The organism is Photorhabdus namnaonensis (assembly GCF_001684335.1).
Lineage (GTDB): Bacteria > Pseudomonadota > Gammaproteobacteria > Enterobacterales > Enterobacteriaceae > Photorhabdus > Photorhabdus namnaonensis.
In genome coordinates this window covers 290,854-382,157 of record NZ_LOIC01000088.1, presented here as the reverse complement: position 1 = coordinate 382,157, position 91,304 = coordinate 290,854, and the positions used below count along the sequence as shown (strand labels likewise).

Genomic DNA, 91,304 nt, shown 5'->3' with positions numbered 1-91,304 from the left:
AACTGGCGAACCACTGATCCAGTTTGACCAGATGGACGCCCGCCGCTGCGGCTTTGTATTCCAGTTTCTTGATGAAGCCATGCCAGCCTGCATCCCCGATAGCGCGGGCAAGGTGGTGATTCTTCATCATGTTGGCCGATTTCAGCGTCTCAACAATGACCGCTTGGTTTTCGTCAACCATTGTTCGGGAGAGTTTGTGTTGAAAATCGGCGCGAGCATTGGCTACCCGTTCATGGACGGCCGCCAGAAGTAAGCGGGCCTTGCCCCGGTTAGCGCTGCCCTGTTGTTTGCGGGACAGCGATTTCTGCTTACGACGCAGGTTACGGGCAGCGTTGATAAGGTGACGCGGGTTATTGACCTTCTCCCCGGTCGACTGGATAAGATAGTGGGATAGCCCCATATCACACCCGGTCACGTGGGTGATAACGCCCGGCTTTTCCGGCGCCTCTTTGCCGTCGTCACACAGGATAGCGGCGAAATATTTTCCCGTGGCGGTGCGAGAGAGCGTAATGCTCTTCACTTTCCCTTCAATTTTTCTGTGTATGCGGGCCTCTATCGGTGACAATTTTGGGATCTTCACCGCGCCCTCCAACACTTTCACTCCAACACAGTGATAGCTCGATTGCTTGCCCTGTTTGCGTTTGAACGCGGGAAATTGGGCGCACAATTTCGGATTGAAGAAATTATCAAATGCGGTATGCAGATTGATCACCGCCTGCTGTAATGCAATGGCGTCATATGCCCTGAGCCAGGCATACTTGCGGGATTGCTTCGCGACCGCCAGTAACGGTTTGAGGTCTTTGCGCGGATTTAAACTCACGCCGTGATGTTTGTAAGTATGCTTTTTGATGTGCAGCACCTTGTTGTACGCAAAACGGACCGCCCCGAACTGGCCGTTAAGATACCCGGCCTGTTCGGGTGTGGGGTAGATGCGGACTTTGGTCGCTCTTAGCATATTCAGCGCTCATTGAGAAAGTGCATTGATTTTAGCCTGTTTTACCGGCAGATATCAATCCAGTCAGGAGACGTCGGAGTCGCCAGCCCTAAAGCCCTCTGGGCTTTTCGCCTGATATCCCTGTCCGCGCTGGGCAAGGGTTTACGTCGGTTTTTCTAAGAAACTTGGCTGTAGCCCCTGAGTTCGCTCGATTAGCCCACTTTGTGTGAACCTGTTCTTTATAGGTCCAATGTGACTCATCTCCGTCATAACCATGCACCATAATTCCGATGTTTTGGAAGCGGTATTCTTTTTCTTGCTTTCGCTTTTAAATACAAATTTGATGAGATAAAAATTATTGGTATCTGCTGCTGCATGACTCAACAATTCTTTAACATCGGCAATGGCATCCCCGGCTGCAACACTAAAGCATCAGACGTACGTCACGCAGATGGACAGCCAGATTTTATCCCTCTATGCCAAAGGGATGACGACCCGTGAAATCGCGGCCATGTTTAAAGAAATGTACGACGCCGATGTGATGTGTCTCCCACACTGATATCTACCGTGACCGATGCGGTTAAAGAACAGGTCGCCGAATGGCGGAATCGCCCCTTAGACAGCTTGTATCCGATTGTTTATTTTGACTGTATCATCGTGAAAGTTCGTCACAATGGCATCGTTGTCAACAAAGCGGTTTTCCTCGCCTTGGGTATCTTATGGTTATCTACATAATACAGATTTCCCCACTGGCTTTCCGGGGTTTTCTGGTGATCCATTGGGAGAAAATAAAAAGTTTTGTTTTATTGTTTGTTTTGTCTTACCGGAATTAAATAAGCGCGTTACTTCTCGATTTCCTTTGTATCCATATATAAAGAAAGAGTCGACATCACCTGCATCAGTCACCTTGTGGCTCATAGTGAATATATCCGTAGGTTTATCGTTGACTCTAACTTCTTCAATTAGCCCGTTGTTGTCAACGATTTGTATGAAGTCATTACCGCAAACAAAAACTTTAGTTGCCGCTGTTGATGACAATGAAAGTAAAAATAATGCTAACAAGAGAGTCTTTTTCATGACAAATACCTCTGACTTAAAAAACTATTAGGATATATCTACATAGTTGCAATGCAAAGCAAATTGTGACTATTGAGATAATCCCTCTGACTTGGTAAGTTTATTTAATCTGTTTATTCAGGGGTAACTACAGTGGCATCAAAAAACAAAGTGAATACAGAGGCAACTTAAAGCCCCGCCATCGTAGCAGGGTTATTCTATCTGTTATTTTGGGGACTCTATCAGCTTCTCTAAACGATCCGTTTGATTAAATTGCTTTTTTCGCAACCCTGCACTTGTAGCTTTCTCCACCATGCTCATTGACAAAATAGCTCACGGCGTCACCAGTAAGTCGGTTGATGGCTACATTCTGCATAGTGCGCCATTCGTCCCCACGAGACCACTCTATGCGATATTGTATTTGTTCATCTGTGACTACGGGATTAACTACACGGAAATGGGTTGAATCCCGACCTTGTGATTCCTCATCTTCCCAAACAATGACAAGGCCAGTCCATTTCGCTTTTTTACCGTTTTTAACGCAATTTGTACCGGAAAATTCTGGCCACCCTTTGACATCAAAACAAAGCGTATTCGGGTCTGATAAATAAATTGAAGGCCAGATAGATGTAATGGTGTTACCTGGGGATTCATTTTCACAAATAATAGGAGATGCAGAAAACGCCATCATAGGTATTGATAATACTAATGCTGCAAAACTTTTTAAATATTTCATCGGTTTCACTCCGTTAATAAATTATTCATTACTTTGAATGAAACACAATTAATGAGCAATGGTTAATATTATTACGCCTCTTAATTGCGGCTTTTTTACGTCCAAAAACAGAGGTCCACATGGCTTTTATCAAAGATGCCATTTCTTCCCAGTTGGGTGGTGGTAGTGGTTCGTCGTGGAAATGGGTGGAACGTAAGGTGGCATCAATGGTTGCTGACATAACGACTCATTTGACAGAGGAACAGTCAAATGAGTTTAAAAAAATTTGCGAATTCCATCTTTACTGATATGGCTAGTCCCACTATGGGAGTCCCATTTACTGCCGCATAAGCAACCTAGATAGCTGAGTTTGGTCGGGATCATGATTACGATTGGATATCACCACGCAGGCAGCTTAAAAGGTTACAACCCCTAAGCCAAGGATGACAAATTGAAACATTTTGATACATCACAGAACAATAGGAATACAATTTTAGTTGTTAAATTTGTTGAACTAGAGGTTCAATCTAACTATTATCACCTTGGTATGATATAAATTTATATCATGCTAAGGTGGCATCAGTTTGATAACTGCGAATCATTAATTCACTTTAATTTCATAATGTTAGGAGGAGGCTATGACCAGATTAGCAAGAGCGATGCGCTACCTTCTTGCGCCTCCTGATAAAATTTTAATGCGGATTATAAAATCTTCTACTCATCACGGAACCGCAATAGGTGATGGAAAGATAAGTGTTGATGAGAATGGAAACTTATCGCTAAACCCAAATAATAAAGAAGTTCAAGAATCTTTTCTTGCAAACGTAAAAGTGATAAGTGGAAAGTAGGTACGTGAACTTACAGAGGAGAGGAAAAATGAGATTACGTTGCATGGCTTATCGTCAGGATGGGATATATGTAGCCGCCTGCTTAGATCTGTCTTTAGCAGCGCAGGGCGACAATATAGAAGAAGCAATAAATAAGCTTGAAGCTCAGATTGAAGATTACCTTGATGAGGTGAGAGCAGAGCCTCAGTACGCCAAACAAATGTTAAGCCGAAAAGCGCCACTGTCTATGTGGTTTAAATATTGGCGAATTGCCTTTCGGATTTTCATGAATAGAAAAGACAGCGGCATGGCTAAAGTTTTTAATGAACAGTGCGAACCAGCTTGATGTAGGGCAGCATTGTGTTTTTTAAGAAACTAACGCCGCTGAAATATGCGGAAATCATTAAAGGACTTACCGCGCTTGGTTTTGAGATGAAACCTAAAAAAGGAACGTCTCACGAACAATGGATAAAGAAAACTGAGGGCGGCAAATGGCTGGTAACGGTTGATAAACATCATGCTCCTTTTTCCAGAGACCTGATAAAATCAATAGCAAAACAAGCAGGTATCAGCACTAAAGAGTTTCACTCATTATGTAAAGGCATAATCAGCGCAGAACAAATATGCGCTGAAAATTCATCAGAATAACCCAATTCTACGTTTTATATCTACTAATCACTAAATCTATACATGATTAAGCCGCTTAACTGCGGTTTTTCTGTATCTAAAATAACCACAAGGTGGTGATATGCCATTGATTAAAAATGCTATTTCCTCCTTTCTGAGTAAAGATCAAGAGTGGAAATGATCGGAACATTTACACCTGGCCTCATTCCGGGGAATACCGTTTGCTGTAGTCTCAGGTGAAAGCGTTTTCGACAGCCGACAAATTCATTTCAATGGTAAAAGGAGAGATCCGTACTGTCACACAAGTCGTTAAAACCATCAAACAGACAGTCAATTTCTGGGCAAACATGGTGCAGTCATCGATTGATGAAGTGACAAATCTCAGTGACATATTGAATTCCACGTTCGGTAGTAAACGTTATGGGTTAGCTGATGATGAAGTGGTTTGTAGAAGCAAGCAGAACTGCTTACTTGTGTAGATGTGAATCAAGCGCCGAAAGTTGTGTGGCCGTCGGCACCGAAGTGATGAAAATGGCCTGAGTAAACAGGCCATTCATACTGTGATTTTGTTGATACTGTAATTACAGCATTAAAATATCATTCTGAGATATGAAATATAAAAATATTTCAGTGAACAATAAAATGGTGGAATGATTTTGGATGCTAAATATAAATAGATTTAGCGTGTCTTTGGTTGAGAAATATTATGTTTTTTTATTCCTTGAATTATATAAAAATAATCAGTCTTATGAGTTATAAGGGTGTTTTATTATTATTTTATTGAAATACACTGAATTGTGATAAGTCGTCTATGAAATAACATTATTTAATTCCTGGGGGATATATGAGTCACAAGAATGATTTTAAAGCTTTTTCTATTAGAGATGGCGCAAATGTAGTCAGCCAGAGATTATATGAAGAAAGCAAGGATTTACTGACTGGGTTTCCACCAAATGATGTTCCCACTCATTTGCTAAATAAGGCATTGCGTCAATCATCAATTATATCATCTGTTGTGGCTGATTTCATCTCGACACAATCTGGCGAGGATGTTCTTGATGATGGGGATATAGCTAAACTCATCGCACAATTAAATAGAGCTTTAGAACGAAAAATCATAACAAAAATTCCTGATGCTTCATTAACACAAAAGGGTGTTGTCCAGCTTACAAATGTGATTGGTAATAGTGATACATTGGCGGTTACACAAAAGCTTGCTCAGGAAATAGTAAATTCATTGCGTGAAGATATTAATAGTAGTAAAGCTAATGACATACCCGTAGGTACTCCTATTCCTTGGCCGACTGCTATACCGCCGACTGGGTGGTTTCAATGTAATGGAGCGGTCTTTGATAAGTCGAAATTTCCGAAGTTAGCCGAAGTCTACCCTAACGGTAAATTACCTGATTTAAGAGGCGAGTTTATCCGGGGTTGGGATGATAGTAGAGGGGTCGATCCAGGGCGGGTATGCGGAACGTGGCAAAGTGATTCATTGCAAAACATTACGGGCTCTATTGGGATGAGTAAGGGGGTAGAGAGTCCGCGAGCATCAGGGGCTTTTACAGCAACATTTAAACACATTACTTATTCAGGACACACAGGCCAAGATTATGGGGTATCCGGGGATTGGGATTTTAACGCGTCAAGAGTTGTTCGTACAGCAAACGAAACCCGTCCCCGCAACATCGCCTTTAATTACATAGTGAGAGCAGCATAATGATAGGGCCGCTTGGCCCTTATTGCTCACAGCGATAGCAGCTTATTTCCCCACTGTTCAGTAATTTCTCTCTTTTCTCCCACTTAATAGTATAAAATTAATCGCTACACCTCACATTGAGTACCTTTTCTGTTTGTACATGAGTGTGTATATGTTTTGTTTTTCTGTGAAAATTTATTGTATAATTAATTGTTTTTATTTGACATTTTAAATTTAAGACTATTTCTACATGGTAGGTTTTAATTTTCTCCTTGTTAATAATGTCTTGCCAGTCTGATCAATGATGGATTGGGACATATAAAGAGAGCATTTATCTTTTTCACTGAAACCAAGCACCACTATAATATTATTTTACACGTAAAAACCAATATATCGATCTAGAATCATTCATCTGATGTCGGTCATAAATCAAACTAATTTTGGGCTGTAATGTTATTTTTTGATCATTGAAATTAAAAAAATCCCTGACAATATTTGCCCGAGATTTTTTTATAAAAGACTATTTTTATGTTTGATTAATGGATGTTTATTCTTTCTGCTACCTTTTGGTCCATTCAGGGGGCTTGATAATCAGTCGATCAATTTTTTTGCTATTGAAATCTTTGTATTCTTTGCGAAGGGACAATAAGAAATCCGGATCTTGTGCGGTATAGTACAAATACCGTGCTGATAGAGTAAATGAATCGGCATTTTCCAGCGCTTTTCTGGCGCCTGCGGCCCGACGTTGTTTCTCCGTTCGGTCCTGCTCATTTGCCGGCGGCATAAGGATATTGAGTAAATCAGTTAAATCGTGTGAGCCAGGGGAGGAGAGAACGCCAATATATTTATGATCTTGTGTCTGCAATACGCCATGAGAGAGTTCATGAATAGCAATATGTGCGATATGTTCACGGCCTAATAGCGGATCTTCATAGACCCTGTTCAGGGTATCAGTGTATACATTGAGATAGATACTCTTATCGCCTTTTGACCGTTTTTTATACTCATCAACATTCAAATCGGCAACGGTGCTGGATGAACCTGATTTATCCTTTTGATAATTAATATTTTTTGTGGTTTTTAATTTATCCAGTCCATGAATAACGCTGTCAATACGTTTCTTCCATTGTGGTAGTTGATCAGCTTCTTGATGGCCACCGAAAAATATCTTAAAAATTTCAAGAGCGCTTTCATTATTTTTGCTCTCTTTCAAAAAGTTACTGGCTATTTTGAGTTGATTAATCGCTCTTTTTTTACCTTCTTTAAAAGTAACTTGAGCTTTATCGTGCGCATTGGCGCCCGATTCATCCTGATAACGGATCGGGTTATTCTTGACCATGCGGTACAAGTTCAAGCCATCGATTGTTCCGGCAGGATCGGCACTTAGCCATCTTCCCATCCAAGGCTGATAGTAACGGTATTGATAGTAATACAACCCGGTTTTATCTCGCTCTTTACCTGAATACCTGACGGTTTTGTAATCGGCCTCAACCTGGCTTCTAGCTGCCCATATTGCTGTGCCCCCATATGGATAATACTCTTCCCGGCTGATAATTTTGCCTTTGGCGTCCAGTTCCAACATGCCGCTGCCAATCAGGTTGTCATAGCTGTAGCGTATTTGATCGTTGTCTATACTATTGGATGTCATTGCTTCCCAGTGTAGTGCCCGAATTTGTTCGTGCCCGGCGTGACCAATGGTAATAACGTGTAGGCTGCTGGTAATCTCTGAGCCTGATTTCGTTTGCCGCAGTTCTAATCCGGGCAGATAAACGACCCGTTGCTGCTGCGTACTATTACTCATCTGCTGTTCGCTCACTTTCAGTACCCGCATTGCGTCTGCGTTGTAGCGGTACCATTCCTTATCTGCCGCGTTATTGCCTCGGTTGATCATTGTGACCTGTTGTAGTTCGCCTCTCTGATTCCAGAACAGCTTTTGTCCCGCCCGTATCGACATCTGATGCCCGCCTACATCAAATTGCATATCGACATCTTCTGGCGTCACTCCGTGCTTACTCAGTACGGCCCGATTGCTGCGGTGAGATACAGTGATTTCTGTCGTATAAATATTATGAGTTGCCGGGGCGCTATGTTGGATTTTCGTCAGATTATTACCTCGGTCGTAATGGTAAGTCCGAATGTATTTGGTATAGGTATTATCATCAGAGGGGAGGGGAACGATGGGGTTAGGCATCTGACTATTCTGCTGACCAATATTAACCATCTCTCGGCCGGTGGATTCGATAAGTTGATACAAAGAGTCATAAGTGTAGGTATTTCTGGCGGGCACTTTCTGGTTACGCCAGAAACGGGTTTCTTCCGCACTATTACAAATACTCACCACATTACCCACTGGATCATACACATAGCGTAAAGATTGCAATAATTTTTCATTAAAGAAATATCTTTTGGTGTGTTGAGAGGAGACACTGATTAATCGCTGAGTTTCTGGTTCATAAGAGTATTTGGTGATGATGCCGTTACCGTGCTCTTCACGCAGTTTCTGGCCTGTTGCCGCATAGATGAGGGATCTGACGATCACTTGCTCCTCTTGCCGTTGGCGCGTTAACCAACAACTTTTCAGTTGTCCGGCGACATTGTACTGCAAACGCTGCATATTACCTTTGGCATCGATGTGTATCAGAGGAGCGCTAGTAGCATCGGTTATGTTTTTTGTGGTGTAGATTTCATTTTCCAATTTGTTCTGCCAGACTGGCCTGTTATCACCGTTCCAGTCCGATGTTTGATCGTCCCTGAGCAGTTGTAGTGACCAGGACAGTTTCGCACCGGTCAGAGATAAGCTGTTATGTTGATTTAGTCCGGCTGTGTCATAGTGACGAGTATATTGGCCGGCCAGATTAAGGTTTTTCTCCGCCGGGGAATGACCGGCCCAAATAAAGCGTTCGACAACACGAGGGATTTTTTCATCAGCGGATTGTTCACTGATTGATAACAGGCGGCCAGGCAATGATCTCTCTTCATATTGCCAGGTTTGCACTGTATTTGTTGCATTTATGTTCAAAACCGGACGAGCTTCAATATCTCTCAGTGTCACCGTGCACCCGGCATCGGCGCTGACTGTACTCAGTACAGCGCCTGTCAGGTCATACTGCCAGTCGAAATTGGGTTGTATGGTACTATTTGTTTGCATCAAATCATATAAACGAGGGTCGATGCTTTGGGTCAGATTTCCGTGTAAATCATATTGGTGGCGGGTAATAAGTATATCGGTATCACCGCCATTTTTGGCACGGTGGAAAGCAATTTCCCGCACGGTCAATCCTCGATTATCCAAGATATTGACTGTAGGTGTACCGGCATATATGGTCGGGTCAAAGGTGGATGCCATTTTATTTATGCTCCTTGATTTGATGGTTATCCTAATTAAAGAGGTGATAATTGAATTTAGGAAGAAATAATTTATACATTGGTGATCTTTTATGTTTATTATATTGCTCTTATTTAATTATTCATCATCTATTACTTGATGAAAGCTTTGATGCTTGTTTATTAATACTATTAATTCTAATCTCTATTTTATTTCTTGCTCTTACCATTGTATCTAAGGTCAATTTTTTCCTCATTATTTTAGAGGAAAATCCAGGAAGGCTCATTTCATTATCTCCATAGTTCTTACGCATAAATGCGACCGCATCAGAATGGCTTTCATTGAGAACTTCACGGATACTGTTGGTGAAATCCAATATATGTCTGGCTTTATCACTGTTCAGTCCTTCTAATGCTTTATGATGTGATACAGCCAGTTCTGCGAGTTTATAGGCAGGGATTTTCACTGGAGTTATTTTCCCTATAACTTGTGACGTTATAAAATTACCGGAGGTGACTTTTAGATTTTTTTTGTTACCGATCTTTTTCTTTATTGCTTTTAAAATAGGGTTTTTATCGTAATTATTGATATCAAATATCATATTTCTCGTCTTAGGATAAGGATGCGCGATTTTTAATTTCTCATTTAATTTTTCAATCGCTGTATCATTAATATAATTTAATCCTGTTCCGACTAATGCGCCAATACCCATGCCTGCTATAGTGCCGATACCTGGTGCTATAGCACTTCCTATGGCTCCTCCAATAGCGCCGCCGGCTATACTTCCCCCGGTATTTAATAGTGTTTGTAATGAAGTCGTTCCTATATTTTTAGCCATATTACTTCCAGCAGATTCAGGCGAGTCCATTGATTTTAAGGTCCAGTCTAATTGTTTTAAGTGATTTTTAACCACAACCATCCATTGGTAATATTCGGAAATATTTTCTTTCCAAAATGTATATTCCTGAATTTTATTTGAACCAACAGAACTGTTCCTGGTCATAGTATATAAATCCAACCCGATTTCTAATGGAATACTGTTTGTATCATTATTAATGGAATTAGTTGGCCGTTCTTTGGTTCTATTTATAAGATGGTTTTCATTTTCACTGTATTTATTCTTTGGCATATTATCACCTAATGATTTTATGATAAAAGAAATGTTAATAATTATATCTCTATTTTTGAGATCTATTCCATTCTCTCACTTTAATATTTCCTGGTATTTTTATTTCGAGACTGCCATTAAACTTATTATCTATACTTTTTAAAATCCCTTTTGCATCTAACCGCCCTAATTGAACTGGGCTTATGCCAGATTGTTTTAATAATAATGATTTTAAATCAGACAGTTTCCCTTTTACCGCAGGGGCTTGTGAAAGATTTCTTTCGTGGAGTAAATCGGGAGAAGCGAAAAATTCAGTTTGATCTAACCCCAGTTGTTTAAGTTCTTCTGGGTCTTCTAGATTAATTTCTGCAAAATGAGTTGTATTAGATAAGAACTTTCTATCGGATACTTCTCCATCTATTGCTAATAAGAAGAAAGTAAATGCCGTATTTCCTAAACGGTTCCAATCATCTTCATTGGTGTTACTTCCTTGAGTGCGATTTAATGTTTTTATTCCCCTATTTACCAAATTAAAGTTTGAACTAATCTCATCGAATGTAGGTTTTTCAGGTCCATTTCCAGAAGTGTAATGCCTCAACGTGAATTTCTTATCTTCTGCTTTAGTTAAATAATTTTTCCCCGATTTTTCAGAGAAAAAGTTTATTCTATTATCGGTTATTTCATTCATTATATCAAACGGTAATTTTCTGTCATTAGGATCGAATCTATCTTTAAATCGATTAAAAATATCTTCAGCTGTAACTTTTTTATGTGAATTTTTTGCTGTATTTGATATTGCTGGTTTTTCATTTTTTTCCGCTAGATTTGGCACTGGCGACTGTGTTTTTGTTCTATTGTCATCATTCTTTAATTCGAGAGGAGCAGTTCTTTCTTCACTGTTATTTGAAACTTTTGAGTTAGAGAGTGGCTGTTTTTTGCTTATATAATTTGACTTGGCCTGAATAGGAATGTCGAAGCGTTCTATAAGATTTGTCAGTTTTGGCATGATATTTTTACCTATAATTTTTATTAAAAGATATACTTGATAGAAAACATGAAAATTAAATTTCTTCTGTACCACCTAAATCGTCACACAATTCACTAAATAAGGCTTGGTTTATTTACGAATTATCCAGATTTGATTTTTGTTCCACAGAAGCGGAAATTTGGCTAATGGGTTTTATATTATCTTTATTATTCAGAAGCTTGACTGGTGCGGTAATTGAATACAATAAAGAAAGGCGAGGGAGATTGCCGAGCGCTTGCCAAAAATTACCCAGGCTATTTAGATTTTCTTGTGGTGGAATGACTCTGGTATATGTGCCAGGAATTTTTGGTAATTGTCGATTGTTAACCAATGCATTTAAAATAGCTGTCATGATGCGTGCAGACTGATTATTGGGTTGACTATCGGGGTTAGAACCATCACTTGATGGTTGGCTTGAATGCCAGTAAGTAATTAAATAGTTGTAATTAATATTTACCCATCCGGGTAATAATGAGCTGGTGTTGGGATTATAACTCCTTGGTTCCGCAGAACGTAATTGTAGGTCTTCATGTATATCATAAAGAAACACACTAACGGTAGGTTTAGCAGGAATTGAATTAATTTCCAGTAGATCAAAACGAATATCGATTATTTGGTTAGAGGTTTTTAGATGTTGGGATAAGATTTCATGCAATGCAGCATTAACTGCAATAATCGCATTATTAGGATCAATTATATTTGTCATGTCGACTCCAATTTTATTAAATATTTAAAAAAACAATCGGCCAGTTTTATTTAATTCAAGGATAACTGCCCGTTCTATATGTTTGTTCTCAATTTTTTCACTATTATCATTTGCTGCTAATATTGATGATAATAAAGCAATATTCCGAATATTCGCCCCCGTCAGATCTGCCTGTTTAGACAAATGATTAAAATTAAGTTCGTCTGATAAATATAGTTTTTCAGGCCAAATTGATTGCCACATTTGTTTACGTAATATTTCATCAGGATAAGTAAAGTGGGTAATAAAGGTAAAGCGGCGGTTAAAAGCACTGTCTAAATGGTTGCGATTATTGGTGGCTAAAATCACTAATCCCGGATAATTTTCCAGTCGTTGTAATAAATATGAAACTTCAATATTGGCATGTCTGTCTTGGGCATCTTTAGTTTCACTTCGTTTGCCAAACAGGGCATCGGCTTCATCGAAAAACAGCACGCCGGAATCCGTTTCGGCCAGATCGAAAATCCGGGAGATATTTTTTTCCGTTTCACCGATGTATTTATTCACTACGGTAGAGAGATCGACTTTAATCAGATCAACACCAATATGCCCGGCAATCACTTCTGCGGCCATCGTTTTTCCGGTACCTGATTCACCGTAAAATAGGGCGCTAATGCCGGTACCATAACCTATTTTCTCCTGGAAACCAGCGTTTAGTATTTGGTCACGGTAATTAATAGCGGCAATAATTTCTCTCAATTGTTGAGTTAACTCCTCTGAAATCACCAAATCATTAAAACTGCGTCTGGGTGTTATTCGTTGGGCTAATTTACCGAAATTTTGTTGGGCGCGGAAATTTAATGCCTTACGTAAATCGATCTCTTTCAATTGGCTTTCCGGTTGCCGGAATATTTGATATTGACTGGCTTCTTTAATAATTAAAGGTAATGTTTCGGGAGTAAATGAAAAGCGCTGACATAACTGAGTAAGATCAATTCCTTGATCGGCATTATTCGGCAGATTTTCTATCAGCATCGCTTTTTTCTCTGCCGGCGTGGCTATCGGCATCTCAATTTGTACCATTGGCAGGTGTTGAATCCATACGAATGAATCTCCCGGTTCTACCAGACAAACTACACGTAATTGGGGTTGATTTAGTAGGGTGGATAATTCGCTTTGATATATTTTCTTTTCCCCTGCAAGCAAAGAAAAATTACGGATTAATAAGCAGGCATCGTGTAGCCGGGCTTCCCGTATTACGTCTGTTAACAGGCCAGGTTTAGTGTTGATATTCTCTTCGTCCGGTAGATGGGTTAAATCGAGAATTAAGGTACTGATGTTATGAAGCGCCATAATATTATTTACCGCTAATTCTCTGGCGCTGTCTTGTTTTCCTTTGAGGATCACCAGTGGGCGTATTTCATCTATTTCATTTAACAATATCTTTTTAAGTGAATGATAAAGGGTTTGCGGATACCAAGTCTGTAAGACGGAAGAATGCCAATAAGCACAGGTTATCAGGGGAGGTAAAATAACCCGTTGGCCGGATAAAAAATGCCAGACGGAACTGTGTGTTAGAAATTGCGTTTGCAGCCAAATGGGGTCCTCGTCATTATTCAATTGTAACAGATGATGATTGATTAATGGTGTCTGAGGCAGAAAGCTACTTTGCAGTAATTGCCAATCACTTTGGCGTTGGCTAAATAATTCAATTGCTAAAGAAAAACTGGGCCACTGTTTTTTACTGTTACCGTGCAGAAAAGCAAATAGAGCATGATAACGACTGTCAAAATGGGGTAATAAACCTAAGAGTAAGATATCACGTTCAAATTCAGTCAGTTCAAAACGCTCAATCAACAATGATAATATGCCAGTAATAGATTTATTTTCTATTTCCTCATGACTAATAATATCACTCTGTTTTAACCAATGAGGCATGCCTAATGGTTTTATCAAACGTTGTTCTATTTCCTCTTCGGTAAGTAAAAAGCTCTCCGGTAAGGAATCGTACCAATCTCCTTTTTGGTAATAGTAGCGTTGTAATAGCAGATCAATACGTTCCAGATGAGGATAAATTCCATATAATTCCGTTGCCATACAGTGGTTATTTGTCAGAGGGAAGTTCATATAAATCCTTTAAATAGTTTGCCAGTTGATTAATAAAGAGCGATCCAGCCAGGGTAGTTTGGCGATATTTAATGGCCAGGGCCAGTCAGATAATAGTGCATCAAACGGTTGATGTTGTACCGTGATATTGATTTCTTGTTCATCTATTTGTAATTCACCCGGTCGTTGTAAAAATAACTGACGGGCGTCATTACGGCTTAGTTTCTTCCATGCAGGAAGTTGGGCGATAACTGTGTCCAACCATTGATCTATTATTAATTGTTTATCTGGTTCAATGGGCATTGATTTGATATTTTCATCAGTCATTAGCCCACATAAAATAGAGTTTAATCCTTTACGTTCTATCGGTGCTTTTTCAGTTCCCCAAATGAGATAATCAAGGAGATCAACCGCGCAGAATTGAGCTTGACGATGGATAAATTTCTGCTTTTCAAGTAGACCAAGTTGATTAAACAGCGCAGGTAATATCGGCCATAAAATTAATATTCCAGCATTGTTTACCTGACGCGGAGGAGAATGTTCAGGTGATAAAACTGGTTCAGAGCCCACGGATGATTTTTTACCAGATTTATTTTTATCCCCGTGTTTGGGAATAAAATATTCTGACAAATATTGGTACTCTTCAACCGATAGATACTTTTTACAATATTGGGAAATAGGTGCTGTTTGCCAGAGTTGTTTCAACCAATTATTTAATGGAGAATTATAGGTTGCAGTCTGGCGAAATAATGTGATAATAGATGCTATATTAATTGCTCCGTTATTAAATTCAGCCGTGATACGTGAGATAATTTTCGCATCGGGTTCAGGTATTTCCTGTATATTATGTTGTTGTATATATTTCAGAGCATTTAATATCAGTTGCCAGGAGGAAACTGGTTCCTCCTGATGTTGCGGTGTGACTGTGTTCTCCGATAATTTTCGATTAATGGCAGTTAATAAAGCAGGTTCTCTGATAGCCAGAATGTTTTGCAGACTGTGCTCAGATAAACAGCTTTTTGCTAATAAGAACGTCCAATTTTTTTGTATCTGGGGTAATTGGTTGATTAATTGTTTAATATCGATATCAATAATTTTATTCTTCTTCATTTTTTCCATTGGGTTTGATGTGGAATCTTTTTGATGTAAGTAATGAATAAATTTCTCAATACCAGTCTGATTATTTACCTGATATTGGTTTAATGCTTGATTAAATTTATCATTAAGTAGAATAGGAAACAATGAATTAAAATCATCTAATCTTATTTCTCCAAGGTTCAGGGTGAGTACTTCTAAATAGATATTTTGATTAATGATATATTGATTAAAATAGGAATTGATTAACTTATTTATACTGGATTGATTAAGCAGGGAGCCATGTAATACTTTTTTAGCTACCTGTGTACTATTGGCTTCAATAGTAATGATTACCCGATTTAATAGATTTGGCTCAGAGACCATATTTATATTTCCTTATATAATTAACAAATTTATTTTTGGCTTTATAATATCTGATGTTCTTTTATTATCTGTTCATTTTATTTATCGCTAATTACCTTAACAAGCTGATTTGGGGCGGTTATTATTGTGCATCTATAGTGTAATCAGTAATCGTATCTATTGAAGTAGCAGGTTGTTTTCCTAATGTTAATGTTTCTAAAATCTTATATGCTTGATCCCCTAAGGGAGCACCGCTGTTTTGCCAATGTTTATAAATACTGGCAAATTTTTCGAAATGTTCTGGTGATAGCCAGTGAATAACAAGTGAGATATGAGCGGGTAATTCGGCCAAAATCTCGGCTTTCACCCAGGATTCCAGTTTGTCAAGATCGACTTCTCGACTTCCAATTAGCTCGCGATTCAACACGACACTGACCATAAATGAAAAATGATCAGCTTTAGCATATCTTTCGCCGGAGAAATGCCAGTAACAGAGTGATGCTATTTCCTTTATTGGGAAATCATTTGTTGTGGTTGATTTTTTTCCAAGTAATATTTGTTTTTCAATAGGATCAAATTCCTTGATGTACGAATTAAATGTGTAATCAGTATTTGTTTTTAATATGACTTTTCTATATATTTTGCCCTCATTAAATACTTTATTGAAGTAGTCTTCATCACTAACTGAAATCCAGCGTTCATCTTCTCCAGTATTTGAGGGAATGTCACTGGTATAAACTAATTCATTTTCTCTATCTATTTCTCCGTATGGATATACTATATGCCAGGAATATAGAGATGCCATTTCATTTTGTGGGAAATTGCTTTTAGAATATGGGTTTATTTTAAGCAATATCTGTTTTTTATCATAATCAAATTTTTCTATGTATGCATTAGGTTTATAATTGGAAATTAACTCCAATATAATTTCTTTACTGTTGCGTTCAAATATTAATTGGAAATTGTATGCGTCACTTACAGTAATCCATCGTTCATCTTCTCCAGTATTTAAGGGAATGTCACTGGAATAAATCAATTCATTGTCAATGGAAGTCTTATCGGTATGCCATGAGTACATTGATGCTTCGTCTTTATTAGGAAAATTACTTTTTGAATCTGGATCTTTTTTGATTAATATTTTTTTGCTGCCATAATTAAATTCTTTTATTTTCATGTTGCATTTATAACTAAAATTAATTGTTGATATGGTGTGATTAAATATACTTTCGAAGTCATCTTCATCATTAAGGGCAATCCAACGTTCATCTTCTTCGTTATTTGACGGTGTATCACCGGCGTAAATCAGCTCGTTTTTTCTGTTTAAGTAATCATTATGGCTCCAGTAATAGAGTGATACTGCTTCCTTTAATGGAAAATAATTTTTTGAGCCTGATTCTCTTTTGAGTAATATCTGTTTTTTATCATGATCAAACTTCTCTATATATGTATTAAGCTTGTAATCAGGATTTATTTTCAGTGTGATTTCGTCATTTTTTTCTATCATAGCAGGGAAATAACTTTCGTCATTGATGGTGATCCATCTTTCATTGTCTTTATGTAGTTTATTGGCATAAACTAGTTGATAGTCCATATCTTTCATCCATATTGGACTGTTCTGCCAGAGTAGGTTTCCTTGCTCAAATGCCGTTTTTATTTTGTCTTTATTATTTTCCAGATCACTGCTGTTATTGATGTTAAGGGTAAATGTATCTCCGGTTACCTGAGTAATCATTTGGTTCTGCAATGTGAATGTTTTGGTATTTTCATATTCATCTCTTTCGCTAAAAGAGAGGTTAATCAACTGATCTTGTTTTATCTGGTTTGCTATACCATTATGAGTGATCTTTACTTCATTATCTTGAATTTCTAGATTATTAGGGGTTTGTTTTTCATTAAATTTTTCATCAGGTTTTACCGGCAAGAGTTGACGATGCTCAATCAGATAAAAGGGAAGTTTATCCAGTTCCGGCGTTTCACTGAAACACTCTCCTCCCAGGCCAAGCCGGGCAGCAATACGTTTCTGAAGGGCTGATACCTTATCAATTCGAATATTATTACGTTGATAGGCTAGGTTAGATTGTTGAGCAAGATATTCACGCTGGGTAGATAGAAAATCTTGCTGAGATTCTTTTGAGTCTGATAGCTGTGAGCTTGGTGGTAGGGGAGGAGTTGCACGTTGTACTCCAAAATATCGCAACAGATAATCTAGAATGACTAACTCTTTAGCATAGTTTTCATCATTATTATCAATTTTAGCTTCGTTATTTGCCTCATTAATTAAATTAGATTTTATGCTTTTATGAACATTTTGACCCACACTATTTTCTTTAAAAGGCCATTGAGTACCATATACAGTATTTCCTCGTTGTTTAAAAGCTAATAGTTTTGGTAATAAAGAGAGCTCAGCACAGTTGTTAGCTAGCATTTGTTCAAAAGGCAATATAAACTGATGTAGTTGTATTTGTTGTTGGGTATTCGTTTGTAATCCATAGCAGGCAGGTAATTTATTGCTTACTGGATAGTAATCTAGAACCTTACGATGTTTACCCCAATTCATCAATTCAGGTTGTATATCAGTCAATGGCTCTGGAATAATCTTATTTTTTATATCTTGTTTGGAAACCTTAACTTTAACCCCACCTTTGGCGGTAATAGTGAGCGGACTGTCTGGTGAGGTAATCAATTTCAAGGGATCATCGCCCCATAATCTGGGGTAGTACCCTTGGGCGATTTCCCAAGACCAATTATCATCTAGTAGCTTGGAAATTTTTTCATCATGTTTATCTAACGTTAACTGGGTAATGTTCTTGATTCCCTTGATATCCAGTAATTGGTTAACTAAGGGGCTTAGATTTAATTTTCTAGATTCAGTGTAATTTTTGATTGAAGGTAATTGAGGAAGCCAACCATGATGTAAATAAGGCCCATTAAAAATTTCTTCATTATTGTAACCCATTTCTTTCATAGCTTGGGTGGTATAACGCTGTGGTTTTTCAAGCACCATTTGTTCCGCCGTTTTATAAACTTTAGCGAATATATCAGCGATATCTTTGACGTCATCATCAAGTTGAATATCAATCTTCAAGGATAGATCGACAGGTTCTAGCCAAATAATTTTACTGACGGACTCTCCTAAATTGCGGTTATCTTTTAGGAAAGTTTTTAGTTTTGTCTGAGCGAGTGTATTATTAGCCTGAGTTTCCCGGCTAGGTAGCAGATAAAGCCAATAGTTTCCCCTTAGTGTCAACTTTAACTGTTGTGTATCACTATGTTGGTCTGCAATGGAATAGAATGGATCTTCAGTGGAACTGGATTGATTTTCAATGAAACTATATTGACGTTTTTGCTTGTTATACCAGTATGTATAGCGTTGATTTTTAGGTTCACGAATAAGTTGTACATCATTAAAGAAAAAATAACCATCGATTTTGTCGTTGCTATGCAAATCTAATAAAGCCCGACGATAATCTTCTTCGGTGATAGGGCCACAGGTCAATATTTGTTGAGGGCCAAACTCTTTAGGGAAAATACCATCGCCTGGCGTCCGTTCTTCTTGTTTAGGAGTAAGAAGATCTTTCAGTGGTAATGAATGGCGGTAAGCTAAATCCGATGCACCATAACAACAAGCTTCTAATAAGGTGATGCCTGGATCATTTTCCCCCATATCGTTCCAACATTGGCCGGATTGTTGCTCAATAACGGTTTTTGCCTGAGTAAGTAAGGTATCAAAGGCAATATCGTCTTTAATAATGGGAAATAGTCTATCTCGATTATTCATTTGTTAACTCCTTCGTTTAGGGGGGATTATTACCAGACTAAAATCAATACTTCATCATCGTCGGCTTCTATACTTTTACCTACAGCATCTGTGGATAGACTGTCTTTTTGTAAAGTCAAGTTAGTGACCCGTTCAACATAGGGTGATTGTTGAATCGTGGCTAATAACTGGTAATAGTCAATGCGATTACCTGGTGTTACGCCAATAGCAATATTTTCTCCCCACGGCATGTAGATTCGACTCAGTTCCTGTTGTAATTGATGGCGGCCATAATCGGGATTAACTCCTGAAGCAAATACCAATTCATAGCTAATCGGGACATCAACGTATGTGGGATTCTGAATTTCAATAGTTGCCCAAGGGCTGCTTAATTGATCTATCCATTCGACCATTTCAGTTAATCGAGCTTGGTTTAATTCTGGGCGGAGTGAATCATCATTATCTTTATAGCGATTATTAGGGATGACGATTAATTGGCGCTTTTCTGGCGCTGGTATTTTGGTTAATTCACTGGTAGAAGGGTATTTGACATCAAATATACTGACAAACCGCTCTTTTAGTAAGGTGACAATATCACCCCAATTTAATGCTCGGTTACGATGGGACAGCCGGGAGGGAACTCGTTTTAGGAAGGTTTGCTCGTCTTCTTTTGGACGACCATTCCAAGATGTCCAAGGTTGAGCTACTTCACTGATTGCAACGGATGAATTCACCGGCTGTTTAATATTGTTGGCGGTTAGTCCATTTAACAAGTGATCCGCCTCAATGGTTTCTACGTTAATTAGAGTAGCGGTTATAGCGTTATATAACAGACCGTTAATTCTCGGATAATTAAGTGTTTTTCCACCAGATACCTTTGGTATCATCTCAGCTTTTAGCCAGTATTTATTTGTTGGCATTAGAGAGGTTTGATTGAAAGCGTTTTGTGGTAATAAAGTTTTCAAAGTTCCGCGATTAAACAGGTTGCGGGTTTGGTCGTTAACCAGTTGGGTTAATAGCTGCCATGTATTGTCTTTATTAAGATAAAACCAAGATATGGAGAACTCTTCAAAGCCGTCTAACTGCCAGTACAGGGATAAAGTTTGCCCCGGTAATACACCGGTAAAACCTAAATAAAATGTGTCATTGGTTAATAGTTGTTGTGTTTCTGACTTTTGAACGCTCCAGATAGAATTCGTCATGGGATAAATGGAGTATTGCTCGATTTTAGCCTCTGTGCTGTTTATTGTAATACCTGTAATGTTGGGTAGAGTAGATCCATTAGTAACGCTTATATTTAATGTCGGTACCTTAAATGTCATATTATTTAGAGTAATGGGTTGATCGATAGGATTAATATCGTCTGATACGAGAAGTTTAAGATTATTAGCCTCTTTTCTTACTGATAGAGAAGTCCATTTATTTTCTGAGCGAATCTTTGCTGTTATATCAGTAGGATTACCGTTCCAACTATCTTCTAGAGCCAATGTAATATTAAGTTTTTTCTCAGATATGTCAAATAAGGAGCAGATAATCAAGTAGCCGGACAGAATTACAGGGGAATCATTGTTAGTTGGGCTAAAAAGCTTAATACCGTTTTCAGGCAATTTAATATTATCTGAGTGGTTTAGTAGTATTGCCGATTTCCAGCCATCGTTATCTTTCCGATACCAACGCAGGTCGGTTAGTTTTCCTTGGTTCGCTAATAAATCAGCATCTGATGCATATTGTAACGGATTCCCAGCGCTATCCTGCCCGGCATCAAACAGGGTTCCTTTAGGGATAAGATATTCTGCATTATCTGTGTTTAAGGTAATGCCTAAAGCAACGCTATCCGCTTGTGCATTTCTCGGTTTCAATCCTAATAATTCCCGATAATAAAGATCACGATGTCGTACCGGGAAGGTATTAAATAAAATTTTGGTTGTTTCTAACAGTTTTAAAAAAGCCAATACAAAAGCTTGATGTGCCGGTAAATGTCCATCTGCTTTATTAACGTTTTGGTAAATTTCTGCTAATTTATCAGGATTATTTTTCTGAATAAAATAGAAGCTATCCCAGAATTTTTCTTTCTCTTGACCGAAAGGTATTTTCTTAGAATATTCTTGTAGCCAGTTTAACATATCCAGCGTACTTCTTTCATCAAGTTTAAATTCTGTCTCTGGTACGATAGCGGAAAGTTTATCTTTTAATTCGGTGAGTCCCATATTATACCACCTGTTATTTGAATATATTTCTGATATATTTTTACAGAATAATATCGTTATTTATCCGGCGTTAACGATATATTGACTGGGAATAAAACGGCCTTTTCCCATACTGGGGGTTGTTATATCCGGTACGCCTGACGGGTTAATTGCCGGTTGTGTCGGGGTAAAACGGGCGGTAAATTGCTGCCCGACAACAATTACCGTGGCGTTACTGCGGCAAAAGTTGACTTGTTGGCTGATATCCAATTGCGCAATGGTGACTATACCCATACCGAGTGTTGGGTGGCTGGGGGTAATATATTGCGCTTGAAGTTGTACCTTTTTTTCATCACCCACAATAGCGATCTTTTTACCTTGGATTTGAGCGTGTCCGCTGCCTCTGATAATTGCCGGTCCCAAAATGGTGACTTGCCGGTTGCCGAATAAGGGTTCGAATAACAAACTATCGCCATCGATGATCAATTGCTTACTCATAGGCTCACCTTTGCCCGACCTTCATTGACTTCAAGAATGCCTTCAAGCTGTTGACTAATTTCACTGCCTCTTAGGGCATAGGTCACTTGAATATGTAGAGTATTAGGTGATCCTGTTTTCTGAGTTACCTGAATATCGGTGATTTCAGCACGAGGTTCATAGCGTAGAACTCGCTCTTCAATACGGGTTTGAATCTCCGATAACAATTCATCACTGATATTTTCAAACATATAATCATTCAGACCGCAGCCGTAATCTTCACGCATAATCCGTTCACCGGGTTCAGTTAGAAAAAGGATTTTCATACTTTGACGAACATTTTCTGCGCCTTCGGCCATTGCTACGCCTGTTTCAAGAGAAAACTGTGGTGGAAATTTCCAGCCGCGACCATAAATATCGGCTAATATTGAGTTTGTCATTTCAATACCTCATTACTGTGTTAAGTTAATTTTCGCGCCCTTAATATCCACCCCGGATTTTCCTGTAGCTGATAGAGATTTTTCTGCTTGTATGTTAATTTCGTGGGCCTGAGTGATGAGATTTTTAGATGAATTGAGCGTAATATCTTTATCCTGTTGCAGAGAGACTTTATTTTCTCCGCTATTAAGTGCCACGGTGTTTTCTTTATTATCGAAGATTAATGCCTGTTGTTTATCTCCTCGTTTGATCACTAAGGTTTTCATTTGATTTTTTTCACTGGGTTCTACCGGCGATTTATTTTTAGGATTATGCATGGAACCTAATATCACCGGAAAACGGGGGTCACATTCAAAGAAGCCGATAATAACTTCATCTCCCGGTTCTGGATAAAAGCAGAACCCACTTTCATGACTGGCATAAGGTTTACCTAAACGGGCAAAGAGTACGCCTTGGATTAAGTTTAATGCCGGTATTCTGACCGGGATACGGCCTAGCGATTGGCTGTCTTGCTGATATTTTTCCACGATACCGATATGTAACTCTTTTACCTGTGGCACCGGAGGGTCAACATCCGGCAACATGCCTAAGGTTAATCGGGTGCGCCAGCCTTGCCGCTGGTTAATTATCTGATTTACACCGGTGATAATCCCTTGGCCATCCATTCCCTGACCAAAGCCGTTTAACGCTAAAACGTCCCCCGGTTGGTAATGATGATTACCTTCGATTTCAAAGCTACCGGATATATTATGACTGCGTAAGTTATCCATAATGCCTTGAGCAAGATGTTTGGCTTGTTCATTATCCAATGGATAGCTGTAAGCCCATTGCCACTCTTTATCAGCTAGCGCAGCGATGCTGTCCACGGCCAGCTTGTTGCTGCCAAGCTTGCTGTTTTGGGTATTGATTGCCTGAGAAAGCTTTTGTTGAGTCACATCCCAGGCACGTACACTGACGGTTTTAGGGTTGTGTTGGTTATTCCACTGGAGATCCGCTTCAAATAGCACAATATTTTGATCGCTGGCATGCCGATGAAGGGTATGCACAGTTGACTTATTCAGCGCTTTAGGTGTTATCAAGGTAACTGACTCATTGCCGGGCAGCAGCCAGGTATTAGTGGCAGTCAATCGGCTTTTTAGGAATGCCCAGTCATTGCAACGGAATTGCACCATTTGTTCATGAACGGTTTTGAGTTGCGGCGCCTGTTTGATCGTCGTTTGGATGCCATTCTGATTAAAGAGTTTTTTGATAATCGCCTCATCACTCTGTTTATTAAATAGCTGCGAGTGAAAGCTATGGGTTAATTTTTGCAGGTGATGTTTTGCTGTCAGGGTAATGATGCTGTCTTGACCTTTAAGCCCCAGTGTTTGTCGCACGATAACACCCTTAAATAACACGGTTTTTTGCATCTGCACGATAACTTCATGATTCGGGCGACAGCTTGTCAATTCAGCCTGCGTCTTGGCGTCAAAAATATGGCTGGCATCACCGGCTATGCCTAGAGTGATGTTGGCCGAAGGGATGCCGTTGATGTGATGGTGGGTTGTCAGGCTGATTACGGTAAATTGGTTGAGTGTCTTACCACCTATCTTGATGATTACTGTGGGTATTTTCATGTATCCCTCCGTGCTTGTAAGGTTTGCCCGGGGGTAAAGTCATCAAGATTATCCAGATCGTTTTGCCAGGCCAGAGAGAGATAATCGATACCGCCTGCCAGAGAAGCGCCGGCGCCTAAAGCAATTAAGGGTAAGGAGAGCATGTCTGTGACGCTAACCGCAGTGGCCGGCGGCGATTTTAACTGCCGCTCGGTGTCCTGAATCACTAAGCTTTCATCTGCCACTAAAGATAAGGTCGCACTGGCCCGTAAAGGGGTGGCGTCCCGGTCAAACAGGGTGTAGTTGATGGCAAGGCCGCTGGCCCGGCAGGCAAAATAGCCTTTATTTTCCCAGCGCATTTTTCCCCATTTGATTTTAAGGAAGTGGGGTACTTTGGTGCTGGCGTCAACCGCACACAGGGATTTTAAGGTCGCAAGCTGGGTTTCTATTGGTGTGCTATTGCCGGGCATCGATGCATCAAATAGCAGGACTAAGGATAATCCGGCAGGTTGGGATAACACATAGCGGCTGCTTTGGCTGGCGCGATTGACACTTTCATCCTGTTGGTAGCGGGTTTGGTAATCAAGCTGAATGGTATCGGGGTTGTACATGGCTTGTAAGCTACCCACGGAAATTTTGCCTTCCCGATCTTTGAAGGCTGTTAAGGTGAGTCTGGATAAACCGCGTTCAATTAAACTCATAATCGCCTCCTGTTTCACGTAATGCCTCTAATACTTCCCGTTTCACCATCTCAACCAAACGGGCGTTATCCAGCTTTTCTTGGGCTAATGTTCGTGAACCGAGTTGATCATTCGTCGGATCGGTGACTTTAGCCTGAATAATCAGTTCCTTAATTTCTACAGTCATGCTTTTACTCCTAACCAGCGCATATCCTGATAACGTAGTTCTAGTGCGCTCACCAACACGGTGTTGCTATTAGCATCAAAGTCGCTGGTGGACCAACGAACCGGTAGCGCGTTACTGACGGTCCAGCTTGCTACAGGTAACGTGTTTTCGTTCAGCAGCATGATGACGACATCGGCATACACCGCTTTCTCACCGCGCAGCACGCGATCAAATATTAAGGTGAGTGGGGTGATGGTCATGACTCCACGCTCCAATACCAGACTGCCATGTTGGATCTTTTCGGTTAGCCAGACATTTCTGGCGTTTTCCCCGCCTTGGCTGTGTTGAGTGGTTTGCAGTTCTCGACTCAGGCCCGATATGCGCTGAAAGGCGATATCAAGTGGGCTGGGAATGTTGTTAAATAGAAAACTGGCGATAAAACGGTGTGATACTGACGGGGTGTATAAGTTGTACATGTTTTTCCCCTGTTGAGATTAGCTAGATACAGTATTGTTACGGATATCAAATGTCAGACTCAGCTCAATAAATTCCGCCGGAATTAACAGGGCCAGCCTGATTTTCATGATCATCTTTCCGGCCAGGATATCGGCTTCACTCATTGATTCATGAACACCCAGTAACACCTCAAATGCTTGATCTTCCTGAGTGCCGCGCAATCCACCTTGTAACCATAACTGACGTAGCCAGTTGTGGGCCTGTCCTTTAAATTTCATCCAGGTAATGGCGTTATTGGGTTCAAAGACAAAGGCTCGACCAAGTTGGGTCATGTGGGTTTCGATATAGGAAACCAGTCGGCGAATTTGGATATAACGCCAAGGGGAACCCGGCGTGTTGTCCAGTGTGCGGCATCCCCAGATTTTAATGCCTTTGCCGGGGAAACTGCGAACCAGATTCAACGAAGTGCCTTCTTGATTAAGGTTAAGGAGGGCGCCTGCTTCAATGTAAGAGCGTACCGGGCTGATCACCTTGGTTAAAGCGACATTGGCAGGGGCTGTCCATACGCCTTTTTGGTTGTCATTGCGTTGTATAACAGCGGCGACCGCAGCGGTAGGTGAAAGTACGATATGTTTATCTTTCTCCTGGTAGGCGCTTATCAGCCTTGGCCAGTATACGGCGCCCCATTGTCGATCACTTGAAGAAAAATCAGCCAGACAATTAGCAGCTAATGTTGGATCGTCAGGAGCATCCAGTAATCCCATGATGCCGCGTCGGCTTTTGCAAAGTTCAAGTATTGATTGCCAAGATTGTAGCCAAAGGTCTTTTGGAGTGTTGGTATCACTAAAACGAGCAATATCAGGTACAACAATCAATGTAATTTCGTTCTCTGTGGAAATGGCTTGTTTAACCCAGTCCTGTTGTAGGGCGGTAATCAATAATTGAAAATCATTTAGCGATTTATCATGGCCCAGTGATAGGACATAAGCTTGCCGACCACTGTTTTCAAAGAAGTGGCGCACTGAATAATAGGTTAATCCTGATTTACCAAAATGTTGGGTAAAGTCAGTCAGGCTGTTTAGTTTAATGGCGGTTTTATTACTTGAGCTTTTTTCGGTATAACCAATAAAAACGGGGACACCGATAAATTCATTGTTTGGTGGCAGAGATATACGGCTTTCCGTTATCATGACGCCCGGCTGTTTTGTCTCTGTTGTCATTATCATCTCCTCAATGACTGAATGGACGCGGTGTTAAACCGCGTCTCAGTACGGTTACTGTGCTACATGTTGCGAGAATTGAAGGATAATAAATTCAGCCGGACGAACCGCCGCCATACCGACTTTGACAATCATTTTGCCTTGTTTGATATCCTCGTCGGTCATGGTGATACCTTTGCCGATTTGCACAAAGTAAGCTTCTTGCGGTTTATTTCCCGCGAGTGCTCCTTGTTGCCAAAGTTGATAGAGGTAGTTGTCGATGGCTGTTTGTACCCGCTTCCAGGTTGGTTGGCTGTTGGGTTCAAATACTGCGAAACTCATGGCATTTTTAATATCCCGCTCCGCGCTGTTAAACAGGCGGCGAACCGGGATATAACGCCAGTTATCTTTGTCCTCAAGTGTGCGAGCTCCCCAAACGGTGACACCGGTATTTGGAAATTCACGAATCATATTGATGGCTTTTCCGGTGTTATAGGTACCTTGCAAGTTGTCAGTGACTTTAAACTTTGGTTTCATTCCGCCTTGCAGTATGACATTTGCAGGTGCTTTCCAGACACCGCGGGTACGATCAACAGAACAATAGATACCGGCAATGGCAGCGCTTGGAGGAATATCTTTGGTAGTCCAATCTGCTGTTAAATAGGGGTAATAAGCTGCGGCAAAAGGGGTTGAGTCATACTTATCTTGGGATTTGTCACCAGAAGTTAATTCTTCGGCTGGACCATCCAGAATGGCAAATAATCCTTTGCCCGATTTACAAAGTGTGCTCACGGCAGTTTTGAGATCTTCTCCGGCAGCAACCAGTAATGTTACATCGTCAAGCTTTGGAACTTGTTGTTCTAAATCTTCTGTTTTGACAAGGTAGCCATATCCACCGCCATTAATAAAATAGGCACGTAGTGAAATATCAAGTTTGTCGGCAGGATCAAATGCTCCTTCTTTCTTTGTTAAATACTCCAGCCAACTATTAATACGAATATAGGTATTAGCTGATATTAATGAATTGTCATTTTTGACAGCAAAAACAGGTACTGCTGTTGCACTGGAACGAACAGAAAGTGACAGCGAGGCGTCTTCTTCAATATAAACGCCGGGATAAGTTGTTAGTGTTGGCATGTATTGCCTCCAATTATTGGGCGATATTATAGGGTATATGTGAATTGTAGGATGATGAATTTAGTTGGACGGGTGGCGGTTATGCCAATTTTGAGCATCATTTTTTCCCGTCTGATATATCAGTTATCGTGATACTTTAGGCAGCCTGAATGGTTACCCGATCTGCGGTAAGTTTTATCTCTTGGACCGCAATATCATTGCTGGTGGCATCAAAAGAGGGGGAGGTTAATGAAGTTGGGAATGCATTTGCTACGCTCCAGCTCATTAAAATTTCGGTACCGGCTTCATTGGTCAGGCTAATTGAAACGTCTTTTTTCTCAACTTGATTAAGCTGAATAGAATTAAGCCAGTCAAAAAGTTTGGTATCCCCAGGAAATACTCCTTTACGCAGCGTAATATTGATCAATTGGCGTTGGCCCGGCATTTTATAGTAATTACCGGCGCCATCTTTATACTCAATGACATCATAAGTAATATCCAGTCCCGAAACGCTGTTGAAAGGGATTTGTTCATCACCAACGGAGACAACAAATCGATAAGTCGGTATTGGATAGTCAACAGCAATTTGTTCCGCATTTATGGTCATAATTATTTCCTTTATTTTTCATGTGTATTACATGTTAAGCGCGATTATCGCTTTGTTTTAATTAGTACTGAGCTATAGACAATGGCTACCGCACTAACCTGATTTACCTTGGTTACTTTTTATATAGAAACGTTATTCGGTGAATTTGAGATCACATGGATGATCACGTTGGATTATAGTCAACCTACGTTAATTTCAAATATCAATTATTAATATTTAAAATTATCAATCAATAAAATCATAAATATGTAAATTACTTTATAATCACATGGTTATATTTTTCTATAAAAGGATGAATAAATGGTGTGTTATAAATTTTGATATAAAAAAGATGTGAGGTTTCAGTAAAGCGATTTATTAACAGAAGGTTACGTATAATTCTTTTTTCAGGTTTAATATATCAGGTCATTTTATTTTAATAATAAAGGAGGGGGGTAATGTTGTTATTTATGGTTTTCCTATAATAACAAACATTTTTTGTTGTGATTCTAATAGGGATAACTTGGATTTGTTTCCTTTACTTATTTCCATATTCCTATCTATTATTAACAGGCTATGATTCATATCGTTTGGATTTTATGGATAAAGTTATTTCTGGTTTTAAACCTAACTAATCTGTCTAAAGGAATATTATCTTATGAATTACAAATGCTTATTAACCATTTCAACCGCAGTATCGTTTGCCATTCTTAGTCCTTCATCATTGAGTCACGATAAACTTTCCCTTCCTGCTACGGAAATTACTAAACAAATTAATGCCGAAATGGCATCAACTTTGCCATTCAATGATAAATCTGATTTTGATGATGCGAAACGAGGTCTTATCGCCAGACCGGATTCTCTGATTATTCGTGATGATAAAGGTAAAGTTATATTAGATCTCGATAGTTACCGTAAGTTTATTACTGATAAAACACCGTCTCCAGATACCGTTAACCCCAGCTTATGGCGTAACGCGCAACTGAATATGGAATATGGACTCTATAAGGTGAGCGATCATATTTATCAAGTGCGCGGTTATGACATATCTAATATTACTTTTGTTGAGGGAAATACCGGGTGGGTTGTTTTAGATCCGGCTACGTCTGTGGAAACAGCAAAAGCAGCCTATGATTTAGTCAGCGAAAATTTAGGTAAAAAGCCAGTGGTGGGGGTGGTTTATAGCCATTCTCATGTTGACCATTACGGTGGGGTGCGCGGCATTGTTAATGAGGATGATGTTAAGGCAGGTAAAGTTCAGATCCTGGCGCCGGAAGGTTTTATGGAGCATGCTACCAGCGAGAATGTGATTGCGGGTAATGCGATGGGTCGTCGGGTTGTTTATATGTTTGGTACCTTATTACCCCGTAACCCTCAAGGCAGTGTGAATTCTGGCTTGAGTGCGACAACACCGACTGGAACGGTAACATTGATCCCACCAACACGGACTATCAAAGTAACCGGTGAGAAAGTGACGGTTGATGGTGTTGAGATGGTGTTCCAGATAACGCCGGGCACGGAAGCGCCTTCAGAGATGAATACTTGGTTTCCACAATGGAAGGCGATGTGGATGGCAGAAAATACGACTAATTCTATGCACAATATTTTATCGCTGCGTGGAGCCCAAGTGCGTAATGCTTTGGCTTGGTCAAAATATATTAATCAAACCATCGATTTGTACGGCGATCAGGTTGAAGTGAAGTTTCAGAGCCATAACTGGCCGATGTGGGGTAAAGAGCGAGTGGTGGATTATTTTAAAAAGCAACGGGATTTATACAAATATATTCACGACCAAACCGTGAATCTGATGAATAAAGGTTACACCGGTGAGGAGATATCCGAGATGATAAACTTGCCATCAGAGCTGGCGAGTTATTTTCCGAACCGTGGTTATCATGGCGCGTTGCGTCATAATGCCCGCGCGGTTTATCAGTTCTATATGGGGTGGTACAGCGGGAATCCTTCTGATCTAAATAACCTGCCGCCTCAACCTGCTGCGATTAAATATGTGGAATATATGGGGGGCGAGGCAGCGGTAATAAAACGTGCCCAAGCTGATTTTAATAAAGGGGAATATCGTTGGGTGGCACAAGTGCTTAAGCATGTTGTTTTTGCTAATCCTGATAGTGTGGCAGGAAAAAAATTGTTAGCTAAAGCCTATGAGCAGTTAGGTTATCAATCTGAGTCAAATTCCTGGCGGTCGGCTTATTTGCAGGGCGCTGTGGAGCTGCGCCGTGGTGTGCCAAAATCCGGTAGTTTGAATATTGCCAGTCCGGATACTATTCGTGCTATGTCGCCTGAAATGTTATTTGATTATTTGGCGATACGGTTAAACGGTCCGCAGGCTGCCGGTAAGAAGTTAGTGATGAATGTTAATTTCACTGATCTCAATAAGTATTACACGTTGACGGTAGAAAATGGTGTGCTGAATTATACTGAGAAGCAGGCGGTACAGGCCGATGTTACCTTGATGTTGACGAAAGCTATTCTGGATAAGATTCAGTTGGGGGGAAATAAATTTGACAGTGAGGTGCAAAAACAAAATGTGAAGATTACGGGAGACCGAGCCAAGTTTGATGAATTTATCGGTTTGTTGGACAGTTTCCCATTCTGGTTCAATATAGTGACGCCCCGTGAAGAGCAGAATATGATGTGATTTCTGGCTTCTGATAGCTGATTTTTTAAATACAAACTACAGCTTAATCGCTGTAGTTTGATTCAGAAAGTGTTTTATAAGAGATGTCAGGCAACAGGGCGAGCGACAATATTACGAGTTTCCATTCTGACTTCTTCAATACGAACGTCAATAATGTCGTTTAATTGGTAAGCGGTTTCACCTTTGATAATCACGGTGCCGGTCTCTTGGCTACATTGCAATTCATCGCGTACCGCATGCAGGAATGGCGCGGGTATAAAGGCTACCGCGCCGTTATCCACCAGGCGAACACGTAAACCGCCACGGGTAATATCAATGATTTCTGCGGTAAAGCGTTGTTCTGTTCCTGCATGGGGATAAAGGAAGCGGGCATACAGCCAATCCCCCACATCACGTTCGGCCATACGATTCAATCTGCGACGTTCAGCCAGTTGCAAACAGGTTTCTTCTGAGGGCTGTTCTACCTCCGTTTTTTGAATAATCGCTTTCAGTAAACGGTGGTTAATCATATCGCTGTATTTACGGATCGGTGATGTCCAGGTGGCGTAAGCCTCAAAACCGAGACCAAAATGAGGGCCGGGTTCAGGTTTAATTTCTGCGAAAGTCTGGAAACGACGAATGCGACTATCAAGGAATTGTGTTGGTTGTTTATCCAATTCACGGCGTAATTTGCAGAAGCCGTTTAAGGTCAACAACTCTTCTGTGTTGGCCTCGATACCATTTTCTTTCAGTAATTCAACCACTTGTTCAATTTGCAGCGGCTCAAAACCCATATGGACATTGTAAATACCAAAACCTAATCTATCGCGCAGGATTTTTGCGGCGCACAGGTTGGAAGTGATCATCGCTTCTTCAACAATACGGTTGGCTGTACGACGTTGTTCTACCACGATATCCAGTACATAACCATTATCATCGAGAATGAAACGATAATCAGGACGATCTTTGAAAATAAGCGCGTTTTGGTGGCGCCATTGGTTACGGCGATCACTCATTTCTTTCAGGAGATTGATTTGAGTTCCAATTGCCTCAGAAGAAGGTTTCCAGGTTCCTGTTTCTTCCAGCCAGTCGGAAACTTCGTCGTAAACCAGTTTAGCTTTTGATTCAACCCAGGTAGAGAAGAACGCAATATCATCACCCAGTTGACCATTTTCCAGAATGGAAACCTGACAAACCAACGCCGGGCGGCGGGCGTTAGGGCGCAGAGAGCATAAATTTTCTGACAGGTCGCGCGGCAACATGGGAATGTTAAAACCCGGCAAGTAGTTAGTGAAAGCACGTTGATGGGCGATTTGATCCAGTTCGCTGTTAGCCGCGATATAAGCGGTTGGATCAGCGATGGCGATACTGAGTTTCAGGCTGCCATCATCTTGTTTAACGATATGCAAAGCATCGTCCATGTCTTCCGTGGTTGCACTGTCGATAGTGACAAAATCCAGCGACGTTAAGTCAATGCGCTCAAGATCGCCATCGTTCATCTGACAATCGGCGGTCATGGTGGGAGCATCACGTTCCAGATTATGGCGAGTTAACGTTACCCACCAAGGGGCGTAGTGATCGCTGCCCTCGGTAATATAGCCGGTAATTTCCGCATGAAACCCACGACTGCCTTTCAGTGGATGATGGCGCATTTCAGCGACGGCCCAATCACCATGCTGAAATGGATGTGCGACCTGATTGGCCGGCCGGCAAGGGATAGCATCTTTTAACAGTGGGTGATCAGGAACGATCCATAAACGGTTATCGTTTTCTTTTTTCTGGATACGGCCAACGAAGCGATTTAGAAATGGTTCGACCAATGTTTCTGGTTCGGCGATCTCTCTTTCTTTGTCAGTATGAATAGCGGCAGTTACTCGATCGCCATGCATAACTTTTTTCATGTGTGGGGGAGGAATGAAATAGCTTTTTTGCCCATCGACTTCTAAGAATCCGAATCCTTTTTCGGTACCTTTGACCAAACCTTCTACTCGAAGTGTTTGGGAATGAAGTTGCTGTTTTAGCTGTGCAAGCAGCGGGTTGTTTTGAAACATAATATCCGCGGAGAAAGTTAGAGGGTTATTATCAGATAGTTTTTGGAATAACAGTTTTACGCGAATTGGCGGTGTCGAGCAAGCGACATCTGCAAAATAGCGCAAGACAGTATGGAAATTGCAATGAAAATTACAATAGTTACTCAGGGTAAATTTTTTCTTTAAATTCACATAGATCTTCAATAATACAGGAGCCACAACGAGGTTTACGAGCTATGCAGGTATAACGACCATGTAAAATAAGCCAATGATGACAATCAACTTTAAATTCGGCCGGAACGACTTGCAGTAATTTATTTTCGACTTCATCGACATTTTTACCGGGTGCGAATTGAGTACGGTTACAAACGCGAAAAATATGGGTATCGACCGCAATAGTCGGCCAACCGAAAGCGGTGTTTAACACCACATTGGCTGTCTTGCGGCCAACACCCGGCAGTGCTTCCAACGCGGCGCGATCTTCGGGAACTACGCCAGCATGTTTTTCTAGCAATATTCGGCAGGTTTTAATTGTGTTTTCCGCTTTGGTGTTATAGAGACCGATTGTTTTTATATACTCTTTCAACCCATCGACACCCAGATTCAGAATTGCCTGAGGGGTATTTGCCACGGGATAGAGTTTTGCTGTGGCTTTATTAACACTCACATCTGTCGCTTGCGCTGAAAGCAATACTGAAATAAGTAACTCAAATGGTGTTGTGAAAACTAATTCAGTTGTTGGCTTTGGGTTGTTGTCCCGTAAGCGCGTTAAAATTTCGATACGTTTCTGTTTGTTCATATCAAATAGAACTCTCCGATTCTTGCGACATTGTTATTGTACTGCTTTTTTCTTTTATTGCTCTGGTTTTCATTTTTTCGTCAATAAGATATTTTGCTGCCAGCATTAACCCCAAACCGATAAAAGCGCCAGGAGGTAAGATCGCTAACAGGAAAGGGGAATCCATATGAACGATTTCTATTCGTAATACCTTAGCCCAATTACCCAAAAGTAAATCAGCGCCATCAAATAGGGTTCCATTGCCGAGAATTTCTCTAATAGCACCGAGAACAAACAGCGCACAAGTTGCTCCTAATCCCATTGCTAAGCCATCAATAGCTGAAGGTACGATCGGATTTTTCGCGGCATAGGCTTCAGCGCGACCAATAACAATGCAGTTAGTCACAATCAGCGGAATGAAAATCCCTAGTGATTCATACAGGCCAAAAGCGTAAGCGTTAATCAACATTTGGACGGTACTAACAACCGAAGCGATGATCATAACATAAATTGGAATACGGATCTCGTTGGGTACCCAACGACGCAGGCTGGAAACCGCAATGTTGGTACAGACTAGAACCAGTGTCGTCGCCAGCCCCAAGCCAAGCGCGTTGGTCGCAGTGGAAGAGACGGCTAACAGTGGGCACAATCCTAGCAGTTGTACTAAAGCGGAGTTATTTTTCCATAGCCCTTGGATAAATAGGTTTTTGGTTTCACTCATGATTTTTCTCCACAGGATTCTAGAGAAGAGAGATGTTCAGGTAGGGTCTGTAAATAAAGCGCGGTCCGCTTGACGGAGTTTACCACGGCGCGCGGGGTAATAGTGGCGCCGGTAAATTGATCAAACTCACCGCCATCTTTTTTCACCGCCCAGTGTCGGTCATGATTAGATGTGATGGTTTTCCCTGAGAAGACATTAATCCAGTCTGAAATTCGGGTTTCAATTTTATCCCCCAGTCCTGGGGTTTCATGATGTTCTGTAACCCGTACGCCAAGCACTTTTCCTGAGAAATCGGCACCAATCAGTAATTGAATAGCGCCGGAATAACCATCCGGTGCTGTACTTTCTAGCGCTGCCGCCACGGGTTGACCGTTTTTACGCGCTAGATAGAGACGATGAGGCAAGTTATTGCCCAGAGCATTGGCGTTGACTAGATAGCATTCGTTTTGTATATCGTTGTCGTACAGAGCCGGCGGAATAACCTGATCAAGCAGCGATTTGTGCTGTAGTGCGGCCTGTTCTGCAATAGTACTTTTGGTGAGTGAATTCACGATAGCTGTCAACCCGGTAGTAATGGCGGCAAAAATAGCTAATGTGATGCCGTGACGTCGCATGGTTTCTAACATAACGGCTCCTTATTTATGCCCGTAAACGCGGGGTTGGGTGTAATGGTCAATGAGTGGCACGGTGATATTTGCCAATAAGACCGCAAACGCGATGGCGTCAGGATAACCACCATAAACACGGATAACCCAAACTAACAGGCCAATCATGGCGCCAAACACCAAACGACCTTTGGGTGTCGTGGAAGCACTAACGGGATCGGTTGCAATAAAGAATGCGCCTAGCATAGTTGCACCGGAAAACAGTTGTAATAATGGCGGCGAATAGCGGGTTGGATCAATCAGCCAGCTTGTGAGCGCACATAAACCTAATGCCATAATAAATGCCACAGGAATTTGCCAGGTTATTACTTTTCTGTTTAGCAGAATAAGCCCACCAATAAGATAAGCAATGTTGACCCATTGCCAGCCGATACCCGCCAGAGATCCTTGTAATATGGGTTGGCGAAGAACGTCATTGATATTGTGGGTCAATAAACCGGTTTTGAAGCTGTCCAACGGTGTGGCTTGGCTAATTCCGTCAAAACCTTGTTGCAACTGCTGTAATGTTGTTCCATCGGGAGTATGGCCGGTGAAAATCACCATCAGGCTGTCTAGCGGTGTGATTTGTGTTGTCAGTAAATCCATAGGAGGCAACCAACTGGTCATTTGCACTGGAAATGAGATTAGCAGTACGACATAACCCACCATTGCCGGGTTGAATGGGTTTTGACCAAGACCGCCATAGAGGTGTTTGGCAATAATCACAGCAAAGACAGTTCCTAATACAATCAGCCACCAAGGGGCCAGCGGTGGAAGGCTGATCCCTAAAAGTAAACCGGTCAGTAACGCGGAATTATCCTGCAAACGAGGCATAATTGCCTGTTTACGCAAAGACAGGGCAAAGGATTCCGCAAGCAGAGCGGTAATCACCGCAAGCAGGATCTGGAATAAGGTACCGTAACTAAAGAAGTAAGTTTGTACCGCGATACCGGGTATCGTTGCCAGCACAACCCACAGCATAATACGGCTGGTATTTTGCTGGTTGTGTGTAAAAGGCGAACTTGCGACTTTTAGTTTTTTATTGTCAATTTGAACGGGTCTGAATTTCATTTATAACAATCACTATTCTATTGAAATTTTCTGTTGTTCCTGAGAGCCTTTTTTGGCCTTAACCCTAGCGATGGCGGCAGCAATCGCCGCTTTCCGTGGATCGGTTTCTTCCGCTGGCGGTGTTTCCGCCTGATTTTCAGTTAATTGCTGAGTTTGAGCTTTCTTGGCTTTGACTCGGGCAATAGCGGCCGCGACGGCGGCTTTACGAGGATCGGTTTCTTCCGCTGGTGGTGTTTCCACCTGATTTTCAGTTAATTGCTGAGTTTGAGCTTTCTTGGCTTTGACGCGAGCAATAGCGGCCGCGATGGCAGCTTTACGCGGATCAGTTTCTTCCGCTGGTGGTATCTTTGCCTGATTTTCAGTTAATTGCTGAGTTTGAGCTTTCTTGGCTTTAACACGAGCAATAGCGGCCGCGACGGCGGCTTTACGCGGATCGGTTTCTTCCGCTGGTGGTGTTTCCACCTGATTTTCAGTTAATTGCTGAGTCTGGGCTTTCTTGGCTTTGACACGAGCAATAGCGGCCGCGACTGCATCTTTACGAGGATCTTGTTTTTCTCTAGCGGTGGTTTCTGGTTCTCTCGCTTCCAGAGATGGTGCGACTTCCTGATTCTGAGCCGCTTTCTTCGCTTTAGCTCTGGCAATCGCCGCGGCTAACGCGGCTTTGCGTGGATCTTCCGCACTTGTTGGTTCAGATGGAGCAATATTAATATTTTCAGCCGCCTGTTTTTCCGCCTGACGAGCGCGAAGCTGCTCTTTTCTTGCCTGACGAGCCGCTATTGCTGCGGAATTATCGGGTAATTGTCCCGGTTCTATAGCAACAACTTTACCTGCGTCAGCTTGCTTTTCCTTCACCCGGGAAAGCGCGTCTTGTACAGTACTTTTATCTTTATTATCAATTTGAACAGCCGATTTTTTGTGTCGTTCTTCACGGGCCAGTTTTTCTCGCTCCATACGGGCTTGTTTAGCTTCGAAACGCATTTTGGCTTCCGTTGAACGGCGGTTTTCCTGATCCAAGGCCCGAATTTCAGCTTTCTCCTGGCGATAATATTGCACCAGAGGAATATTACTTGGGCAGACATAAGCACAGGCGCCGCATTCAATACAGTCGAACAGATTGTGATCTCTGGCCTTTTCATGCTCTTGTCCACGACTGAACCAATAGAGTTGTTGCGGCAATAAACGGGCAGGGCAGGCTTCCACACATAATCCACAACGGATACAAGCCTCTTCCGCGGTGTTTGAATCCATTTCCTGATGGGATGGCGCCAGAATACAGTTACTGATTTTGACGATGGGCACGTTGAGGTCAGGCAGCGTGAATCCCATTAAAGGACCCCCCATAATGACCATCTGTTCTGATTGTGGTTCAAACCCGGCTAAATGGAGAAGAAATTGTACCGGAGTACCAAGCCGCGCCCAGAAGTTACCCGGTGAGGTGACTGCTTCGCCAGTAAGCGTCACGACTCGTTCAATCAAAGGTTCTCCATCAATAATGGCACGTTTGATTGCAACCACTGTACCTACGTTCTGCATCAGTACGCCGATAGCGGAGGAGCGGCCGCCGGATGGGACTTCTTTACCTGTCAGGATTTTGGTCAGTTGTTTGGCGCCGCCGGAAGGATATTTAGTCGGAATAACCCGGACGATAATCGATTTATCACCTTTTAGGGCGGTTTTAAGTTCTGTTATTGCTTCTGGCTTATTATCTTCGATACCGATTAAGATATGCTCCGGTTTAAGCAAGTGTTCCAGAATACGAATGCCTTCGACAAGTTCGCCGGCATGTTCCTGCATCAGGCGGTCATCCGCGGTGATATAAGGTTCGCATTCTGCCGCGTTAATAATCAGCGTCTTAAGACCATGCCGTCCACTTTGCAGTTTGGCGGCGGTAGGAAAGCCGGCTCCACCTAAACCCGCGATACCTGCCTGATGGATTCGGTTCAGGATTGTCTCTGTATCCAGTGATTGATAATCCGGTGTCTGAACGCGTTTACACCATTGATCGGCGCCATCTGGGCGCAAACGAACACATAACTCTTTCAACCCGGATGGATGCGCGGTAATACACGGTTTAATGGCAATAATTGTGCCGGAAGTCGATGCATGAACCGGTACTGTACGACCAATACCAAATGTTAAAGGTTGGCCTTTAAGCACCTTATCACCCACTTTAACCAGCAACTCGCCTTGTGTACCCAAATGTTGTTGCAATGGGATGATTAACTCTTCAGGTAGTGGCGCGATGCGTAAAGGCGTCTGGCTGGATTGCAGCTTCATTTCAGGTGGATGAATCCCACCGGCAAAATCCCAGATTTTGTTTTTATTGAGTAAATCTAATAAGTTAAACATGATGTTCAGCCTCAATATTTTTAACTGGGATACTGTTGATGGAAACGGAGTGCGATGGCTGAACAGTAATATTTTTAACGGGAATGGTTTTTAAATCCCATTTCCAATTAGCAGTGGTTGTGGCTACCGGGATCATCGTAATGCAGTCTGTTGGGCAAGGCGCGACGCACAGGTCACAACCGGTACAGAGATCTTCAACGATGGTATGCATAGCACGGGTAGCGCCGACAATAGCGTCTACAGGGCAAGCCTGAATACATTTGGTGCAGCCAATGCAATTCTCTTCATCGATAAAGGCGACTTTGCGGGCTGGATTTTGTACGCTTGCATCACCATCTAATGGTTGTGGATCGACACCAAGCAGCTCTGAAATTTTCAGCATAGCTTGTTCACCACCGGGTGCGCATTTGTTAATCATCTCACCATTATTCGCTATGGCTTCAGCATACGGGCGACAGCCAGGATAACCACATTGCCCACACTGGCTTTGCGGCAGAATATCATCAATGTTTTCAACAATAGGGTCCTCTTCCACCTGAAAACGGCGGGCGGCAAACCCCAGGATTAAGCCAAAAATTAACCCTAGTGCACTGAGTGCGCCAATAGCAATCCATAATGATGTCATCAGAACTTCACCAAACCACTAAAGCCCATAAAAGCCAAGGACATTAAACCCGCAGTGATAAGACCAATAGATGACCCCTTGAAAGGGGCGGGGACATCAGCGACAGCCAGACGTTCACGAATAGCGGCAAACAGTACCATAACAAGAGAGAAACCGGCGGCAGCGCCGAAACCATAGATAGCGGATTGTAAAAAATCGTGTGATTGATTGATATTCAGCAGCGCCACGCCAAGTACAGCACAGTTAGTCGTAATTAACGGCAGGAAAATACCCAATAACCGGTATAACGTCGGGCTGGTTTTGCGTACAACAAGTTCTGTGAATTGCACCACCACCGCAATAACCAGAATAAAGCTCAGGGTACGCAAATAGATTAAATCCAGTGGTAACAAAATAAAGGTATTCACCAGCCACGAACAGACAGAGGCCAGTGTCATAACGAATGTTGTCGCAAATCCCATCCCGATGGCGGTTTCCAGCTTTTTAGATACGCCCATAAAAGGGCATAAGCCAAGGAATTTCACCAAGACAAAATTGTTAACCAATACGGTTCCAACAAATAAAAGAAAATAGTCAGTCATTGCTGTGCCTGAAAATGAGTTTGTTTACTTTTTATTAAGTTGACTTTTATTAAATTATAAGTATGCCCTTGTCTTACCAGGGGCAATCTATTGTTAATGATAACAACCAAAGAAAGTTGAGGTTATCGATCTTGTGTGAAAGTCATTTTGACTCGATGAGAGCGTTTAATGTAGGGGACGAAAATAGCGGTTGCCAATAGCGGCCATGCTAATGCGCGTAAAGCCATTTGATCAGGAATAGGGGAGAAAGCAAAAGTTTTCAATGCGATTAATACGGTAACAATAAGCCAAATAATAAAAATTTGCGGGAACCTTTTTGATCGAATGAAAAGCAGTTTTAATACCCATAGGGTGAAACACCACATTACCGCAGTAATGGCGACGGAAAGAAACCACATTAAAGTAAAGTGATTATTCCCGGCACTTAGTGCATTGTTTTGACTAAAAAATGCCACAATATATAAGACGAGCATTATACTGGCGCTGAGAAAGGTCATAATCAGATAAGCTGCTGGAGCCAGAATCCAACCATTAATTCGGTGGTAATCATTGGTTTGATACATAAATCATTCCACTTGAAGCTATACGAAAAAAGAATAATAGGCGATTCTGATGACTTAAGAAATAGGTTATAGGAATAGATTGGTTGAAAGATCTTCAAGGGTAGATTCAGAGATAATTTGCTCAACGGTCATTACCAATGATATTTTTTACGGATGCTGAAATTGTTGCATGTTATTAATGAGTTTGAGGGGCTGTTATGCGTGAGCTGTTAAAGGTTGGGTTGGTGGGGTATGGTTATGCAAGTAAAACGTTCCATGCACCGTTAATTGCCGGCACTGCTGGTGTTAAATTGGCCGCCATTTCCAGTAGTGATGCTGAAAAAGTGAAATCAGATTGGCCAAATATTCCGGTGGTATCCTGCCCTGAGGATCTTTTTAATGATCCCGACATTGATTTAATCGTTATTCCGACACCTAATGATACGCATTATCCTCTGGCACAGAAGGCATTGGCAGCGGGTAAGCATGTTGTGGTGGATAAACCATTTACCGTCACCGTTGAACAGGCTGAATCTTTAAAAGAGCAGGCAGAAAAGGCGGGTTTATTACTTTCTGTTTTTCATAACCGCCGTTGGGATTCCGGTTTTCTGACGATAAAATCGTTAATTAAAGAAAATCGTTTGGGTAAATTAAAATATTTCGCATCCCATTTTGATCGTTATCGTCCGGTTATACGTCAAAGATGGCGTGAAACGGCGGGGCAAGGAAGTGGTATTTGGTATGATTTAGGGTCTCATTTACTCGATCAGGCGGTTCAACTATTTGGTAAACCGCAATCTATTACCGCTGATTTGGGGATGATCCGCCCACAAGCGGAAGCGGTAGATTATTTCCACGTGTTGTTGAATTATTCGGATATTAAAGTGGTTCTTCATGCGACAACCGTGGCGGCGGCTGAGTCTGCTGTTTATACGTTACATGGTATGGAAGGCAGTTATGTAAAATATGGTCTTGATCCTCAGGAAGAACGGTTGAAAGCAGGGGAGAGGCCGCCGCATGCCGATTGGGGATATGATATTCGTGACGGTGTTATGACACTGTTAAGCGGAGAGGAGTTAGTGACTGAATATGTTCCGACTTTGCCTGGTAATTATTCTGCTTATTATGCTGCTATCCGTGATGCGATTACGCTAGGTAAACCTAATCCGGTCACGGCAAGTGAAGCAATTCAAATCATGAAATTAATTGAAGCCGGTATTCAGTCGGCAAAACAACAATGTGCAGTGGTAATTTAAGCTATTTATTGATTAGCCTGGTTGGCCGGGCTAATTATTTGCAAAGCAAGGAAAATGATAAATGACCTGGTGGCAAAAATTAAAAATAGATCCTTTTTTGATGGTATTAGTGACGGTCGTTGTTATTGCGACATTCTTTCCTTGCGAAGGTGAAATAAAAGTAGGATTTCAGCGGCTAACTACAGCGGCTATCGCTCTGTTGTTCTTTATGCATGGCGCTAAATTATCCCGTCAGGCCATTATTGCCGGCATGGGACATTGGCGGCTTCATTTAGTGGTTTTTCTCAGTACTTTTGTCTTATTCCCAATTATCGGATTAGGACTGAATTTGCTAGTACCCGAAATTATGACGCCAACGATTTATTGGGGATTCCTTTATCTTTGCGCGTTACCGGCTACCGTTCAGTCAGCTATTGCTTTTACTTCGGTTGCTGGTGGTAATGTTGCCGCGGCTATTTGCAGTGCTTCGGCATCCAGTATTTTGGGTGTGTTTTTATCGCCAATATTAGTCGGGTTGATGATCCATACACAGGGAGAAGGCAGTCCCGATACATTGGCAGCAATAAAATCTATCGTCCTTCAATTGATGGTTCCCTTTATTATCGGGCATCTGTCACGGCCATTAATTGCACGTTGGGTGGAGAAACATAAAAAACTAGTAAATATAACTGATCGGTCATCAATTCTTTTAGTGGTTTATGTGGCTTTTAGTGAGGCGGTTGTAGAGGGAATATGGCATAAAATTGATGGTTATTCGCTACTGATGATTGGGGTTATTTGCTGCATTATGCTGGCGATTGTGCTGATTATTAATACTTATACCGCTCGCTGGTTGGGTTTTAATAAAGAAGACGAAATTACGATTGTTTTTTGTGGTTCGAAAAAGAGTCTGGCTAATGGCGTACCAATGGCGAATGTGCTATTTCCGGCTGCGACGGTGGGTGTAATGTTGCTGCCGTTGATGATTTTTCATCAAATTCAGTTGATGGTGTGTGCCGTATTGGCACAACGTTATGCTCGGAGGTTAAAACGGAGATAAATATAAATCTATGATAGGGAATTGTTGTAAATATATATTAATGATATTTACAACAATGTAATATTTAACTGAGAAATTTAAATCGTAAACTTCTATTTGAATTTTATATTTCCCCAATGAATGCAATTTTATATTTTAAATATTTTTCTTCTGAGATCTAAAACTAAGGAGTTTGGAGTCCGGTCATGTAAAACCTCGTTATCCGATAAGCGCTTTTGCTTTAGCTCTTATATCTTCTAGTTCTGAAGAATTAACATTGCCTTTTTTTGTCACTTTTCTGGCTCGCCAATCAATGCATGTTACCTGGTCAGCTAAGGCGACACTATCGCGGCTTCCTGATAGCTCAACTTCAAAAGGATAATCTTTTGCCTTCGTTGTGCAAGGAACACAGAGTAGTAACCCCACCTTATTGTTATATGCAAATGGACTCAGTACTACTGCGGGGCGATGGCCTCCCTGTTCGTGTCCAGTCACAGGATCAAAGTCAATCCAGATAATATCGCCAGCATCAGGCACAAAACGAGAAACCATCAGATCAATTCCTTACCCACTGGAGAACCAAAATCTATTTTTTCATGAATATTTTCCGGTGTAATTCCGGCTAATAGCGCATCTAGAGAATATTCTTTCGCCCTGATTGGAATAATGATAATTCGACCATCTTCGACAGCAATATCAACAGTATCATCAACATTAAGTGAGGCGGCTTGCATGATAGCTACCGGAAGACGTACAGAAGGGCTGTTACCCCATTTTTTCACTACTACTTGTGCCATTTTTAAATCCTCAAAGTATCAACAATGAAGATACTCTATCAGTTTTAATTTTAAGTATCAACTTTGTCGATACTCTACTTGTGTGTTGTCATAATGCAAATGAAAACTGTTTTTGAAGCGGGAGTTTAGGAACCGGAAATAACGACGAAAGGGGACGATAGAGCGCAGTTTTGCAGATGCGAATGTTGTTGGTGAGCTAGCAGGGCGGCTAATTCCTGAGTACAGGCTTGTTCACCAAAAGTTCTGCTCAAAATTCCGATAAGGTGAATGTCGATATCGCGATTTTGACGGGCAAAATGGATACCATCAATAATCGCCTGGTGCATATGATAGATATGCTGTGCATCGTCCTGATATCTTTTTGGAAGAAAAGTATTAGAACGATATTGAAGGCTTTATAATCTCAATGAATTCATATTTAATGAGTTTATTGAAGAATTCCTAAACAGATTAAATAATTGCTTATCTCTACAAGGAAACTACATTCTATCAGATATGAATAATTTTAAAGCCTCTTTTCTTGAAATAAAAAGTAAGATCAAGGAGTAAAGAATTTATGACTCTAAGTATAATCATTCCTTCTTATAACAAAAAAGAAAGTCTAATGTCTTTGCTCTCTTTACTAAACAAGCAAAGTTCGGATTTTAATGACTTCGAAGTAATAGTTGTAGATGATGGTTCTAGCGATGAGACTTGTCTCGCTGTTACTAAACGAGTTTACAACTATAAACTCAAGTATATATATGTACCTGACGAAGGTTTCCGTGTAGCCCGAGCGAGAAATATTGGAGCTAAAAATGCAAAAGGGAAGCTACTGGCGTTTATTGATGCTGACGTACTTTTGCCAAGTGATTTCGTTAAGAATGTGATTAAGTTCCATAGCGCTAACCCACAATCAGTTTCGATTGGAAATGTATACGGTCTGTACTCTGAAAATAAATGGGATCTAAAAGTTGACCTAGATGATGTAGACAGCGCAATTAAAAGGATGAAAGAACTGGGTGTTGGCAAAGATATTCGTCAAAGCTCATACGCGAGATTCAACTATAAATTATGTTCCATGCCTGCACCTTGGGTTTTTTTATGGGGAACAATATTTAGTGTAGAAAAAGAACTCTTTGAAAAAGTGGGCTGTTTTGATGAACATTTTAAATCATGGGGTGGTGAAGATATTGATCTTGGTTTCCGGCTTCACAAAGCTAATTCTCAATTTCATTTGTTTGAGGGGATAGAAGGTATACATCTGTCTCATCCAGAGGAGGATGATGCAAATTATAAGACCAACTTAGAAAATAAAAAATATATTTCTGAGAAATATAGTAATGAAATGACAGATTGGCTTATAAAAGAAGAGAATATATTTAAATTAAATGATTTAATAATTTCACAAAATACTAACGAGAATGATTTTTAATATGATTAACGTTGCTATTGCAGGTGTTGGAAATTGTTGTTCTTCTCTCTATCAAGGGATTTATTTTCACTCAGATAGCGATCCAATAATTAATAATCTAGGTATTGCAATCAAAAATATTAATGTGAAATCTGCATATGATGTTGATTGTAGGAAAGTTGGTTTACCAATATCAAAGGCAATTTTTGCAAAGCTCAATTGTGCAAGGGTCTAGCCTTAAAGAAAACGAAATAGATATATTGATAAACTATTTACTTGTTGGTTCTCAAAAGGTTACCGAATATCTTTCTGAATGTTGTCTGGAATCTAGTGTTTCGTTGCTTAATTGTATTCCAGTTTTCATAGCGTCTGATCCGGAGTGGGACAAAAAGTTCTACGATAAAGGAATCCTCATCCCTGTTTTGCGGATTATAAACTGAGACAGTTTAGTAAGTTGTAAGCAAACCATTAGTCTAACCAAATTGACTAGACCAATAAAAATAACTATGCTTAAAGTATGTACAACAAGAGGTCATTTTATGGAAAAGGTTAATATTTACGACGCGAAAACTAACTTGTCCAGAATTATCCAGGAAGTCGTTCGCACTGGTGAACCCGTAGTAATTGCCAAGAATGGTCAGGCATTGGTTAAAGTTATCGCATACAGAGAAGATAAACCTAAGCGCAAGCTCGGTTTCCTCAAAGGCAAAGGTAGAGTTCCCGCCAATTTTGACGATATGAACAGCACCGAAATTATTGATATATTTGAAGGAAAATACTCCTAATGGATTTGTTGTTAGATACCAATATTCTGTTGTTTATGGCATATGAACCGGAAAAATTGAAAGCAGATATTGTCAGTGATTACATAACCGTGATCCCTAATAAATAATAAGTAATTTGGGCATCGTAGTTTCTATTGGGATCTGAGGCATGAGCGGCCCCTCCTATTTGTACATTATATTTCAAGTAATAACCATAATCAGGAATGGAAAACCCATTCCCGAACTGTTTATATTTAACGACTTGCTGCTTTCATACGTAATGCCTGTTTTTCTGCATCACAGATAAAAGCGGTTTCCAGCCCATTTATCTGAGCCTGGCGAATTTGAGCAATAGATAAACCTGCGGCAGGTGCGGCAACTTCATATTCATGGCGGATGTCTATGCCTTCAACCGCCGGATCATCGGTATTAATGGAAGCAAGAATACCTTTTTCCAGAAATTGTTTCAGTGGATGATCCAATAAAGAACTGACGGTGCTGGTTTGAAGGTTTGAAGTTAAACAGGCTTCAATACCAATACGGTTTTCAACCAAATAATCCATCAATCCGGGATCGGTAATGGCTTTTACTCCATGACCAATACGAGTGGCTCCTAATTCACGAATGGCTTGCCAAATACTTTCAGCGCCGGCGGCTTCACCGGCATGGATAGTTATTTGCCAGCCAGCATCACGGGCTTTGGTAAAATGAGATTGAAACAGATGACCGGGAAAACCTAACTCGTCACCCGCCAGATCCAATGCTGTAATATGTTGGCGATGGGCTAGCAGGGCGGCTAATTCCTGAGTACAGGCTTGTTCACCAAAAGTTCTGCTTAAAATTCCGATAAGGCGAATGTTGATATCGTGATTTTGACGGGCAGAATGGATTCCATCAATAATTGCCTCAACGACCCCTTCAATCGGCAATTTGTGGTTCATCGCCATGTAATAAGGGGAAAAACGTAACTCAGCATAATCGAGCCCAGAATTGATGGCATCCTCAACATTTTCAATAGCAACACGACGACAGGCGTCCAAATCAGCCAGTACCGCCACTCCCCAATCAAGTTTTTGTAAAAAGCTTACCAGGCTCGGTTCATTGTTAATAATTTGTACGTGAGGGCGCAGTGATTCCAGATCGTTTGCTGGAAGCTGAATATTATGCTGGGTGGCGAGATCTAAAATAGTCTCCGGCCGGATATTTCCATCAAGGTGGCGGTGTAAATCTGTCAGTGGGAGTTTTATGTCAATCACATTCCGGTCCTTTTTTATATAAAAATGCCAGTCACATACGTTGACTGGCAATTTAATAGCGCGTTTTATTGAGCAGGTTGCACAGTGCCTTCTGTTTTCTCTTTTCCGCTGTCGTGGGTGTCGCCTTCTGGCATTGTTTGCTCTGGTGCTTCGTTATTATCAGAAGAGTCGTCGGATAAATAGTATTCAGACAGGAACTGATGTAAAGGCATTTTCTTACCGTTCATTTCTACATTACCGTCTGCATAGTTAAACTTAATGCTGATAGCATCTTTATCAACAGTGGTAAGTTTAAACAGTTGGCCTAATTGTTCAAACTGATTTATCTGTTGTTCAGCATTCTGTTCAGCCTTTGCTTTATCCATGCCATTCATGATCATTGACTGAGTGGAGAACTCAATCATCATAGGTCTTGGTAATGTGACATTCAGAGACATGTTCTGAATTAAAGTGCGAATAGCTTCTTCTGTTTTCATTGAGTACAAGCTACTTTTATCTTTCGGTAAGTTCTTCAAACTCACTTGGTAATTAATGGTGCTTTCACCTTTGGAATTTTTCCAGGTTAATGGTTCGATACCAAATTGTGGATTGTTTTTCAGTAAAATAGGCAGGTTAGACAATACCGCGTCAATAATAGCGGTATCTGCCGCATCGGAAGAGAGATCACCAGAAGAGAGTGATTTAGCGGCTGCATCATTGTAAGCTTGAGTAAACTGACGAACGGCTTCACCATCCAGACGATCCGCGGTAATGACAAACTTACCAGAACCAAAATCAATATTTTTCAGTTTGAGGCCATCTAAACTGTAAGTGATTTTCCCTTTCAGATTAGTTTCATCTTCACCAATATTTGAATCTATTTTAACACCGGAAAGCATCATATCTTCATTGCCGATGCCTTTTAGACTGATTTCCTGAATTTTAATGCTTTGATCGCCAACATAGATATCAAATTTGCCTTTTTTATTGGACAGGTTTAAATCAATACCTTTGACAAGGAAATTTTCGTCATTTTTATTGATGGCTAACTGGTCACTCTTGATTGCCAGTGATATCTCTTTCAGATCACGACTGAGATCGGAAGTCAGTTTGGCGCCGGAGAAATTGAACTTAGCCCCATTTTTTTCAAATTCGACAGGGATGATATCAACATCAGAAATAACAAAGCCACGATAACTGACACGTGAATCAGAAGTTAGCAGCGATTTTCCTTTAGTGATTTCAAACAGCGGTTTTAAAGCTTCATTATTCTCCAGTTCGGAATGAACAGAAGCCATACTAGGAATTAAGGTTAGTTTTTTCACTTGTGCGAGTGGGAAAGGGCCGTGATCAATCACAGACTTAATTGAAATCTCTTCACCTGGTTTAATTTCTGCGTTTTCAACGCCATCTTTAGCTTTTAAAACGAGACGAACGTCAGAACTGAACACGCCACGGTGGAAATCTTTACTCTGTAACATCAGACCTGTTTCAGGGAAAGCTTTTTTCATTTCAGCATTAGCGCGGGAAATCGATTGATCTATACGCTGTTCGATCTGTTTACCTGTATACCATGAGGCTCCAGTCCAGGCTGCTCCTAAGGCAACAATAATGCCTACGGCCACTAACGATTTTTTCATAATGGAAATCCATCCTTTTAGCACATACTTTGCAAGTAAGTAATATGTGCTCTTTTAGTATAAAAACGGCCGTTAGCATCACTTGGAATTTAAGCAGCGCTTAACGGCCTGTGAATAAGTTTCAGGCCCAGATTGGCATTATTAATTAAAAACCTGGGCGGTAAAACCATCACCGTGAATAATCACAGCCTTTTCGGCAGCAGATATAAATACTGACTCACCTGGGAAAATTCTTAATTGGTGTTCTCCAGATTGTATAACTGTTTGACCTTCAACACAAAAAACAATCGATGCTGAATTGTTATCAAGCGTAATTGGCTGCTCTGATAGAGAATAAATAGAAAATGCAAAATCATCTACTGGAATAGGGAAATTTTTCGCTGTTTTTTCCTGTTTCGGTAGCGTAAATAAGGTGTTTGTTGGTTTTGACACAAAATCAAGGTTTGCCATTAACTCAGGAATATCGATATATTTATTGGTCAAACCCGCTCGTAGGACGTTATCTGAATTTGCCATAACTTCAAGCGCAACCCCCTCCAGATAAGCGTGAGGCGTGCGAGCACATAAAAACATGGCTTGACCGGGTTCAAGCTCGATGACATTAAGTAAAAGTGGAATAAACAGTCCATTGTCATCGGGATAAAACGCCGTCATTTTCTTGATAGAATCCCAAGGTTCACCGAGTCGACTGTTTAACGCCGATTTTAATACGCCAAGAGCTAACTGCTTTTGTTTACCGCTCATATTAAGCAATTGGGAAAATAAGCAGGCAAGATTATGTTCATTTGGTGTTTGAATAAAGAACGGAATCTTGGGATGGGCCGCAGTAACGAATTCCAGTAATTGCGCGATTTCGTTTAATGGACGGAATCCATTCATTGCCCGGAAAGGGGTAAGGGCATAAACCAATTCGGGTTTATGGTTATCATCTTTGTAATTTCTTTCGGGTGAATTCAATGGAATACCGGCGATATTCTCTTTGGCAAAACCCTCTTCTGCGGATTTTTTATCAGGATGAACCTGAATTGAGAGAGGTTGAGCCGCGCACAATACCTTAAATAGGAAAGGTAAACGGTGAAATCTATCTGAAACTTTTTTCCCCAGATATTTCTTCGGATCACTGGCTATTAATTCATTTAAAGCAATGGGTTTTCCCGTTTTAGGATTGGTTACAAATGAACTGCTTTTAGGATGGGCGCCCATCCATAATTCAGCCATTGGCAGATTATCTGGATTTTCAACACCATAAATATCGGTCAGGGCGGTTTTACTTCCCCATGAATAGTGCTGGATCTGATTTATCATCTTCAACATGGCCGTTACTCTCTTTTTAAAAAAATCAATCTATTTCCTTTCTACCACAATACGATAAATACGACTTGGTTGGCATAATCAGGAACTAATATGTGGCATGATAACAGAATGTTAATCAGTTTATCTGCAAAGACTGATTCGATTATTCTGTGTGTTAAGGAGAGATAGTAATGGCAGCCACTCGCATTGAAAAAGACTCAATGGGGCCTATCGAAGTACCTGCTGACCAATTGTGGGGAGCGCAAACTCAACGCTCGCTTGAGCATTTCCGCATTTCGCAGGAGAAAATGCCGGTTGCGTTAATTTATGCTCTGGCATTGACCAAACAGGCTGCGGCCAGTGTCAATATGGATTTGGGCCTTCTGCCGCAAGAGCGTGGAGAAGCAATTATTGCTGCCGCGAAAGAGGTGCTGGAAGGTAAACATCCGACAGAATTTCCGCTTGCTATCTGGCAGACCGGTTCTGGAACACAAAGTAACATGAACATGAACGAAGTGTTGGCGAACCGTGGTAGTGAGATCATTGGCGGGGCGAGAGGGAATGAACGCCTTATCCATCCTAATGATGATGTAAATAAAAGTCAGAGTTCTAACGACGTTTTCCCAACAGCAATGCATGTTGCCGCTGTTATCGCGTTGCGTGAACACCTTATCCCTGAGCTGAAAATATTACAAAAAACATTGGCTGATAAAGCTGAAGCTTATAAGGATATCGTTAAAATTGGTCGTACACACTTGCAAGATGCGACGCCATTGACCCTTGGCCAGGAAATTTCTGGTTGGGTAGCGATGTTAACGCATAACCTGAAACACATTGAAGACAGCGTTCCTCATGTTTGTGAACTGGCGCTAGGGGGAACCGCGGTTGGCACCGGTTTAAATACTCATCCTGAATATGCTGTTCGTGTTGCTAAGAAATTGGCTGAACTGACCAATCATCCGTTTGTGACTGCGCCAAATAAATTTGAAGCGCTGGCGACTTGTGACGCTCTGGTTCATTCTCATGGCGCATTAAAAGGTCTGGCTGCATCCATGATGAAGATTGCAAACGATGTTCGTTGGTTGGCTTCCGGTCCTCGCTGTGGTATCGGCGAAATTTCAATTCCTGAAAATGAACCGGGTAGCTCAATCATGCCAGGTAAAGTTAACCCAACTCAGTGTGAAGCGGTGACTATGCTTTGTGCTCAGGTGATGGGTAATGATGTTGCTATCAATATTGGTGGGGCGTCTGGTAATTTTGAGCTAAATGTGTTCCGTCCAATGGTGATTAATAACTTCTTGCAATCCGTTCGTTTGTTGGCTGATGGTATGCGTAGCTTCAATGAACATTGCGCAATCGGTCTCGAACCTAATCGCGATCGCATTACTCAATTGCTGAATGAATCTCTGATGCTGGTAACGGCATTGAATACGCATATCGGTTATGACAAAGCCGCCGAAATTGCCAAGAAAGCTCATAAAGAAGGGCTGACATTGAAACAGTCGGCGATGAAACTGGGTTATCTGACAGAAACTGAGTTTGATGAATGGGTTCGTCCAGAAGATATGGTTGGCAGCTTGAAGTAATTGTTGTTTGAGCTATGAAATACTGACCGGAGACGAGTGCTCCGGTTTTTTATTTAAACGGGAATACGTGGGATTAGGTTTATGGTTTCCACCGCTACTGGCAGTGGGCCTGCTACGCTTCTGGGATAAAAAGTTATATATTTATTTAACTTTTTAGTGTTGCCGCTTGGTTTATTTCCCTGTTGGATGTTATATTTATATATAACTTTTATGGAGGTGAAATATGCATACCACTCGTCTGAAGAGAGTCGGTGGCTCCGTTATGCTGACCGTTCCGCCGGCGCTGCTGAACGCACTGTCTCTGGGAGCAGATAATGAAGTCGGCATGGTCATTGATAATGGCCGGCTGATAGTGGAGCCGCACAAGCGCCCACAATATTCGCTTGCTGAACTGCTGGCACAGTGCGATCCGGATGCCGAAATCAGTGCAGAAGATCGTGAATGGCTGGACGCGCCAGCTGCAGGCCGGGAGGCAATCTGATATGGAGAGAGGGGAAATCTGGCTTGTCTCACTCGACCCTACCGCAGGCCATGAGCAGCAGGGAACGCGGCCGGTGCTGATTGTCACGCCAGCGGCCTTTAACCGCGTGACCCGCCTGCCTGTAGTAGTACCCGTTACCAGCGGTGGTAATTTTGCCCGTACCGCTGGCTTTGCAGTATCGCTGGACGGTGCCGGTACACGTACAACCGGCGTTGTGCGCTGCGATCAGCCGCGCACAATTGACATGGGCGCACGGGGCGGAAAGCGGCTTGAGCGTGTGCCTGCAAAAATCATGGATGACGTTCTGGCCCGACTGACCGTAATTCTTAGTTGAATCAATAACGTGAATATGTTGCCGGCATAGCCTGTTCCTGAATAGCTGCAATATACTGTATGTATAAACAATATTGGTGTAAAAACTTGCATAAGCACCTCTTTGGTCAAATTAGCAACACACACTAAATCTCACGATATAAATGTAGTCTTGGAATAATCAACTCCAGTGGTTTGGCTTTGGGTTTATGGCGATACACTATGCCATTGGCATCGTAGTTAGCAAGCCTGCCTATCTTTGGTTGGTTATCACCATAGTTAACATAAAATGCAATTATTGGTAGTGGACAAGCATATTGCACCTGTTTTTGTTGTTCCGCATACCAGACTCGTGCAATAGGTTGTACTTTCACTGGACGTTTGATTTTTAACACCACATCATCGGATAATTTTTTTATATCGATAATTTCTTTGGCGACTAATGCTGCCCATTGTTCACGAGAATAAGGGGAAACGGCACGTCCTGAGTTATAGCTTTTTTCCAAACGTTGCAGAATTTGATCTTTTGTGACTTTATTGATGATATTTTTATTTGCCCAACCAAAGCGAACTGAATCGGGATTGAGAAGGGGAGTGATGGCTCTGTAAGCGTTTAAAGTTATTAAACCATGTAGCTGACTGTGAACAAATTCAAACCGTTGCTCTTTATCCACCCCTGATTGCACAGTTACAATATGTTCAAGTTCTGCTTTCAACTTATTAATTTCTTCAATCAAAAGTAAAGCAGATCGATATTGTTGTTGGTTCACAGAAAAACATAATACTCCGGGAAGACGAACCGCGGCTTTACTACTGATATTTTGATTGTTGTGATAGATAAATAGCTTCTGGTAATGACTTAACCCTAGATTTCGTGCGTCATTACCGGTCATTTCATTAACAATGATTTCCGTTACTGGCTCATGTTCACTTCCTTTCTCTACTTCTGGCAAAACGAACACGTGGGCGGCTAGAAGGGAATAGTTATCTAGTTGTTCGTACAGTTGTTTCAACTTACTCTCTTGTTGTTGGAAACAACGATTCAAATCTTCAATTGATAAGTATTTATTCATTTCAATAACAAAATTAGTTACAACATACATTTATTATAAAACAAAAAAGGTGCAAAAATCAAACTCCAAACCCAACATTACACTCGCAAAGCAGTAATACATCATTCACAAATTTCACAAATAAATGATTAAAAAAGAGATGGCCAGCCTGTTATAAACGACATTGAGCTCGCTGCGTTAGCGTTACTTGTCGCGGACTTAACGGTGAAAACGGCCACAGGGGAGTTTACACCCACACAACTAGCTGAAAAACTCAAAACATTTTATGGCTAGTTAGGCCATTTTCTTCTGTAAACGGTTATAAGCACTATTTAAACAGGAACAGCATGATGCTGTTCCCGATAATAGTTATTTTATAAGATGTACCAAATATCAAGCAGGGCTAATTGTTGTATCAATCACTTGGTAAAATGCATTGAGGGTATCTGAAATTGTCCAAACACCCAGTATAACGTGATAACCTTTATAACCTTCTGGTAAGGTACATTTATTAATAACTCTGCTGCCCGGCATTTTTTCCTGATAATCCTCAAAACAGAAAGGTGTGCTATTAAATTGCTCTCTGGTTAAAGGTTTATTGGGATCCCAATCAGGTTTGGTAATAAAATATTCCCAACTTGAGGTTTTGTGTTGGATCACAATTTCCCACTGGAACGCAATATCACCGGCAGTAATAGGGATTTTTTTCCAACGATCTTCAGTTTGAATATCCAATTCGCCAAAATGACCAATGCCAGCGCTAGCAATATGGCCATCTTCTGGACCCGCTTGTGGAAAGCCTTTCTTCGCTTCAAGAGATTGAGGCTCATACTTAACCAACCCACAATCCGTATTTTGTTCATTTCCCTGTGCGGAACAAAGGAATACACGACTTCCTGGGCTGTCAATATAACCATGAGCCCATGCGCCATTAAATAAAGCAGTAATTATCGTCGTGGCTAAAGTCATCGCTTTCACTTTATGTTTATACATAATAGTGTCCTCCATTTTACAGGATGATTTATCTATGACAAATAAAGCCCCAGGACTTAACTATCAATTCTAGATAAATATAATATGATTATCCATTTCATAAATTGATTAATAATCTAATTATATTAAGTTATTGAAATTTTGTTCAAAACATGCCTGTTATTATTTTTTGTAATATAAAACAATATAATTTTCCTAATTTATTTCACATGGTTCAAAAAATAGTCAATTAATGCGTTTTAGATAACATCAGCTATCTCAAAAACACTTATTCATAGTTATGGTGATATATCTTTGTCAGTCTATTCTTATGCAGATAATTCAAATAAAGAAATTATCGATATCGGGTAATGAAAACGATTTGTGAATTAATTAAATGTAGAAGGAAAAGATAATGAAACGAAAAACGGGTTTTTTCTTCGATGAATATTGTTTTTGGCATAGTACGGGCATGCATGTAATGACTCTACCTGTCGGTGGTTGGGTTCAGCCTTCTTCTGGAACTACACATGCTGAATCGCCGGAAACAAAAAGGCGGTTGAAAAATTTGATGGATGTATCAGGCTTGAGCCACTCTTTGCATCTTTCTTCGGCATCGCCTGTTGATGAGCAAACACTACGTAAAATCCATCCAGAAGAGTATTTGAAGCGATTTAAGCAAGTCAGTGATAATGGTGGAGGAATGCTTGGTACAGAAGCCCCTCTGGGACCGGGAAGTTATGAAATTGCTAAACTCTCAGCCGGCCTGGCTTGTGCTGCGGTGAAAGCCGTGCTTAGCGGTGAGCTTGATAATGCTTACAGCCTTTCTCGACCACCAGGTCATCACTGTTTGCCTGATAAGCCAATGGGATTTTGTTTTCTAGCAAATATCCCATTGGCTATTGAACAGGCCAAAGCGTGCTTTGATTTAAAACGAGTTGCGGTCATTGATTGGGATGTTCATCACGGTAATGGTACTCAGCATATTTATTGGGATCATTCTGATGTTTTGACCATCTCGCTACATCAGGATGGTTGTTTCCCTAACGGATACAGCGGTGAAGATGATATTGGGGAAGGTGAGGGGACAGGTTATAACCTGAATATCCCACTACTTGCTGGAGCCGGACATAATAGCTATATCTATGCAATGACACAGATAGTACTTCCTGCGCTTGAACGCTTTAAACCGGAACTAATTATTGTTGCCTGCGGCTATGATGCAAATGCGGTGGACCCTTTGGCAAGGATGCAGCTCCATAGTGAAAGTTTTCGGGAGATGACCCAGCTAGTGCAACAAGCAGCAGATAATTTATGCGACGGAAAACTAGTCGTTGTTCATGAAGGCGGGTATGCGGAGTCTTATGTCCCATTCTGTGGATTGGCTGTACTTGAACAGATGAGCGGCGTTCGTACGGAAGTCAAAGATCCAATGTTAGATTCTATACGCTTGCAGCAGCCAAGAGCTGAGTTTGAGTTATTTCAACAACAGCAGCTTGATAAACTTAAAGAAAAATTCGGTCTTTAAACTTTGTTACGTAGGTTTGCTCCACATAGTTTGGGAGCAAACCTATAAAGCTAAAATCTGTTCAAAACTGTAATATCTACTCAAATACTACAATAATATGTTATTAATGCTTAATAACATAAAGATCTTTTGTCGACACAAAACCCAACGGACTCATATAATATCCACCAATATAAGGCTTAACTAATCTAACACCGATATAGTAATAAACAGGAATTGCCGGTACATCTTTTGCCAGAATATCTTCCGCTTGCTGAAAATATTTTCGTTCATTTGTTGCTTTGGCTTTATTTATCAAATCATCATAAGCAGGATTGCTATATAAGAATGTATTATTAGAACTATCAGTAACAAAGTTATTTAAAAACGAGGCAGGATTATCATAATCAGCAATCCGCGCATATCTCACCATCTCAAAATTAGCTTGGCGAATAACATCCAACATCGCTTTTCGCTCTTGGTTCTGCAAAATAATATCTACATCCAGACTTTTTTTCCACATTGAAGTCGCCGCAATAGCAATCCGTTTATGCTCTTCTGATGTATTATAAAGAAGTTTAAATTTCAATGGATTATCTTTATTATAACCCGCTTCATTTAGCAATTGCCTGGCTTTCTCAACTCTTTCCTGCTGTGTCCATGATGCATAATCAGGTTGCCCTAAATCCATTCCTCCAGTATTTGGAGGGGTATGATTATAAGCAGGTTCTTGGCCTTGCCCTAAAACTTTATTCGCTATGATCTCTTTATCTAAAGCCAGATTTAATGCCTGCCTGACCCTGACATCATTAAAAGGCGCTTTTTGATTATTAAAATCATAATAATAAACACCTAATGCCGGGGTGATATGAACCTGATTACCTAATTTGGCCTTTAAGGATTTAAATAAAATTGATGGAATATTCTTGGTGATGTCAATTTCATCGGCCAAATAACGATTTATATCTGCTGTTTCTGATGCTATTGGAAGATAAGTGACTTGATTAATAACAGTATGGGCATTATCCCAATATTGTGAATTTCTGATGCCAACAACTTTTTCATTAACAACCCATTCGGCCAGCTTAAATGGCCCACTACTGACAAATACATCGGAATGAGTCCATTTTTCGCCATATTTTTCAACCGCTTTTTGGCTGATGGGTACCATGACAGGATACGCCAACATTTGTAAAAAATAGGATACCGGTTGTTCTAACGTCACTTCTAAAGTCAAATTATCCAGTGCTTTTACACCTAATTCATCGATTTTCTTCTTACCAGAAACAATATCTTTAGCATTAACTACATGCATGTTGCCAAGATAACTGCCATACGGAGACGCAATTGTGGGATCAACCAAACGCCGCCAGCTAAAAACCACATCATGGGCAGTAATAGGGGAACCATCAGACCACTTTATTCCTTTTCTTAGATGAAATAACCACACTTTATTATCTTTAGTTTCCCAACTAACCGCTAAATCAGGATTGATTTTTCCATTGCTGCCCGCGCTGACTAATCCACTGAAAAAATCATGAATAATATTGAATTCAACATCATTTTCAACTTTATGAACATCAAGAGATACAGGTTCTGAACCATTATTGCGGACGATATCTTGATTAACTGACAATAATGTACCGGCTGGAATAATTGCGGCATGGGATAATGCCAGATTGCTAAATATAATGCCTGTGAATAAGGATATATTCCTTAATGTTTTATTCATCGTTTGTTCTCCAAGAAGATCTCATTTTCGGGTATCTATTTCAGGGAAGTCAATTATTTGATAATTAAGGTTTTTATGCAATCTAACAAACTAAACTTCAGAATGTTTATGACTATTTCAGATGTTAAGTTAAAATTATATGATTCTATTGAATACCCTATTTTGAATGCGAGAGGTATAACTATCATTAAGTATTAGTATAAAATATTTGGTGCGACCACATCAATATCATGAAATTTAAGTAGTAAATTTAATATTACATCCTGAAATATTCAATCATTGATATGAGTTGTCTTAAAACACTTATTTCAGCATCAATATCGATGATCAGATTTAGAAAATATTTTCAATAAAATGTGATCTGAATTATATTAATCCGTGATCACCATCAACATTTTAACCGCTTTTTCTAAATAACATCCAACGAATAAGATGCAATGTGGAGGCTAATATGAAATATAAAAAAATAAATCATGAAGCCAATGAACAGAATGATGACCTGACGGTCAGCCGTCATCGTTTTATTCAAGCAAGTGCAGCGCTTATATCTATTCCTTTTGTTTCTACCCGTCAAGCAATCGCCGAAGAGAAAACAAGCCAAGGCTCGCTGCCGATTCATGTTATTGATGCGGGTGAAACAAAAGTCGTCCCCACCTGTAGTACATTTGATTGCGGAGGAAGATGCGATATCCGAGCTCATGTTCGAGAAGGTGTTGTCACCCGCATCACCACCAGACCTGATCATGAACTCGATGAAGCAATGCCGATCATGCAAGCTTGCATCCGCGGCAGGGGCTATCGCAAATTTGTTTATCATCCTGATCGTTTAAAATATCCGATGAAACGAGTTGGCAAGCGGGGAGAGGGGAAATTTGAACGAATCTCCTGGGATGAAGCGACAACCATTATTGTGGATAAGTTAAAAAATATTACTGAAAAATATGGCCCGGCTTGCCGCTACGTTAGCGTTAATACCGCGGTAATCGGCGGTGTATCATCAGGTGATAAAATGTTGCGTCGCTTACTTAATATTACCGGCGGACATTTACAATTTTACCATTCCGTGAGTATGGGTAATACAGCGGCAGCGACACCCTATACCTATGGCGTAGCAACTTCGGGCAGCACACTGGATACCTTGGAAGATACCCCTTTGGTGATCCTTTGGGGCCATAATCCCGCTGAAACTATTTTTGGTCACTCCAACCACTATTTCCAGAAGATGAAAAAGAACGGTACCAAATTTATTGTTGTCGATCCCCGTTATTCTGATTCTGCTTCCTCGTTGGCTGACCAATGGATTCCTTTGCTGCCAACAACTGATAACGCATTAATGGATGCAATGATGTATGTGATTGTCAGTGAAAACCTGCACGATAAAGAATTTATTAATCTTTATACGATTGGTTTTGATGAAGACAATATGCCGGATGGCGTTCCTGCCAATGAATCTCTGGTTGCTTACCTGACAGGCGCTAAAGATGGCATTGTGAAAACAGCGGAATGGGCTGAAAAAATCACTAAAGTGCCGGCGAATATCATTCGCCAGCTTGCCCGTGAATATGCCAGCACTAAACCCGCAGCCCTGATGCAAGGATGGGGACCGCAACGTCATATCTGTGGTGAACGTGTTGCACGTGGTTCAACAATTTTAGCTACAATAACCGGCAATGTGGGTAAAAAGGGGGGATGGGCAGCAGGTTTCGGCGGTATCGCTGGTAATAAATCCCTCTATGGACTTGATGTTGGTAAAAACCCGGTAAAAGAAAAAATCTCGGTGATGAACTGGGTCCAGGCAGCCGATGATGCCAGTAAAGTTACCCCGGCAGACGGTTTAGTGGGCGCTGATAAGCTGAATACCAATATTCGTATATTATTCTCGTTGGCTGGTAATTACCTTGCAAATCAAAACCCTGATATCAATCAGGCAGTAAAAATATTGGCAGATGAATCTAAAATTGAATTCATTGTCTCCAGTGATCTTTATCTAACACCAAGCGCCCGATATGCCGATATTTTATTGCCGGAAACCAGTTTTATGGAACGCTGGAATATTGGCTTTCCTTGGGGCACCGGCAGTTATTTCATTCTGTCATCAAAATTGATCGAACCTGAATTCGAACGGCGCTCTGATTATGAATGGATACGCGAAGTTGCAGCAAAACTGGGTGTTGAACAGGAATTTAGTCAAGGTCGTGACGAAAAAGCGTGGATAGCCCATATTATGGAATCTAATCGTCAGGCTATGCCAAAAGAAAATTTGCCCACGTTTGAGGAATTACAACGAACAAGCAAACATCTTTTCAAAATACCGCCTTATGTGGCTTTTGAAGAAAATATTCGTGACCCAGAAAATCATCCATTTCCCACACCTTCAGGAAAAATAGAGATATTTTCTAAACGTCTGTACGACATGCAACATCCTGAAATCCCTGCGTTGTCACATTATGTGCCGGCATTCGAAGGGCCGGAGGATAAATTAACTAAAAAATACCCGTTGCAATTAATTACCTGGAAAGGGAAAAGCCGCACTAATTCAACCCAATATTCAAATCCTTGGTTAAAGGAGGTGCAAACCCAGAAGTTGTGGATTAATCCACTGGATGCACAGAAACGTAAAATTAAACAAGGGGATTTGGTTCGGGTATTTAACGATCGTGGAGTTTCTATGATCCCGGCGGAGGTAACTCAACGTATTATCCCCGGCGTGGTAGCAATGCCAACCGGCGCATGGTGGCAACCAGATAAAAATGGTGTTGATTGGGGCGGTTGTGTCAATGTGCTGACATCATCCCGTAAAACTCCACTCGCACATGGGAACTCTCATCAAACATTACTGGTCGAGGTCAATAAAGCCTGATTGAATTTATAAAATATGAACCGATAAGCAATCGACAATTAAGCCTTTTTATCGATTCTCCCTTTTGTTCAGGATGTAAAAGTTCCTATTGCTAATGTGCAGCTGGGATAAAGTTGACTCGGAAAATATTCTTAGCGAAATAAAATCATTTCTTGATAGATGATTTTATTATGAATGTTGGGTAATTTGTTAGTAATGATATCATTTCAAAATGAATCATGAATTATTCTATAAATTCGACATGATTCAATTAATCTGCATTTTTCCAACACTTCCATCCTAAATAAAAAGGTAATAATGAAATGAGCGAAAATAAGAAAGAGGTAATTGTACAAGGTAACGGTTCTACTAATGAATATAAAATAATACAACGAAGAACTTTTGCACACAGTGAATTACAACCCTCAGGGTTTTACGTTATTGCCGGTCAAGAAGTGATTATTGATGTTGAAGGAGAAATAAACGGTGCTATTAATGCGGTGATTGGTGTCCCTGAATTAAATAAACCAGTAAAATACTTATTAACGAAAGGGTTAAATAAACTGAGACCAAGGAATGACGGTTTACTCTGTTTTACCAATAATAACAATCATGGTCATGTAAAGGTCATTATTAAATCAGAATTACAACCAGTGCCATCATTTAAGCTGAATGAAACCAGTAATACAGATTGGGAAAGTATGATGGAATTATATTCTAAAGCACCTGTGATTCAACTTAGCAGTGAACGAGCAGTAATTGTTGTAAGATATAAGAGTGCTAAGAAATACCTTACCGATCCCAATGCATTAATGAAATATTATGATAATTTTATTCGTTTACAGGATAATATATCAGGATTATTAGAAGATGGAAAAGCAGACTATAAGAGCGATCCCAATAAATTATTATATGTAGAATCAGACCGTTTTTATATGTTCGCTACTCATGGGCATATGGGATTTAATGGTGACGCGGCTCTTCAACGGTTATTAACCACCAATAATGGTTGGGGGATCTGGCATGAAAGTGGTCATCAAAGGCAACAATTTCCTTATACCTGGAGTGGAGGAACCGGAATGATGGAAGTTACAGTAAACCTGTATTCTTTAGCCGTTCAAGAAGGGCTTTATGGTAGAGCAAGTCAGCTAGATAAATATTATCCCAAGATCAAAGAATATTTAGCCGCTGAAAAAAAGAATTTTGATACTCAAGACGTTAATATAAAGTTGGGAATGCTATGGCAATTAAAATTAACATTTGGTGACGGATTTTATCCTCAGCTCCATCAAATATATAGAATAATGGATTCATTACCAATCAATAATAGTGATAAAAAACAGCAATTTATAATGTCATCATCTCAACTGGCGAATGTTAACTTGGCTGCCTTTTTTAATAAATGGGGCATTACACCCAATGAAAAAACATTAGAAATATTAAAAACCTTGCCGCGGTTAGATAAAAATATATGGGAAAACGATGATAAAAACTTGATTACAATAAGAATGCCACAGGAAAAATATATTCCAGAATTGTCCTATTTTATGAAGAGTATAAAGAAAACATTATTAAGTGAAAATGAATTTGAATTCATTATTGATCGTGATTGGTACACACCGTATCAATATGTTATTAAAAAGAATAATCAATATCTCGCAGAGATAAAAGATGGCAAGCCATTTGATTGCAGCACAAATTTAGATGAAAATGGTTTGAATGTAAAAGTTTCTCATCATTTTATTTTAGATGATTTAATTGAAATTGAAGTCAGGTTTTCTGGAGAGAAATACGTTATTTACAATATGAAAGTTTATGACTTTAAATTATCATATTCGTAAATTTATCCAATTATATTATTCAATTATCTATAGTTTCCCAACTAATTGATAAATTGGAATTTAACTTACATCAATGCCTGTGTCAATTAATCTACTAAAGAAGTCGTGAATAATATTAAACTCAACATCACTTTCAACTTTATAGACATTAAGAGACACAGGCTCTGAACCATTATGACGAACAATATTCTGGATTTGTGCACCAAGTGAAATAATTTCTGCATGAGATAATGTCAAACCTAAAAAATATAATTACTGCGAATAAAGATATATTTTTTATTGTCTTTTTCATCGTAATTTCTCCAATAAGACTTCGTTTTTTAATATTGATGTTGTAAATAACCAGGCCCCTCAATATTTTCTTCCAGTTAAAAAACTCCTCGATCCTGCTCACAGATCGGCATATTTTCCTAAACAGGAGTGTCGAAAGTTACATCTATTTTTGTTTGTATGTATCTAATTACTCTTCTATTTTAGTTAAAAAATTAACATTCACATAACAATTGAACATATTAAGTTATAGGTTATATTTTATGTTATCCAATCCATCAGGAGGTAACTATGGCGGTACCAACGCTCAGGCATTTCATTAATAGTAAATATGTTGAATCTAAAGGTTCCGAATATTTTGACCTGGTAAGCCCGGTCACTGGTGAAATCTATGCACGTTCTCCTAACGCGACTGTAGCAGATGTTGATGAAGCTTATGCATCGGCTAAAGAGGCATTCAAGATCTGGGGGCGTAGCACACCGTCAGCACGTCAGCAGGCGTTGCTGGCATTAGCCGATGCAGTGGAAAAAAACGCGGAACGTCTGATCGAAGCGCAAAGCCGCAATACAGGGCAGCTCAAGCATCTGATTGCCTCTGAGGAAGTTGCGACATCAGTGGATCATATCCGTTTCTTCGCTGGCGCCGCCCGTTTTCTGGAAGGCAAAGCGACTGCTGAATATCTTCCTGATATGACGACCAGCATTCGGCGCGAACCACTAGGTGTAGTGGGGCAAGTTACGCCGTGGAACTACCCGCTGATGATGGCAGTATGGAAGATAGCGCCTGCGCTGGCCGCGGGTAATACTGTGGTACTCAAACCGAGTGATACCACGCCGGAAAGTACTCTGTTGCTGGCTGAACTGGCCGCTCCGTTCTTCCCTATAGGTGCATTCAACGTGGTGTTGGGTAATGCCAGCGCGGGTGCTCTGGTTGTTTCACACAAAATGCCAGCTATGGTTTCCATCACGGGTTCCGTACGCGCAGGTTTGCAGGTCGCCTCTTCGGCGGCGTCTAATCTCACCAGAGCGCATTTGGAGTTAGGCGGCAAAGCGCCAGTAGTTGTTTTCGCCGATGCGGATATGGACAAAGCGGTGGAGACCATTGCGACCGCGGGGTATTTCAATGCGGGTCAAGATTGTACGGCAGCCTCGCGTGTGCTGGTGCATGAATCTGTTTACGATACCTTCGTCGCCAAATTGGTGGCGGCAGCTAAAGCTACCCGCTTTGGCTATCCAGAAGATAAAGAGGCTCTGTATGGGCCGCTCAATAATGCTCGTCAGCTCGAGCAGGTCAAAGGGTTCATTACGCGTTTGCCCGCTCATGCCCGTATCGAAACAGGAGGCCGTCAGGCCGAACGCTCGGGTTATTACTTTGAACCCACGGTAATTACCGGTCTGGAACAGCACGACGAAGCAATTCAGACTGAGATTTTCGGCCCGGTTATCACGGTGCAGAAGTTCCGCGATGAACAGGATGCCATAGAGAAAGCTAACGACGTGAAATACGGACTGGCATCCAGTGTCTGGACCCGCGATCATGGCCGCGCGGTGCGCCTGTCACGTGAACTCGATTTCGGTACCGTCTGGATTAACACCCATATTCCTCTTACGGCAGAAGCGCCGCACGGCGGCTTCAAGAGCTCCGGATATGGTAAAGATCTGTCGGCTTACGGCTTCGATGAATATACGCGTATCAAACATGTGATGAGTTCCAACGACTGACACAGGACATCCGTAATGATTCAAAATAGATCTCCACGCGACTTGGTGTCGCGTGCGCACCACGAGCTGTTTACTGACCGTGATGTAGGGGCGCTTGAGCGTTATTTTGCACCGCATTTCATCGAACATTCGCCGTTGGTCAAAGATGGTCTTGCCGGATTGCGTGAGCTGGTCTGGGCACATCCTGAACTGCATCACGAAACGTATCGTGTACTGCAAGATAGTGATCTGGTCGCCATCCACGGTCGTTTTACGGGATTAGACAACTGGCCGTTGGTCGGTTTCGATCTGTACCGAGTTGCTGACGGCTTAATCGTAGAGCACTGGGACGGCCTGGTGCCGCAGGCGGTACCCAACGTCAGTGGCCGGATTCAGTTAGACGGCCCGACTGAAGCAGGCGATGGCCATGACCGAGAGAAGAATCGTGAGCTGGTAGTCAACTTTTTCACACATACCCTGATCGAAGGTCACTACGAAGAGTTTGGAAACTACACTAATGGTGAATTGTTTCGCCAGCACAGCCCCGATATTCCCGATGGTACGGCGGCAGTCATCTCGTTTCTTAAACAACTCAGAAATGAGGGGCAGGGGCTGCATTACACTAAAATTCACCGTACGGTAGCCGATGGGCAGTTTGTTCTGACCCATTCAGAGGGGAGTATCGCCGGAGCGCGTCACAGCTACTTCGAGCTATGGCGCATTGAGGACGGAAAAGTGGCTGAGCTTTGGGATGCTATCACCCCGGTACCGGAGGATGCGAAAGCGCTGCATCGCCACGGTATTTTTTAGCGTTGATCGATACCCGGCGCGAAGCTTGCGGTCGCGCCGCAACCGGATGCCCATACACAGGCAGATATACGCTCATCGACAGTCCTTCTGTGGATTATGTCGGCAGCGGAACCTACACGATTACAATAGCCCGCTTAGTCATCGTTGGGGGCCGATGTCGGCATTGCGGCGGCGGATATGCTGGCTTTGACGCTGGATCAGTTACTTCTACCAGCTCTGGCCGCTATATCGCATCGTGCGTCTGTCTGTTGAAGCTCGCTTATTTCAGATTGCTGAGGAGTTTTCATTTATGACTGGATCTATATTAGCCAAAAGACACAGCGAGGCTATTGCAAAAGGCGTGAGCGTAGCCACGCAAGTCTATGTGGAGCGTGCGGAAAACGCTGAAATTTGGGACGTTCAGGGGCAACGTTACATCGATTTTGCCGCCGGTATCGCCGTGGTAAATACCGGCCACCGCCATCCGCGCGTCATCGCGGCCGCCAAAGAACAAATGGAACAGTTTACCCACACTTGTCATCAGGTAGCGCCCTACGAAAATTATGTGGCGCTGGCCGAACGTCTGAACCGCTTGGTGCCCGGTAATTTTGCGAAGAAAACCGTCTTTGTCACTACCGGGGCCGAGGCGGTGGAAAATGCCGTGAAGATCGCACGTGCCGCTACCGGGCGCAGTGGCGTGGTCGCTTTCAGCGGTGCTTTCCACGGCCGTACCTTCCTCGGTATGTCACTAACCGGCAAAGTTGCACCGTACAAAATGGGGTTCGGCCCGCTGGTTGGCGACGTTTACCGTATTCCGTTTCCGGTCGGGCTGCATGGCATTAGTGTGGAACAAACGCTGAATGCGCTGGAAAATCTCTTTAAAGCCGATATTGAACCAACACGCGTCGCTGCCATCATCATCGAACCGGTACAGGGCGAAGGCGGTTTCTATCCGGCACCTCCTGAACTGCTCAAAGCTCTGCGTGAGATCGCCGATTACCACGGCATTGTACTTATCGCCGATGAGATCCAGACCGGTTTCGCGCGTACGGGCAAACTGTTTGCTATGGAGCATCATGAGGTTGTCGCCGATCTGACCACTATGGCGAAAAGTCTGGCGGGCGGTTTGCCGCTGGCGGCTGTAACGGGACGTGCCGAGTTGATGGATGCTGTAGTGCCTGGTGGTCTGGGGGGAACTTATGGTGGTAACCCGGTAGCGATTGCGGCCGCTCATGCGGTGCTGGATGTGATCGAAGAAGAAAAGCTGAATGCGCGAGCGACGCAGTTGGGAGACCAGCTAACACAGCGACTGCATGAACTGCGACCGCGTGTCCCGCAGATCGCCGATGTGCGTGGGCTAGGGCTGATGATTGCGGTGGAGTTTAACCATGCGGACAGTCAGGAACCCAATGTCAGCTTTACCAACGCGGTACGTCAGAAAGCGCTGGAGCGTGGTCTGATCCTGCTGACGTGTGGCGTACACGGCAACGTGATCCGTTTCCTTCCGCCGCTGACCATACAAAATAACGTTTTTAATGAAGCGCTCAGCATTTTGGAGTCTGTACTGCTCGATCTGGCTGAACAGTAGATAAAATCTGCCGCATCACAAGAGGGGATAACAATGCACTGGTATTTAAATGTATTAAAGAACTATACATGCTTCAAGGGGCGAGCCAGGCGTAAGGAGTTCTGGTATTTCGTTCTGTTCCAGATCCTGGCTGTATTTATTATCTCTTTCCTTGAACGCTACTTTGCCGTTGCCAATCCTGAGGTTTATATGGGCTGGTTCAGCGCTGTCTATCTGCTGCTCACGCTTTTGCCCACGCTAGCAGTGAATGCCCGCCGCCTGCACGACATCAACTGTAGCGCTTGGTGGTTACTGCTGCATCTCATACCGTTTATCGGCACTGTTATCCTGCTGATTCTCGCCGGTCTGAAAGGGAGCTCGGGCAGCAATAAATACAGCTCAGATAGCCGGACTCACTCATAGAGAAACTCTCCAGATCAGCGGGTGATTTTAAAATCATGACAGGAGTGTTGAAATGACAATGAATAGAAGAGACTTTATCTCTACCGTCGCGACGCTCGCGGGGGCGGGAGTGCTTTCATCCGTACTTCCCAACTTATCCCTGCTCGCCCGGACCTCAACCGCGGCCGATACTCCGGCTGCCAATATTGATAAGCTCCGGCCAACACTGTTGGAGGATGCGCAGCATAGAGCCAGCCGGTTGGGGCTGGACCCGCGTATCTGGAGCTGGCATAAAGACGCTGCCGCTGACGCCATGCCAGCCAACTATTATGAAGCTTCTTTGGCTGACTGGCCGGCTTTGGGAAGCCTGCCTGGGGACCAGAACTGTGAGGTTGTGGTTATCGGCGGTGGGTTGCTGGGCGCTTCCACGGCGTTACATCTTGCTGAAGCGGGAGTGGACGTGATTCTGGTTGAAAAGGATAACATTGGTTCAGGAGCTTCTGGCCGCAACGGGGGACAGATAACCCCTGGACTCGCACGCTGGGAAGCTGAAACCATACTGGAAAAACTTTCATTCGATGAGGCTAAACGCTTATGGCGTTTTGCATCTGTTGAAGCGATGAATCTCGTGGATGAGCTGCGTGAGCGTTATAGTTTCGAATGTGACCGCAAATATGGTCATATCACTGTTGCGGTGCACGCGGGCCACATGGGGCCGCTGGTGGCTAATGCCGATGCCCGGCGCCAGTTGGGAGATACGGCAATGAGTGTTATCGGACCGCACGAACTACAGGAAAAATATGTACGTTCAGGCATCTACCACGGAGCGAATATCGACAGTATCGGTGGGCAGGTCCAACCTCTGGCGCTATTGCGTGGCTTGGTTTATGGTTTCGCCAGACTGGGCGGGCGAATCTATGACAGCACGAAAGTAAAGGGCATCAGGCAGGATACTGGCGGCACAGTCATAGAAACAGATCGGGGGACTATCAGGGCAAGTAAAGCCGTGGTGTTGGGTGTGCATGCCTCCACGGGTGAGTTTATCTCCGGCCTTTCCACCACGATGCCTTTTTTCTCCTACGTGGCGGTAACGCCTCCGTTGCCAGTGGATGTCAAAGAGCTGATCCCGTCAGATTTGCCGGTCTACGATACACAGTTACAGGTTGACTACTATCGTGCGGTGCGCAACAACCGCCTGCTGTTCGGTGGACAGGGTACTGGCAATTCCTGGTCGCCGCGTGATGTGAACAACTATCTGCTTAAGCGTATCAGAACCGTGTTCCCGCAGTTGGAAAAAGCCGAACTAGAATATTCCTGGGGCGGGATCAGCGATCTGACCCTAAACGGCGCCATCGATGCCCGCAAGAGCAGCGACAGAGTACCCGTGTATATGGTACATGGCTGGAGTGGTCATGGAGTAGCGCAGACGGTGCGCATTGGCAAAGCTATCAGCGACGATCTTACCGGACGCAACGACGACTTTACCATGCTTACCCGCATTGAACACGCGAGTATCCCGCTGGGTTCCTATCTCTCTCCGGTAGCCATTCCGTTGGCAAAGGGTATTCTTGGAGTGAGAAGTACGCTTAATCCGGCAGATATAGTTTCGTTTTGAGCATTCGGGGTTTGACCCCTATTACAGAGAGAATATAAACCGTTATGGCGCCTTTAAACTCTCAAGGACGAGGCAAATCTAACCGTTAGAATTTAACATTCGGATATCATAATAAACGAGCATGACCTTTTTTTACCGGGATACTGGCCGGAGATCACTAAGTGAAAGTCAACTTAAATTCACTATTGATCGTGATTGGTACATGCCGTATCAATATGTTATTAAAAAGAATAATCAATATCTCGCATAAATAAAAGATGGCAAGTTTTTTGATTGCAATGCTTTATTTTAGGTGATTTGATTAAAATTGAAGCCAGGTTTGCGGGAGAGAAATATATTATTTACAATATTAAGGTTTATGATCTTGAATTATCATATTGGTAAAGTTATCCAACTATATTATTCAATTATCTATATATTAAGGATGAATTAATGTCTATTTTTTTCAAAAGAATAATTATTACCCTGTGGTTATTGGTGGCTATTAATACTAATAGTTATGCCCAGTCTAATACAAAAAAATCACTATGCTCTAATAAGACTGATATCAATTTCACCAATGTACTTCCCTGCTATCGAGAGGAATTAGCAGTCCAGCCCCTTAAATATTCGCTTTTAAGTAAAGAAAAATTACCTCAGATTGAACTACGTCACTATCAATTAACATCACAATTCTGGTCTCCAGGAAACGTTATTCTACCGGCCGAATGGCGACACAATGTTGATATATTTATTCCTGATCATCCGCTTTCACCGCGTGCGCTTGTCGTTGTGAATAATGGGACTAACTATAATAGTGGATCTGAGACGCCAATTTTGCCGACAGATTTCAGCGTGACAACCTTGGCGACTATTGCGCGGGCAACAAATACGATAATTATCTCGATCAGTAATATTCCTAATCAATATCTCGTGTACCGGGACGATGGAACACCCCGAAAAGAAGATGATAGTATTGCTCACAGTTGGACATTATTCATGAACAAGCCAGAGAAGCTGTCGTTGATACCTTTACATATTCCTATGGCGACTTCTGTTTCTCAAGCAATGACTTTGGCACAGCAGGAATTAACACCGTGGAATATTAATAAATTTATTGTTTCTGGCGCCTCGAAACGAGGCTGGACAACCTGGTTATCGGCAATAGCAGATACACGGGTTGATGCAATTGTGCCTTTTATTATCGACATACTTAACACACATGCAGCATTTAAACATATATATGAATCTTACGGAAAAAACTGGCCGATTGCTTTTTATCCGTATTATCAGGAACATGTCGATGAAAAAGTCAATACGCCAGCATTTGCTAAATTAATGCAGATAGAAGATCCTCTGCAATATCTGGGATCAATTTATGAATCTCGACTTGCCATTCCTAAATACATCGTCAATGCCAGTGGGGATGATTATTTCGCGGCTGATAATGCAAGACTCTATTATGATATTCTGCCTGGAGACAAATCTTTACGAGTAGCCCCCAATTCTGATCATCGTGGCATTCTGAACTTTACTGAACAGTCATTGATTACATTTATTAATCGGTTACAGCAATCTATTCCTTTGCCAAAGCTTAATTCAACTCTGCATTCACAGCAGAATTCGCAAATACTAACCGTCAATTTTTCAGAAAAACCTGAAAAAGTGATACGTTGGACTGCTACCAATCCAATTTCACGAGATTTTCGTTATGCATGTGGTATCCGATATAAAGCATCACCACTCGATATTAATACGCTGCAACAAGTTGAAATTTCCTTGGGTTCCCCAAACATGGGATGGGAAGCGACTTATATTGAAGCGACTTTCAGTGATGGATATGTGGCAACAACGCGAGTTTACATTACCCCTGATGACAAATATCCAGAAGTCGCGCCTTTATCAAGTGGACCAACATGCCAAACATTGCCAGGCCGCGGGCTAGGTTCGAAATAAGATAATAACGATCAAGTCTGAATAAGCTATTTGTGAAAACTTGGACCTCCGGCATTTTCTAATGGTAATCGGAGGTCTGAATATGTTAAGCATTTAGGAAAAATGGGACATAATTCATAAAATCAACATTACTTCACCGATATGCCTTATATGAGCACTTCTGGAGTAATTCTTTATAGGTATTCTGTGTTTCACTGGATCAATAAATATCTCGAATAGCGCCTGTGATAGCGCGATACAATGAGGAACATCAAATGGGCCATATGCTAGAAGGTAAGGTTGTCATTGTCACTGGCGGAGCAAGTGGCATCGGAGCCGGTATTGCTTTAGCCGCGGCGCGTCATGGCGCAGCAACCGTAATTATTGGCGACATCACGGATCAACCCAGAGAGGGAGGAGCGCCGGTGCTCCAGCGTCTTCATTCGCTTGGTACAAAAGCCATATTCCACCGATGTAATGTCACTTCTCGGAGCGAGATGGATACATTAGTCGATGTCGCTACACCGTTCGGCGGTGTTGATTTGATGGCTTGCAATGCCGGAATCGCATTAGCTACCGATGGCCCACAGATTAGCGCAGACGATTTTCACAAGCTGCTTACGGTCAACCTTGATGGCGTTTTATTTGGCGCACAGGCTGCTGCTGAACAGATGATAAAACTGGGCAAACGTGGAAGTATTGTGGCAACTTCAAGTATGGGGTCCATTAGGACAGGACAACTTACAACCGCCTATTCCACTAGCAAAGCTGGCGTCAATATGATGGTGGCCGCATTGGCCGATGCTTTTGGGCCGTCAGGTATTCGTGTTAATGCCGTATGCCCGGGATTGATCAATACAGCGCTTCCTCTCTCCTCGCCGGAAGTCGCGAAAATGTTTGACGGGTTACGAGAAAGGATGCCTCTTCGAAGATTGGGAGAACCTGAAGAGGTAGGAAATGCGGTCGTATGGTTAGGATCAGATCTCGCATCGTTTGTAACCGGCGTATCACTGCTAGTCGATGGCGGACAAACAGTAGTACTGTGAGAACAAGTATTTTTGGGCAGTTGATATATTTCGAAGGAGAGTAGGGTAAAATGGCTGTTTTCAATTACATACTGGAATTCTTTATATAGAATCAACAGAACCGAATATTTTCGCCAGCCTTACCAATTGAGTAATTTCATCATTGGAGGCGCCATTTCTGAGAATATCCAGTACCGTCGCGGATTCAGCCAGATCGATACCAGGATCAAATGTCTCGATTTTATGGATGAAAAAATTGCACTTTTTTACGCCACTGACTGGGCCTAAATTAGCCAATATTTCTGGAACACCTTTTAAGTATCCTTTATTGCTCGTTTTTTTATTTATCGAAAACTGGAATACAGGATATAAATTCTCTACTCCCCAATTTAATACAATGAGTTTATGATTTTCACCATATTTATTTACTGTCGGGCGGGTTACTCCTAATATATCAGCAACCTTACTGGACTTATAAACGCCACCGTATTCCCCAAGATGGGCCAGAAAAGCGTTTCTCGTTTCGATAAATTCCTCATGTTCTTTCTTTTCCGGTGTGATATTTGCCACTATTTCAATATAGTTGGCTCGTCCTTTGACTTCTGTCCAAAATTCATCATCAGACAGGGTTAACAATAGGGAAATACTCTCTGAATCTTTGTTTTTAAGCACATTAATAAAATGATCAGCAAGATTGATGATACGTGCTTTGACCAGTTCAGACGGTTCAAATCCGCTTTTCAGTTTTACTATCGGGTCATTGGGTTGTTTTGCTGTTGTTCCCATAACTACCTCAATTATTTTGTCATTTCAAAGAATCAGCATACATGAAATGGTAGTATGTGGAAGTTCTGTCACCAGTTTCTTTTTGCATGTACTAAGAATTGATTAATAACAGATAGGTATATTAGAATCAACGCAGTGAAAACTGTTATGTTCACTGGAAATGAAGACCTCGAGGTCGGTGATACCGTCTTGTTACTCAATTTTCATCCTGCCACTTTTTGGTGTCTATGGCCTTAGACATTTGTGAAGGAATTTCAGCCAAACGCCTTAGTACATAACAGAGATTCTTGTATTATTCCTCAGCACTCTTTCCACAAATCAGAATAAATAATATTATCATCTAAACTTAGACTAAATTCATAAAAAGGATCGTCAAAAGAAATAAGAGGTATATATGCATAGCCAAATTAATTCATTGCCCCAATATATGTTAGCGATCAGTATCATTAAGCCCGGAGGCCCGGAGAAATTGCATCTGGTTCAGGTTCCGTTGCCACGGCCAGGAAAAGGTTACTTGTTAGTAAAAGTAGCTGCGGCAGGTGTTAATCGGCCTGATATATTTCAGAGAATGGGTTCCTATCCACCACCACCGGATGCATCGCCATTGCCGGGTTTGGAGATTGCAGGAGAGGTGGTTGCCAAAGGTGAAGGTTGTGAACGCTGGAATCTTGGCGATAAAGTTTGTGCCCTTGTTGCCGGCGGCGGTTATGCCGAATATTGCCTGGTACATGACTCCGTTGCCTTACCTATCTATGGTTTGGATTTTGTTCAGGCAGCCGCATTGCCAGAAAACTTTTTTACCGTCTGGGCTAATGTTTTTCAGACTGGCAAGTTGAAACAAGGAGAAAATTTGCTGATTCACGGTGGTACTTCTGGGATAGGCAGCGTCACTATTATGTTAGCAAAAGCCTTTGGCGCCAGAGTCATTGCTACCGTCGGCTCTGATGAGAAAGTTAAAGTCGCACACAGTTTAGGTGCTGACTTTGTGATTAATTACCGTAAAGAAGATTTCGTTGATCAGGTATTGAAAATCACGGGTAATCATGGCGTTGATATGGTTGTTGACTTAATCGGCGGTGATTATGTCAATAAAAACTATAAGGTTGCTGCTAAATTCGGGAGAATTATTCAGATTGGCATGATGAAAGGAAACCCTGAAAATCTTAATCTGATGCCCTTAATGCTAAAACGTCTGACTCACACGGGTTCTACATTACGTTCTCGCAGTGTAGAGGAAAAAGCAGAGATAGCTCGGGAATTGGAAAAACATGTCTGGCCATTATTGAAATCAGGAAAAGTCAGTCCATTAATTTGTAAAGTTTTTGATCTGAAAGATGCTGCTGACGCACATCGAATGATGGAAGCCGGTGATGTTATCGGCAAGGTTATGTTGGTAAATGTATCATCTTAATAGTACTTCTGCTTAAATCAGGGCTATTTTAGTTTGTAGCCCTGCATTCTATCTGCTAACCGCTTCACGTTAAAAAAATCCTTATAATTAACAAGGTTAACAATAAATAAGCCCCTATTTTCCTCTGTTTTTTGATTTGTTTTTATTCGTTCTTTGTCCTCGCGCACAAAATCAGAATTTATATTTAACGTCATTGTTAATATTTTAACAAATATAGTCTATATCTATTAACAAACGATCGTTTATAGATATATTAATGATCAATCTATTCCACCTGATAGATTTTTCTGAATGTCTAGAATAATGAGGTATGACCAGCTATTGGTAAGTTAGGTGGCATATAATTTTCTGTCTGACCACCAGAGAAAGATAGTGATTTCATTAACAAGTAAAGAATTTCAGAATCTCTCTGTTGCTGACAGCCGTTTTTGTTAGTTGAAAGGGTAATATAATTATGACCAAGCAGTTTACTTCGCACTTAAACATTGATGCGTTGTTTTTAGGCCCTAAATCAGAAAATACGGTTTTTTTTAGAGAAATGATGGAATATGCCGTAAGTGAGCACATGCACTGGCGTTCTGATTTTCACCCGGAAGATCCCGCCTTAGTCACCTCGGTTGATCGTTATGCACCTGATTATAGAGAAACGCTTTATCGAACAGAGGGTATTCTGAACCAACTATCCGCCAAACTGAAAAACACCTCTATTCCCTGGTTTTCTCCTCGCTATATGGGGCATATGAACGCCGATACCCTGATGGTTTCCAATCTCGCTTATGTCATGGCGATGATGTACAACCCGAACAATTGCGCCCACGAGTCATCACCGACAACAACGGAGCTAGAAATTGAAGCGGGGCTGGATCTATGCCGGATGTTTGGTTATGACCCTCGCCGAGCCTGGGGACATATTACATCAGGAGGAACCGTCGCCAATTATGAAGGGCTATGGGTTGCGCGTAATTTAAAAACCATGCCTCTTGCCATTGCACAACATCCACAATCCAGCGATCTAGTCGCAAATAAATCAGAACAACAACTGTTGAATATGCCGCCATCAGATATTCTGGATTTGACGGATGAATTAAAAAAACGGGGCATTTTCGAAGAAGTTCGTGAGCTTTCCTGCCGTGGCTCCGGGATAAAGCAGGGGATGTTTGGCAAAGTCCTGGTTCCACAGTCGAAACATTATTCATGGATGAAAGCAATGGATGTTCTGGGAATCGGTCAACAGCATATCGTGCCATTGCCGGTCGATGCGAATTATCGTACCGATGTTAAAAAAATGCGTGAAATTACATTCGGTCTGATAGAGCAGGGGGAGCCTATTCTGGCTATGGTAACTGTAGTTGGAACTACGGAAGTGGGAGCCATTGACCGAGTTGATGAAGTTATTGCGTTGCGTAAAGAGTGTGAAGAGCGTTATGGCGTCTCATTTTATGTGCATATTGATGCCGCTTATGCAGGTTATGCCAGCGCAATGTTCCTTAACGAACAGGGAGAGTTTATGGAATATGACGAACTTATCCGTCGTTATCATGAATTGGCGATTATTCCCGAAGATATTATTTGGCCTAAACCTGAAATTTACCAAAGCTTCCGGGCCATGTGTCAGGCTGATTCAATCACCGTAGATCCCCACAAAGTTGGATTTATTCAATATGCCGCCGGTGCGGTATGTATGAAAGATAAGCGTATTGTTGACTTAATTTCCTACCGTGCGGCTTATGTTTTTGAAGATGTTGATACTCAACCAGAGCAAGCCGTTGACCGGCATGTTGTAATCGGCGCCTCTATTATGGAGGGATCTAAAGCCGGAGCTATCGCCGCCGCGATTTGGGCCGCGCATCGATTAGTTCCATTGAATATCAGTGGCTACGGAAAAGTGATTGCTGCCGGTATTGTGACGGCCAATTGGATGATTAAGAAACTTTTAACCACAGAACCATTGGTTGTTGGCAAACGCCGGTTTGCAATTCATACCATGCCAAATCCTGATTTCCATATGGTCAATTTTACTTTTAAAGAGCAAGGAAATAATGATTTAAGTCACCACAACCGTCTTAATAAACGGATGTATGAGCTTTGTTCATATACTTCCGGACGTAGTTATACCAATGATTTTTTAACTTCTTCCACCTCTCTTGGTTATCGGGAGTATGGTGATACGCCTTGGCATTACGTTGAAAGTTGCGGTTTTGACCAAGAAGAATGGCAGAAAGTCCACAGTTTATATGTCCTACGTGCTGCTGTGATGACTCATTGTTTACGTAATGCTGACGATTTTGACGAGTATTGGGAAAGGCTCCAGAAAATTTTTATTCACAAACTGACTCAGATTGTTGATGAAGAAGAAAAAAAGAAAGTGGCCTGATTTTCTATTATTAAATATTTGTTGTTGATTCGAAGGGAAAAAAACGTGAAAAACCGTACTTTTGGTAGTACTTTTATTATCGCCGGAACAACTATCGGTGCAGGTATGTTAGCTATGCCATTAGCCACCGCCGGTGTAGGATTTGGTGTAAGTTTGATCATGTTGATTGGCTTGTGGGTTTTGATGAGTTACACCGCATTATTGCTGGTTGAAGCTTATCAATATGAGTCTCCTGATACAGGATTAGGGACACTTGCTCAACGTTATCTTGGCAACGGCGGCAAAATATTAACGGGTTTCAGCATGATGTTTCTGATGTATGCGTTAACATCAGCCTATATTAGCGGTGCTGGGGAGTTACTGACAGTCAGCCTCAATAAATGGCTTAATTTGTCCCTTCCTGCTTCCGTGGGCGTTATTCTATTTACGGTAATTGCCGGAGGAATCGTTTGCATTGGCACCAGTTCAGTAGATATGGTTAACCGCGTTATTTTCAGTGCAAAAATTATTTTCCTGATATTAATGTTGGGGATGATGATGCCGCATGTTCAGCATATTAACCTACTGACGATGCCATTAGGGCAAGGATTAATATTATCTTCAATTCCGGTGATATTCACATCGTTTGGTTTTCACGGCAGTGTTCCCAGTATTGTGAAATATATGAACGGCGATGTACGTCGGCTCCGTTGGGTGTTTATCATTGGCAGCGCAATTCCGTTAATTACTTATATTTTCTGGCAATTGGCGACATTAGGAAGTATCAATTCCAACACGTTTGTCGATATCTTAGCTGAAAATGCCGGGTTGAATGGCTTATTACACAGCATTCGTGAAGTTGTCGCTTCACCGAAAACTGAACTTGCAGTACAAATGTTTGCTAATCTAGCGCTCGCAACCTCATTCCTCGGTGTCGCACTTGGCCTGTTTGATTTTTTAGGTGATCTATTTAAACGCAAAGATAATGTAACCGGACGTATGCAAACTGGTTTGCTAACTTTCGTTCCACCATTGATTTTCGCGCTATTTTACCCAAAAGGTTTTGTAATGGCGTTGGGATATGCCGCGGTCGCGTTGTCAATTTTAGCGTTATTATTACCTAGCCTCCTGGCATATAAATCCCGTCAGCAAAATGAACGTCGATATCGGGTGCCTGGTGGTAAACCCGTACTATTGCTGGTATTTGCCTGCGGTGTTGCAGTAATAGCAATCCAAATTGGCATCGTAAGTGGAATGTTGCCGGCAGTAGGCTGAATACTGAGTTATCGAAGATAAGTTCTTTTTTGACCTAAAGCGTATTCTCTGACAGACTGCTAGCATAATAGACCTATTAGCGGAGGCAATTATGAATCATACCCGTTACGAAACTGATGTGGTCGCTTGGGCAAATGAGCAGGCAGCGTTATTACGTGACGGTAAATTCTCTGAGATTGATATAGCCAATATTGCTGAGGAGATCGAAGACGTAGGCAAGAGTGAACAGCGTGAGTTGGCTGACTGCATGGCGGTATTAATTGCTCACTTATTAAAATGGAAATACCAACCAAGCCATAGAGGAACAAGTTGGGGAAAAGCAATTAAAGCGCAAAGAAAAGAGATTCTTTATGGTTTAAAAGAATCACCTAGTTTAAAGACAAAGTTAGATGGTTCAGACTGGGTTGATGTTGTCTGGTCTAAAGCCGTTGCCTCAGCAATGAACGAAACCGGATTAGACGTATTTCCCGATGTATGCATTTGGGGTATGTCCCAGATACTGTCCCCTGAGTTTTATCCTGATTAGCAAAACTCTGTTTGCCCTTGTGAAAAACTAATATTAATTTTAAGGAGTTGGATCATGGCGAAAGAATTATTTACTGCCTCAGTAAAATCTGTAGCTGGATTGAAAGTTGAATGTACATCAAGAGATTTCTCCTTTTATTTGGATGAACCACGTAATTTAGGTGGCACTGATCAGGGGATGAATCCAGTTGAAGCTTTACTCTGTTCTCTCGGTGCTTGTAAATGTATCGTAGCAAAAGCTTTTGCTAAACTGCATAAAATTAATTTAATTGATATTCACGTTGATCTGGAAGGTGAACTTGATACTGATGGTTTCACTGGTAGAAATAAACAAGCGAAATTAGGTTTCTCTAAAATAGTGACAAAATTTCATATTAAAGCTGATAATAGTGAAGAAGAAATTCATGCCTTTGTCGACTTTATTAATAAAACCTGCCCAGTTCACGATACCATTGAGAATGCACCAAGTTTTGTCACTGAAATATATTGTGAATAAATAGATGTTACTCTGAGATAATTTCACAAAGAACGTGTTGTGTTATTTGAATTAATCTAAAAAATCCTCTACTTTATCGTAGAGGATTTTATTATAAAGTTAGGTAAATTAATGTTTATCTATCTCTTTATCCCATTGATTAACAGCATAAGAAATAATTACTATTGCTTAATAACGTAAACCGTAGTTATATTACAACTTACATTTTCTATACCCACTCTAATATTTAAACCTCTTGCATAAGCCTGGCTTAATAGTCTATTAACGTTTTCAGCACTTGATCCTGACCAAATATAACCTGGTTTTCCACAATTACTAGCTAAAATTCCACTAAATGTATAAAAATAATGTGCAGGATTATCCCAATCAGCTTTAATTTCTGCGACTTTAACAATGCCACTATTGGTTTCCGCTGAGAATGCAGGGGCGCTAATCATACCAATTAAAATAAATAACATAGATATCAATTTTTTCATAATTTACTCCTGATTAATAATATAGAGAAAGTCTGACGTTTTGCAGTGTAAATTATGCAAATAATCTTTGCATCAAATTTACATTAATATAATAGGTGAATCTCCTGATAAATAATGCAAGAAGTTTTTCCACTTAAATAAGTGATTGATAAAAACAACATAGTGATTTTTATCTATAAGATAACATCAATATTGTTTAAAATAATAAAAGAATCTCTACTAAAAAGTAAAAGTTTTCATCGTTAAATTAAGTATTATGTTGCAGACTAATTTTCTTTCTCTGCTAATTTATCAGTTATCTCTTTAACAAGTTAATTACCACTATCTGGTACTATAATCATCAAACACTAAGATTCATAACCAATTCATTAACTGGTTATATTTAAACAACAAAAATCTAATCTCATAGCAGACTATTCATATTCAGATAATTTTAATTATGAAGATAAAATGATTAATCTCCTATTTGAAAAAGATAACGACGATAAATTATTTACTTGATAAACATGTTTCAATACATCTTTTTTTACTGGGCTATAATAAGGAAAATTTTTAACAGATCACTTTTATATAATAAATTTTTTTAAATTAGAGGTATATATTTCTGGTGTATCCCATGACACTATTAGATAGCTAATATACATATCGTTATTATAGTAAAGGCTTCATCTATATGAATAAATTATTGTGCAATTCGGAATCAAAATTAAGACCTTATTTAGGAATAGGAAATTCGGTAGTATCTGATAACCTTTTGGCAGTACTTAAAAGCACTTGTGATAATTACCATTCGTCAGTAAAAAAATTCATAGAACTGCTTAAATATATTCAAAATAATAATATTCATACGACATCATTTAATGAATTAGTTGCCCTTCATGAACTTGTAGCCCCACATGATTGCACTGTAGTTTCTATGCTATCAATTCATTTTAATTTAGCCATAGGGACTATAGCTAACTTAGGAGCGCGAACCCCATATGTGGAAGATCTTTACCAAAAACTTTGCTCTGGTCGTGCCATTGGAGTATATCTGGCGACTGAGTTAGCTCACGGGAATGATCTAGTCGCAATCGAAACACAAGCTAATTATCTCCCAGAAAAAGGTGTATTTATATTGAATTCACCTGGCCCCAATGCATATAAATTTATGCCTAATACCACACCCTGTGAACTACCTAAAGTGGCTGTAATTCTAGCTCAGTTAAATGCATCAGGAAAAAGATACGGTATTTTCCCATTTATTCTCCCCCTGTCCGTAAATGGAAAATTAACTCCTGGCGTTAAAATTACTCCACTTGGTGATAAGCCAGGGTTTTATTTAGACAACGCAATCACCTCATTTGATAATGTGGAAATTCCTTTTGAAGGACTCCTTGCTGGCAATATGATAACACTGACTAGCGATGGTAAAATATCATTGCATACAAAAGAATTAAGAGAAAGGTTCTCGTTAATTACTAATAGAATACATTCAGGGAAGCTATGCATGGCAATGATCTCAGTTACAGGTGCCAAATCAGCTCTTCATATAACTAGCACATATGGAAATAAACGACAAACATTCGGTTATTCAGGCACTATGCCAATAATTAATTATTCTCATTTCAAAGAAGGTATTGCCTGGGATACTTTGAATACAATCACTCATGCGTTATATTTAAGAGAATTAACAAGAAAAGTTTCAATTATATTATCAGAATCAGTTAAAAACTTTAAATTTTCAGATGAATTACTTATTGAAATCATTACTACTAAATCCCTATGTACATGGCGCACGCAAGAAATATTAATTAATTGTCGTGAACGCTGCGGTGCACAGGGCTTATTTACGCTTAATAAGATCCCCAACTATTTAATATCTAATTTTGGTGCGATTACTTCGGAAGGTGATAATCTTGTATTATCATTAAAAGCCGGAGGAATGATCACTCTCAATAAAATGAAAGAAATAAACAAAACATCTTTCCAGCATAACCTATTTTCAATTTTGTATGATTATATGAATTTTTTACATAAAAAACTAAATGAATTAATAGTGAGTAACAAGAAAAAAATAAACTTAGATATACTTAATAAACATAGTAGGGATTTTTTAGAACTAAGCCAAACATATGCGGTTTTATCCGTAGTGACGACAACTATTGATACATACCACAATGATGATGATTTTTATATGATCATCGAAGGTTATCTTCTCGACTGGATTCATCGTACCATGAGCAACCTCCTGAGATGTGAAGTGATCAGTTTACAGGAATCACTAAAAATAGACGAGAGACGTATTGAGTATATACGTAAACATGCAGATAGAATAAATGATTATATTGCCAGTTTTGGCGTAGATAAAGCTGGAATTGAGACACCAATATCCAGTAATGATTATATTTCCTGGTATGCAAATAATCACCATCAGTTAAAAAACAATTAACTTTATTTACTAAATTAGAAAAGCCTCTATGATGAAATAGAGGCTTTTATCGTGAGTCATTCAATACATTGTACATTGGTTGCGGATCTTCCAGAGATATTATAATCTTGGCAATGACTCACTAATAAGACAGAGAAGCGGATTGTGGCAAAAAAAGAGAAACAACGGCCTCACCATGACGCGCTATTCAAACATTTTTTAACGCGGCCTGAAACGGCCAGGGAGTTTCTATCCCTTTATCTGCCCAAAGAGATCCAGTCGCTGTGTGATTTAGCCACATTGAAACTGGAGCCCGGCAGTTTTGTGGACCGGCATTTACGTCAACTGCACAGTGATGTGCTCTACTCGGTTGAAACGACCCGGGGACAGGGCTATATCTATTGTCTGATTGAGCATCAATCCACCCCTGACCAGCTGATGGCCTGGCGGCTGATGTATTATGCCATGTTAGCCATGGCGGCCCACCTGAAAAAAGGCCATACGGAGCTCCCTCTGGTGGCGCCGCTGCTGTTTTATCATGGCGAGGTCCGGCCATATCCTTACTCAAACCGGTGGCTGGATTGTTTTACGCTCCCTGAACAAGCGGCTCGCTTATACCACCAGGCGTTTCCGTTGGTGGATGTCAGTGTGCTCAGCGACGACGAAATCCTGACACATAAAAGCGTTGCCCTGCTGGAGCTGGTGCAAAAACACATTCGCTGTCGGGATATGCTGGAATGGGTCCCACCATTGGTGGAACTCTTAAACGCAGGGTATAATACAGCCGAGCAGCGCAATGTGGTGTTACGCTATATTTTACTGAATGGACATACGCCGGATCTCTCCCAATTTGTCCATCAACTGATTGAACAATCTTCGGAGCATGAAACGATGTTGATGACTATTGCAGAACAGCTTGAACAAAAAGGGCTTGAGCGAGGTATTGAACTAGGCCGAGTTGAAGGTAAAGAAGAAGGTAGGGAAGAAGGTAGAGAAGAAGGTAAGCTGGAAACGGCTCGCGCATTATTACGACATGGTGTCAGTCTGGATATTATTATCACCAGTACCGGACTGAGCCGGGATAAAATTGAAGCGTTAAAGCATTAAATTAATCTTCTCTTTCACCGCAAAATGCCGATATTCAAGATCGGCATTTTCATTCTTGCATTCTTATAGAAATAAGTTATCCAAACAGCTAAAGTGAGTTGTTCCTTGTTCCAATCTGACAAAGAGGCAACTTGAAAGGTAACGGGTATATATAGAAAAGTTCGGTGACCGATTGTAAGGTCACCGTTAACGAAGGGGCTATTACCTATATTATTTTCCTTTTAATGCAATAATATACTGTAATAATCGTGGAAGAAATCGATTAAGGTATACACCAATGACTTCTTTATTACCTCCGGGGTATATCTCTCTTTTCTCGCTAACGATTGCCTTAACAATTTTTTTGGCGCATAAATCGACAGGCATGCCGTGTTCCAGTTCACTATCAATGCGTTGATAAGGCTCCCCATTTCCAGTGAGAGATCTCATAGTAATATCAGTATTAATAAAACCGGGGCAAACAAATGTAACATTGATATTGTCTTTCGTATGTTCAGCACGTAGAGACTCAAAAAAACCATGCAATGCCTGCTTCGATGCTGAATAGCCTGAACGACCCGGTGTGCCAAATTTACCAGCCACACTGGAGAGAACAACAAAATGCCCGCTCTTTTTCTCAATCATCGAAGGGAGTACAGTTAATGCTATGTTGACAATGGATAAAAAATTTAAATTAATCAATTTGTCATAGACAAAGAATTGTGTGTCTGCGACTAAAGAACGCTGACTGACGCCAGCAGTAAAAATGATACAGTCAATACTCCCCATCCGTTGAAGTACTTTATGTACCATTTCTTTCGCTTCATCATGATTTGTAATGTCGAAAGGGATAACGTTTTCTTTCGGAAGATTAATTTCCGTAGCCAATTTTTCCAGCAAATCTTTTTTCCGGCTAGAAATGACTAGGTTTGTTGTATAAAAGCTAAGCTCCTTAACTAAAGCATGGCCAATCCCCATAGACGCACCAATTACCCAAATATTTTTTCCTGCCAAATTCATTTTATGTCACCTTATCATCAGCCAGACATTTCCAAATACCATTAACTCCCTTCACAGGTCTGATAGTAATACCTGCTTTTAATTCTGGATATCCCTGATAACTCGTTTCGAAAAATCCTCTCTTACAAAATTCACCGATAATAATCGGTAAAACCATGCGAGCATAATTCATACCCAGACATATCCGGGGGCCTGCGCCAAAAGGAATAAAAGTGCGGTTAAGCTTATGGCTGTATAATTCTCCCAACCAGCGCGTAGGAATGAAGTCGTCAGCTTTTTCCCAATAGCCTGGATGTCTCTGCAAACAATAAGGGGAAACAACCACCATTTTCCCGGCGGTTATCTTATATTCGCCTATAGTGATATCTTCTTTAGCTGTCCGGGAAAAAGACCATACCGGAGGGAGAAGACGCATGCTTTCATTGATAACCGCATTGGTATATTTCAATTCGAAAATGTCAGCGGTCTTTTCCAATACAGCTTGCGTATATTCATCTTTAATAATTTTATGCCAACGTTTATAGCGGGAAATGAAATAAAATGTCCAGGTGGCTGCGGATGCAATTGTTTCGTAAGACGTTAAAAAAAAGGTAAGTAATTGATCTTTTATCTCATCATGATCGGTTTCATTTTCCAAAATCATGTTCAATAGACAGTCTTTTCCGCCATGACTGTCATGGTTCTTAATTATTTCAATTATTTGTCTGTCAAGTACAGATTTTTCCTTCCTGAATTTCAACGCAGAAAACGTAGGGATGTGAGGAGGTAATTTAATCATCGCCTCAAGACGTTTAATAACATAATCAGAAGCATTCTCAAGCGCTATTGAAACGCTGTATCTGCTGATATCACTACTACTCTGTCCAAAGAGGGTTTTCAAAGCAATGTTCATGGAAAGATCAAGCATATCTTTGAATATGTCGCGTTGATGCCCATCCAAAACAGTATTATGAGAAAAATCCGTGACGATATCTTTTATCGGGGCGATCAATGTGTTTAAACTGGATATAGTGAAAGCATGCCTGGCATTATCGCGTTGTTTTTTCCATACCTCACCCTCTGTGGTGACCATACCCTGACCAAGCAATAACTCTAACTCACGATAACTGGGGCTTTTAACAAAAAAATCCATTCTTTTCGCTAATATTTCTGCTACCCAGTCTGGATTGTTAACGAAAATTATACGCTCCGGGCCCATTTTTATCGTACAAATATCACCATTCTCTCTTGCTGCGTTAAGAAATAGCGATAACGCATCCGATTTATAATCCAGTATTGAACCAAGTACAGGCAAACCTTTTACTTCCTTAATCTCTTTATAGTTCACTCTTGTGTACTCCTTTTATATTTTATCAAAAGTTTCCGATAATAAGGAAAGGCTTACGAATACCCGCCTTTTCAGCTTTCCTGCACTGATAGTCGAAGTCGTGATACGCATGTTGCATCCGCTGAACTGTAGAATAACCATGAATGTTGAAAGAGGTGTTGATTAATGCTGCATAGCCAGTTTTCTTTTCGACTTCCTGTAATACTTCAACATCAACGCCTGATTTAATAACAAGCGGCCTGCCAGTGGTTCTACCATCATGCATTTTATGCATCACTCCCTCATATTTTTCTTCTGGTATATTATCATTATAACTTAGCGCAATAATCATGCCATGAAGTGATCCTATCACTCTGTTTACTTCTTTAATGTTAAAAAGAACCGGTAAATTCTCTGATCTTAATACGGGAGCCATTGGCATATGGTCATCCCGACCATTAAGAAGGTTAATTTCTTGCTTAAGCTCACCCGTCGGTAAACATAGCGTGGAATTTGACATCAGTGCTCTGGGGCCTAATTCCCCCCAGTTTTTTACTGTATTGACAATATATCCTTTGCTTACATAATGAGCGGTATTTTTAATAAAGTCATCTTCATTGTCTGTATAAATAACATTCTCTGCATACTTACCGTTATATGGCAAAGATAAATCACGTTTTAGTAATAACAGATTTACGCTTCTATTAGATAACGTATTATCAAGAATAACAGCGCCTGTCAGTGCATGCACAATATCGCCAGCAAGGGGAGAGCAACAGATATCTCCCTGTATGCTATTCAGTAAAATATTATTGAGTTTGACATTGAAATGAACGCCGCCGCCAACAATAAGGTTCTCAACTTTTTCATTATCAATGAGTTTTACCAAGTAGGTTTCTAAAAATTTATTAGCAATATAGGAAGAAATAATACGGATCTCATATTGACTTAATCCGTTTAAATGCCGTTGTAACCACGACGGCATTCTCACATGGTTCACGGCAATTTCCTGCATATATTTAACAGAAAAACCATGTGAAAAATGCTGATGCACACTTTTTTCTAAAAGAACTTCTGACGGAGATTTTTTTATCCCCAACAAGGTAACGGGCTTACGAGAATCGTTCCATTCAAGCTGGATTTTATGACGTTCGTGGTAATACGCTTTCTTTTTAGAAAAATTTTCATCATTAACTCTTTCATCATTAACTCCGGGTAGGAAAGATTTGATATCATTTCTAATGGCTGACATCAGCCCATATTTCTTATTTGACAAAAAGCCATCGGATAATTTTATTATAATCCGGTTGAGTTTATTAAGTTCATCGTTGTTTAACAGGCTTGTTATTTCCGTTTCGTAACCAAGTGACTTATATTCATCTTTCAACGGCGAAAAACCTGTATCGGCATTGCATACCAAACGGGCAAAAAATATTCCGCATGAAAGATCTGCCGCGGAAATTCTTTTCACCCTTTGTAGTGTTTTTATACAATCTGCCAATGCTTTGTTTTTATCGATTGTCACAGTATAGAGAGATGTTGATTCATAATCATCTCCCGTACCATCAGTAATCAATATATGATATTTTTTAGGTAGATTGTTTTCTTTACAATGTTCCCAAGCTTCAATGATACCATTTATCGCATGAGTAGCATGATGGTTTATTTTCAATTCATACAACTTTACTTTTTTTATAAATTGCTCAAATATTTCTCTATCGTTGCCACATAAAGCCTTTATAGTATGGTTATAATCAACCTCGCCAAGAAAATTAATGATATTCAATTCATCAATGTCATATTTCATTAATTTCAATATTGTGTGGATGGGAACATATTCTCCACCTTTTGAGCGACTCTCTTTTTCATCTTCAATGGCAAACATATCATCGGCATTATTCCATATGACCACTGAAGCATTATGCCCTAAAAAGAGGCATGCGTTCTTATAATGCTCTCTTCCTTTCATCATCGTGCTCATTATTGGTTTCCCTTATATTGAAAGTTAATTAAATATACTCTTTTATGATATTGAGCACTTTATTGATATCCTCAACCGTGTGTCCATAGTTAATAAAAAGGCGTAAACGAGCTTTATTCTCAGGTACGGCTGGATACAAGATAGGTTGCACATTAATTAAATTCTCCCTCAGCTTTTGATAAATATAGATACATTTATTCTCGTCGCCTATCATGAGAGGGATAACAGGGGTATCTTTACTGAATCCTGTATCCAGGCCAAGTGCATTCGCTTTATTAATGAAATATTTTGATAATTCTTGCACTTCATGAACTCTGTATTTTTCCTTTTGTATCACTTTAATGGCGGTCAGAGCCGATGCGGCAACAGCCGGCGGCATACCGGTGGTGTAAACAAAGCCCGGTGTCGTATACCGTAGATAAGTGATAAAGGATCGCTTGCCGGCAATATAACCACCACAGCTTGCGAAGCTTTTACTAATTCCACCCATACAAATATCTATTTCAGACGGCATGACATCGCAATGCTCACAAACACCCCGTCCACTTTTTCCCACAACCCCAATGGAAAGACATTCATCTACCATCAACAGCGCTTTATACTTTTTCTTTATTTCAACAAATTTCTTCAAATCAGGAATATCGCCATCCATGCTATAAGCGCCTTCGATAAAGAGCATGACTTTCCTGTAATGTTTCCTCTTCTTATTAAGAATTTCATCGGCCATTTGCCAATTATTATGCGCAAACGGCAACATGTCCGCCTGAGATAATTTTCCGCCCTGGAGAAGGCTGTCATGGCTATATTCATCGTACAGAATAAGATCGCCACGTTGCATTAAGTGACCAATAACGGTCACATTGCAAAAATTACTACTCACAAAAGTAATGGCGTCTTCATGACCGGTAAACTTTGCTATCTCTGCTTCCAGATCAACATGAACAGGGCGTTGACCCGCTACAATCCTTGCCGCTGAAGGACTAGTGCCATATTGGTTGATTGCTTCTATAGAGGCTGATTGGACGTCAGGATGCTGAGCCAGCCCAAGATAATTATGGTTAGAGAAATTGAGGTAGTTTTCCTCATTCATTACTGTATGAGAACCATTCACCCCTTCATGAGTTGTAAAGAAGGGGAGGCTGACACCTTGCATTGATTCAAGACGAGCCTCAATTTCTTTTACACCTTTCAAATGTACAAGATCAAAGAATTCTTCAGGTATAGCGTCAATATCTTCAAATGCCTGATGATCGCCTTCATTTTCTAGCTGACCTGTAATCTGGGTGCGTAATTCAGGCGATAGTTGATTGTATCCGCTGATAAAATTGTAAATGGCTTCCAATTCATTTAAAAAAGACCCCAGATATTCATGGCTCTCAAAGATATCTGAAGGTAATTGGTAAGAGATCAAATCTGAAAAATCGGCAAGTAAAGTGGCTTTCTGGAGTGAATCAATCCCGAGATTATCGAGAAGAATTTCGCCCGCTGTCATATCAGGCAGCGCTTCTCCCGTTTCTCGAATCAGCCAGTTGTCAAACCAGTTTATGACGAAGGATCTATTCGTATCCTGATGGTTATTTTGCTGATCACGACTTGCAGACTGAGCACTCCATTCATCGATTGCAGTTAACTTGCCTGAGAGAAGCAACTCCTGCATGGCTTTGCGACGCACTTTACCGCTTGATGTTTTGAGTATTCCTCCAGGCCGGATAAGGATAATCTTACTAACAGAAACTTCATGGTTATTAGTAATATTAACTCTTATTTTCTTCATTATTTCTTTAACATTGATTTTTTTAATTTCGCTTCTTTTTATTTCTTGTATGATGATAATCCCTTTTTCATCTGCAAAAGCGACACATCCCCCTGAAATAAGCGCAGCGTCAGATATCTGTGACGTGTTTTCTATATCCTGGGGATAATGATTTTTTCCTCTGATAATAATGACATCTTTGATTCTGCCACTAATGTATAGCTCTCCATCAAATAAAAATCCCAGATCGCCTGTTCGCAAATAAGGACCTTTATTATCCGATGTATATTGATTGAACGCACTGCCGGTAGCCTTCTCGTTATTCCAGTAACCGTAAGTTACGGAAGCTCCCTTCAACCAAATTTCTCCAACTTTCCCTTCAGGTAATACATCTGCTGTATCAGCTTTACAGATAATAATCTCTTGATTTTCGTATGGCTTGCCATGATTGACCAATGTGATGTTACCATTCACGCTATTGGCTTTAATGGCGTTTCCTTCGCTTAACGCTTTCGTATTAAAGTTTTCTACTTTCATTCCAGAGTTATCAGTTACAGGACCCGAAACATACAAGGTACCCTCAGCCAGCCCATAACAGGGATAAAGAGCGTCCTTATTAAAACCGTAAGGGCCAAATCGCTCAGCAAAACGTTGAAGAATATCCGCTCTGACCGGCTCTGCTCCGCTAAATGCATTCTTCCAACTTGAAAGATCAATAGACTCCAAATCCTTGTCACTTATTCTTTCAACACTTTGCTCATATATAAAGTTAGGTCCGCCGGAAATAGTCGCTTTATATTTTGAAATGGCCTTTAACCATAGTGCTGGTTGCTGAATCACTGAAGTAGGCGGCATCAGTACAACCGGAACGCCGCTATAGAAAGGCTGGAGTATACCGCCTAATAAGCCCATATCATGGTAGGGCGGAAGCCAAATGACGCCGCAACCCGCTTCTGAACATACAAACCTATTCTTTATTGCCGCCAGATTACTGATTAAATTTTCATAACCGACCATGACGCCTTTAGGGTCACCGGTTGAACCCGAGGTATATTGGAGGAATGCTAGATTTGATCCGCCGCGGTAAGACGTATCTTCCTGAGCCTCTATCAATTCATTTGCAGATATCACCCTGACTTCATTAAAGCTGTCTTCTTTCGCAAGTGCTTCTTTTATTTTTTCGCTCTGTTTTGAAGTCGTGATAACGAATCGAGCATCACTATCCATTATGATTTTCAGAATAGTATCCCAACCTCTTCCCTCAGGTCGGGCGCTATTTACTGGTACAGCAACTACACTTGAGTATAAACACGCGGCCATAGTCTGAACAAAGAGTAGGCCGGAAGGCAACATAACTATTGCCCGCTCGCCAGGTTGACAGTATTGCTGTAAATAATAAGCAATACTTTTTTGTCCCCGGTGCAGACTCTTCCAGCTCAATTGTTCTTCTTCTCTTTCGCCGTCAGAAAGGAACCTGAAAATTAACTCACCAGCATTTTCCGATGCTCTTTTTTCAATCAATTGACAAATGGTATTCATTGATTAACCCTGTAGTAAAACTCACGTTGATGATTCAATGCACTTTAATTTAGAAGAATAAATAAGAATATGTAAAGCATTGTGCATATTTAAGATTTTGTGAGATTTGAAGATCAATGGAACGAAAACGGTACGCTAAACCTTGCAATTATTATAATTACTTGATTAAATTGATATAAATATCATTTTGTCACTTATTCAAACAACGTAAATGTGATGACTCAGATAAAAAATAGGTTCAGACAATAGAAATTGTCGCCCTGGATATATAATAAATTATTGCCAATTACATTATGGCTTTAAAATTGATGATAACCAGACTAAAAATGTATTTACATTATAATTTCTTAAAAAACTTTTCTAATGTTGCCCTGCTGGAACTGGTGCAAAAACACATTTGCTGCCGGGATCAAGGTATATCCCGAGTAATTAAACTTTCCAGCGATGACATTCCCTCTGAATAAAGATATCCAGTGAACAAGGACTCACTCCTGTTAATACTTTGATGCCATCTGTAATGCGATCCTCAGTACCTGATGCGATGTCATTATCCATTGCTGAAAGTATTTTTGAGTAGGTTTCATCCAGTCCATTTTGTTGTAGCCGGCTGGCCAATTCACTGGTCGTTAGATTTCGGTGACTAATTTTGCGGCCTAAGGTTTTACTCAGTGCGGCAGCGATATCTCCATAACTAAGTGTTTTAGGTCCTGTAAGGATGAAATCTTTATTTATAGTTCGATTTGATGTTAATGCAGAAACAGCAGCACGAGCAATATCAAGGGCGTCAATGAACCCCACTTTGCCATCGCCCGTAGCAGAATAGATAGCGTTCTCTTCGCTTATTGTTACCAAATGCCGTTGCTCATAAAAGTTCTGCATAAACCAGGTAGGACGTAATACTGTCCATTCCGGCGCATTAACTTCCAGCCAGGCGTGAATTTCTCCCATCATTGGAGCACCAGAGGCCAGCGACGACGCACTGAGTAATACAAAACGTCGAACCCCTTTTTCTAGCGCTATCTCAAGCAATGGCGGTACTACTGAACCATGATCGCTAGTGTTCGTTGGCGCCACAATATATAGTGACCTGATGCCAGAAAATGCGGCTTCGGCCAGATCGGGACGCATCCAGTTAAAGGCAATTTCACTGCCTGATTCAGGGGTGCGGGTACCAATCCGATGCGCGATCCCGTTTTGGGTCAGTAACTCACTAATCAACCTTCCGGTTTTCCCCTTACCACCTGTGACTAGAATGTTATTCTGCATGATAATCTCCTTTTAGTTTGTTATTGCGGCCTGATGCAGACAATAGAGTCAGCAGATTCCAGTAGTCCCGATAACGAATTATTAATTTATCTTTAATGTCAGAACGATATCATTTCATCCATATTATCAAGGGGAATTAGATGGAACACAATATATCGACCAAATTAAATATTAAATGTTAAATAAGTTGAAAATCCTCTACCACAAAGTAGAGGATTTTATTGTCAAACCAAGATGATTAATACATTAGATATTATGTCTCAGATCCATTTTCCTTTTCAGCTAATTTATCAATTACTTCTTTAGCAAACTGATTATCACCATCTAGCGCGGTATAATGTAAATGAATAAGAATATCTTTTAATTTCCATTTACCATCAGAACCTTTTAATACCTTATCGATAACTTGTTGGTCAGGGAATTTTAGGTTCCAAGTCGAAAT

The 91,304-nt window shown here is 41.0% G+C and carries 77 protein-coding genes and 3 pseudogenes; 33 read left to right on the top strand and 47 right to left on the bottom strand.

The annotated features are described in order from the left end of the window. A partial coding sequence (locus tag Phpb_RS20650; protein WP_240492634.1) for an RNA-guided endonuclease InsQ/TnpB family protein occupies nucleotides 1-955 on the bottom strand: 955 nt, incomplete at its 3' end. A gap of 391 nt (nucleotides 956-1,346) precedes the next feature. Here Phpb_RS20650 and Phpb_RS24180 point away from each other — a divergent pair. Beyond that, nucleotides 1,347-1,651 (top strand): annotated as a pseudogene (locus tag Phpb_RS24180) (transposase); the annotation flags it as partial. 6 nt (nucleotides 1,652-1,657) lie between these two features. Here Phpb_RS24180 and Phpb_RS20645 read toward each other — a convergent pair. Both Phpb_RS20645 and Phpb_RS20640 read right to left on the bottom strand, forming a co-directional pair. Continuing rightward, entirely contained in the window at nucleotides 1,658-2,011 is a 354-nt protein-coding gene (locus Phpb_RS20645) for a hypothetical protein (RefSeq protein WP_065391995.1), read from the bottom strand. 247 nt (nucleotides 2,012-2,258) lie between these two features. Further along, nucleotides 2,259-2,726 (bottom strand): hypothetical protein, encoded by a 468-nt coding sequence (locus Phpb_RS20640; RefSeq protein ID WP_065391994.1) that lies wholly within the window; start codon nucleotides 2,724-2,726, stop codon nucleotides 2,259-2,261. A 119-nt stretch (nucleotides 2,727-2,845) separates the two neighbouring features. On the opposite strand from Phpb_RS20640, the gene Phpb_RS26160 reads away from it, so the two are divergent. The 6 genes from Phpb_RS26160 (at nucleotide 2,846) to Phpb_RS20615 (ending at nucleotide 5,876) form a co-directional block, all read left to right on the top strand. Beyond that, on the top strand, nucleotides 2,846-3,013 hold the full coding sequence (locus Phpb_RS26160) for a hypothetical protein (protein ID WP_165603324.1): 168 nt from the start codon (nucleotides 2,846-2,848) through the stop codon (nucleotides 3,011-3,013). Nucleotides 3,014-3,343: 330 nt separating this feature from the next. Then, the gene (locus tag Phpb_RS20635) at nucleotides 3,344-3,553 is read left to right on the top strand and encodes a hypothetical protein (RefSeq protein ID WP_065391993.1); all 210 of its coding nucleotides are present in this window, start codon (nucleotides 3,344-3,346) and stop codon (nucleotides 3,551-3,553) included. A gap of 28 nt (nucleotides 3,554-3,581) precedes the next feature. Beyond that, on the top strand, nucleotides 3,582-3,878 hold the full coding sequence (locus Phpb_RS20630) for a type II toxin-antitoxin system HicB family antitoxin (protein ID WP_065391992.1): 297 nt from the start codon (nucleotides 3,582-3,584) through the stop codon (nucleotides 3,876-3,878). 14 nt (nucleotides 3,879-3,892) lie between these two features. After that, nucleotides 3,893-4,180 (top strand): type II toxin-antitoxin system HicA family toxin, encoded by a 288-nt coding sequence (locus Phpb_RS20625; RefSeq protein WP_065391991.1) that lies wholly within the window; start codon nucleotides 3,893-3,895, stop codon nucleotides 4,178-4,180. Nucleotides 4,181-4,395: 215 nt separating this feature from the next. Next, nucleotides 4,396-4,638, top strand: coding sequence for a hypothetical protein (locus tag Phpb_RS20620; protein WP_131817532.1), 243 nt, complete (start codon nucleotides 4,396-4,398; stop codon nucleotides 4,636-4,638). A gap of 365 nt (nucleotides 4,639-5,003) precedes the next feature. Continuing rightward, nucleotides 5,004-5,876, top strand: a complete 873-nt coding sequence (locus tag Phpb_RS20615; RefSeq protein WP_065391989.1) for a tail fiber protein — start codon at nucleotides 5,004-5,006, stop codon at nucleotides 5,874-5,876. 225 nt (nucleotides 5,877-6,101) lie between these two features. Here Phpb_RS20615 and Phpb_RS27425 read toward each other — a convergent pair whose 3' ends face one another. The 18 genes and pseudogenes from Phpb_RS27425 to Phpb_RS20530 form a co-directional block, all read right to left on the bottom strand. Then, entirely contained in the window at nucleotides 6,102-6,215 is a 114-nt protein-coding gene (locus Phpb_RS27425; RefSeq protein WP_338046877.1) for a hypothetical protein, read from the bottom strand. A 199-nt stretch (nucleotides 6,216-6,414) separates the two neighbouring features. Then, the gene (locus Phpb_RS20610) at nucleotides 6,415-9,201 is read right to left on the bottom strand and encodes an RHS repeat protein (protein WP_065391988.1); all 2,787 of its coding nucleotides are present in this window, start codon (nucleotides 9,199-9,201) and stop codon (nucleotides 6,415-6,417) included. A 124-nt stretch (nucleotides 9,202-9,325) separates the two neighbouring features. Next, nucleotides 9,326-10,309, bottom strand: coding sequence for a hypothetical protein (locus Phpb_RS20605; protein ID WP_065391987.1), 984 nt, complete (start codon nucleotides 10,307-10,309; stop codon nucleotides 9,326-9,328). A gap of 49 nt (nucleotides 10,310-10,358) precedes the next feature. Beyond that, entirely contained in the window at nucleotides 10,359-11,294 is a 936-nt protein-coding gene (locus tag Phpb_RS20600; protein WP_065391986.1) for a hypothetical protein, read from the bottom strand. A 118-nt stretch (nucleotides 11,295-11,412) separates the two neighbouring features. Next, a pseudogene (locus Phpb_RS20595) lies at nucleotides 11,413-12,021 on the bottom strand (Pvc16 family protein); the annotation flags it as partial. Between the two features lie 24 nt (nucleotides 12,022-12,045). Then, nucleotides 12,046-14,127, bottom strand: a complete 2,082-nt coding sequence (locus Phpb_RS20590) for an ATP-binding protein (protein WP_065391985.1) — start codon at nucleotides 14,125-14,127, stop codon at nucleotides 12,046-12,048. A 9-nt stretch (nucleotides 14,128-14,136) separates the two neighbouring features. Further along, the gene (locus Phpb_RS20585; protein ID WP_065391984.1) at nucleotides 14,137-15,567 is read right to left on the bottom strand and encodes a contractile injection system tape measure protein; all 1,431 of its coding nucleotides are present in this window, start codon (nucleotides 15,565-15,567) and stop codon (nucleotides 14,137-14,139) included. A gap of 121 nt (nucleotides 15,568-15,688) precedes the next feature. Continuing rightward, on the bottom strand, nucleotides 15,689-19,324 hold the full coding sequence (locus tag Phpb_RS20580; RefSeq protein WP_065391983.1) for a hypothetical protein: 3,636 nt from the start codon (nucleotides 19,322-19,324) through the stop codon (nucleotides 15,689-15,691). 29 nt (nucleotides 19,325-19,353) lie between these two features. Beyond that, nucleotides 19,354-21,510 carry a hypothetical protein gene (locus tag Phpb_RS20575; RefSeq protein WP_065391982.1) on the bottom strand — a complete coding sequence of 719 codons (2,157 nt, stop codon included), beginning with the start codon at nucleotides 21,508-21,510 and terminating at the stop codon, nucleotides 19,354-19,356. A 60-nt stretch (nucleotides 21,511-21,570) separates the two neighbouring features. Further along, nucleotides 21,571-21,987 (bottom strand): hypothetical protein, encoded by a 417-nt coding sequence (locus Phpb_RS20570; RefSeq protein ID WP_065391981.1) that lies wholly within the window; start codon nucleotides 21,985-21,987, stop codon nucleotides 21,571-21,573. After that, entirely contained in the window at nucleotides 21,984-22,406 is a 423-nt protein-coding gene (locus Phpb_RS20565) for a GPW/gp25 family protein (protein WP_065391980.1), read from the bottom strand. The genes Phpb_RS20570 and Phpb_RS20565 overlap by 4 nt, the downstream gene beginning before the upstream one ends. A 12-nt stretch (nucleotides 22,407-22,418) precedes the next feature. Next, nucleotides 22,419-24,020, bottom strand: a complete 1,602-nt coding sequence (locus Phpb_RS20560; protein WP_065391979.1) for a phage baseplate assembly protein V — start codon at nucleotides 24,018-24,020, stop codon at nucleotides 22,419-22,421. Further along, nucleotides 24,017-24,700, bottom strand: coding sequence for a CIS tube protein (locus tag Phpb_RS20555; RefSeq protein WP_036805827.1), 684 nt, complete (start codon nucleotides 24,698-24,700; stop codon nucleotides 24,017-24,019). The genes Phpb_RS20560 and Phpb_RS20555 overlap by 4 nt, the downstream gene beginning before the upstream one ends. After that, nucleotides 24,687-24,866 (bottom strand): DUF5908 family protein, encoded by a 180-nt coding sequence (locus Phpb_RS20550; protein ID WP_040148696.1) that lies wholly within the window; start codon nucleotides 24,864-24,866, stop codon nucleotides 24,687-24,689. Before Phpb_RS20550 ends, Phpb_RS20555 begins: the two co-directional genes overlap by 14 nt. Then, nucleotides 24,863-25,321 carry a phage tail protein gene (locus Phpb_RS20545; RefSeq protein ID WP_065391978.1) on the bottom strand — a complete coding sequence of 153 codons (459 nt, stop codon included), beginning with the start codon at nucleotides 25,319-25,321 and terminating at the stop codon, nucleotides 24,863-24,865. Before Phpb_RS20545 ends, Phpb_RS20550 begins: the two co-directional genes overlap by 4 nt. 18 nt (nucleotides 25,322-25,339) lie before the next feature. Continuing rightward, entirely contained in the window at nucleotides 25,340-26,521 is a 1,182-nt protein-coding gene (locus Phpb_RS20540) for a phage tail sheath family protein (RefSeq protein WP_065391977.1), read from the bottom strand. A 54-nt stretch (nucleotides 26,522-26,575) separates the two neighbouring features. Then, nucleotides 26,576-27,637, bottom strand: a complete 1,062-nt coding sequence (locus Phpb_RS20535; protein ID WP_065391976.1) for a phage tail sheath family protein — start codon at nucleotides 27,635-27,637, stop codon at nucleotides 26,576-26,578. Nucleotides 27,638-27,773: 136 nt separating this feature from the next. Continuing rightward, on the bottom strand, nucleotides 27,774-28,223 hold the full coding sequence (locus Phpb_RS20530) for a phage tail protein (RefSeq protein ID WP_065391975.1): 450 nt from the start codon (nucleotides 28,221-28,223) through the stop codon (nucleotides 27,774-27,776). A 637-nt stretch (nucleotides 28,224-28,860) separates the two neighbouring features. Here Phpb_RS20530 and Phpb_RS20525 point away from each other — a divergent pair. Then, nucleotides 28,861-30,858, top strand: a complete 1,998-nt coding sequence (locus tag Phpb_RS20525; RefSeq protein WP_065391974.1) for an alkyl/aryl-sulfatase — start codon at nucleotides 28,861-28,863, stop codon at nucleotides 30,856-30,858. A gap of 86 nt (nucleotides 30,859-30,944) precedes the next feature. Here Phpb_RS20525 and Phpb_RS20520 read toward each other — a convergent pair whose 3' ends face one another. The 9 genes from Phpb_RS20520 to Phpb_RS20480 all read right to left on the bottom strand — a co-directional run bounded on the left by Phpb_RS20520 (nucleotide 30,945) and on the right by Phpb_RS20480 (nucleotide 40,199). Next, nucleotides 30,945-32,888 carry an exoribonuclease II gene (locus tag Phpb_RS20520; RefSeq protein ID WP_065392019.1) on the bottom strand — a complete coding sequence of 648 codons (1,944 nt, stop codon included), beginning with the start codon at nucleotides 32,886-32,888 and terminating at the stop codon, nucleotides 30,945-30,947. 139 nt (nucleotides 32,889-33,027) lie between these two features. Beyond that, nucleotides 33,028-33,666 (bottom strand): endonuclease III, encoded by a 639-nt coding sequence (gene nth, locus Phpb_RS20515; RefSeq protein WP_065391973.1) that lies wholly within the window; start codon nucleotides 33,664-33,666, stop codon nucleotides 33,028-33,030. 1 nt (nucleotide 33,667) lies between these two features. Continuing rightward, nucleotides 33,668-34,366: an electron transport complex subunit E gene (locus Phpb_RS20510; RefSeq protein ID WP_046396527.1), complete on the bottom strand. Its 699-nt coding sequence runs from the start codon at nucleotides 34,364-34,366 to the stop codon at nucleotides 33,668-33,670. Beyond that, nucleotides 34,363-34,992 carry an electron transport complex subunit RsxG gene (rsxG, locus tag Phpb_RS20505; RefSeq protein ID WP_065391972.1) on the bottom strand — a complete coding sequence of 210 codons (630 nt, stop codon included), beginning with the start codon at nucleotides 34,990-34,992 and terminating at the stop codon, nucleotides 34,363-34,365. Before rsxG ends, Phpb_RS20510 begins: the two co-directional genes overlap by 4 nt. Nucleotides 34,993-35,001: 9 nt before the next feature. Further along, nucleotides 35,002-36,081 carry an electron transport complex subunit RsxD gene (gene rsxD, locus Phpb_RS20500; RefSeq protein ID WP_065391971.1) on the bottom strand — a complete coding sequence of 360 codons (1,080 nt, stop codon included), beginning with the start codon at nucleotides 36,079-36,081 and terminating at the stop codon, nucleotides 35,002-35,004. Nucleotides 36,082-36,093: 12 nt separating this feature from the next. Beyond that, a complete protein-coding gene (gene rsxC, locus Phpb_RS20495) occupies nucleotides 36,094-38,430 on the bottom strand; it encodes an electron transport complex subunit RsxC (protein WP_065391970.1) in 2,337 nt (778 codons plus the stop codon). Then, a complete protein-coding gene (gene rsxB, locus Phpb_RS20490; protein WP_065391969.1) occupies nucleotides 38,423-39,055 on the bottom strand; it encodes an electron transport complex subunit RsxB in 633 nt (210 codons plus the stop codon). The genes rsxC and rsxB overlap by 8 nt, the downstream gene beginning before the upstream one ends. After that, complete coding sequence (gene rsxA / locus Phpb_RS20485) at nucleotides 39,055-39,636, bottom strand: electron transport complex subunit RsxA (RefSeq protein WP_011146612.1); 582 nt, start codon at nucleotides 39,634-39,636, stop codon at nucleotides 39,055-39,057. Before rsxA ends, rsxB begins: the two co-directional genes overlap by 1 nt. Nucleotides 39,637-39,758: 122 nt before the next feature. Then, nucleotides 39,759-40,199: a DUF2569 domain-containing protein gene (locus Phpb_RS20480; RefSeq protein ID WP_065391968.1), complete on the bottom strand. Its 441-nt coding sequence runs from the start codon at nucleotides 40,197-40,199 to the stop codon at nucleotides 39,759-39,761. 197 nt (nucleotides 40,200-40,396) lie between these two features. Between Phpb_RS20480 and Phpb_RS20475 the strand changes: the two genes are divergently transcribed. Together Phpb_RS20475 and Phpb_RS20470 are read left to right on the top strand one after the other, a co-directional pair. Beyond that, nucleotides 40,397-41,434 (top strand): oxidoreductase, encoded by a 1,038-nt coding sequence (locus Phpb_RS20475; RefSeq protein WP_065391967.1) that lies wholly within the window; start codon nucleotides 40,397-40,399, stop codon nucleotides 41,432-41,434. Nucleotides 41,435-41,495: 61 nt separating this feature from the next. Next, on the top strand, nucleotides 41,496-42,473 hold the full coding sequence (locus Phpb_RS20470; protein ID WP_065391966.1) for a bile acid:sodium symporter family protein: 978 nt from the start codon (nucleotides 41,496-41,498) through the stop codon (nucleotides 42,471-42,473). 198 nt (nucleotides 42,474-42,671) lie between these two features. Here Phpb_RS20470 and mazF read toward each other — a convergent pair whose 3' ends face one another. The 3 genes and pseudogenes from mazF to Phpb_RS20455 form a co-directional block, all read right to left on the bottom strand. Next, complete coding sequence (gene mazF / locus Phpb_RS20465; RefSeq protein WP_065391965.1) at nucleotides 42,672-43,004, bottom strand: endoribonuclease MazF; 333 nt, start codon at nucleotides 43,002-43,004, stop codon at nucleotides 42,672-42,674. Next, the gene (locus Phpb_RS20460; protein WP_065391964.1) at nucleotides 43,004-43,249 is read right to left on the bottom strand and encodes an AbrB/MazE/SpoVT family DNA-binding domain-containing protein; all 246 of its coding nucleotides are present in this window, start codon (nucleotides 43,247-43,249) and stop codon (nucleotides 43,004-43,006) included. The genes mazF and Phpb_RS20460 overlap by 1 nt, the downstream gene beginning before the upstream one ends. A 182-nt stretch (nucleotides 43,250-43,431) precedes the next feature. Beyond that, nucleotides 43,432-43,569, bottom strand: a pseudogene (locus Phpb_RS20455) (adenosine deaminase); the annotation flags it as partial. Nucleotides 43,570-43,805: 236 nt separating this feature from the next. On the opposite strand from Phpb_RS20455, the gene Phpb_RS20450 reads away from it, so the two are divergent. From Phpb_RS20450 to Phpb_RS20440, 3 genes are all read left to right on the top strand, one after another. Beyond that, on the top strand, nucleotides 43,806-44,663 hold the full coding sequence (locus tag Phpb_RS20450) for a glycosyltransferase family 2 protein (RefSeq protein ID WP_065391962.1): 858 nt from the start codon (nucleotides 43,806-43,808) through the stop codon (nucleotides 44,661-44,663). Between the two features lies 1 nt (nucleotide 44,664). Beyond that, nucleotides 44,665-44,877, top strand: a complete 213-nt coding sequence (locus Phpb_RS25780) for a hypothetical protein (RefSeq protein ID WP_131817531.1) — start codon at nucleotides 44,665-44,667, stop codon at nucleotides 44,875-44,877. A gap of 304 nt (nucleotides 44,878-45,181) precedes the next feature. Beyond that, the gene (locus Phpb_RS20440; protein ID WP_065391960.1) at nucleotides 45,182-45,427 is read left to right on the top strand and encodes a type II toxin-antitoxin system Phd/YefM family antitoxin; all 246 of its coding nucleotides are present in this window, start codon (nucleotides 45,182-45,184) and stop codon (nucleotides 45,425-45,427) included. A gap of 233 nt (nucleotides 45,428-45,660) precedes the next feature. Here the strand turns inward: Phpb_RS20440 and add are convergent, their stop codons facing one another. The 3 genes from add to manA form a co-directional block, all read right to left on the bottom strand. Beyond that, on the bottom strand, nucleotides 45,661-46,662 hold the full coding sequence (gene add / locus Phpb_RS20435; protein ID WP_065391959.1) for an adenosine deaminase: 1,002 nt from the start codon (nucleotides 46,660-46,662) through the stop codon (nucleotides 45,661-45,663). Nucleotides 46,663-46,727: 65 nt separating this feature from the next. Continuing rightward, nucleotides 46,728-48,281, bottom strand: a complete 1,554-nt coding sequence (locus tag Phpb_RS20430) for a YdgA family protein (protein WP_065391958.1) — start codon at nucleotides 48,279-48,281, stop codon at nucleotides 46,728-46,730. 141 nt (nucleotides 48,282-48,422) lie between these two features. Continuing rightward, complete coding sequence (gene manA / locus Phpb_RS20425; RefSeq protein ID WP_065391957.1) at nucleotides 48,423-49,595, bottom strand: mannose-6-phosphate isomerase; 1,173 nt, start codon at nucleotides 49,593-49,595, stop codon at nucleotides 48,423-48,425. Nucleotides 49,596-49,765: 170 nt separating this feature from the next. Here manA and fumC point away from each other — a divergent pair, with 170 nt between their 5' ends. The 3 genes from fumC to pemK-mt all read left to right on the top strand — a co-directional run bounded on the left by fumC (nucleotide 49,766) and on the right by pemK-mt (nucleotide 51,975). Further along, complete coding sequence (gene fumC, locus Phpb_RS20420) at nucleotides 49,766-51,160, top strand: class II fumarate hydratase (RefSeq protein WP_065391956.1); 1,395 nt, start codon at nucleotides 49,766-49,768, stop codon at nucleotides 51,158-51,160. 223 nt (nucleotides 51,161-51,383) lie between these two features. After that, nucleotides 51,384-51,641 carry a type II toxin-antitoxin system antitoxin PemI gene (gene pemI / locus Phpb_RS25645; protein WP_036805903.1) on the top strand — a complete coding sequence of 86 codons (258 nt, stop codon included), beginning with the start codon at nucleotides 51,384-51,386 and terminating at the stop codon, nucleotides 51,639-51,641. Nucleotide 51,642: 1 nt separating this feature from the next. Beyond that, nucleotides 51,643-51,975: a type II toxin-antitoxin system toxin endoribonuclease PemK-mt gene (pemK-mt, locus tag Phpb_RS20410; RefSeq protein WP_040148720.1), complete on the top strand. Its 333-nt coding sequence runs from the start codon at nucleotides 51,643-51,645 to the stop codon at nucleotides 51,973-51,975. Nucleotides 51,976-52,099: 124 nt separating this feature from the next. On the opposite strand, the gene tus is transcribed toward pemK-mt, so the two are convergent. Beyond that, the gene (gene tus, locus Phpb_RS20405; RefSeq protein WP_065392018.1) at nucleotides 52,100-53,026 is read right to left on the bottom strand and encodes a DNA replication terminus site-binding protein; all 927 of its coding nucleotides are present in this window, start codon (nucleotides 53,024-53,026) and stop codon (nucleotides 52,100-52,102) included. Between the two features lie 372 nt (nucleotides 53,027-53,398). Next, nucleotides 53,399-53,998: a lytic polysaccharide monooxygenase gene (locus tag Phpb_RS20400; protein WP_065391955.1), complete on the bottom strand. Its 600-nt coding sequence runs from the start codon at nucleotides 53,996-53,998 to the stop codon at nucleotides 53,399-53,401. A 394-nt stretch (nucleotides 53,999-54,392) separates the two neighbouring features. On the opposite strand from Phpb_RS20400, the gene Phpb_RS20395 reads away from it, so the two are divergent. Further along, nucleotides 54,393-55,505, top strand: a complete 1,113-nt coding sequence (locus Phpb_RS20395; protein ID WP_065391954.1) for a class II histone deacetylase — start codon at nucleotides 54,393-54,395, stop codon at nucleotides 55,503-55,505. A 103-nt stretch (nucleotides 55,506-55,608) separates the two neighbouring features. Here Phpb_RS20395 and Phpb_RS20390 read toward each other — a convergent pair whose 3' ends face one another. Next, nucleotides 55,609-57,216, bottom strand: coding sequence for an ABC transporter substrate-binding protein (locus tag Phpb_RS20390; RefSeq protein ID WP_065391953.1), 1,608 nt, complete (start codon nucleotides 57,214-57,216; stop codon nucleotides 55,609-55,611). 451 nt (nucleotides 57,217-57,667) lie between these two features. On the opposite strand from Phpb_RS20390, the gene Phpb_RS20385 reads away from it, so the two are divergent. The 9 genes from Phpb_RS20385 to Phpb_RS20345 all read left to right on the top strand — a co-directional run bounded on the left by Phpb_RS20385 (nucleotide 57,668) and on the right by Phpb_RS20345 (nucleotide 71,200). Beyond that, nucleotides 57,668-60,076, top strand: coding sequence for a DMSO/selenate family reductase complex A subunit (locus Phpb_RS20385; RefSeq protein WP_065391952.1), 2,409 nt, complete (start codon nucleotides 57,668-57,670; stop codon nucleotides 60,074-60,076). Nucleotides 60,077-60,378: 302 nt separating this feature from the next. Next, nucleotides 60,379-61,896 carry a M60 family metallopeptidase gene (locus Phpb_RS20380; RefSeq protein ID WP_065391951.1) on the top strand — a complete coding sequence of 506 codons (1,518 nt, stop codon included), beginning with the start codon at nucleotides 60,379-60,381 and terminating at the stop codon, nucleotides 61,894-61,896. 561 nt (nucleotides 61,897-62,457) lie between these two features. Then, the gene (locus Phpb_RS20375) at nucleotides 62,458-63,888 is read left to right on the top strand and encodes a gamma-aminobutyraldehyde dehydrogenase (protein ID WP_065391950.1); all 1,431 of its coding nucleotides are present in this window, start codon (nucleotides 62,458-62,460) and stop codon (nucleotides 63,886-63,888) included. 45 nt (nucleotides 63,889-63,933) lie between these two features. Continuing rightward, nucleotides 63,934-64,677: a nuclear transport factor 2 family protein gene (locus Phpb_RS20370; RefSeq protein ID WP_240492632.1), complete on the top strand. Its 744-nt coding sequence runs from the start codon at nucleotides 63,934-63,936 to the stop codon at nucleotides 64,675-64,677. A 289-nt stretch (nucleotides 64,678-64,966) separates the two neighbouring features. Further along, a complete protein-coding gene (locus Phpb_RS20365) occupies nucleotides 64,967-66,244 on the top strand; it encodes a 4-aminobutyrate--2-oxoglutarate transaminase (RefSeq protein ID WP_065391948.1) in 1,278 nt (425 codons plus the stop codon). 33 nt (nucleotides 66,245-66,277) lie between these two features. After that, a complete protein-coding gene (locus Phpb_RS20360; RefSeq protein WP_065391947.1) occupies nucleotides 66,278-66,646 on the top strand; it encodes a DUF805 domain-containing protein in 369 nt (122 codons plus the stop codon). A 52-nt stretch (nucleotides 66,647-66,698) separates the two neighbouring features. Beyond that, nucleotides 66,699-68,240, top strand: a complete 1,542-nt coding sequence (locus Phpb_RS20355) for an NAD(P)/FAD-dependent oxidoreductase (RefSeq protein ID WP_065391946.1) — start codon at nucleotides 66,699-66,701, stop codon at nucleotides 68,238-68,240. Between the two features lie 432 nt (nucleotides 68,241-68,672). Beyond that, a complete protein-coding gene (locus Phpb_RS20350) occupies nucleotides 68,673-70,175 on the top strand; it encodes a PhoPQ-activated pathogenicity-related family protein (protein ID WP_065391945.1) in 1,503 nt (500 codons plus the stop codon). 254 nt (nucleotides 70,176-70,429) lie between these two features. Then, nucleotides 70,430-71,200, top strand: a complete 771-nt coding sequence (locus tag Phpb_RS20345) for a glucose 1-dehydrogenase (RefSeq protein ID WP_065391944.1) — start codon at nucleotides 70,430-70,432, stop codon at nucleotides 71,198-71,200. An 81-nt stretch (nucleotides 71,201-71,281) separates the two neighbouring features. Here the strand turns inward: Phpb_RS20345 and Phpb_RS20340 are convergent, their stop codons facing one another. Then, nucleotides 71,282-71,965: a hypothetical protein gene (locus Phpb_RS20340; protein WP_065391943.1), complete on the bottom strand. Its 684-nt coding sequence runs from the start codon at nucleotides 71,963-71,965 to the stop codon at nucleotides 71,282-71,284. A gap of 394 nt (nucleotides 71,966-72,359) precedes the next feature. Between Phpb_RS20340 and Phpb_RS20335 the strand changes: the two genes are divergently transcribed. The 5 genes from Phpb_RS20335 (at nucleotide 72,360) to Phpb_RS20315 (ending at nucleotide 78,025) form a co-directional block, all read left to right on the top strand. Further along, nucleotides 72,360-73,376, top strand: a complete 1,017-nt coding sequence (locus Phpb_RS20335) for an NAD(P)H-quinone oxidoreductase (RefSeq protein ID WP_065391942.1) — start codon at nucleotides 72,360-72,362, stop codon at nucleotides 73,374-73,376. 454 nt (nucleotides 73,377-73,830) lie between these two features. Beyond that, nucleotides 73,831-75,750 carry a pyridoxal phosphate-dependent decarboxylase family protein gene (locus Phpb_RS20330; RefSeq protein ID WP_065391941.1) on the top strand — a complete coding sequence of 640 codons (1,920 nt, stop codon included), beginning with the start codon at nucleotides 73,831-73,833 and terminating at the stop codon, nucleotides 75,748-75,750. 45 nt (nucleotides 75,751-75,795) lie between these two features. Further along, complete coding sequence (gene tyrP / locus Phpb_RS20325) at nucleotides 75,796-77,004, top strand: tyrosine transporter TyrP (RefSeq protein WP_065391940.1); 1,209 nt, start codon at nucleotides 75,796-75,798, stop codon at nucleotides 77,002-77,004. A gap of 91 nt (nucleotides 77,005-77,095) precedes the next feature. Then, the gene (locus Phpb_RS20320) at nucleotides 77,096-77,530 is read left to right on the top strand and encodes a DUF29 domain-containing protein (protein ID WP_065391939.1); all 435 of its coding nucleotides are present in this window, start codon (nucleotides 77,096-77,098) and stop codon (nucleotides 77,528-77,530) included. Between the two features lie 54 nt (nucleotides 77,531-77,584). After that, the gene (locus Phpb_RS20315; RefSeq protein ID WP_065391938.1) at nucleotides 77,585-78,025 is read left to right on the top strand and encodes an OsmC family protein; all 441 of its coding nucleotides are present in this window, start codon (nucleotides 77,585-77,587) and stop codon (nucleotides 78,023-78,025) included. Nucleotides 78,026-78,186: 161 nt separating this feature from the next. Here the strand turns inward: Phpb_RS20315 and Phpb_RS20310 are convergent, their stop codons facing one another. Next, nucleotides 78,187-78,501 carry a hypothetical protein gene (locus Phpb_RS20310; RefSeq protein WP_065391937.1) on the bottom strand — a complete coding sequence of 105 codons (315 nt, stop codon included), beginning with the start codon at nucleotides 78,499-78,501 and terminating at the stop codon, nucleotides 78,187-78,189. A 673-nt stretch (nucleotides 78,502-79,174) separates the two neighbouring features. Between Phpb_RS20310 and Phpb_RS20305 the strand changes: the two genes are divergently transcribed. Both Phpb_RS20305 and Phpb_RS20300 read left to right on the top strand, forming a co-directional pair. Continuing rightward, complete coding sequence (locus Phpb_RS20305) at nucleotides 79,175-80,932, top strand: acyl-CoA dehydrogenase family protein (RefSeq protein WP_065391936.1); 1,758 nt, start codon at nucleotides 79,175-79,177, stop codon at nucleotides 80,930-80,932. Nucleotides 80,933-81,076: 144 nt separating this feature from the next. Beyond that, entirely contained in the window at nucleotides 81,077-82,018 is a 942-nt protein-coding gene (locus tag Phpb_RS20300) for an Rpn family recombination-promoting nuclease/putative transposase (RefSeq protein ID WP_065391935.1), read from the top strand. A 210-nt stretch (nucleotides 82,019-82,228) separates the two neighbouring features. Here the strand turns inward: Phpb_RS20300 and Phpb_RS20295 are convergent, their stop codons facing one another. From Phpb_RS20295 to Phpb_RS26400, 6 genes are all read right to left on the bottom strand, one after another. Then, nucleotides 82,229-83,017, bottom strand: a complete 789-nt coding sequence (locus Phpb_RS20295; RefSeq protein ID WP_065391934.1) for an SDR family NAD(P)-dependent oxidoreductase — start codon at nucleotides 83,015-83,017, stop codon at nucleotides 82,229-82,231. 1 nt (nucleotide 83,018) lies between these two features. Further along, on the bottom strand, nucleotides 83,019-84,344 hold the full coding sequence (locus Phpb_RS20290) for a cytochrome P450 (RefSeq protein WP_065391933.1): 1,326 nt from the start codon (nucleotides 84,342-84,344) through the stop codon (nucleotides 83,019-83,021). Nucleotides 84,345-84,369: 25 nt separating this feature from the next. Further along, the gene (locus Phpb_RS20285; protein ID WP_065391932.1) at nucleotides 84,370-86,304 is read right to left on the bottom strand and encodes a carbamoyltransferase C-terminal domain-containing protein; all 1,935 of its coding nucleotides are present in this window, start codon (nucleotides 86,302-86,304) and stop codon (nucleotides 84,370-84,372) included. 28 nt (nucleotides 86,305-86,332) lie between these two features. Then, complete coding sequence (locus tag Phpb_RS20280; RefSeq protein ID WP_065391931.1) at nucleotides 86,333-89,596, bottom strand: aminotransferase class I/II-fold pyridoxal phosphate-dependent enzyme; 3,264 nt, start codon at nucleotides 89,594-89,596, stop codon at nucleotides 86,333-86,335. 429 nt (nucleotides 89,597-90,025) lie between these two features. After that, a complete protein-coding gene (locus Phpb_RS20275; protein ID WP_065391930.1) occupies nucleotides 90,026-90,862 on the bottom strand; it encodes an NAD(P)H-binding protein in 837 nt (278 codons plus the stop codon). Nucleotides 90,863-91,115: 253 nt separating this feature from the next. Further along, nucleotides 91,116-91,304 (bottom strand): hypothetical protein (locus Phpb_RS26400; protein WP_205634815.1); only part of this gene is annotated, 189 nt, incomplete at its 5' end.

Bases quoted from the DNA above. Each gene is read 5' to 3' on its own strand.
- Phpb_RS20645 (WP_065391995.1), bottom strand. From the start codon at position 2,011: ATGAAAAAGACTCTCTTGTTAGCATTATTTTTACTTTCATTGTCATCA.
- Phpb_RS20640 (WP_065391994.1), bottom strand. From the start codon at position 2,726: ATGAAATATTTAAAAAGTTTTGCAGCATTAGTATTATCAATACCTATG.
- Phpb_RS26160 (WP_165603324.1), top strand. From the start codon at position 2,846: ATGGCTTTTATCAAAGATGCCATTTCTTCCCAGTTGGGTGGTGGTAGT.
- Phpb_RS20635 (WP_065391993.1), top strand. From the start codon at position 3,344: ATGACCAGATTAGCAAGAGCGATGCGCTACCTTCTTGCGCCTCCTGAT.
- Phpb_RS20630 (WP_065391992.1), top strand. From the start codon at position 3,582: ATGAGATTACGTTGCATGGCTTATCGTCAGGATGGGATATATGTAGCC.
- Phpb_RS20615 (WP_065391989.1), top strand. From the start codon at position 5,004: ATGAGTCACAAGAATGATTTTAAAGCTTTTTCTATTAGAGATGGCGCA.
- Phpb_RS20610 (WP_065391988.1), bottom strand. From the start codon at position 9,201: ATGGCATCCACCTTTGACCCGACCATATATGCCGGTACACCTACAGTC.
- Phpb_RS20605 (WP_065391987.1), bottom strand. From the start codon at position 10,309: ATGCCAAAGAATAAATACAGTGAAAATGAAAACCATCTTATAAATAGA.
- Phpb_RS20600 (WP_065391986.1), bottom strand. From the start codon at position 11,294: ATGCCAAAACTGACAAATCTTATAGAACGCTTCGACATTCCTATTCAG.
- Phpb_RS20590 (WP_065391985.1), bottom strand. From the start codon at position 14,127: ATGAACTTCCCTCTGACAAATAACCACTGTATGGCAACGGAATTATAT.
- Phpb_RS20585 (WP_065391984.1), bottom strand. From the start codon at position 15,567: ATGGTCTCTGAGCCAAATCTATTAAATCGGGTAATCATTACTATTGAA.
- Phpb_RS20580 (WP_065391983.1), bottom strand. From the start codon at position 19,324: ATGAATAATCGAGATAGACTATTTCCCATTATTAAAGACGATATTGCC.
- Phpb_RS20575 (WP_065391982.1), bottom strand. From the start codon at position 21,510: ATGGGACTCACCGAATTAAAAGATAAACTTTCCGCTATCGTACCAGAG.
- Phpb_RS20570 (WP_065391981.1), bottom strand. From the start codon at position 21,987: ATGAGTAAGCAATTGATCATCGATGGCGATAGTTTGTTATTCGAACCC.
- Phpb_RS20565 (WP_065391980.1), bottom strand. From the start codon at position 22,406: ATGACAAACTCAATATTAGCCGATATTTATGGTCGCGGCTGGAAATTT.
- Phpb_RS20560 (WP_065391979.1), bottom strand. From the start codon at position 24,020: ATGAAAATACCCACAGTAATCATCAAGATAGGTGGTAAGACACTCAAC.
- Phpb_RS20555 (WP_036805827.1), bottom strand. From the start codon at position 24,700: ATGAGTTTAATTGAACGCGGTTTATCCAGACTCACCTTAACAGCCTTC.
- Phpb_RS20550 (WP_040148696.1), bottom strand. From the start codon at position 24,866: ATGACTGTAGAAATTAAGGAACTGATTATTCAGGCTAAAGTCACCGAT.
- Phpb_RS20545 (WP_065391978.1), bottom strand. From the start codon at position 25,321: ATGTACAACTTATACACCCCGTCAGTATCACACCGTTTTATCGCCAGT.
- Phpb_RS20540 (WP_065391977.1), bottom strand. From the start codon at position 26,521: ATGACAACAGAGACAAAACAGCCGGGCGTCATGATAACGGAAAGCCGT.
- Phpb_RS20535 (WP_065391976.1), bottom strand. From the start codon at position 27,637: ATGCCAACACTAACAACTTATCCCGGCGTTTATATTGAAGAAGACGCC.
- Phpb_RS20530 (WP_065391975.1), bottom strand. From the start codon at position 28,223: ATGACCATAAATGCGGAACAAATTGCTGTTGACTATCCAATACCGACT.
- Phpb_RS20525 (WP_065391974.1), top strand. From the start codon at position 28,861: ATGAATTACAAATGCTTATTAACCATTTCAACCGCAGTATCGTTTGCC.
- Phpb_RS20520 (WP_065392019.1), bottom strand. From the start codon at position 32,888: ATGTTTCAAAACAACCCGCTGCTTGCACAGCTAAAACAGCAACTTCAT.
- nth (WP_065391973.1), bottom strand. From the start codon at position 33,666: ATGAACAAACAGAAACGTATCGAAATTTTAACGCGCTTACGGGACAAC.
- Phpb_RS20510 (WP_046396527.1), bottom strand. From the start codon at position 34,366: ATGAGTGAAACCAAAAACCTATTTATCCAAGGGCTATGGAAAAATAAC.
- rsxG (WP_065391972.1), bottom strand. From the start codon at position 34,992: ATGTTAGAAACCATGCGACGTCACGGCATCACATTAGCTATTTTTGCC.
- rsxD (WP_065391971.1), bottom strand. From the start codon at position 36,081: ATGAAATTCAGACCCGTTCAAATTGACAATAAAAAACTAAAAGTCGCA.
- rsxC (WP_065391970.1), bottom strand. From the start codon at position 38,430: ATGTTTAACTTATTAGATTTACTCAATAAAAACAAAATCTGGGATTTT.
- rsxB (WP_065391969.1), bottom strand. From the start codon at position 39,055: ATGACATCATTATGGATTGCTATTGGCGCACTCAGTGCACTAGGGTTA.
- rsxA (WP_011146612.1), bottom strand. From the start codon at position 39,636: ATGACTGACTATTTTCTTTTATTTGTTGGAACCGTATTGGTTAACAAT.
- Phpb_RS20480 (WP_065391968.1), bottom strand. From the start codon at position 40,199: ATGTATCAAACCAATGATTACCACCGAATTAATGGTTGGATTCTGGCT.
- Phpb_RS20475 (WP_065391967.1), top strand. From the start codon at position 40,397: ATGCGTGAGCTGTTAAAGGTTGGGTTGGTGGGGTATGGTTATGCAAGT.
- Phpb_RS20470 (WP_065391966.1), top strand. From the start codon at position 41,496: ATGACCTGGTGGCAAAAATTAAAAATAGATCCTTTTTTGATGGTATTA.
- mazF (WP_065391965.1), bottom strand. From the start codon at position 43,004: ATGGTTTCTCGTTTTGTGCCTGATGCTGGCGATATTATCTGGATTGAC.
- Phpb_RS20460 (WP_065391964.1), bottom strand. From the start codon at position 43,249: ATGGCACAAGTAGTAGTGAAAAAATGGGGTAACAGCCCTTCTGTACGT.
- Phpb_RS20450 (WP_065391962.1), top strand. From the start codon at position 43,806: ATGACTCTAAGTATAATCATTCCTTCTTATAACAAAAAAGAAAGTCTA.
- Phpb_RS25780 (WP_131817531.1), top strand. From the start codon at position 44,665: ATGATTAACGTTGCTATTGCAGGTGTTGGAAATTGTTGTTCTTCTCTC.
- Phpb_RS20440 (WP_065391960.1), top strand. From the start codon at position 45,182: ATGGAAAAGGTTAATATTTACGACGCGAAAACTAACTTGTCCAGAATT.
- Phpb_RS20430 (WP_065391958.1), bottom strand. From the start codon at position 48,281: ATGAAAAAATCGTTAGTGGCCGTAGGCATTATTGTTGCCTTAGGAGCA.
- manA (WP_065391957.1), bottom strand. From the start codon at position 49,595: ATGTTGAAGATGATAAATCAGATCCAGCACTATTCATGGGGAAGTAAA.
- fumC (WP_065391956.1), top strand. From the start codon at position 49,766: ATGGCAGCCACTCGCATTGAAAAAGACTCAATGGGGCCTATCGAAGTA.
- pemI (WP_036805903.1), top strand. From the start codon at position 51,384: ATGCATACCACTCGTCTGAAGAGAGTCGGTGGCTCCGTTATGCTGACC.
- pemK-mt (WP_040148720.1), top strand. From the start codon at position 51,643: ATGGAGAGAGGGGAAATCTGGCTTGTCTCACTCGACCCTACCGCAGGC.
- tus (WP_065392018.1), bottom strand. From the start codon at position 53,026: ATGAATAAATACTTATCAATTGAAGATTTGAATCGTTGTTTCCAACAA.
- Phpb_RS20400 (WP_065391955.1), bottom strand. From the start codon at position 53,998: ATGTATAAACATAAAGTGAAAGCGATGACTTTAGCCACGACGATAATT.
- Phpb_RS20395 (WP_065391954.1), top strand. From the start codon at position 54,393: ATGAAACGAAAAACGGGTTTTTTCTTCGATGAATATTGTTTTTGGCAT.
- Phpb_RS20390 (WP_065391953.1), bottom strand. From the start codon at position 57,216: ATGAATAAAACATTAAGGAATATATCCTTATTCACAGGCATTATATTT.
- Phpb_RS20385 (WP_065391952.1), top strand. From the start codon at position 57,668: ATGAAATATAAAAAAATAAATCATGAAGCCAATGAACAGAATGATGAC.
- Phpb_RS20380 (WP_065391951.1), top strand. From the start codon at position 60,379: ATGAGCGAAAATAAGAAAGAGGTAATTGTACAAGGTAACGGTTCTACT.
- Phpb_RS20375 (WP_065391950.1), top strand. From the start codon at position 62,458: ATGGCGGTACCAACGCTCAGGCATTTCATTAATAGTAAATATGTTGAA.
- Phpb_RS20365 (WP_065391948.1), top strand. From the start codon at position 64,967: ATGACTGGATCTATATTAGCCAAAAGACACAGCGAGGCTATTGCAAAA.
- Phpb_RS20360 (WP_065391947.1), top strand. From the start codon at position 66,278: ATGCACTGGTATTTAAATGTATTAAAGAACTATACATGCTTCAAGGGG.
- Phpb_RS20355 (WP_065391946.1), top strand. From the start codon at position 66,699: ATGACAATGAATAGAAGAGACTTTATCTCTACCGTCGCGACGCTCGCG.
- Phpb_RS20350 (WP_065391945.1), top strand. From the start codon at position 68,673: ATGTCTATTTTTTTCAAAAGAATAATTATTACCCTGTGGTTATTGGTG.
- Phpb_RS20345 (WP_065391944.1), top strand. From the start codon at position 70,430: ATGGGCCATATGCTAGAAGGTAAGGTTGTCATTGTCACTGGCGGAGCA.
- Phpb_RS20340 (WP_065391943.1), bottom strand. From the start codon at position 71,965: ATGGGAACAACAGCAAAACAACCCAATGACCCGATAGTAAAACTGAAA.
- Phpb_RS20335 (WP_065391942.1), top strand. From the start codon at position 72,360: ATGCATAGCCAAATTAATTCATTGCCCCAATATATGTTAGCGATCAGT.
- Phpb_RS20330 (WP_065391941.1), top strand. From the start codon at position 73,831: ATGACCAAGCAGTTTACTTCGCACTTAAACATTGATGCGTTGTTTTTA.
- Phpb_RS20320 (WP_065391939.1), top strand. From the start codon at position 77,096: ATGAATCATACCCGTTACGAAACTGATGTGGTCGCTTGGGCAAATGAG.
- Phpb_RS20315 (WP_065391938.1), top strand. From the start codon at position 77,585: ATGGCGAAAGAATTATTTACTGCCTCAGTAAAATCTGTAGCTGGATTG.
- Phpb_RS20310 (WP_065391937.1), bottom strand. From the start codon at position 78,501: ATGAAAAAATTGATATCTATGTTATTTATTTTAATTGGTATGATTAGC.
- Phpb_RS20305 (WP_065391936.1), top strand. From the start codon at position 79,175: ATGAATAAATTATTGTGCAATTCGGAATCAAAATTAAGACCTTATTTA.
- Phpb_RS20295 (WP_065391934.1), bottom strand. From the start codon at position 83,017: ATGAATTTGGCAGGAAAAAATATTTGGGTAATTGGTGCGTCTATGGGG.
- Phpb_RS20285 (WP_065391932.1), bottom strand. From the start codon at position 86,304: ATGAGCACGATGATGAAAGGAAGAGAGCATTATAAGAACGCATGCCTC.
- Phpb_RS20280 (WP_065391931.1), bottom strand. From the start codon at position 89,596: ATGAATACCATTTGTCAATTGATTGAAAAAAGAGCATCGGAAAATGCT.
- Phpb_RS20275 (WP_065391930.1), bottom strand. From the start codon at position 90,862: ATGCAGAATAACATTCTAGTCACAGGTGGTAAGGGGAAAACCGGAAGG.